This window comes from Variovorax sp. LARHSF232, from assembly GCF_052871435.1.
In genome coordinates this window covers 109,704-221,398 of record NZ_JBIXJS010000008.1, presented here as the reverse complement: position 1 = coordinate 221,398, position 111,695 = coordinate 109,704, and the positions used below count along the sequence as shown (strand labels likewise).

Here is a 111,695-nt window from a genome sequence, read left to right as displayed (position 1 = left end):
AAGCCGCATCAGTAATCGACAGTGTGCATCAATCGATCCTAAACATGCAATTCACAGAAGACATCCAAAGGCGGAACATTCGTCAAGGCCAGGCCAAGCAAGAGCCTCCTCTCCCATCCAGCTTTTGACAATCCACCGGAGTAGACAAATTGAACATCCAGAAGATTCGCCTCGTTGGCGCCGTTGCACTGGCGGCATCCGTGGCTTGCGGCACTGCAGCCGCCGCCTTTCCTGAGAAGTCCATCACCATCGTGGTCCCGACGGCGGCGGGCGGTGCCAACGACGCCATGGCGCGCGTCATCGGCCAGGCCATGTCGGCCATCCTCAAGCAGCCCGTCATCGTCGACAACAAGGCGGGCGCCAACGGCGCCATCGCCAGCGAGTTCGTGATGCGCGCCGCGCCCGACGGCTACACGCTCATGCTGGGCTACATCGCAACGCATGCGATGAACCCTGCGCTGCAGAAGCTTCGCTACGACCCGATCAAGGACTTCGAGCCGATCGGCATGGTCGGCTCATCGGCGACCTTGATGGTGCTCAATCCGTCCGTCAAGGCCAGCAACGCGAAGGAAGTCGTGGCGATGCTCAAGGCCGCGCCGGACAAGACCAGCTACGCCTCCGCCGGCAACGGCACGGCGCCGCACTTTGCCGCCGAGATGTTCAAGCTGTCGACCGGCACCAGCATGCTGCACGTGCCCTACAAGGGCTCTGCGCCGGCCATCACGGACACCATCGGCGGCCAGACGCAGGTGATGTTCCCCAGCCTCTTCACCGCCATGCCGTACGTCAAGTCCGGCAAGCTGAAGGCGGTGGGTGTTGCAGGGCCCAAGCGCTCTGCGCTCATGCCGGACGTGCCCACGCTGCAGGAGCAGGGCATCGCCGACGTCGACGTCTCGCAGTGGTACGGCATCTTCGCCCCGGCAAAGACGCCCAAGCCGGTGGTCGAGCAACTCAACAAGGCGCTCAACGACGTGTTGGCCGACAAGACCGTTATCAAGCGCCTCGAAGACCACGGTGCCGAGGTCTCCACCATGACCACCGACCAGATGCGCACCTTCATCGCGCAGGAGCAGGTCAAGTGGAAGAAGGTGGTCCAAGCGGCCAAGATCACCGCGGACTGAGATGAGCCCGTCCATTCCTTGCGTGCTGATGCGCGCCGGCACGTCGCGCGGCCCCTTCTTTCTGCGCGAGTGGTTGCCGGCGGGCGACGAGGCCCGCGACCAGGCGCTGATCGGCGCCATCGGCGCCTCCGACCCGCTTCAACTTGACGGTGTGGGCGGCGGCAGCACGCTCAACAGCAAGGTCGCGATCGTGTCGCGCTCGTCGCGGCCGGGCTGTGACATCGACTACTTTTTCGCGCAGGTGGGCGTCGGCCACCGCTCGGTCGACACCCGGCCGAACTGCGGGAACATGCTCTCGGGCGTTGCGCCTTTCGCAATCGAGCAGGGCCTGGTGGCGGCCAAGGACGGCACGACCAGCGTCCGCGTCTACAACGTCAACACCAACTCGCAGATCGAAGTGACTGTGCGCACGCCTGGCGGCCGCGTGACCTACGAGGGCGACGCGCGCATCGATGGCGTGGCCGGCACGGCGGCGCCCATCCTGCTCAACTTCCTCGATGCGTGGGGTGCCGTCACCGGGAAGGTGTTCCCGACCGGCCATCGCACCGACACGATCGACGGGATCGAGGTCACCTGCATCGATGCGGCCATGCCGCTGATGATCGTGCGGGCCAGCGACCTCGGCGTCACGGGGCGCGAGAAGCCGGCGGCGCTGGATGCCAACACGGCGCTGCTCGAGCGGCTGGAAGGCCTCCGCCTGGAAGCCGGACGCCGGATGGGCCTGGGCGACGTGTCCGACAGCGTCATTCCCAAGCCGGTGCTGGTCGGCACGGGCGTGTCGGACGACAGCATCAGCTCGCGCTACTTTACGCCGCGCAAATGCCATGCATCGCACGCGGTGACCGGCGCCATCGGCGTCGCCAGCGCCTTTGCCTTGCCGGGAACGGTCGCGAGCGGGGCGGCGCGGGAACCCGGAAGCCACAAGCTGGTCGTGTTGCATCCCGCGGGCCAGATCGATGTCGAAGTCGAGTTGAGCGGCTTCGGCGAAGGCGCAGCGGTCGAACGCGCCTCGCTGGTTCGCACGGCGCGAAAGATCATGCAGGGCGAGTTGCATCTGCCCGACTATGTGTTTTCGCGCGCCGATGCGCAGGAGGTCGAGCCCTCAACGTTCCCGCACAAGGCCCTAACGATCATCGTGCCGACGCGCGCCGGAGGCGGCAACGACACAATGGCGCGCATCATTGCTGCCAAGCTAGGCCCGCTGCTTGGCCAGGACGTGCTGGTCGACAACAGGGCCGGAGCCAATGGCGCCATCGCGAGCGAGTACGTCGCGGGCTCCGCGCCGGACGGACACACCCTGATGTTCGGCTACGTCGGCACGCACGCCATGAACCCCGCCTTGCAAAGGCTGGGCTATGACCCGGTCGCCGATTTCGCGCCGATCGGGCTCGTCGGTTCTTCGCCTACCTTGATGGTCACGCACCCCGAGCCGGGCGCTCCCGACCTACACGCGCTGATCGCTCGTCTGAAGGGTGCGCCTCGCTCTTTGAGCTACGCCTCCGCCGGCGATGGGACGCCGCCGCACTTCGCCGCCGAACTGTTCCAGCTCAGCAGTGGAACCTCGATGGCCAGCGCGACCTACGAGGGGGCCGCGCCTGCGATCGCAGATACGGTTATCGGTCGCTCGCAGATCATGTTCCCCAGCTTGTTCACGGCCTACCCGTTCATCCATGCGGGTCAGCTGCGCGCCTTGGCGGTGGCCGGGCCCAACCGGCTGGAGGCCCTTCCCGGCGTTCCGACGCTCGCGGAACTGGGCGTCGAGGGGGTGGATGTCGGGCAATGGTATGGGCTGTTCGCGCCGGCCGGCACGCCCGCGGCGGCCATCGACCGCCTCAATCGGGCGCTCAACGATGCGCTCGCCGACCCGGAGGTCGTCGCACGCTTCGAGAGCCACGGCGCGCGCGCCGAGCCCGGAGGCGCCGACGCGCTGGCGCACAGGATGCAAGAGGATCTGGACCGTTGGCGCCAGGTCGTAGCCCAGGCACGGATTGCACCGAAAGAGTCGCGCCAGCTCGCGCTGGATTGACGCGACATCCCTTGGCGCTGGCGGGGGGCGCAGGTCCATGTCGAAGCCTCCGATGGCGGTCAATGTCTGCTCGCAGCGTCAGACCGGTTATAGCGGACTTGCTTGCGACTTTCGGGGCTGCGGGAGCCTCCTGTGGCGCCGCGGCTGGTCGGCCTTCCGCGCTCGAGAGGATCCGTGCCGAGGCGGCGCATGCTTCAAAGCGACGGAGGTAACGAGGAGGCCGGCAATCATCCCCAGGCTAGCAATCGCTCGCTTTGCGAACCGCGAGCAGGAAGCGCCCCCGGTCCGCACTCGATGGGCGCAGCCGAAGCCCTTGTACGGCGAAATAAACCGCTGGTATCCGTCAATGGCAGCTATCGCAAAGGTCTTCATGTGTCCTTTTCAATCACTGAACCTCGTCGCACCAGACCTTGAATCCGTCCAGCTCGTTGGGGCCGAAGGTGCTGGACAACGCCACGTCGCTGGCGTCGCGCCCGTGCGCAATCAGTACGCGGCCGATGCGGGGCACGTTGTTGCGCGCATCGAAGGTGTACCAGCGGTCACCCAGGAAAGCCTCGAACCAACCCGCAAAGTCCATCGTGCCGTACGGCGGCAGGGTCCCGACATCGCCGAGGTAGCCGGTGCAATAACGGGCCGGAATGTTCAGGCAGCGGCATAGGGTGATCGCCAAGTGCGCATAGTCGCGGCACACGCCTTGCCCTTCCTTGAAGGCTTCAAAGGCCGAACGGGTGCGCCGGGCGTGCTGGTAGCCGAACTCGATGTGCTGGTGCACGAAATCGCAGACCGCCTGCACACGGCCCCAGCCGGTCGGTCCGGTCCCAAAGCGCTGCCAGGCAAAATCGGACAGCAGGTCGGTTTCGCAGTAGCGGCTACCCAGCAAGTAGAGCAACGTGGACTCGGGCAGGTACTCCACCGGCGTCTGCGGCGCAGAGGGCACGACGATGTCAGGCGCGCCGCTGTCGTGGACCACGGTATCCGTACTCAGTACAAAGCGGCCCGCGGGTGCGACCAGGCGTGTGCACCAGTTACCAAACAGATCGCGGTACGCGGTCGTGGGTACGGCCGGCTTCGTGAGCAGATGGTCCGGGCGCAGGAGATCCGAGGCGCGCGAGTAATGAATGCTGAGGGCCAGGATCATTGGCGTCGGCTGGGGAAACTGGTAAGCGATCTCAAAACCGAGCTGGATATTCATCAACCCATGATGCGCCTTGATTCGCATTTCCGCAGGGAATGCTCTGCTTGGTTCACAAACTCTCCTCGCCCCCGGGTCGTGCAGATCAGATCTGGAGCGGATGTTCGAGCTGACCCGCTTCTAGCCTCGATGGCGATGCGCGGAGCCGAAGACGTCACCGTTCCGAAGATCGTCGCGAACGCGACGTCCGCGGCATCGCGTCCGGTGCCGATTTGCACGAAGCCCATCGGAATCGCAGTGCCAGACTACGCAGGTAGTGCGGGTCGTGGGATCGGTTTCCACCCGCGGCTCCAGGTCCTGGCTGAGCGTCAGTGCTTCCTCGATCACATGCTGCCGCTCGGTGTGCGCCGCGTGGATGTTGAAGATGAAATCGCAGCCGGGCTCGGCGATGTACGTAGGCGAGCGCGAGCCGCGGCCCGACCATGTCAATTCAATCGGGCGCGCAACTGCTGGCACATGTTCGTCCCGGTCACGGTCAGGCGCAGGGCGCCGCCGTTCCATTCGAGCCAATGGAGCGCCACGTAGTCCTCGATGAAGCCTTCGGAAACGAGGTCGGCTCGCCGCCGCTGCAGCGAATCGACCGTGGTGAGGAGTTCGAGGCGCAACTGCTCGCGCCTGGAGACGGGCGGCAGGCCCGCGATGGCCCCCGGAACGGCGGCGATGGGCGGTGGGCGTGGGGTATTCATGGACAACTCCGGTAGTGCCCGACCTTACACCCCGCCAGGACGTACCTGTACGGCACCCATGGCATCGGGACCATTCGAAGACCGGCTGCCAGGCGGGGGAGCGCAGTGCGGGCTTGTTCGTGGCGCCCTCCGGCCTGCATCAAGCGCCTGCTCATAGGTCGCGAAAGGTTCCACTGACGCCGCGACACATTCAGCGGGGCCGCCACTATGCCTCGCCAGCGACCAAGAGAATTCGCTCGGCCCGAGTTGCTGGACGGCAACGATGAGCCCGATGCGCGATGTCACACGAGAGGCCTCTAGTGGCGCGCCTGGAACCCATACCCGAAATACCGTATGGCCGCGCGACCTAGTGTCGTGACTTCGGTGACAGTGGCGGAGGTCCGATGATCTTGCGCGGGAGGCCCAAAGCGGACCTTGAGGTAGCCTGCGGCCCGCAAGTCTTGAAGGCCGTCAATGTCCGCGCGCGTGAAGAAGTGCATCGGTAGGCGCCCCTCACCAACTCGCTTGAGGATTTCCTGGGTCATGGAGACCACCTTCCGTGCAAAGAGCTATTGGGCGCTACTTTCGGTGCAGCCGCTGCATGCAGTGAGGGAGACCTTCGCCGCCCGGGGGCATCAAGCTCACTGCGGCGACTGCTTTGAGCGCACAAATTCGAAGTGCTTGCGCGGCTGGGAAACTACGCAGGCTGGACCAGGTCAATCCGGACTGCGCACATGACCTTCGATCTCGTCACGCGCTTCTCCAAGCGTCTGGTATGCGCGAATCAGTGCCACTCGAAGGACGTCCTGGTGAGTTTGCGCATCAAAGGCCCGATCGCTGCTCAGCGAATTGGCGGATACGGCTGCGACAACGAGTTGCACCGCTTGCGCAAAGCGTGCTTCGTCGATTGCAGATCTTTCACTCATCGGCACCCTCCGATAAAGGGTTGGTGCGCGACTGTACGCCTCCTGCGCGACGACGAGTAAACCGTCAACGCGGCGTGACCTTTCGACAAGTGCGCCGCGGCCTGAACCATGGGCCGACCGACCGCGAAATGGTGCGGAACTTTCTGTGCAGGGGCCGATCAGACCTTGCGTGATGCAACGGTGGACTCAGTGGCTCATCCGGCCACGGGAGCTTTGCTCCAAGGGGTTCGCCCCTTCCTCCCGCATCGCCCAGAAACCCGCCTCGATGGCGGGTTTCTTCGTAAGTCGCCAACATGTGCATCGAGGGCACGTAGAGGCGACGGGCCACCGGCCCGGCATGCTCGCCCCGCGACCTCCGCTCGTTGCGTCACGCGAGGTCTGCACCACTCCCCAACTCCTGCGGATGCACACCGTAGGGTGCCAGCGTGGTAAGTCGGCTGTCCTCCACCGGGCCGCCGATCGTGAAGTGATAGAGCGACTGGAACTCCAGGTCGCTGAAGCCGAACACCCGGTGCACCGGGTCGTCGAAGAAGCAGCCGATGCCCGTGGCTCCGATGCCCGCCGCTTCGGCTTCCAGATACAGCACCTGCCCGATCACCCCGGTTTCCCAAAAGAGCCGGCGATAGACCCAGGGCCCGTGCGCCAACAAGGCATCCCGATACTCGGCGATCATGCCGAGCGAAAAGACCCCGTCGCCCGCGATGTCCTGAAAGCAGCTCACTTGCGTCGCGAGCTGCCTCGCATCGCCGCTTTCCAGCCTGCGAAGGGGAAGGTCCAGTGGGCATCCGGGGGGCGTTGACCAGTCGAAGCGCTGATGCATGGCGCGCTTCAACTTGTCCAACTTGGCCAGGTCGCGAACGAGGACGTACAGCCCCGAGTCGAGTCCGTCCACCCGATGCACGAACAAGGCGAGGTGGATGCGCGGCTCCCAGGCAATGGCATCCCAGGGCAACGGCCGCCGGTTCGCTTCCAGTTCTACGCGCGGCATCACGCGTGCGAGCATGCAGTAGAAGCGCTCGGCCGGGAGCGATGTCTTGCCGTCACAGGCCAGAAGGCTGCGCCGCTGGCGGATGATCCGGCCAGCCAGCGGTCCGTCCGGGAACGCTGCGGCTCGATGCGCTGGGGCAGGTGCGCCGAACAGGTCCAAGCCATACCGCTGGTCGATCGGATTGCGTGAGGCGAGCGCCACCTCGTCGATGACCGTCCAGGCGACCGGGTCGTCGCGGCTGAGCCGGTTCGCTGCTCCGCACCAGCCCTGCTTGGCGAGCTCGCGCGCCAGCAGCGGATCAAGGCCGAGCGGCAGCGCGCGCTGCGCGCCTGCGCACCACGGCCCGGCCGAGTCGTTCGGCCAGACAAGCATGACGAGTTCGGGCTCTTCGCGCTCGGCGCCTGCGAAGTCCTCGGCGCGGTCTAGCCCCAGCAAGGCTTCGATGGTTTCGGCCGCCAGGCCATGCAACACGACAGTGCGCCACCCCAGGGTCGCGGCGGCGATGCCAAGCGTGCCGATGGCATGGCCAGCGTCGTGCTGGCAATAACGAAACGCGCGTTCGCCGTACTTCCACGCTTCGCGCCAGTGGATGGACGAGAGACCGATCAGAAAGGCCTGTGGGGGAAACTCTCGCATCAACTGTGCGAACCATTCGACGGAGCCGTTCGCGCGCCGTTCCAGGCCGTGCTCTCTCGGCGCGTAGTGGTACAGGCCGGGCGCGTGCGCCAGGCCGGCAAGCGCGCCGATCAGCAGGTAGCCCTCGGTGGGATGCAGATTGCCGCTCGAAGGGTTGCTGCGCAGTGCCCAACGCGTGCCGCCCGCCTCCTTCCAGGCCGACAGCGCAAGCGCGTACTCGAACAGCCGCGACAGCGAGCGGACCGTGAGCGGCGCGCTCGGAACCGAGGCCCGCCGATAGATGTCCTTGTAACCAGGCGACAGCGGCTCTTCGTCCGCGCCAAGGATGGGCAAGCGTGTGAGCGGCGCCCCCTCGTAGCGGCGGAACGGGTTGGGTTGGTTGACCCAATCCAGGGTGCCGGCGGAGCGCGCATAGCGGTGGAACTGGTGCTTGGTGCGCTCGTGATAGCGCAGCACCGCTTCGAGCTTCTCGGCGTCGTGCATTTCAGCGTCGCCGCATCCCCGTGGAGATGCAGGGATCGCCGGTGTCGCGGGTATGGCCATTCATACAAGAATGCTTCCTGCCAGCGAATCGTGCAAGCTGATGCGCGCCGGTGATCTCGTCGAAGTCGAGATCGAGGGCATCGGCACGTTGGCGAACCCCTTGCAGGCAGAGCGCTGATCGCACCGCATCCGCTCACCCCCCGTTTTTTTTCCCCTCCTGGAGCATTCCCATGTCACACGCCACGACGGTTTTCGCCCCCGGCGGCTACCGCTACATCCCCTCCGTCTTCCAGTATTCGGGCGGGGTGGCAGCCGAACCGGGCTTCGCGCTGGAACGCGTGCGCTTTCTCCAACCGCTGCCGATGGCCGATGCCTTTGCCGCGGTCGAAGCCCACCTGGCCAGCGTCGGCCGCCCCACCACCGCCTTTGCCCAGTGCGAGTTGCGCTCGCCTGATCCGTTCAGCGACCAGGGCTTCGTCGAATTCAACACCAACTACGTGAAGACACTGGAGCGCTGGGGCCTGTACAAGGAAGGCGTGAATCCCGTCGCCCGCACCAACGTGTGCCCCATGTACGCCAAGCCGACCGAATCGCGCATGTTCGCCTTCACCTACACCGTGCCTTCCACCTTGAATCGGGCCACCTTCCAGTTGTCTGGCAGCGCCGACGCGCACACCGGCAACTCCCCTGCCCGGGAGCGGGTGATCGCATTGGGTGACACCTCGCCAGAAGGCCTGCGCACCAAGGTCGCCTTCGTCGCGGACGATGTGCTCGGCGAACCGTTTCAAACCAACTCGGCACTCGCGGATTCCCGACTCAGCAACCGATGACCACGCATTGGCCATTGCCTCGGCGGCTTGTCCGGGAAGCTTGCGAGTCGCTTCCCTGTCCTGCAGAAATCAAGCATCTGGCCGCGTGACCCGTCAGGCATACACGCGTGCAGCAGCGAACACCTTGATCATCTCCCGAGTGAACGCCGGGAGGTCTCTAGGCTTGCGGCCGGTGATCAGGTTGCCATGGACCGCAACCTCACGGTCGACCCACTTGGCCCCGGCATTCTTGAGGTCGGTCCGCAGTGAGGGCCAGGACGTCACCGTTCGGCCCCCGACGGCATCTGCCTCGATCAGCATCCACGGTCCGTGGCAGATCGCAGCCACCGGCTTGGCGGCCTTGACGAAATCTCGAACAAATGCGACTGCCTGTTCGTTCATTCGCAGCGAATCGGGATTGATCACGCCTCCCGGCAGCAGCAGCGCGTCAAACTCGCTTGCAACGGCTTGCGCAAGCGGTATGTCAACTTCGAACGCGTCGGCCGGGTCATGGTGCTTCCAAGCGCGGACGAGGCCGTTTGCTGGTGACACGAGCTTGGTCTCGGCACCGGCGGCATCGAGTGCCTTGCGGGGCTCCGTCATCTCGGCTTGCTCGAAGCCGTCAGCGACAAGGATCGCGACCTTCATTCCATCGAGTGGGTGCTTGCTCATGGTGAACTCCTCAGGGGTTCATCCTTGACGGTTGCTGCGACAGAGAAATTGTCCGACCCCGGCAGAAATGAGCCATCGGACTGCGCCGCTGCACACTGGCGGAGACGGCTGACACATGGTCGAGCGGTCGGCAGGGTTGAGGAGTCCCCCAATGAAAAAGGGCGCCCGATGAAAACCGGACGCCCCTGGACGTTTCATTGGTTGCTGCGCGCGCTCACCATTTCATTTCGCCCTTGTTCACCTTCGCTCCGATGTCCAGTGCGACACCAAGGCCCGCCTCCGGATAGGCCTGCTTCATGGCGCCCATGAGCGCACCGCTGTCGGCTGCCTTCGGCAACTCCTGCTCATAACGCGCAAGGTAGGCCTGGCTCCAGGCGATCTGCGATGCGTCCTGCTTCGCACCAGCCGCGCTGTGGCCCGGAATGACCCTGGTCGGCTGCAAGGCTGCCATGGCGCCTAGCTTCTTCGCCCAGTCCGCGCGCTCTTGCGGGCTTTGCGCGTCGGCCATCCAGAGGTGCAGGCCGGCGTACACGTTCACACCGCCGGCGATCGTCTTGAGGGACGGAATCCACACATAGCTGCGATGCGGCAGGCTGTCGTCGAGCCCACGAACCTCGAGCGCCTGGCCTTCCAGCGAAATCGTGTTTCCCACCAACACCTCCGGGAGCGGCACGCTCTTGGGCGCGTTGGCGCCCATGCGTGGGCCCCACACCTGCAGCTTGGTGGCCAGTGTGGCCTGGATCTGGGCAGGAGGCGCTGCCGCGATTGCGCCAGATGCTCGAGCTGGCCTCGGACGTGCAGGCCGTCACCGGTGCGCGCCGAACGGAGCCCGCGGGCAGGCTGCGGCTCGCGACGAGCTTGTCGTTCGCCGTCTCGAGCCTGACGCGCGCGATCGTCGAGTTTCAGAGCCGCTACCCTCGCATCGAGGTCGAACTGCTCACTGTGGACCGCACGATCGATCTGGTCGATGAACGCATCGATCTGGCCGTCCGCATCACCAATCGCCTGGACGAAGGTGTGGTGGCGCGTCAAATCGCCACCTGCCACTCGGTGCCGTGCGCATCGCCAGCCTACCTGCAACGGCGTGGCGCTCCCAAGCGGCCGGAGGACCTGCGCACGCACGAGTGCATCACGCATGCCTTCGGCAGCCGTGCCGAGTATCGGCTTCGCAAGGCGGGCCGCTTGACCGCGGTGGCCGCAAGGGGCTCACTGTCGAGCAACGAGACATCCGTGCTGCGCGAGGCGGCGTTGGCTGGCGCCGGCATCGCGATGCTGATCCTGGCCGAGCGTTTTGGCGGCGATGTTGCGCCCTGGGACCGTGTGGCGCGCAGAGCACAAAAACTCAAGCGCCCTCCCCCACAACGTAGGCCCCTGCAGAGCCTCGTTCTGCCCCACGCTCGTCGGAAAGCAGACTTTCAAAAGCTTGGGTGCATGAAGTCAACGTCGGCTGCGTAGCCGCGAGCTCCCGATCATTCGGCAGTGCGACCGACCGGTCATCTAGCCGTTCAGTACGAGAGACCCCTGTGGATATTGCTCGCACATGTGCTGTCCGAATGGCTGCGCGCGCTCCACACGGGAAGGGTCTTCGGGACTTTCTACAGCGTCCTCGTCGCGCTGCTCGGTGTCGTGGTCACGGTGCTGTCGATCACGGGTGCATGGATCTGGTGGAAGAAGCGAAGAGCTCGAATGGTCCTACAGCGGCGCAGGACACATATCGCAAGCTGATAACTTGCGACCTACGATGAGCCGCTTCAGGCATGGCGCCGCCTTGCTACGGACCTGGATCCGGGTCTGCTGGAGCAATGACGACAACGCGGCCGGCAGTCAACCCTGCGACTTGTATGCGGCCAGAAACGCGTCGGAAGCCACCTGATCGGCCAGGGCCCTCAGGCTCGCAGCCGAGGCCGGGCCCAGAACGGCCTCCACTCGGTCATTTGCTGCGGCCCAGCGCACCACAGCTTCTGAAAGCCGAGTCTTACCAAGCGGGGTGAGCACACCGTGTTTGGTCCGCCGGTCTTTGGCGTCCGGACGCAACTCGACGAACCCATCGCGCACCAGCGGCCTGAGCGCATGGGTAAGGGCCGAAAGTTGGATGGCGAGCCGGTCCGCCAAGTCCTGAAGCGTCGGTCCTTGCTGATCGGCACCCATGCGCTTGTGTATTTCTGCGATGAGCGCGAGCTGCGTGGCCTTGAGCTCCAACGGCGCCAGCGCTTCGTCATACAGCTGGCCAAGCCTGCGCGCCGCGAGGCGCAGCGCCGTGTTCGTGCAGACACGCCCGCCCAGGATGCCCCGCTCATCCACGGCCGGCTTCTCTGCGGTCGGCCTGTCCAGGGTGTTTTTCGCGTCAACGCGTTTGGTGGTGATTCCCATGATTTGAAAATGGTTGAGTGCTGCACCATCGGCAGCCCTCCGGCCATCAAACATACATTTGAGCCCTCAAGTTTTATGTTTGAGCACTCAATTTTATTGGAAAGCTATCGATGACAACTCCCAGTTCCAGGAAAGTCGCCCTTGTCACCGGGGCTTCCTCCGGCATCGGCGCCGTCTACGCGGATCGCCTCGCTGCGCGTGGCTACGACCTCATTCTTGTCGCCCGGCGCGCCGACCGTCTGGAAGCCCTCTGCGCACAGGTCTCGAAGGCGCACGGAATCAAGGCCGAGCCAATCACGGCCGACCTGACCAAGGACGAGGACCTGGCTCGGATCGAGACGATTCTGTCCACCCATGCCGACGTCCGCGTTTTGGTGAACAACGCCGGCATTGCGCGACTGGGGCCGGTGGCCCAGAGGTCCGCAGGCGACGCGCTGTCCCAGATCGCCCTCAACGTCACGGCGTTGACGCGCCTGACCCAAGCGGCCGTGCCGGCCTTCATCGCAAGAAACGAGGGGGTGATCATCAACATCGCTTCCGTGCTGGGCATCCATTCGCTGCCCATCAGCGCCGTCTACAGCGGCACCAAGGCCTTCGTACTGCAATACAGCCGAGGTCTGCAGGAAGAGCTGGCCGGCACCGGGGTGAAGGTTCAGCTGGTCCTGCCAGCTTCGACAGCCACCGAGATCTGGGACCTGTCGGGCGTTCCGCTGGCGGCCCTCAACAAGGAGGCCTTGATGACGACCGAGCACATGGTCCATGCGGCGCTTGCGGGATTGGACCAAGGCGAAGCGATCACGTGGCCGTCGGTTGCCGATGCAGCGCTGTGGGACAAGTACGAGGCCGCGCGCTCCGAACTCTTCGCCGCCACCCAGGTTGGAACGCCGGCTCCGCGCTACCGGATCGGTTGAGCCGCTGCAGGGCCCGAAGCCCTCCCTTCTTCTCTTTTCTCATTCCATTTCCTCAGGACAGTCCATGCTTTTCGACGCCTTCTCCCTGCGCGCCACCCCGCTCAAGAACCGTGCCGTGATGTCGCCGCTCACCCGCAGTCGCGCGGTCGACAACAACACGCCCAACAGCCTGATGGCTACGTATTACGCCCAGCGCGCGGGCGCCGGCCTCATCATCACGGAAGGAACCTCGCCGTCGCCCAACGGCTTGGGCTATGCCCGGATCCCGGGCCTGTTCAACGACGCCCAGGTACAAGGCTGGAAGCTGGTGACCGACGCAGTCCATGCCAAGGGCGGCAGGATCGTCGTGCAGCTCATGCACACCGGCCGCGTGACCCACAAGGACAACCTGCCGGCCGGCGCCGAAGTGCTCAGCTCTTCAGCGCAGACATGCCCGGGCCAGATGTGGACGGATACGCAAGGCAACCAGCCGCACACGCCGCCGCGCGCCATGGCCGAGGCCGACATCCAGATCGCGATCGGCGAGTACACAAGGGCCGCGCGCCTTGCCATCGAAGCCGGCTTCGACGGCATCGAACTGCACGCGGCCAATGGTTACTTTCTCGAGCAGTTCCTGAACGCCAACGTCAACCGCCGCACCGACGGCTACGGCGGCACGGCCGAAGGGCGCAACCGGCTGGTGCTCGAGGTCGCTCGCGCGGCAGTGAAGGAGATCGGCGCCGGCCGCGTGGGCATTCGCTTGTCGCCACACGGCGTGCTCAATGGCACCGGCGCATTCGAAGGCGTGGACGAACAGTACCTGGCGCTGGTGAAGCAGCTCTCCGCACTCGGCCTCATGTACGTTCACGTGCTGGACCATTCGGCCATGGGCACCCCGCCTGTCCCGGCAAAGCTGAAGACCGATCTGAGGGCTGCGTTCGACGGTCCCTTCATCCTTGCCGGCGGACTCGACAAAGCCAGCGCACAACAGGCGCTGAGCGAAGGCCGTGCGGATCTGACAGCCATGGGCAGGGCCTTCATCGCCAACCCGGACCTGGTCGAGCGCATGCGCCAAGACGCGCCGTTGAACGCTCCCGCCCCCGACACGTTCTACACGCCCGGTGCCAAGGGCTATACGGACTATCCGGCGCTCGCCCGGTAGGCATCGCATCGTTGCGATCGGCGCGTCGTCGGATCGCTTTTGTGCGGGTGGACGAGTGACCGGCGGGTGGGACGTGACGAGCAACCTGATGTTCATCGCCCCCAGTTACGTGCTTGGCACCCCCATCGCCGGGGGGCAGCTCGCCTTGGGCCTCGCAGGGCTGTTCGGGCGCGCGAAGTCGGGGTCGACACCACGTTGACAGGGCCCCGGCGGCGATCCGGTGTCGAGCAGCCAGAGCTCGGCGCCTGCGTCAGTTGACCCGTCAACCCGCCCATCACGCAGTCAATTTCCCTTCACCAGTCATCTCCTCTTATGAAGCAGCGACTTTGAGCGGTGAACGCGGAGAAATTTGGGAAGCACTGCTGATCGACACTCCGCGTCACTCCAGCGCGGATCGTCGCTGCGCAAGAGACGGAGAAAGTCACACCTCATCGCGGGACGCGTACCTTCGTCCGCACTTGGAGTCGTTCGGCTGGCACCCATGCCCTCGGGCATGGCATTTGCCTAGAAAAGTCAATGCAGCCCTCACGCCTCCCCACCCCCCTCCCCCTCCTCATCCTGATGACCGCCAGCCTTGCAGCATGTGGCGGCGGCAGCAGCGAGCAGAACGCATCGAACACGACAACTACCTCGGACTCGTCATCGGCCGCTTCGCCGGCACCGGCCTCTGCGCCTGCAGCCGCTTCGGCTACAACGGCGGCTGCCGGACCCGACCCTGCACCGGCTCCCACAACCAGCAGTGGAGGTTTTGCCGGAGCCGTGACAGGGGGCGGCAGCGCAACGCCGGTGCAGGCGACGACGGCGGCACAGATGCAAGCGGCGATCGACGCGTACACCGGCAGCGGTGCGCTCGTCATCCGCTACAGCGGCACCTTCGACTTCTCGACCATCCCCGATGCCTGCGCGCAGTGGCAGAAGCCTGCGGGCGCCATCGTCGAGATCAAGAACAAAAGCAACATCACCATCGAGGGGACGGACGGCTCGTCCGCGAACTTCGGGTTGGCCATCAAGCAGGACTCGACGAACATCATCATCCGCAACATGACGATTGGACTGCTGCCCGGATCGATCGACGCGATCGGCATCGAAGGCCAGAGCGACAAGTTCCCGGGCCACGTCTGGATCGACCACAACACGCTGTTCAGCAGCCTGGCCGAGTGCTCCGGCGCCGGCGACCTGGAGTTCGATGGCCTGATCGACAGCAAGGCCGGCGCGCACGACATCACCTACTCATACAACCACATCCACGACCACCACAAGGCCGGCCTGATCGGCTCAAGCGACAGCGACATCAGCGACCGCTTCGTCACCTTCCACCACAACGTCTACGAGAACGTCGGCTCGCGGCTGCCGCTGCAGCGCGGCGGCTACACCCACCTGTACAACAACCTCTACAGCGGCGTGATGGCGTCGGGCGCGAACATCCGCATGGGCGGCTACTCCCTGATCGAGGGCAACTGGTTCGAGAACGCCAAAAACCCAGTCACCTCGCGCGACAGCGCGGCCATAGGCTACTGGGAGCTGCGCGACAACAACATCAAGAGCCCGAGCGACTTCGCTACCTACGGCATTACCTGGTCGGCCAGTTCGTCGTCGCCGTCAAGAGATGCGACCGACTGGGTCAGCACCGCCACGTTCCCGCGCTCGATCCCTTATGCCTACACGGTGCAGGACGTGGCCTGCGTGAAGCAGAAGCTGCCCGCCGTCGCCGGCGCGGGCAAGACGCTCGCGACCTTGGATTGCAACTGACACTCAAGCGGCTCATTGAGCGACCTCCGAGCTACGTACTGCGGTGAGAGCCCCCTTCGGAACGGCCGGGCGGGCGCTCATGCCATCTTCACCCCCCGGCGGCCACCCAAACTCCTCCATTGATGGCCACGCACTGACGCACTGCTTTCTGAGGTGGCTCGGCGGCACTGGGGCAAGTACCGGTTGCGACTTTCGAAGCTGCCGAGCTGGGGCCAAGGCACGTCCGAAGCCTCGTGGACCCACCTGCCTAACTGTCGGTGATGAGGAGCGCAGCTCGGTAGGCGATTCGACAGGCTTCCTTGGTTTGATCGACCAGATCGGCCAACCCGGCGGCGCGCTTTGGAGTCGGTACTCCTGATCGCGTATCGATGAGTACCTCGCCCGCCTTCAGCAATGCGCTGGCTGACGCGAGGTAGAGCTCCAACGCGTCGGACTCGACGAGTCCCGGAGAACAAGAGGTGTCGTGCGGACCAGTCGGAGGGTCTCCAACAACATGCTGCCGATGCTGCTGGCTCGAAGCGTGATCCGCATCCAACGCCTGCAGCCGTGCCAGCAAATGATCGAAGAAGGCTCGCGCCTCCCTCATCAAGGCGACCTTCAAGACCTCATTCGACATGATCGCTCATGGCTCTGCTCCTTCGCTTCAGGTTTGCACCTGGCACGAGGCCTGCACGCTGGGCCACCCGTAGTCGCGACCCATCAGTGCGCGCGCAAGAAGGTAGTTGTTCAGCGCGCGCGAGCTCAAGCTGTCCATGTGCACAGAGCCGCTGGCATCACAAGGAAATGACAGGGCGCGCCCCGTGCCGCTGAGAGAGGGAAAGCGCAGCTCGAAGGCGGACGGTGCAGCGGACGAGTTGACGGCGGCGCGCATGGCGGAGTCCTCGTGGTTCATTTCGGTGAAGCAGTTCCAGGAAGGCAGGTCGTGCGCCTCACGCAGGATCGCGTCCGCGCAAGGCGGTCTCGATGCAGGCGAGGAGCTCTTCTGCATTGAAGGGCTTTGCGAGAAAACAGATCACTCCCGCTTCCAAGGCGCGCGCGCGCTCCCGTTCGTCGGGGTAGGCGGTGATGAGGACCGTAGGAATCGGGGTGCTCGCGGCGGCCAGGCGGCCGTGCAGCTCGAGCCCGGTCATCCCCGGCATGCGCATGTCGGCGATAAGGCATTGGATGGCGCATATGCCCTCCGATTGCAGGAAGCTCTCGGCCGAGTGGAAGGTGGCAGCGGACAAGCCGGCAGAGTCGAGCAGGTCCTTCGTGGTGTCCAGAACCGAGTCATCGTCATCCACGATCGCTACGGTCGGCTTGTCGCGCACTTGGATTTCCTTGCAGGTCTTTTGAGCGTTGACGCAAGACTAGGCCGAGTGCGCGCGCAAGACCATTGCACATGCGACGCGCGCCCTACGACTTTGGTTTAGGCGCCTAAGGCTTTGGATGGGAGAGGCCGAGCGTGTCTGCGATACGCACGAGCTGCGCCAGGGACTTCGCCTCCATCTTGCGCATGATCTGCCCCCGATGAACCTTGACAGTGGCCTCGCTGATGCCCAGCTCGGCCGCGATCTGCTTGTTCGCGCGCCCGGCGCTCACCAGCGCCATGACTTCGCGCTCGCGCTGGGTGAGCGCGGCGAAGCGTTGCCGCAACTGAGCGACGAGCGCTGTCTCCCGGCGCCGGGCGCGGTGCCGCTCAACCGCGATAGCGATCGCATCGAGAAGCTCCTGGTCGCGGAAGGGCTTGCTCAGGAACTCGACGGCGCCGGCCTTCATGGCACGCACCGTCATTGGAATGTCGCCGTGTCCGGTGATGAAGATCACCGGCAGATCGACGCCCGCTCGCAGGAGTTCTTCCTGGAAGCTCAATCCGCTTGCCCCGGGCAGACGGACGTCGAGCACCAGGCAGCCGGTCGCGTCCGGGCGCTGCGTCTGCATGAACTCCTGCGTCGAGGCAAAAACGCGCACGTCCATGCCGACGGAGGCGAGGAGATCCTGAAGCGCCTCGCGCATGGCCAGGTCGTCGTCGACCACGAAGACGACGGGCCGCTCGGTTGCCACTACGGCTCCCGCTCTCCGATCGGCAGCGAAAACCGGAACACGGTCCCGTGGGGCAGGTTCGGCCCGCTCCAGAGCTGGCCGCCGTGGGCCTCGACGATTGACCGACTGATCGAAAGGCCCATGCCAATGCCCTGCGCCTTGGAGGTATGGAAGGGCTCGAAGAGCGTGTCCGCGATCTCGGGCGCGATGCCGGGGCCCGAGTCGCGCACCTCGATGCATACGCCGCCCTCCACCTCGCTTGCGCCCACGACCAGCTGTCGTGGGCGATTGCCGGGCGCGCACATGGCCTCGATGGCGTTGGCGATCAGATTGAGGAGCACCTGCTGGAGCTGTACCTTGTCACCCCACACGAGCGGCAGGCCGTCGGCAAGCGTCTTCTCGAGCGCAATGTCATGGCGGCGTATCTGGTCGCGCGTGAACGCAATCACGTCGAGGATGGTCTGGTTGACGTCGACGCGATCGCGCCGCGGCGGCTGGCGCATGACCAGCGCGCGGATGCGGTCGATGACGTCGCCCGCGCGCTTGCCGTCCCTGGCAATGCGTTCGAGCGAGCGCTGTGCCTTTTCGAACTCGGGCGGCTGGGCCGCGAGCCAGCGAGCACAGGATCCGGCGCTCGCGACCATGGCCCCAAGCGGCTGGTTGACCTCGTGCGCGATCGAGGCCGCGAGCACGCCGAGCGTGGTCACGCGGTTGACGCGCGCTAGCGCCGCCTGCGCCTCGCGCAAGGCTTCCGACGCGAGGACGTGGTCCGTGAGATCGCGCGTGATCGCGAGCGCTGCCTGCGGGCGCCCAGAATCGAGCCGCAGCGGCGAGTAGGACACCGACAGGTAGCGGCGCCCCAGTTCGGTCGTGAACCATTCTGCGAACGTGAGCTGCTCTCCGGCAAGACAGCGGTCGAGACTCGGCTTCACGGAGCGCTCGAAGAAGTCAGTCCCGAGGAGATCAACGACGTGCATGCCGACGACCTTCCCCGCCGGCGCCCTCCAAGTACGCTCGTAGACCGCATTGACCCTTTGATAGCGGTAGTCCCGCCCGATCACGGCCACGCCGTCGGAGGCACTCTCGAACATCTGTTGCGTCAAGTACTCGGCCCGCTTGCGCTCGGTGATGTCCCGCCCAACGCCCCGGTAGCCTGTGAAGCGCCCTGCCTCGTCGAAGATCGGCAGGCCGGATACCGACACATGGCGTATGCCACCGTCGGGCGTCGCCCGGGCGAGCTCGAAGTCGCGAAACGGGACATGGGCATCGAGTGCTGCGCGGTGCTGGCGCCAAGCCTCCTCGTCCGGCGCCAGATACGGCACTTCCCATCGCGTCTTGCCGATCTCCGAGCCCGGCGCCGGCGCGCGGTCGAACTGTGCGGAAAACTCCTGCCGGGTGAAGCGATGCTGGGCGTCGCTCTCCCAGTACACGTCGAAAGAGAACTTCACAAGCGTGCGAAAGCGATCCTCGCTCTCGCGCAACGCTTCCTCGGCGTGCTTGCGCTCGGTGATGTCCTCGCACGCCACGAGCAGCACCGGCCCGCTCCTCAGCACGACCGCGTTTGCCGACTCGCGGACCCACCGCACCGTGCCGTCCTTGCGGACCTTGCGCGCCTGCCAGCGCATCACGCGCCCCGGCTGCCGGAAAGCCTGCTCGGCGTTTTCCTGGACGAACGCCCGATCGGATTCGTAGAACAGGCTCAGCACCGGCTGGCCGATCAGTTCGCTCACGCGCCAACCCAACTGTTCTGCGCCGACGGGATTCACCGACGCAATCGTGCCGGCCGCATCGATGATGAAGTACATCGTGGGATTCGCCTCGAAGGCGGTTCTCCATTGCTCCTCGAGCTCCTGCCGGGCCTCTTCGGCGCGCTTGCGCTGCGTGATGTCGGTATTGGTCGCAAGGACCGCCACCGGCTCGCCCCGCTCGTTTCGCTGCAATGCCAGGCGGCTCGCCACAACCACCGGCGTGCCGTCGCGTCTGTGATGCACCAGTTCGCCCTCCCAGCGTCCGGTACTCAGCACCTGCGATTCGATCTGCTCGAGCGGCACCGTGGACAAGGTCTTGAGCAGCTCGGGCGCGAACTTGCCGAGCGCCTCTTGCGCCGTCCATCCATACATCTCTTCGGCGCCGCGGTTCCAGTACTTGATCGCTGCTTCCATGTCGCGCACGAACATGGCGTCATGCGTGAGATCGAGCAGGTCGGCGTGCACGCGCAGCGAGGCCTGCGCCTGCCGCTCGAAAGACTGGCACGCCGGGCGCGACAGCATTTCGTCGGTTTTACGTTTCATCACGAGCGACTCCCGGGAGGCGTCGCGGCATGCCAGCCGCAGCATGTCGCGCGGCGCCGGTGGTAGGGCCAACTCCTCGTTCGATAGTGGCGAGCGCTATTTTGAACGCCCTCGTGACCGCTGTCACTGCGCAGCCAGACGTTGGGACGTTGGAAAAGCATAGGAGCCAGTTGCACTGCCGTACGCACGATGGGCCCGCCCTGGTAGCCACGAATGACGCGGATCAGCGTACCCAGTTCGGCTGGATCCGTGATGGCCCGCGAAGTGCCGCTTCTTGTGCGGTGTGAGTGCGCCCTTGAGGTCGGCCGTGATATCGCGCGGCACTCGTGCAATTGCCACGGCGTAGCGCCCAACCGCGCGCGCCGTCATCAGCACGCGGCTGGCCACGTCGAGAGCACCGCGCTCCTCGACACGACGCAGGGCCGCCAGCAGTTCGATGGGTTCGATTTCGCTGATCCGACGCGGCGCGAAATACGGAAACAGATCTTCTTCCAGATTCCGTTTTTCGCGTGTCGCGTAGTGACTACTCCAGCGGGCATGTGCTTATCGAACCACTCGAGCGCCGTCTCTCGAAACGTATCCCCGATGTTCACTGCCGCCTTGAGCCCGATCACTTGGCGCGCCTGTATGGGATTGATCCCGGAGGCCTTCTGGGCCTTGGCGGCGTCACGCGCCTTGCTGCCGCAAGGCTCACGTCGGGATAGGAGCCCAAGGCGAATTTCTTCTCGACTCCCTCGATCCTGAACGTCCAGAACCATCGGCGAGAACCTGAGGCCGAGACTTCCAGATAGAAGCCGCTCGCGTCAGCGTAGCGTGCCTGCTTGCGGCCAGGCGGACAGGAGGCGTTTGCCCAATGAAAAAGGGCGTCCGGTGGATGAAACCGGACGCCCTTGGACGTTTTGTTGGTGTGAAACCGACCTAATGATCTCTTGCAACCCGCATACATACTCGTTTCCTTTAATTCGGAAAACTTTTTGTTCCCCGGCTTGTTCCCCGGTCATCATTTGACTGGCCGCGTGCTCCCAACGCACCTTTATCGGACTCGAACATAGTCCAAAAAGGCCTCACAACCATGGCGTCTTAGCCACTGGCTTTGCCGCCTTTCTATTTACGCCACTTCCTCTTCTCAAGAAGGATCAGGTCCAATGGCCGTTGTGCGCGTCATGCGCTATCTGGCCGGCGCTGAAGGTATTCATGCTTCCAATTGGAATGTCCGCCAGGACTCTACTGCGATCTGGCGAGACATAGATCGTCGTGTGAAGCAATGGTCTCTGGCCGACATCATAGAGAAGGCGACTGATACGCAGCAGTGGCGAACCGACCTCTGTGCGCAACTGTTGCGCCAGTTCTGGAATGGCCGGCACGGCGGTGATCTCTTGGACCACTCGGCCGAATTTTGCCCCCTGATCGAGCAAGATCTCATGCATTGCTCTTTCGCGCAAATCTAAATTTGTCAGTCTGCCGCCGACATCTTCGGGCAGCCACGCGTCGATCACCATGACGGGTGTGCCCTTTGCCGAACGCAAACGGATTGCATGGATTGCCGCGAGGCCTGGGTCCAAATGGAGATTCAGCGATATCAGAGCCGGTGGTTGCTCGAGCGCGATTCGAAGCACCTTCACCGAAGTGTCCTGCGCTTGCTTACGAAGAAGTTCGATGAACCCCAGTGTTGCAGGCGGCCTCGCTGCCGGAACCTCCTGGCGAACGAAGGTGCCATGACCATGGCGTTTCACGACAAGGCCTTGCGCATGCAAGTCGCTGACCGCGCGGCGCACCGTGATTCGTGACACATTGAATAGCGCTCCCAACTGATCTTCGGTCGGTATCTGCGCTCCAGGCTCGTACAGGCCACGAAGAATCTGGTCTTTCAGCACGAGGAACAACTGGTGGTGCAACGGCACGCCCGGCTTTTTCGAGATCTCGTCGGTGGAGGCTTGAGCGCGCTTCATCAATGGTGGCTATGGAAAAGCTCAAGTGTAGTTCGGCCACTCGGCGGCATAACGTCATGTCCTGATGATGTCAATCCCCGAAAACATTCGCCCTGCGGCGCTGTGCACCTTGATCGATGGCGCCATGGGTTTCGGGGCCGGTGGAGAACAGCCCGCCGGCCGGAAGGCCCGCCTCGGCTGCTTCTTCGGGCCGTGCACTGCTGCCCAAGGTGGCGCTGGACGCACTCCGAGGGGAAACCCGGGTATTTGGTGGCCTATTCATTCGTTAGGATGACGTCATATACACAGTACGTCATGATGAATACTTTAAGGAATGCCATGGGGTCCGAGTCCAGTCTGAGGGATCTGTTGGCCGGGCCTCGCATGGTCGTGGCCCCAGGTGGGTACGACGCGATCTCGGCCCGCGCCATTGAGGCTGGCGGCTTTCCTGCCGCATACATGTCGGGATCCGCAGTGTCCGCATCCTGCGGCTTTCCCGACTTCGGCCTGCTGACACTGACCGAGATGGCGCGCGCCGCCGGCGTGATGGCCCAGAGCATCCGAATTCCCTTGATCGCCGATGCCGACACGGGCTTCGGCAATGAGATCAACGTGACGCGAACCGTCCGTGAATATGAGCGCGCAGGCGTGGCTGCGCTGCACATCGAGGACCAGGTCTCGCCTAAGCGTTGCGGCCATTTCGACGGAAAAGAAGTGGTCGAGCGCGACGAGTTCGTGGCGAAGATCCGGGCCGCGCTGGCGGCGCGCCAGAGCACGGAGTTCCTCATCATCGCGCGCACGGATGCCCGCGCAATGATCGGATTGGACGAAGCGATTGCCCGCGCCAACCTGGCACTCGAGGCCGGCGCCGATATCGCCTTCGTCGAGGCGGCCCAGAGCCTGGAGGAACTCGCCGAGATTCCGCGACGCGTACGTGGCCCCTGCCTGTTGAACATCGTTCGGGGCGGAAAGACCCCCGACCTGCACCTCGATGATGCCGAGCGGATGGGCTACCGGCTGGTGATCCTTCCGAGCCACCTGCTGACCACCGCGCTCACGCAATTCGATGAGGCACTGCGCAGTCTTCGCGAAACACGCATGCCCCCGAGTTCGTCGTCCGGTCCCTCGGTCGTCGAGCGTTCGAAGAGATTCGGCGCGGATGAATGGAATTCGATCCGCACCGCCTATCGCGACCTGCCCGGCCAGTCGGCCGCGGATGCTGCCTGAAGAGCAGATGGCCTTCCCAGTCAACTCCCATTGGATGGCGCACCCATGATGGTGCCAAGCGCGAGCAACAGCCTCGTAGACATCGCTGCTGAGTCACAGGACACCTTACTCAGTGTGCGTGACCTCACGGTCCGCTTCGGCGGCGTCACAGCGCTTGACGGCGTGTCCTTCGACATCGCGCGTGGGGGGATCACCGGCCTGATCGGCCCCAATGGCGCAGGCAAGACCACATTGTTCAACTGCCTGAGCCGCCTTTATGTCCCGGCTTCGGGGGACATCCGTTTCGGGGGTTCGTCGATCCTTGGCGTTCCCGCTCACCGCGTCGCGGCACTCGGCATAGGAAGGACGTTCCAGAACCTCGCCTCCTTTCTGGACCTGTCGGTCATGGAAAACATTCGCATCGGGGCGCATTCCACCGTCTCGAGCGACGCGGCCTCCGACATGCTCGGCCTCCCTTTCGTGAAGCGCCGCGAGCGACTGGTCGATTCGACTTGTCGGTCTCTGGTCGAGGCACTCGATCTTTCCGACGTCGCGTTCGAGAAGGTGCAGCGCCTGCCCTTCGCCACCCGCAAGCGGGTGGAACTTGCACGAGCACTGGCAATGAGGCCACGGCTGCTGCTGCTCGACGAGCCGGCGGGAGGGTTGAACCATGAGGAAGTCGTCGAGTTCGGGCGGCTTATCTGCCGATTGCGGGACGAATGGGGCATCACTGTGCTCATCGTGGAGCATCACATGGGGCTGGTGATGTCCATCTGCCAACAACTGGTAGTCCTGAATTTCGGGCGCCTGATCGCGGCGGGCCGGCCGTCAGAGGTCCGCACGCATCCCGAGGTATTGGCGGCCTATCTCGGAAAGGGAGCGGCATGACAGCGCTGCTCACGGTTCGCGGCCTGTGCGCCGGCTATGGATCCATCCACGTTCTGAATGGCGTCGATCTGTCAGTCGCCGAAGCTGGCGTGAGCACCTTGCTGGGGGCGAACGGCGCCGGCAAGACAACCACGTTGCGCGCGATCTCCGGCATGTTGCGAGCGACCGGTGAGATCCTGCTATCGGGCACCAGCATTCTCTCGCGGCCGAGCGATCAGGTCGCTCGCCTGGGTGTGGCGCACGTGCCCGAAGGGCGCGGCACCTTCGCCAGCCTGAGCACCGAAGAGAACCTGCGCTGCGGGGCGATCACCCGAGCAGACCGCTCCGCGGTGCAGGCAGACATGGAGCGGATGTACGAACTGTTCCCGCGTCTGCGGGAGCGTCGCCACCAGCAGGCCGGCACGCTTTCGGGAGGAGAGCAGCAGATGCTGTCCATCGCCCGGGCGCTCATGCTCCGGCCCAAGCTGATGATCCTCGACGAACCCTCGTTCGGCCTGGCTCCGATCATCGTCCAGGAGCTGTTTGAAATCCTGCGTCGAATCAATCGCGAGCAGCGCGTCGGACTCCTCATCGTCGAGCAGAACGCGCAACTGGCGCTGGACCTGGCCGACTACGCGTATGTGCTCGAAACGGGCAGGGTCGTGACCTCCGGCCCCGCGAGCTGCCTGCGCGGCGACGAATCCATCAAGAACGCTTACCTCGGGCACTAAAGGAACTCGATCGATGGAACTACTTCTCCAGCAGATCTTTGCGGGCGTGGCATCAGGGGGCATCTACGCGTGTGTTGCTCTGGCCATCGTCATGATCTATCAGGCTACGGGACATCTGAACTTCGCTCAAGGCGAAATGGCAATGTTCTCCACGTTCATTGCCTGGCAACTGATCGAGTGGGGCATGGCGATCTGGCCCGCCATTGCGCTCACTGTCGTCCTTTCGTTCGGCGCCGGCATGCTGATCGAGCGCACGATCTTTCGTCCGCTGGTTCATGCGTCCTCCCTGACGCATGTCGTGGTCTTCATCGGGCTGTTCGGAATTCTCAACAGCATGGCGGGGTTCATCTGGGATTTCGGTATCAAGACCTTCCCCAGCCCTTTCGGAAACGGAACGCTCTTCGGATTGATCGGCCGGCATCAGGCGGGAATGATCGCTACCACGGCCTGTGTGGCGGCTTTGCTCTTCGTCTTCTTCCGGTTCACCCGCCTGGGACTGGCAACCCGCGCCGCTGCGGACCACTCCGTCTTCGCAAAACTGGTCGGTATCGCCTCGGAGCACGTGGTTTCGATCGCATGGGGCATTGCCGCCGCCATCGGCTCCATCGCCGGGATGATGATCGCGCCGGTGGTCTTTCTCGAGCCGAACATGATGGTCTCGACACTCCTCTACGGGTTCGCGGGTGCCGTGCTTGGCGGCCTCACCAGCCCGGTCGGCGCGGTCCTGGGTGGGATCATCGTCGGTGTCCTTGAGAACCTGTCGGCCACCTTCATTCCTGTGGTTGGCGCTGAGCTCAAGCTGCCGATCGCGCTGTTCCTCATCATCGTCGTCCTGGTCGTACGGCCGTCCGGCCTGATGGGCCGCGTTGTCACGCAGAGGGTTTGAGCATGCCAAGTCATCAGGCCCCTTCCGTGGATTCCTTCTCCTCGCTCCCTGCAACGGGCCGCCGCACTCCGCAGAAGGGATCCTGCCGTCCTCGTCGTATCGTTCTCACGGCAACGCTGGTCCTGCTGGCGCTGCTGCTTCCTCTAGCGCTGCCCAACTTCCTGGTGTTCCAGCTCACGATGGCAATCGTCTACGCGATCGCCGTGCTCGGCTTGAACCTCCTCACCGGCGTCAGCGGCCAGTTCTCGCTGGGACACGGCGGCTTCTATGCCATCGGCGCCTACTCCGCGGCCGTTCTCATGGAGCACGCGGGGCTGTCATATGGCTGGACGCTGCCGGCCGCCGGCGGCATCTGTTTTCTGGCCGGATTCCTCTTCGGCTTTCCCGCAGTGCGGCTGGGCGGCATCTACCTGGCCCTCGCCACGTTCGCCTTTGCCGTCGCGATGCCCCAGATCCTGAAGTTGTCCCTGATCGAGCGCTGGACCGGCGGTGTCACCGGCATTTCACTCGTCAAGCCTGAGGCCCCTCCGGGTCTGCCGCTGAATCCGGACCAATGGCTATACATGCTGACATTCCTCGTCGCCCTTCTCGGGTACGTCGGCGCCCACAACCTGCTGCGCCACCGCACCGGCCGCGCGATGCTGGGGCTGCGAGACAACGCGACCGCCGCCCGCGCCATGGGCGTCAACACCACTTTGTACAAGGCGCTCGCATTCGGGCTGAGCGCTATGTACACCGGCATTTCCGGTGCGCTGGGAGGGCTGGTCGTGCAATACGTGGCACCGGACTCGTTCACTTTCGCGCTCTCCATCGCGCTGCTGGTCGGCGTGGTGGTTGGCGGTGTCGGCTGGCTGCCCGGTGCCATCGTGGGCGGCTTGTTCGTGATGTTCCTCCCCAACATCGCAGAGAAGCTGAGCCAGGGTCTCGCCGGCGCCGTGTACGGCGTGATCCTGATCCTTCTGATGTACCTGTTGCCTGCGGGATTCGGCGGCCTGGTCGACTCGCTAAGGCGATTCCTCATGCATAGGAAACGGACGACGTAATGGAGACATATTGATGAAAAAACACCCCCTTCGCTCAGCTGGCGCCTACTGCGCTGCACTCTGGCTTGGTCTGACCACGCTCGGGGCGGCCGCCGCCCCCCAATACGATCCGGGCGCCTCGGCGACCGAGATCCGCCTCGGCAACATTGCGCCTTACAGCGGCCCTGCATCGTCGTTTTCCGTCGCGAGCAAGACCGAGGCGGCGTACTTCAGGATGATCAATGAGCAGGGCGGCATCAACGGCCGGAAGATCACCTTCATTTCCTACGACGACGGCGCTCTGCCGCCCAAGGCGGTGGAGCAGACGCGCAAGCTGGTCGAGAGCGACAACGTGCTTCTGGTCTTCCAATCCCTGGGCACCGCTTCCAATTCGGCCATACAGCCGTACCTGAACGGCAAGAAGGTTCCGCAACTCTTCGTCGGGACAGGTGCGACGCGATTCGGGGACCCCAAGAAGTTCCCCTGGTCCATGAACTGGCCGCCCAGCTACGAGATCGAGGGCTACATCTACGCCAAGTACATCCTGGAGACCCATGGCTCGGCCAAGGTCGCGGTCCTCTATCAGAACGACGACTTCGGCAAGGACATCCTCAGGGGATTGAAAGAAGGCCTGGGGACGCAATCGGCGGCCAAGATCGTGGCGCAGGAGCCCTACGAGGTGAGCGACCCCACGGTCGATTCCCGTGTCTTGGCTCTGAAAGCCAGCGGCGCGGACGTGGTTGTGAATGCCGCCACGCCCAAGTTCGCCGCGCAGGCGATTCGCAAGATGTCGGATATCGGGTGGAGTCCGGTGCATCTGGTAACCAGCGTGGCCAACTCCGTCGGCTCCGTGATGACGCCAGCCGGTCTGGCCAACTCCAAGGGCATTCTGTCCGCGTCGTACATGAAGGATCCGACCGACGTGACCTGGGCAAGCGACGCTGCACAGAAGGAATGGGAAGGTTTCTTGCAGAAGTACTACCCGGATGCAGACCGTACCAACAACATGACGGTTTATGGTTACCTCGCGGCGCAGCTGATGGTGCAAGTGCTCAAACAAAGCGGCGACAACCTCACCCGCAGGAACATCATGGACCAAGCGGCGAGCATCAAGGACCTGAAGCTGGGCATGCTGCTGCCCGGCATCAGCTTGAACACGTCGCCCACGAACTTCTCGCCGGTCAATCAAATGCAGATGATGCGCTTCGACAGCACCCGCTGGCAGATGTTTGGCCCCGTCATCTCCGCCACCGAGACGGCCAAGAAGTGAGTCGAGATGCGTCAGGCAAGGGCCCGGCTCCACGATCCGAGTTCCACCCGCTCGCGCTATGCGCTCTGGTCGAAACCACTGCACACGGAGTTCTCTAATGCAGCAACTCTCATTCGGTTCGATCACTGTTGATCGCGTCAGCGAGATCGACGAAATGTGGGTCGACGGCTCATGGCTCTATCCAAACATGGAGCCCGGGACGATTCGTCGCCATGCGTGTGAACTCGGACCCAGGCTCGTCGAGCCGGAACATGAGAAGCTGTGCATGAGCTTCCACAGCTTCCTCGTGCGCACCGGTGGCAAGAATATCCTGGTCGACACCTGCAACGGCAACCACAAGTACCGCCTGCCCACGATGCCGTGGCAACACATGCTGCAGTCGCATCTCTATCTGGAGAACCTTGCCCGGCTCGGCCTGTGCCCCAAGCAGATCGATGTCGTGATGTGCACCCATTTGCACACAGACCATGTGGGATGGAACACGCGCCTGCTGGACGGGCGCTGGGTACCCACCTTTCCCAACGCGCGCTATGTGATCGCGAAGCAGGAATTCGACCACTACGCGCGGATGCATCGCGAGAGGCCGGACGCTCGCGTCGGACACGGTTCCTTCCAGGACAGCGTTCTTCCCGTCGTGGAAGCGGGCCTTGCCGACTTCGTGGACATGCACCACCTGGTGGACGGCACGCTAGACGAAGGTGTTTGGATGGAGCCCGCATGCGGCCATACGCCCGGCCACGTGACCATTCACGTCAAGGGCGGGGGACAGGAGGCCATCATGAGCGGCGACATCGTGCACCACCCGATCGTGCTCATCGAGCAGGGCCTGACCAACATGGGGGACTTTGATCAGGACATGGCGAGGCAGACCCGCAAGCGATTGCTTGAGCGATGCTCAGGCAGTTCGGCCCTCCTGCTGGCGATGCACGTTCCGTCGCCCACGGCGGGCCGCATAGAGGCCCATGGCGCGCGGTTCAAGTTCAGTTTTTTAGAGTAGCCGGCGCTAGCCGGTCGATGTACCAACGGTTGTCGATCGCCAGCCATCCCTGGCGATTCGGCCCAAACTCAAAGAGGCAATGCAATGTTGAAGAAGCTCGTTCTGTTCGGAATGGCAGCCGCTGCCATCTGTGCGCATGCTCAATCCGATGGCAGCTATCCCAGCCGCCCCATCAAGTTCGTGGTCTCCTCGGTTGCGGGAGGTGGCTCCGATGCCATCGCCCGCTTGCTGGCCGCGAAGATCTCTCCCATCCTGAAGGGTACGGTGATCGTCGAGAACCGCCCTGGTGCTGGCGGCACCATCGCCATGGGCGCGACAGCACGCTCGGCGCCCGACGGCTATACGCTCGTGCTGGGTGGCGTCTCGACCAATGTGCTGATTCCGCTGAGCAATCCCAAGCTGACTTACGACCCGATCAAGGACCTGACGCCCGTCGCGCAGATCGGCCTGGCTTCGATCGTCCTGGTGGCAAAGAACGATTTTCCCGCCAACAATCTCAAAGAACTCGTGGCACTCGCCCGCGCGAAACCTTCCACCCTGCAGTACGCTTCCTTCGGCATCGGCTCGTCGGGACACTACTGCGGAGAGATGCTCAACATCGTCTCCAAGATCGATCTGGGGCACGTGGCCTACCAGTCGGCGCCGCAGATCCTGACCGACATGATGGGTGGCCACATCCAGTTCGGCTTCGTCGATTCGGCCTCCGGCGCTCCAGCGATCAACTCGGGCAAGGTGAAAGCGCTCGCCGCCTGCCCCACCCGTTCGCCCAGCTTCCCGGATCTGCGCAGCTTCGAGGATGACGGCATGACCGTCTCCAGCACCGCCTCGAACGCTTTCCGGTGGGCATTCTACGGCCCGGCCAAGATGCCGCCCGCCATCGTCAACAAGCTGACAGCGGCGATGCGCACTGTCGTGGAAATGCCAGATGTCCAAGCCAAGCTGAGAGAGTTCAGCGTGAACCCGGTGTTCGCGACCGGCGAGGAGTTGGGCAAGCTGGCTCCTGCGGAACTTGCAGCCTGGAAGACCATTGCAGACACAGCCAAGATCAAGATCGAATGACCATGACAGATATCCAAAAAGCCCATTGCCTGATTGGTGGTGAATGGGTAGAGGGCCACGGCGAATTTGATCGGCTCGACCCGTTCACTGGGCGGGCCGTGGCGCGTGTGTCACAGGCCCGGCGCGATCAGGTGGCCAGCGCCGTGGCGTTGGGCCTGGAGGCGGTCGCGCAGGAGCTTGCGGCGCGTGATCTGGCACGCATCTTTGTGCAAGCGCGTGAACTGCTTTCGAATCGGCGATTGGCCTTCCTCGGGGTCATGATTGCCGAGGGCGGCTTCTCCCGCCGGGACATCGAAGGAGAGATCGACAGGGCGCTGGAGACGTTGCGATTCTGCGCCGAAGAGGCTACCCGCCTCGTCGGGCACATCATTCCGCTGCAGGGCAGCCTCGGCCAGGAGGATCGGCTCGCATTCACGATCCGCAAGCCGGTCGGCGTGGTCTGCGCCATCACCCCTTTCAATTCGCCTCTGAACGCGGTGATTCACAAGATCGTGCCTGCTCTCGCAGCCGGCAACGCAGTGGTGCTCAAGCCTTCTCCGCGAACGCCGATGACCGCGGTCCTGCTGTGCCAACTGCTGCTCGATGCCGGGCTGCCTCCGGGCCTGCTGGCACTGCTGCATGGCGACGCCGAACTGGGCACTTGGCTGCTCGAGGAGCAGCGCATCGCCTACTACAGCTTCACCGGCAGCACGCGGGTGGGACGCATCATCCACGCGGGGGCGGGCCTGCGCCGAACGCACCTTGAACTGGGCAGCATCGCCTGCACGGTCGTATGCAAGGACGCGGACCTGGATGTGGCGATACCCAAGATCATAGGAGCATCGTTTCGGCGAGCGGGCCAGTTCTGTACGTCGATCCAAAGGCTATACGTTGCGAAGCCGGTGCTGCAGGATGTGATTGAGCGCGTCGCCGCCGGGGCCGCCGCACTGCGTGTGGGCGATCCGCGCAGCGCCGACACCGACGTCGGTCCTATGATCACAGAGACCGAAGCGCAGCGCGCGGAGAGCTGGGTCGCCGAGGCTCGTACAGGCGGTGCGCAGGTGTTGGCGGGAGGATCCAGACAAGGTGCGGTTCTCACACCCACCGTGCTCGCCGACGTCGCACCTGGAATGAAGGTGATCGATCAGGAGATCTTCGCACCGGTGGTCTCGGCGATCGGATTTGATGATCTGACCGAGACCTTTGCAGCCATCAACTCTCTGCCCTACGGATTGGCGACAGGAATCTTCTCGGCGAGCCTGGACGTGGCCATCCAGGCTGCACATTCGCTGCGTGTCGGGTCGGTGCACATCAACGACCTTGCGAGCTCCCGTACTGACTCCATGCCCTACGGCGGCGTGAAGGAAAGCGGCCATGGCTTCGAGGGCCCGCGTTACGCCATGCTCGAGATGACCGAGGAGCGCGTTGTGACCTTCAGACCCACCCGCTCTTCCCGCTGATCTGGAATACCGTCACATCCTATGCAAGAGTTCGACTATGTAATCGTGGGCGCTGGGACCTCGGCGAGCGTTCTGGCGCGGCGCCTGACCCAGGCCGACCCACAGGTCTCCATTTGCCTGCTGGAGGCCGGCGGTCTTGATCGCCACCCCTATCTCGCGATTCCGGCTGGCTTTGTGAAGACGCTCTACGGAGATCGTTTCACCTGGCCCTTCTCCACCTCCCCAGTTCCAGGCCTTTCGAATCGCCAGCTTTCCATCCCCCAAGGCAGGGTCGTTGGAGGATCGAGTTCGGTCAATGGCCTCGTCTATGTGCGCGGCAAGAGAGCCGACTACGACGATTGGCGCGACAGAGGCAATACGGGCTGGGGATACGACGACCTGCTGCCGTACTTCAAGCGCTCGGAGACCAAGATCGGCGAGGGCGACGAGCGCTACCGGGGCAAGCATGGCGAACTCAAGGTGACGGATGGACCATGGCGCAATCCCCTCTGTGATGCATTCATTGCCGCAGCCCGGGCCAGCGGCATCCCCTTGGCCGGTGACTACAACGGCGAAGCCTATGCAGGCACGGGTTATTTTCAGCGCATCATCTACAAGGGCAGACGCGTCAGCGCATCGAAGGCCTTCCTGGCTCCCGCGCTCGCGACCGGGCGGGTCGAGCTGCGCACACACTGCCTAGCCCAGCGCATAACCTTTGAAGGTCTTCGTGCCACCGGCGTCCTGTATCGCGATCGCGCCGGAGCGGAGCGAACCGTGCGGGCCCGCCGCGAGGTCGTTCTTGCGGCGGGGACTGTCAACAGTCCCAAGCTTCTGCAGCTGTCTGGCATCGGTCCCGGCGAGCTGCTGCGTGATCTGGGCATTCCAGTGCGTCGTGATCTCCCAGGTGTCGGCGAGAATCTTCGCGATCACTTCGGCGCCCGCCTCGTCGCGCGGGCACGCGATGTCGTAACCATCAACCAGCTCGCGAGATGGCCAAGGCTGGGTCTGGAAGGACTGCGATGGCTGGCTGGTCAGCCGAGCATCCTCAGCGTGAGTCCCAGCATTTGCTATGCCGTCGGACCGGTGAACGCCCACAACGACGACCCTAAGGAGATTCGGTTCATCTTCACGCCCGGTAGCTACGTCGAGGGCAAGCTCTATGTGCTTGACAGCTATCCCGGCATGACTTTAGGCGCGGGCCAGCTGCGACCCGCGAGCAAAGGACATGTGCGGATCGTATCTCCCAGCGCCGCGGACGCGCCTGAGATCCAGCCGAACTATCTCGCCGAGGAAGTCGATCAGCAGGCCATCGTCTCAGGTCTGCGCCAGGCGCGCGCGCTAATGCACAGCCCGCAGCTGTCGAGGTACTTCGAGAGCGAGACATTGCCAGGCCCCAGCACGGAGACCGATGCCGAATGGCTCGACTTCGCGCGCCGCAGAGGCAATACCGGCTACCACCTCGTGGGCACCTGTCGCATGGCGCCCGAATCGGACCCTACCGCGGTGGTCGATGCCGATCTGCGAGTGCGAGGCATTGAGGGATTGCGCGTCGTCGATGCTTCCATCATGCCCATGATTCCATCGGCGAACACTTTTGCGGCAACGCTCGCGATCGCCGAAAAGGCCGCAGACATGATCGCAGGGAAGCGCTCCCCGCCCCGTGCCTGAACGCCATGATTCGTGGGAAATCGGCTCGGCTACCTTGAAGAAGGCTTTGACGAGGCGGTCTTTTCGCCTCATCTCCCGTTGCATCGCATTCCAACTGCCTCAAGGAGATCCGCAGCCGTTCCGTGGACTTGCGCGAAAGCCCCAGCCGAAGCCGAAGCCGCTGCATGTTGACAGAAGACGATCGAGCGCGTTGCAGGGTCACTTCGGACAACTCAGCCGGATACGGGTCCCGCGCGCATCCGATTCAATGGACAACGTGCCCTGGAGCCGCCGGGCGCGGGCGTGCATGCTGGGGGATGCCCAGGCCTGCGGTGGCGCCGGGGGCGCCGGCCGCGGACAGGCCGGCGCCATCGTCCGTGACGGCGAGCACGAGACGCGGCTCGCGCATCGATGAGCACGTACACCCGGCCGGCGTGACTCTGCGCCAGCACGGTATCCGCTGATGCCTTGCTCCCTCCCCGCCCGAGGAGGGTTGGGGTGGGGCCGCGAGGCTCCTTCCGAGCTTCTGCCCAGTGGGAGAGGCGCGAATCCAGGAGCCGGCGCCAGCTATCGCAGCGCCTCGGCGCTGAACACCGCAGGCATGACGATCCGCGTGCGTTCGACGTTCCCTCGCTGCAGCAGGCCGGCGCGGCGATCACCGGTGATGAGGTAGTCCGCATCAGCCGCCAGCGCCATGGCCAGCAGGAAAGAGTCGTCTGGGACATCGGCTTCGATGCCGATGGTCAGGCGCTCCAGCACGAGCGCCCGCTGCAGGTTGTTGATCATCGCGCCCACCCTGGCGGGCTGCAGAATGCCTAGAGCGTCGGATAGCGGCGGGCCCGGCGGATTTCTTCGAGCTGCATGTGCGAGGTCGTGACCTCGAAGCATGCGGCGCGCCAGGCGCGGTAGATCGCATAGGGCCACCATTCGGCGAAATCAGCGCGCTGAACAGGATGTTGGTGTCCACCGCCCGCATCAGCGTTTGCGCGCCCGGTGGAGTGCTTCGTCGACCACATCAGCCGCGCCACCTGCGCCTTCAACCGCGCAATCTCCGCCTGCTCGGGCGTGACCGTCAGCGTTGTGGCCTTGCCTTCGGTCGTCACCTCCAACTGGCCCTTCGCATCGGCCCGCACCATGTTCGTCAGGCTCGCCTTGGGCATGCCCAGCGTCGTGGCCACGGCCGACGCAGCACACCCGGCCTTGACCTGCCGCACTGCCTCCTGCTTGAACTCCAGCGTGTACTTCGCTCTCGTTTGCTTCTCGTTCAATTCATGCTTCCCTCCCGGCATTCTCCGGGACGGGCTATGCACTCCAGGGATCGAGGGCAACCTCATTGTCTTAATGTTCAGTTACAAGGGCTAAGGGCCAAGCTGACTAAAACCTCAAAACTGTGACGGAGATTGAGGTTGCTGCCCAGTTTGCTAGTGGCGTAGGTGCGCATGTCACCGCTGCGCCGAAGCTTGCTCGGCGGCGTCATCCAAGACCATGTCGGCCCCCTTCTCGGCAATCATGATGGTCGGAGCGTTTGTGTTGCATGAGGTGATCAACGGCATGATGGCCGCATCCACAACCCGAAGGCGCCGGACGCCGTGAACACGCAGTCGAGAATCGACGACGGCCATTGGGTCGGAGCCCATCTTGCAAGTGCCGGCAGCATGGAACGCACTTGAACCGGTGCTGCGCATGTAGTCAATCAAGTGCTCGTCGGTCGTTACGTGCGGCCCCGGCAACAATTCTTCGATCACACGTGAGGCAATCGGTTCGGTCGCAATGATCTTGCGCAACTGCCGGAACCCAGAAATCGTAGCCTTAACATCCTCCGCAGCGCTAAGGTAGTTCGGCATGATTAGTGGTGCGACCATCGGGTCTGATGAGCGTAGCGCGATCTCCCCACGCGAATCCGGTCTCACGCGGTACAGCGACGCTCCGAACGCGTCGTGGCTGTCGACCTGGAGCTCGCCCGATCCGTTGGGCGCAATGGTTACAGGTCGGAAGCTGACTTGCAGATCGGCGTACTCCATGTCCGGGCTACTACGGATATAGGCACCAGTGGAGGTTGATGGCATGGCGAGGTAACCGCCCTTGGTTAGTACGTAGCGCGCGCCGTGGAGGTACTTGCGCCAAGTGCTGAGCGCACGATTGTAGGAGCTCGCGGGAGCGCAGCTTGCCTTGAAATTGATGGCGAAATGGTCCTGTAGATTCCGGCCCACCCCCGGCAGATGGACGAAAGTCTTTATACCTGAGCGTTGCAATGCATCACCATCACCAATACCGGACAGCATCAGCAGTTGCGGAGACATCACGGCGCCTGCGCACAGGATCACCTCACGTGTCGCAGCGTATCGAATGATCTCATTGTTCTCGATGACTTCAACGCCGCTTGCATCCTGATCGTTGAACACGACGCGGCGGGCATGGACGCCATTGCGCACGGTCAGATTGGATCGGCTTCTAACAGGCGCAATAAAGGCGTCATAGGTGGATTGCCTCACCCCGTTGCGAATGGTGGCTTGCATGAAGCCAACGCCTTCCGGCTCGCCAGTGTTGAAGTCTGCTACCCGTGTGAGACCATTGCGGTGCGCCGCTTCGATAAAGTCAATAGCCGTCGGATGCTTCACCGCAGGGCCACTGACTCCCATCAGTCCGTCGGTGCCGTGAAATGGACCTGCGCCTTGATCATTATTCTCCGACCGCTTGAAATACGGCAGTACTTCCTCCCAACTCCAGCCGGAGTTGCCTAGGGCGGCCCATTGGTCGTAATCGCGTCGATTGCCTCGCACGTAGACCATTCCGTTGATGGCGCTGCTCCCGCCAAGACCTTTGCCGCGAGGCCAGTAGATCTTGCGTTGGTTCAACCCCAGAACTGGCTCCGAAAAGTAACGGTAGTTATAGCGCTCAGATGAGAACAGCGGGCCCATGCCCGCAGGGGTCTTCACCCAGAATTCATTGGTTTGAGGCCCCGATTCAAGGAGGAGCACCCGGTATTCAGGATGGTCGGACAGCCGACGAGCCAATACGCAGCCTGCGGAGCCCGCTCCAACAATCACATAGTCATAGGTTTCGGCGAAGGCGTTCGTCATGCGTCGTAGCCCGTGATGGTTTTGCTCTCCAGATACTCTTCTATACCCCAGCGACCGTATTCACGGCCGTTACCGGATTGCTTCCACCCACCAAATGGAACATTGTTTTGGAAGGGCGGAAAATTGATATGTACGGTGCCGGCATGTAAAAGACGAGAAATCTCTCGTGCTTTTTCCAGGCTGGCGGACTGCACATAAGCGGCCAAACCGTATTCCGTTGAGTTCGCAATCGCCACGGCATCAGCCACGGAGTCGTAGGGAATAATGACTAAGACGGGACCGAAGATTTCTTCTTTTGCTACCTTCATATTTTCCGAAACATCGGATACGACTGTCGGGCGAACAAAGAATCCGACGTTCAATCCCTCTGGGCGCCCTTGCCCCCCTGTCAAAACATTAGCGCCCTCCTCAATTGCGGATCCAATATAGCTTTGAATTGAGTCGTATTGGCGCTTGGAGATCACTGGGCCGTGCGTAGCTCCTGGCACATCAGGACCGCCGACTTTGAAGGTTTCTACAAAACTCTTTGCTCGCGCTTCTACTTCTGATAGCAAGCTTCTGGGGACCAATAGGCGTGTAGGTGCACTACATGATTGGCCGCTGTTTCGAAAAGCCGCAGAAATGCTCTTTTCAATTGCCGTATCCAGGTCCGCATCTTCAAGGATAATGCTTGCAGATTTGCCACCCAACTCTTGATGCACTCTCTTTACAGTGGCTGCAGCGGCCTTCGCAACGCGGACTCCAGCTGCAGTCGATCCTGTAATAGAAACCATACGTACATCAGGGTGACTCGTTAGATGCTCACCAACCTCTTCTCCCAAGCCAAATATAAGATTAAAAACACCCGCGGGGACACCCGCCGTGACGGCGATTTCAGCGACTGCTGTGGCAGTGAACGGCGTTAACTCACTTGGTTTCAACACACTGCAGCAACCTGCGGCAAGTGCAGCGGCAACCTTAGAAATTACCAAGCCCAATGGAAAGTTCCATGGGGTAATGAGCGCACTGACGCCTATCGGCTCCCTGACAACGCACGCAGAGCCAACAGCGGTCTGAAACTCCAAAATACGTAAAGCCGAAATTGTGCTATGAAGGTGCGCCTTGCCAATATTGACCTGAAATTCTCTCGCAAATTTCGCTGTGCATCCGAGTTCGTCCACGACGATATCTACAAGTCTGCCCTCATTCTTCTCATATTCTGCAAAGAACGCCGCGAGAATACTGAGTCGATCTTCCCTGGTCGTAAGCGAGAACGCATGCTGAGCCTTCACGGCAGCTGCCACTGCGTGGTCAACGTCAATGCCACTCCCCAGTGCGACATTACCGTAAACCTCTTCAGTCACAGGACTAATGACAGCTAGTAGATTGGGTTCAACAGGGTCCACCCATTGGCCATTGATTAAAAACTTCAGCGCCTGACGCATAATTTTCCTTGACTTCTAGGCTGTGTGGTGCTGCATCGATATGAAGATGCAGCTTGCTTTTAGGGAATCGATTCCGAATTGGGCGAACTTGATCATTTGTTTGCTTGCCGGCGCTCAGAGCACTGTCGCCGCCGGAATGGTCGAACTGCGTGGCATGACCAGGACCATGAGCAAGGCCGACAGCAAGATGCAGCCCGAAAGGACATAGAGGCTGGGCACGAAGCTGCCCGTCGCGGTGCGTACCAGACCCACCATGGCGGGCGCCACCATGCCAGCAGAGGCGCCCATCGTGGTAATGATGGCGATGCCGGTCGCGGCCCTGCGGCCTTGCAGGAACACACCCGGGATCGACCACAGCAGCGCATAGGCCGAAGAGATGCCGATTGCACTCACAGACAGACAGACCAATGCGCCGGCCGGGTTATTCATGAAGAAGGTGGTCCCGCACAAGCCCCCTGCACCCAGCACAGCAGTGATCGCAAAGTGCCAACGGCGTTCCTGCAGACGGTCCGAACGGCGGCTGACCATCAGGCTGGCGACCACGCCCAGCGCGGCAGGGATCGTGGAGAAGAAGCCGATCTGCATCACCGTCAGCCCCATGCTCTTGAGCATGGTGGGCTGCCAGAAGGCCATGGCGAACACACCCAAGGTAATCAGAAAGGACATCAGGCCCACCAGCCAGACCCGCGGGTCTCGGAAAGCGCTCACGGATTCGGTATTGCCGCGCTCGCCGTCAGTTCGCGTGCTCTGGGAGGCCGCGATCAATTGCGCGAGGCGCGTCTTCTCCCGCTCAGAGAGCCACCGCGCATCGGCAGGCTTGTTGTCAAGGTAGAAGAAGACCCAGATGCCGACCAGCACCGTCGGCACCCCTTCGATGATGAATAACCACTGCCAGCCATGCAGGCCGAACCAGCCATCCATGTAGGTCATGCTCAGAGCAGCGAGAGGACCCGCCACGATGGGCGCCGCCGCAAAGGCCATGAAGAACAGCGCCGCCACCTGCGCGCGGCGCTGCGCCGGGAACCAGAGCGTGAGGAAGAACAGAACACCGGGCCCAAAGCCCGCTTCGAATACGCCCACCAGGAAGCGCAGCACATAGAAGCTCGTGGGGGATGTCACGAACACCATGGCCGTGGAGGCCAAACCCCACAGCACCATGATGCGCATCAGCGTAGCCCGCATACCGATGCGCGCCAGCATCATGTTGCTGGGCACCTCAAAGAGCGCAAAACCCACGAAGAAGATGCTGGCGCCGATGCCGAAGACGGCATCGGTGAAGCCGAGCAGCTCCTTCATCTGCAGGTTGGCATAGCCGATGTTCGTGCGATCTAGGTAGTTCAGCACGTAGCAGATGAACAGCACGGGAATGATCCGCCACGCCACCTTACGGAACAGCGCGCTGTCTCCTGCGTCGGTCGCCGGTTCGGTGCGAAAGCCTGTACTGGCACCCACGTAAGTTGAGTTCACGAAGTTGTCTCCTTGGAATTCTTGAGGCGGGGTACATCCGCTGCAGCTGCCGCGTACTGCGCGGGCCGTTCCGGCTCTTCGTCGCGGAAGATGGCCGGCATCCATCCCCTGCCAGTGACCAGCCGCTCTGCTTCGCTGGCGATGTCGGCCTTCTTGAGCTTCGCCAGCCGGTTGACGTGATCCGGCGCGAACTGCCCCACGGCATCCAAGATTCGGCGACCGCCCAGGCGGCGAGCAAGCCTGCCTCGAATGGGGGGAGTGCGCGAGAAGGAGCCTCTGCGGTGGCGAGAACGTCAGTGGTGGACATGGCAATCGGTCAATTGCAAGGTGCTCAGCGCTACATCGGCGTGCCGGCGTTGAAGCGAGTGCGCAGCGCGTCCCATTCGTCGGCGCCGAAACGGCGGAAGATGGTCGCGACGTTGGCGTTCACGGCGGGCGCGATGTGCGTTCGGTTGAGTTCGGCGAGTGCGGCATCACCGGCTTCGATGGCGGCCTTGAGCATCAAGCCCGGCAGGATCGCGAGCCGATAGCCCATGGCGTCGGCCTCGCGCAAGTCGAAGATCGGCGTACGGCCGCCCGGCACGACGTTCAGCAGGCAGGGCCCGCCGATGAGCCGCGGCACGGCGGCGACTTCTTCTAGCGTCTGCGTTGCCTCGATAAAGACCAGGTCGGCACCGGCCTCCAGCGCGTCGCGGCCGCGCGCGATGGCTTCGTCGAAGCCGAGCATCGCGCGTGCGTCGGTGCGGGCGATGACGAGAAACTCGCGACTGCGCCTTGCCTCGACGGCCGCCCGGATCTTCGAGGCGAACTCGGTGCGCGACACGACCTCCTTGCCCTCAAGGTGACCGCAACGCTTTGGCGCGACCTGGTCCTCGATGTGGATCGCGGACACGCCCCTCGCTTCGTATTCGCGCACCGTGCGCGTCACGTTGAGTTCGTTGCCGTAGCCGGTGTCGGCGTCGGCGATCAACGGGATGCCGATGCTGCGCGCCATCACGGCCGCGTTTTCCACCATTTCGCTCATAGTGAGGAGACCGAAGTCGGGGTAGCCGCGGGCGGCCGAAGCGCCGGCGCCGGTCATGTACACGGCTTCGAATCCGGCTTGCTCGATCAGGCGCGCGCCAATGCCGTCGTAGGCGCCGGGAGCGATGACGAGACCGGGGCGTGCCAGACGTTCGTGCAGGGAGATAAGGGGAGCGGTCATGGAGCGGTGCGTGGTGAAGTGAATCAGGGGGTTCGCTCGGCCTGAATACCGAGCTTGCGTGTCAGTTCGCCGTATTCGACGAGTTCGCGTTGGAAGCGCTGGGCAAATGCTTCCGGCGCTTCGCCGCCCGGCTCGGCGCCGAGTTCGGCGAGCCGGGCCTGGATTGCAGGCTTGGCAAGCACTGTCGCCACGTCGGCGTGGATGGCAGCGGCGGTCGCTGCCGGGAGGCGTCCGGGTCCGAACAGCCCGTACCAGCTTCTGGAATCGAGACCGGTTACGCCCTGCTCACTGAAGGTGGGAACGTTCGGCAACAACTCGCTGCGTCGGGCCGCGGCGATGCCCAGGACCTTCATGCGGCCATCCTTCATCATGGGCAGCACCGAAGTGATGCTCCCGAACCCTGTATCGACGAGGTTGCCCATGATGTCGCCGAGCCACTGCTGTGCGCCCTTGTAGGGTATGTTGACCAGCTTGATCTGCGCCTCGTCGGCAAGGCGCTCGCCATAGAGGCGCGTGCTCGGTTCCGAACTGGCGAAGGTGTACACGCCGGGTTCCTTCTTCGCCAGCGCCACAAACGAGCGGATGTCGGTTGCCTTCAGGCCCGGCGATCCAACCATGACCACCACCGGCTTGGCCAGCACCGTGATCGGGGTGAAGTCGGTCTTGGTGTTGTAAGGCAGCTTGCCGAGCACATAGGGATTGATGGCGATGGAGGCCACCGACAGCAACAGCGTGTGCCCGTCCGGGGCGGCCTTGGCGACGAAGCCCGCACCGATGGTGCCGCTCGCCCCAGTACGGTTTTCGACCAGCACGGGCTGACCCCACATCTCGCCGAGTTCCTTGGCAAAGAGCCGGCCCACCACGTCGGTGCCGCCACCCGCGGTGTAAGGAACGATCAGCGTTACCGGCTTGGTGGGATGAAAGTTCGCGCCCGCCGCCGGCGACGTGGTTGCCGCCAAAGCCAGCGACATCGCGGCAAGAATATGTTTCATGTCTCGTTCTGTATTTGGTATGTCGGCATTACAACATGCACTGATCCAGGGATGCAAGTCCTTGGTACGCTCACGGCCTTCCAACCGATCCAACGACATGGCTTCACCTCTGCAAAAGGCGAGCGGCACTCTGCTGCACCGGCAACTCTTCGTGGTGCTGAAACAGCAAATCGTGCGCGGCGAGATCCGCGACCAGGAGCGCCTGCCGACGCAGGAGGAGCTCTGCGCGCAGTACGACGTGTCGCGCATCACGGTGCGCCGCGCGCTGGCCGACCTGCAGGCCGAAGGCCTCATCCGCAACGAGCAGGGAGTCGGGGCTTTCGTCACGGCGCCGCGCATGGCACCGAACAAGGCGCCCTCTCTGAGCTTCGTGGCGGGTCTGCGCAGAGTCGTGGAAGAAACCGATGTGCGCGTGCTCGGCGTCGAGTTGTCGCGCTGCCCGCACTACATCGCGAATGCGCTGAGCATCGGCGACGAGGACGAAGCGCTGCACGTGGTGCGCATCCGCCTTCGCAACGATGTACCAGTGATGCTGCTGGACGCCTGGCTGCCGAAGCGTTTCGAAAGCGTCGTCACGGTCCGCGCGCTGAGCAAGCAGCCGCTGTTCAACCTGATCGCCGGCAGCGGCAAGGACGTGGGCCGTGTGATCCAGGAAGTGAACGCGGAAATTGCAGGCCCGACGACGGCGTCAGCATTGAAGATCGAGCTCAACTCGCCCGTGCTTCGGATCGACCGGCTGATGCACGACCGAAAGCAGTTGCCAGTGGAGTACCTCACCGTTCGGTCCTCGCCGCTGCACAGCCGGCTCGTGATGGAAATATCAGGAAACGATGTCAACACTCTGAGCGCTGGTTATCTTGTCCACGACCTGTGAGCCAAAACAGTCAGCACGATGGAGCGATTTCCACGGAGAGAGCCAGACATCGGAGTCGGCTGAACAAGAACCGCTTTTAGAACCTGACATTCACTGTCGCGGACGAGCGTGGAGGCCGCGCGTCTGAAACTCTTGGTCGATCAACGCAAAGACCCTCGCGAAGAATGTGCAGCACAGACGGCGGCGTTGCAGGCCAGACGCGATGCATCAGAACGCGCTCAGTTGGCCTTTGGTCAAGCTTGGGATGATTGTGTCGAAGTGGGCTGCTGCCGGTTTCGTGGACACCGACCTAAGCTTCTTGAGCTTTCTCGAACTGTATCGGGCTGACGTAGCCGAGCGTCGAATGTCGACGTGTTGGGTTGTAGAACCGCTCGATGTAGTCGAACACGTCCGCGCGAGCTTGCGCCCTGGTCCTGTACACCTTGCGGGCCGTGCGCTCGGTCTTCAATGAACTGAAGAAGCTCTCCATGGCCGAGTTGTCCCAGACCTCGCCGGCGCGGCTCATGCTGCAGGTGATGCCTTGTTCCTTGAGTAGCTCCTGGAAGTGCTCGCTCGTGTATTGACTTCCTTGGTCCGAGTGATGCAGCAGCGCTACCGGCTTGCCGCGGCGCCACACGCCCATCATCAAGGCATCAGCAACGAGCTGCGAGGTCATGCTGTCCTGCATCGACCAGCCCCACGACGCGACGCGAGTACAAGTCCAGCACCGCTGCCGCGTACAGCCAACCCTCGGCCGTCCAGATATAGGTGAAGTCGGCCACCCACTTTTGGTTGGGCGCATCGGCCTGGAACTGGCGGTCGAGCACGTTGTCAGCGACGGCACTGCGCGCGCCTCGGTCTTTGGGCAAACCTCTGCGCCTGGGCCTGGCACGCAGCGCCTGCTCGCGCATGAGCCGCTCGACGCGATGCAGGCCGCATTCATGCCCCACCGCCAGTACGTCATGCCACACACGCCGCGCGCCGTACGTGCGGTCACTGCCCAGGAAGCTTTGGCGCACCTGTACACCGAGCACTTCGTCTTCAAGGCTGCGGTGACTGCGTGGCCTCGTCAGCCACGCATAGAAGCCGCTTCGCGAGACACCGAACGTCTCGCACATCATCGATACCGGCCAGCTCCCTCGGTGCTTCACCATGAAGCCGAACTTCACATCGACTCCTTGGCGAAGTAGGCCGCCGCTTTTTTCAGCAGGTCGCGCTCCATCCGCAGCTTCGCGTTCTCCTTCTTCAGCCGCTCAATCTCGGCCTGCTCGGGCTTCATCACGCCTTGGCCGGGGAACGCCTGCTGCGGGTCGGCGGTCGCCTCGCGTATCCACTTGCGCAGCACGTTCTCGTGCACATCGAGGTCGCGTGCAGCCTGCGCCACCGCAACACCTCGCTCCTTCACCAGCTTGACTGCTTCAAGCTTGAACTCTCGGCTGAATTGCCTTCTCGTTCCCATGAACCACCTCCGGTTTCATCTTCCACCTTAACAAGGTGTCCTTGAAACCGGCAGCAGCCCAACACATGGTTGTGCGAACGGATGCATTCAGGGCGACGCACCTTTGTTTAGGGCGTCAGATGATTCAATCGATGCCCGCTTAGGTCACCGAAGCAGTCGTACTAGCTTGGCCCCTGAGTGGCAGTTCCTGGCCGACTGCCGAGATCCAGGCACGACCATCGAATGACAGCTCCGCGGCGCGCGGTTCCAAGGGTGCAAATTCGGAGACGGAGCGCGTCTACATGCTGCACAAAGCAACGAGGCATCAAACGCCCTGCCCTCGCGCCCTACGAATAGGGCTCGATAAGCGCGCGTTATCGACCCCAGTGGGGGTCGACGGAGCAGTCTGGCCCACTGGCGCACGGGGAGCGAGCCCTGTACGAGTCCAGAGCTGCGCGTGGTCCCGAACAGCGCCGGACGTTGTGGCGACATGTTCAGTGCATCGCCGGAGATCGCCCTGAAGGTAAGCGCACAGTAGCGCAGTGCTACTGCGCAGTTGAGGCGAAAGGCATCTCTCTTCGGCAGCACCGAAAAGGGAAGCTCCGGCCATGGCGCGAGCGCTCACTAGGAGTGACAAAAACTGCTGGGAATTCGCGAACTGACGACAGGCGAAGCCGAAGCACTTGCTCGCTGCGCGCGATATGACCGCGAATCGACGACAAGAATTGCAGGAATCCGCGTCACGCTATCTCAGCCCTACATCCGCTCCATGTACCGTTCGAAGGCCCGCTGCGCCGCCTCGACGGCCTCCACCGGCCCCCGCAACGTCACTTCGGCCTCGCCCGCCGGCAGCGCCAGGTCCAGCACCGCCTTGCGGATCGCATAGATGCGCTGAAGGATGAGGCCGTACTCGGCTGCCAGCAGCTTGGGCCGATCGCCTTCGATGAACAGCCGCCGCGCGATCTCCAGCGTGCGCGGATCGAATCGCCGTTGCCTGGCGATCCGCTGCAGCTCGGCCTCGTCAACGCTCGCAGTCATGGGAAGGCAGCGACATGAAGAGACTCATGAACCCCAGGTAGCACCAGTAGAGCACCAGCGCACCGACCGAAAACGCCAGCATGCCCCAGCGCGGGAAACGCGGATCGCCGATCAGGAACCCGAAGATCATCGTCAACAGGAAGCCCAGGAACGCCAACGGCACCAGCACCGCTCGGATCACGGGCTCGCCCAGCACCAGGATCGCGCAGATCGCGCATCGGAGCACCTGCCAGGCCGCAAGGACGGCCCACCCCAGGGCTCTGCCCGCCAAGCCGGCAGGGCTGCCCACGAACCCAGAGCCTTGCGGCCTCGCCGCTCGTCCAGTCTGCAGATCCGTCATGTCGTTTCCTCCGTGGCCCAGCATACGAGCCTCAGCGCGGCCAGCGGCACGGCGCGGCGCGAGCCATCCCCGAACCGGACCTCGCCGACATCGCCATCGCGCGCTTTGATCCGAAGCGATCCCCGGCGCCCTTCATGTTCCACGACCAGCACGGTGCGCCCGCCACTGACGGTCTGCGCGCTGTGCACCGAACTCCCTTGCCTCGCCTCGGCGCCCTGTGCCCGCGCGAGCAGGGCATCCACATTCGCCCGGCTCACCACATCCGGACCCTGCACGACGACCCGAACGACTTCCGGCGCCTCTCGGCCCGCCGAGACCAGCCGATAGAGCGTGCGCACGTCCTCGCCGACCCGGCCCTCTCGCACGGCCTGGCGCAAATCCTCCGAGGCACCCATCAAGGCCGCCGCCTCGGTGATGAACGAACGCGGCTTGGCCAGCCGGCGCGCGATCTCCGCGCGCGTGATCCCTTCGCGCTCGCGCGCCGCGATGAACTGCGCCAGGTCGAGAGCCGACATGTCTTCGCGATGCAGGTTCTCGGCCGCCTGCGCGAACGGATCGATCCGCTCGTCGATGAAGACCGGCACTGTCTTCAAGCCTGCGCGCCGCGCCGCGCGGATCCGCCGCTCCCCGCGGTTGACGATGTAGCGGCCCGGCGCGCCAGCGTTCGACCGCACCGACACCGGCTCCAGCACGCCGTGCAACCGGATCGACGCGCTCAGCTCTTCAATGCTCTCCTCGCGAAAGCTGCGCCGTGGCTGCGCCGGATCGAAGTCGATCAGGTCCAGTTCGACGTGCACCGCCGCTGCCGGCGCCGACACGCCCTCACCCGCCGCGAGCAGATCCGAGGGCCGGAACTGCGCCAGCGCACTCAAGTCCAAGGCATCCCGATCGCTCATACGGCAACCTCCCGCGAAACGACCTGCTGCGACAACTCGATGCGCGACTGCAATAGCATGAAGGTCTGCTTGAGCTCCGCGCTGGCCTCGCGCGCCGAACTCCGAGCCAATTCCCACACCGCCTTGCCTTCGGCCAGCGCCTCGGGAATCGCGGATCGGGTCGAGATGCGCGCCGGCACCACGAAATCCGGATAGCGCGAAGCCAGCTGCTGTATCGCCGCCTTCTGGCGCACGGAGTGCGCGTTGAAGCGGTTCAGGATGATGCCGGCCAGCTCCAGCGTCGGGTTGTAGCGCTGGCGAATGCCGAAGATCGTCTTGAGCATGTCGGTGACGCCGTCGATGCTGTACTCCTCCAGCTCGATGGGGCACACCACGCGCGTGGCCGCAATCAACGCCGCGCTCATGCGCAGGCCCAGCGCCGGCGGAGTGTCGATCACCACCGTGTCGAAATGCTGCGCCAGTTGTGCGACGCTCCTGCGGAATGCCGGCACGACCGTCTCGGGCTTCGACAGCTCGACGTCCGCGAGCTTCTTCGAGGCGGCGATCAGCGCGATGGGGCGCTGCGCGGCCGTCGCGCGCATCGGCGCCATGGTCGTCGCCGCGCCCGCGAACAGATCCACCGCCAGCGCGCCGGCATCGAAGCCGCGCAGCGTCTTGGACGCATTGCCCTGCGTGTCCAGGTCGATCACGCACACCGACTGGCGATGCACGTCGGAAAGCCAGAACGCATAGAGCACCGACAGCGTGGACTTGCCGACGCCGCCCTTTTGATTACCAAAGACGACCACATGCCCCATCACCGCACCTCGCTGCGTCGCACGCCGACCATGCGCCTTGCCGGGCCACCCATGAAACTCCGGCACCCATGGCGCTACGAGACGTAAAGCTCATTACCGAATTCTCAATGTGGGTTGCGAGCCTCACGGCACTGACGTTCCGCTGCCTCGCGCCAACTCCCCAGAGAAATCACGCAGTTAGCGTAGTCCGTTCAATTTTCATTGTCTATAGGCTCTATAGTTAACTATAGGAATTTGATTGCGACGATTTGTTGACAGGCGCGGGCGGCCTGGCAGACAGTGCGCCCATGCGAGTCGGGAGTGGTCATCTGCGAGCATCTGGGGAGCCGGCATGGCTCCGTGCATCGTTGCGATACGTCACGCTGCTGGGATGGCTCGCGTGCACGTGTGCAGCGCTGGCGGAGCCCGCAGCCGCTGCGCACACCATCGCTGCCGCCGAACAGGCGGCGCGCGACAGCGATCGCGTGGAGATCCTGCGCCAGGAACTCAGGAAGTCCGAGGCGTTGCTCGAGACCCTGGCTCGCCGCAAGGTCGAGCGCCTGACGGCCTCGGATTCCTCCGGGGTCACCGAGGCCGAGGAGCAGCACGCCCGCACCCTCGTCGACATCGCCAGCCTCAAGCGCGAGTTGGCAAGCGCCATGCGCACGGCCACGCCAACAACTGCGCAGCCCCCGCCCTGGGCTGCAGGCAAGCCGGCTACTGAGCGATCGCGCGCGCCAAGAGCATCGGCCGCGCCGCCCTGGTGGGACGTCTACGGCAAGGGCCGCCGCGCCGAATCCGCCACACCGATTTCGCTGGCTCCGCCCTCCGGGGCGATCCCGCCAACTGTTTCAGCCCGCTGACTGGAGTAGCGCCATGCACAACGCCGTGACTGCTCATACTTTCGTTCACAATATTGCATCACCCCACCTCTGCACGCTTGCCCATGACCTCTGCGGTACGGCCCAAGCCCAAGACGACGGCGAAGACGCCGACCAAGGCCGCCCCTACATCCCGGACCGCGGCTGCACCATCGCCGCCCGGCCGCGCCTTGCCCGCGGGTACCGTGACCCAGCTCGAACTGGTCGAACTGCTGCACAAGGGTTCTCTCATCGAGATCATCATTGCGGAAGTGGAGCCCGCCCGCTATCAGATCCACCTGGTGGTCATTTGGCACTTCGGGCGCAGCGTCCTGGCCGGCTCCTCCGGCCAGCCGCGCACCTTCCGCAGCCTGGACACGCTGCGGCTGCATCTCAAGACCCTGGGCATCGGCAGCACGCTGGTGCGCCTCGAGCTGCTAGCGTAGATCCCCGCGGCGCGGCCGGCCTCCAGGGCCGGGCGGGCCGCCTGTGGCTCGTCTGCCTGGTCGCGCTGGGCATGCTGGCGCCGGAACTGGCCCTGGCCGGAAGCCCCTTTGCCACGGGCGCCAACGCCACCCAGCAGCAGCTCACCTCGATCCTGACGCCAATCGCCGCCGTGGCCGTCATGGTCTCCGGTGCCATGGCCTGGTTCGGGCGCCTGAGTTGGTGGTGGATGGTGGCGGTGGTGATCGGCACCGTGCTGGTCTTCGGCGGTCCGCAGATCGTCTCCTGGATCCGGGGCCTCTTCGGGGTCTGAAGGAGCGCGCCGTGCACCGCAACCCGGGCATCGTGGCGGACACGCTCTTCGTCGGGATGACGCGCCCGTCCATGGTCTGGGGCGTCACCTACTCGGCCATGATGTTCAACATCGTGGTCACGACCGAGTCCTTCATCGTGACGAAGAACCTCGCTTGGCTGCTGGCCTTCGTGCCGATCCATGGCGTGCTTTACCTGGTGTGCCTGTACGAGCCGAGGTTCTTCGACCTGGTGCAGTTGTGGGGCCGCACGCGCCTGCCGGCCCTGCTCGGCGGCAACCTGCGCTTCTGGCGGGCCAACTCGTACAGCCCGCTGGCCATCGACATGCCGGATGTCTCGGGCCGGCGGCGCGCGCGCGCCGTGCCCACCGTGCTGTGAGGCAAGGAGATGCAGTTGCTCTCGCGCGCCGAGGCCACCCTGCGCCGGGAAGTGAGCGCCGCGGACATGATCCCGCTGGTCGCCCACATGGACGAGCACGTGGCCCGCACCCGTGCGGGCGACTATGTCCAGACGCTGCGCCTGGCCGGCGCGAGCTTCGAGAGCGCGGATGACGAGGACCTCAACAGCTGGCACGAGCGCCTGAACGTCCTGCTGCGCAACATCGCCTCGCCCAACTTGGCCATCTGGGCCCATGTCGTGCGCCGGCGCGAGACCGGCTACCCGGTCGGGCGCACCGTCCCGGGCTTCGCCCGCGAAGTCGAGCAGCGTTATCGCCAGAAAATGGCCGGCGAGCGGCTGATGGTCAACGAGCTGTACCTGTCCGCGGTCTACCGGCCACAGCCCACCCGCATCGGCCATGCAGCTTTGCGCCTGCTCAAGCGCACCGACTCCGAAGGCGCCCGCACCGAGCTGCGCGACTCGCTGGACGCCTGCACCAAGCTGCGCCAGGAGTTGCTGGCCTCGCTGGAGCGCTACGACCCCGAGGCGTTGGGCGTCTACCGGATCGAGGGCGTCGATGTGCTCTTCTCCGCGCTGGTGGAGTTCCATGGCCTCCTGATCAACGGCGAGTGGCAGCGCATGCCCTTGCCGCGCTCGCCCTTGAACGAGGTCCTGGCCACGACCCGGCCCTTCTTCGGCAACGAGGCCATGGAGTACCGCACCGGCACGCAGACGCGCATCGGCGCCTTCCTCGGCATCAAGGAGTACCCCACGCCCACGGCGCCGGGGATGTTCGGCGCCCTGCTGACGGCGCCCTTCCCCTTCGTCCTGACCCAGAGCTTCACCTTCCTGGCCAAGGGCACCGCCACCGACATGATGAGCCGCCAGCACAACCGGATGGCCGCCGCCGGCGACCTGGCGGTGTCGCAGGCCGAGGAGCTCAAGGACGCGCTGGACGACCTGATGAGCAACCGTTTCGTGGTGGGCGATCATCATTTCACGCTGCACGTACTGGCCGACACCTATGACGGGGTGAGCGAAGCCGAGGGCCTGCCGCGCCTCAAACAGCTCAACGACAACGTCGCTCGGGCCCGCTACCTGCTGGGCGACACCGGGATGGTGGTGGCGCGCGAGGACCTGGCGCTGGAGGCGGCCTTCTGGGCGCAGTTGCCTGGCAACTTCGGCTACCGCACCCGCAAGGCGCCGATCACCAGCCGCAACTTCGCGGCCATGTCGACCTTCCACAACTTCCCGACCGGGCGCGCCAAAGGCAACTACTGGGGCGACGCGCTCACCATGCTCATGACGCGGTCCGGCTCGCCCTACTTTTTCTCGCTGCACGCGAGCGACCCGCGCAGCCCGGACGGCGGCAGCCGCCGGGACGTGGGCCACATCTCGGGCGTCGGGCCGGTGGGCACCGGCAAGACGACCTTCCTGGGCTTTTGCATGATCGCGATCTGCAACCGGCTGGATGCCACCCAGGTCATCTTCGACAAGGATGAGGGGCTGCACATCCTCGTGCGGGCGCTGGGCGGCCAGTACCTGCCCCTGAAGAACGGCGCGCCGACCGGCTGCAATCCCCTGCAGTTGGATGCCGGCATCACCGACAACGTCGAATTCATGCGGCACTGGCTGCGCCGGCTGGTGATGCGCTCGCCCACCGACGTGCTGACGGTGCAGCAGGAGGAAGACCTCGACCAGGCCCTGCGCGGCACGCTCAAGCTCGAGCCGTCCTTCCGGCGCCTGTCCCGGCTCATCGCCTTCCTGGATGTGACGGACCCGGAAGGCATGCATGCACGCCTGCGCAAATGGTGCGCCAGCGAACAGGGCGACTACGCCTGGGTCTTCGACAACGACGCCGATGCGGTGGCGCCGCTGCTGGCCCAGCACAGCCTGGTCGGCTTCGATGTGACCGACTTCCTCGACAACGACGTCGTCCGGGCGCCTCTGACCATGTACCTCTTCCACCTGGTCAACCGCATGGTCGACGGTCGGCCGCTGGTGTGCTGGATGGACGAGTTCGCCAGGCTGCTGAGCGATCCGGCCTTTGCGCGCTTCGCCAAGAATGGCCTGGAGACCTGGCGCAAGAAGAATGCAAACCTGGCCACCTTCACCCAGAGCACGAGCCACGTGCTGGATTCCAGCATCGCGCGGGCCATCATCGAGCAGACGCCGACCAAGATTCTTTTTCCGAACCCGGAAGCGGACTACTGCGAGTACACCGAGGGCTTCAACCTCACGGACCGCGAGTTCGCGCTCATCAAGCAGGAGCTGGAACCTGGCTCGCGCCAGTTCCTGATCAAGCAGAACCACGTGAGCGTGGTTGCGCAACTCGACCTCAAGGGCTTCGACGACTTGCTGCACGTGATATCGGGGCGAACCAGCAACGTGCGGCTCATGCGCGAATGCATGGCCCGGCACGGGCCGCACCCGGATCAGTGGCTCGGGCCCTTCCGCGCCGCCCTGTCGGGCCAGTCCGCTCGCCCCCCTTCAAACCAGGAGATCTCCCATGCGTAGGCACCTTCTTGCGTTCTTCCTCGCCGCGTCGGCGCTGCTGACGCCCCTGCACGCCCGCGCCGGAATTCCGGTAATCGACTTCGCCGCGGTCGCCAACCTGATCCAGCAGATCATGTACTGGCAGCAGCAGATCTCCGCGATGCAAAAGCAGTTCGACCAATTGCAGGCCTCGAAGGAGCAGTTGCAGCAAACCTACGGCGCGATGACTGGCAACCGGGGTATGGATCAGCTGTTGTCGACCTCGGATGCGCAGCGCAACTACCTTCCGCAGAACTACAACGACCTGACGAGCTTGGTCAATGGCTCCTCGACAGGGTATTCGGGCCTCTCAAGCCAGGTGCAGTCCATCATGAACGCGAACAAGATCCTCACCAGTTCGCAGATGGATGCGCTCAGCCCCGAGATGCGCCAGACCGTGGAACAGGGGCGGCAGGCCGCGGCCCTGCTCAACGGCATGACTCGAAGCGCTTACCAGAACACCAGCCAGCGCTTCTCCGCGCTGCAGCAGCTGATCGACGCCATCGGCCGCACGAACGATCCCAAGGCCATTCTGGAACTCCAGGCCCGGATTCAGGCCGAGCAGAACATGCTCACGAACGAACAGACCAAGCTGCAGAGCCTCTATCAGGTAGCCCAGTCCGAAGAACTCATGCGCAGGCAGCGCATCCGAGAACAATCAGCGTCGGATATTGGCACGGTGAAGTCACTTCCGGCGATCAACTACTAGACGTGAAACGTAGTGGAACGCCCATGTCGAAAACCTCGTGGATTGTTCTCGTTATCGCCATCGCAGCCGCAACCGGCGGCGGGGCCTACTACGTTGTCCAGCAGCGGACGTTGGAAGAGCCAGCGCAAGTGGCACCGGCAACGCCTACCGCGCCCGTTGAGCCACAGAAGGCTCCACCTGAGGATCTGACGAAGAAGAAGCTCGATGGCATTGGAAGCACTCGCAACCTGAAGCCCGTGCAGATTCCTCAAGGTCCTGCCAAATAGGGGCAATCATGGGCTTCTTCGCTCAGTTCTTTTCATGGCTCGATGGGCAACTGGCCAACTACGTCAGCTCCCACACCACTCAGGTCGCCTCTGCGATCGAGCCGGCCGCAGTCACGCTCGCAACCGTCTACGTCATGATCTGGGGCTACCTCAGCATGACAGGCCGAATCCAGGAGCCAATCTGGGAAGGCGTAAAGCGCATCCTCACGGTCGCAGTCATTCTCGGGGTAGGTCTGCGGCTGTGGACATACAACGAGATCATCACCGATACCTTCTACAAGGCACCTGAGCAGCTCGCCAGGTCCATCGTGGGAGCCTCTACGGTCGTCGGCGTGATCGACCAGGTCTGGCAGGACGGCGCCTCCGTCGCCGAACAGTTGCTCAAGAAGGGCAGTATCCTGGACAGCGATTTCGCGTTCTATGCCGCCGGATTCCTTGTCTACATCCTCGTGGGCTTGTCGGTGGTGGTGACCGCCTTCCTGCTCGGCCTTTCCAAGGTCGCCCTCGCCATCCTGCTGGCGCTCGGTCCGATCTTCATCGTCCTGCTCTTCTTCGAGGCAACCAGGCGCTTTTTCGAGGCATGGACGGCGCAGCTTGCGAACTACGCTTTGATCAGCGTGCTCACTATGCTGACTGCATCGCTCCTCCTCAATATCGTCAAGGCCTATGCGGCCAATGCTGCGGCTGCGGGCGCCAGCATCACCATCGCCGAGAGCGTACGCGTCTGCATAGCCTCAGCGCTCGTCTTCTTGGTGATGCGACAGGTGATGCCGATCGCCGCTGGATTGGCCAGTGGCGTCGCGCTCAGCACCTATAGCGTGGTCAGCGGCATGCTGCGCTGGGGTCTCGGCGGCGCCAAGCGCTCCAGCTACGAGTTCGGCCGTGGCGTCATCGACGGCATGCGCCGCGAGCCGGGCAGCCGCTGGGACTCCTTCCGCCGCTTAACTGGCAACCGTGTCGGCGCAGGGGTGGCCTCAATCGCCGGCATCGGAGCTTCGCCGCGTCGCGGTGGCACCGTGATCCCCAGGGAGCAGGTCATGCCGAACCTCGTGCATCGCCGATAAGCCAGGAGTCCTTTCGTGAAGTCCTGCCTGTCTCTCGCACTGGCCCTGCTTCTGGCGGCATGCGGCACCCGCCCGCCACTGCCGCCGGAGTGCCAGGGCCCGCTCACCCCCATCAACCCGTCCTCGGCGACTTCTGGGGCACCTCATGAACCGGGACCCCGCGCTTGAGAAGTACCTCAAGGAGGCCCGGAGCTGGGAGCTCGACCGCGCTCGCCACGCGGAGCGCTCGGCCAGGATCGCCTGGACAGTCGCGGGCATCTCAGGCGCAACCGCGCTTCTAGCTGTTGCTGCCGTCACCGGGCTCACGCCTCTGAAGCAGCCCGTTCCCGTGGTCATCCGCGTGGACAGCAGCAGCGGCATCGTGGACGTCGTCCCGACCTATCAGGGCACTGCCGACATCGAGCAGGTGGTCACCCGCAACCTGCTACAGAACTACGTCATCGCCAGGGAACGCTACTTCTACGGCACCGCGGAGGCCGACTACGAACTGGTCGCCTCACAGAACTCCCCACACCTGAACCAGGAGTGGGCAACCCTCTGGGCCACCAACAATCCGCTGTCGCCCCTGAACGTCTACAAGGATGGAACCGCCATCCGAACGCAGGTACGCTCCGTCACCTTCCTCAAGCTCGACAGCGGCAAGGACAAGCTGGCCCAGGTGCGTTTCACCCGCTACACCCGCGCGGGCGGCACCGGCGACGAGCAGGCGAGCCACTGGGTCTCGACCATCGAGTTCGCCTACGTCCAGCCCTCCAGGGACGACAAGTGGCGCTCGCTCAACCCGCTGGGCTTTCGCGTCGTCGAGTACCGGCGCGAACCCGAGGTCGCGGCCGCAGGCGTGGCGGCGACGCCCCCCATCAAGCCGGAGCCGCGATGAGGGCATGTGCCGCGCTTTCCCGTTGGATGCCCGCTGCGGTGCTGGCGTGCAGCCTCGGCCTGACCGCCCCGTCCGGTGTCGCCGCCACGCTCCCGCCGGCCGGCAAGGTGGACGCCCGCGTACGCACGGTCGCCTACAACCCCGACGACGTCCTCGTGCTGCACGGCTACGTGGGCTACCAGATCCACCTGCAGTTCGCCGAGGGCGAGGAATTCGTCAACCTGGGTTCCGGCGACAACGCCGCCTTCGACGTGGGCGCCGAGCGCAACCACTTCTTCATCAAGCCCAAGGAAGCCCGTGCGTCGACCAACCTCACGGTCCTGACCAACCGCCGGGCCTACCACTTCGACTACGTGGTGTCGGCCAGCGCCCCCTCCGGCGCCGCCGCGCGGCGCATGGTCTATTCGATCCGCTTCACCTATCCCGAGGACGAAGCCCGAGCCCTGGCGGCCGAGGCCGAGCGCCGCCGCACGGACGCACGCATGAACCAGGCCTCCGACAGGCCGCGCAACATGAACTACTGGTTCTGCGGCAGTGAGTCGCTCAAGCCCATGAGCGCCTACGACGACGGCGTGCAGACGCGCCTGCGCTTCCAGGCCCGCTCCGAGTTTCCGGCGATGTTCGTGCAGAACGACGACGGATCGGAGTCGCTGCTGAACTTCAATGTCGAGGACGACGAAGTCGTGATCCATCGGGTCGCGCGCCGCTTCGTGATGCGCCGCGGCCAGTTGGTCGGTTGCGTCGTCAATCGGTCCTTCGCCGGCGGCGGCGCGCGCTCGGCCACGAACACCAACGTGCCTGGCGTGCAGCGATCCACCGCGGGAGGCGAACCATGAGTTGGCTGGGTCGTGAGCATGGGCCACGCGATGCGGATGACACCGCCGAGCAGGACCCGCACGGTGGAAACGAAGCTATCGAGGGCCCTGCCGATCGCCGTGTGGACGCCGACACCGGGGAAATCCTTCCGGTGCGCAGCACCACGCGGCCGGATCCCGGCGGCCTTGGCAGAAGTAGCGAGCGCGGCGATGCTGGCGCCGCCACGGTGCAGGGTGAGCGGACCATTCCCTCGGTCAACCGCGAGCGCTCCATCCAGTCGCGCATCAGCGGCGGCCTGGCGCTGGCCACCATCATCCTGCTGGGCGGGGGCTTTCTGTTCTGGTACTACAACACCCAGTACAGCAAGACGCGCGATGCCGAGGAGTCGGCGCGCAGGGCCGCAGCAGCACGCGCCGGCGGCGAGATGAAGGTCCCGCCCCTGGGCCGCATCGACCCGCCCAGGGCGCCCATCGACGCGGCGCCCGTCTCCAGCGGCAGTCCCGCCCCTGCCCCACCGCTGCCCTTGGCCAATCCCGGCGGCCCACCCCAGAAGACGCCCGAGCAACTGGCACTGGAACGACAGCTCGGCGCACCGGTGCTTCGCAAGGCCCAGTCACTCACCGGCGGCGGCTCGTATGCAGCCGCCGGCGCAGTGCCCGGGCCATCCGGCCCCGCAGGCCAGCCTGTCATGCCCAACGTCGCCCAACTGGTCAGTGCCATGCAGAGCCCCAACGGCGCCGCGGGTCCGATGGGCAGCAGCCTGGCCGCGAACCTCAGGCCCACCCCGACACCCGCCGTCATGGCCCAGGCGCTCCCCACCCGGCGCCTCCTGCTGCCCAAGGGCGCCTTCATCGACTGCACGCTGGAGACGGCGATCGACTCGACCTACGAGGGCATGACCACCTGCATCGGCGCGAGCGACATCTACGGCGCCGACGGCAAGGTCGTCCTCCTGGAGCGCGGCACCAAGTACGTGGGCGAGCAGCGCGGATCGCCTCGGCAGGGTCAGGGCCGCGTTTTCGTGGTCTGGAACGAGGCGCGCACCCCCACGGGCGTCGTCGTGCAGCTGGCCTCTCCCGGCACGGATGAACTCGGGCGCAATGGCCTGCCCGGCTTCATCGACACCCACTTCTGGGCGCGCTTCGGTGCGGCGCTCCTGATCTCGGTAGTGGACGGCACCATGGCGGCCATTGCCGCCAATCAGCAAAGCGGCACCAACGTCGGCGGCGGCGGCGCCGTCGTGTTCGGCCCGCAGGGCAGTCGCGACGTGATTGCCGAGGTGCTGCGCAACACGGTCAACATTTCTCCGACCGTCATCAAGAACCAGGGCGAGCGCATCCAGATCCTGGTGGCACGCGACGTGGACTTCAGGAGCGTCTATGCGCTTCGAACCGAACCGGCAACCCCTTGACCGCGAAGACGGCGCGACGGGTGCGGCTGGACCGGCGCCCGCGCCAGCGTCTCGGCCCGCGGACGAGGCCCCGTCCTCCCTTGCGCTCTTCCTTGGGCCAATGGCCCGGCTGCTGCAGGATCCCGAGGTCACCGAGATCTGCATCAACGAGCCCGGCACGGCCTTCGTCGAGCGCCAGTCGGGCTGGACGCGCGAGGAACTGCCCTTCGCGTCGTACGACTGGTGCGTCTCCATTGCCAAGCTGGTGGCGAACTTCACCCGCCAGCGCATCTCGGCCAGCGAGCCGCTGCTGTCGGCCACGCTGCCCGGCGGCGAGCGCATCCAGATCGTCCTGCCACCGGCGACGCTCGATCGCACCGTCTCCATCACGATCCGGCGGCCGTCCAATGCCCTGTGGACCCTGGAAGAACTGGACGGCATGGGCATCTTCGGGCCCACGCGCAGCATTCCCGACATCGCTTCGCGACAAGCGCAGACGGAACACCTCTCGCCAGAGGGCCGAGAGCTGACGACCCTGCTGGCACGACGGCAATTCGTCCAGTTCCTGCGCCGAGCCGTGCACCTGCGCAAGAACATCCTCTTCTCCGGGGCCACGGGTTCCGGCAAGACCACGGTCAGCAAGGCGCTGATCCTGGAGGTGCCGCCGGAGGATCGGCTGATCACCATCGAGGACGTGAAGGAGCTGTCGCTGCGCAACCAGCCCAACCACGTGCGCCTCTTCTATTCCCAGGGCGCGCAGGGCCAAGCCGAGGTCACGCCTGGTCAGCTGCTCGCGAGCGCCAAGCGGCAGCGCCCGGATCGCGTCTTCGTCTCCGAGTTGCGCACCGGCGAGGAGGTCTACGACTACCTGGTGTCCGTCAACACCGGCCACCCCGGATCCATCACCAGCGTGCATGCCAACAGCGCCGAGATGGCCTTCGTGGCGCTGGCCCAGCTGATGAAGCGCAGCCAGGCTGGCCAGGGCATGAGCACCCGCGAGGGGGTGGAACTGGCCCAGATGAGCGTGGACGTCGTCGTTCAATGCGCGCGCGACCGCAGCACCACCGGCAGCCCGCGCGTCGTGCGGGAGATCTGGTATGACCCTGGCACCAAGCGCAGAGGGCTTTCCTAGCCCGTTCAAGATCGCCGTGGCGCTGCTGGTGGCAGCGCTGGTCGGCCTGTACGTGGCCGGCTACGCCTTTCTGATGGCGATGAAGCTGCCGCCACAGAACGCGTCGCTGCTGACCATCCACCACTATTGGCGGGCCTACGGCGAGCGCCCGGACGTGCGCCGTACCTTGCTGACGACCCTCGTCGGCGCGCAGGGCCTGTGCCTCGGCCTGGTGGGCTTTGCAATGCTGCCGCGCCGGCGACTGCTGCACGGCGAGGCGCGCTTCGCCAGCCGCCGAGAGATCGAGCAGGCCGGCCTGCTCGAGGAGCACGGGATCATCCTCGGGCGCCTCGGCCGGCGCTACCTGGTGCTGCCCGGCCAGCAAGGCGTGGAACTCGAAGCGCCACCGCGCAGCGGCAAGGGCGTCGGGGTCGTCGTGCCGAACCTGCTGAATTGGCCCGGCTCGACGATCGTGAGCGACATCAAGGGTGAGAACTTCATCCGAACCTCCGGGTACCGGGCGGCGCATGGCCAGGAGGTTCATCTCTTCGATCCGCTGTCGGAGAAGGAATGCTCCGCCCGCTGGAACCCGCTCGGCTACGTGGCGGAAGAGCCCTACCGCTGCATCGACGACCTGCAGCGCATCGCCACGATGCTCTTTCCCGACCCGCTGGCGGGCGATCCCTTCTGGACGTCGTCGGCGCGATCCTTGTTCCTGGGCATCGCCCTGTACCTCTTCGAAGCACCCGGTGCCACACGCACGCTCGGGGAGGTGCTGCGCCAGGGCATGGCCAGCGATGCCGAGGGATTCCAGAAGCACTGGAAGCGCGTCATCGACGCCTGCGAGCGCTCGGGCTATCCCCTGTCTCAGGAGGCGGTGCAAAGCCTCTACGACGTCATCGACCTGGCGCCCACGACCGCCTCGAGCATCCGCAAGACCTTCACGAGCCGCCTTGACCTGTGGCTCAACCCCATGATCGACGCGGCGACCTCGGCCAACGATTTCGACCTGCGCGACCTGCGAAAGCGCCCGATCTCCATCTACGTGCAGATCAACCCGGACAACATTGCGCGGCTGCAGCCCCTGCTGAACCTGTTCTTCCAGCAGGCGATCGGCCTGCAGACGCGCGAGCTGCCGGAGAACAACCCGGCGCTCAAGCACCAGTTGCTGCTCATGCTGGACGAGTTCCCCGCGCTCGGGCGCATCCCCGTGATCGCCGAATCCACCGCCTTCCTGCCCGGCTACAACGTGCGCACGGTCATCATCGTCCAGTCCAATTCGCAGCTGGTAGAGAAGTACGGCGTCGAGGGGGCGAAGTCCGTCCGCAAGATGCTCGCGGCGCGCATCGTCTTTCCGCCCAAGGAGTACGAGGACGCCGAGGCCATCTCGCGCGAGCTGGGCACCTACACGGTGCGCCAGAAGAACATCAGTCGGCCCCTGTGGGGCGGCACCGGAAAGAGCGGAACCGTGAGCATCAGCGAGCAGCCCCGTCGCCTGCTGTTGCCGCAGGAGGTCAAGGAGCTGGGCCCCGAGCGAATGATCCTCTTCTGCGAAGGCCTACGCCCCGTGCTCGCGCACCGCATCCGCTACTTCAAGGACAAGTCCTTCGCGCGGCGCGAGATGGCGCCGCCGGCCGTGCCGAGGCTGGATGTACAGGGTGCCAGCCGTGCCGCCGCCACGGCGCCGGCCACCGGCGCGGACGACGCGCCCACCGATGCGTCGAGTGCCATCACCCATCTCCCCCCGGCGGGCGGCGGACAGGTGCTGTCGAAGGAGGATGCACCCGTGGCCAACGACGTGTTGAGCGACGCGCTGAAGCTGGACGATTTCTCGTTCGACTTCGACGACGTCGAGATTCCCACCGAGCAACTGAGCGACGAGGACATCAAGCGCCACGCCGACGAGTTCGTATCGCGGCTGCTCGATTGACTCCCTTGCGAAACCGAGAAAGGAGCCGACATGGCGAATCCATCCATGCACGAGCAGACGGGCAGCGGCAGTCCTGGCGCAGGGCCTGGCGAGTTCGCCGGTTCGGTCCAGGGCGACGCGCCGCAAATCGGCCGCGCGCATCCCCGTGTCCCGGATGCCATCAAATGCCGCTACCTCCAGGTCGATGACCGCTACTTCTTCCCGGATCGCACGCTCGCCTTCATCGACGACGGCAGCCGCATCCGCGTGCGCACGGACAACCGCGAGGTCATGCACAGTGTCATCGCCATCGCCGAGGCCAGGGGCTGGCGGGTGATCGAGCTGCGCGGCACCGAAGCCTTCCGCCAGGGTATGTGGAGCGAGGCGGCGCTGCGGGGGATCGAGGCGCGGGGCTATTCGCCGACCGAAGCCGAGGTCCGCCAGGCCGAGCGCACGCGGACCCGGAATCAGCCCGTCGAAGCTTCGGAGGACCGCGACGGCGCAAGGGAACCGCGCTCCCTGCGCGATGGCCCGCGCCCACCGATCCACGGCGTGCTGGTCGCCGCCGCCGCGGCGCCGTACCAGTTCCACCCCGAGCAGCGCATGTCCTTCTACGTGATGGTGCGCACCGAGGTCGGCGACCGCACGATCTGGGGCGCCGACCTGGAACGGGCGCTGGCCGAGTCGGCGTCGCAGCCGCGCATCGGGGACCCGATCGTGCTCACGCAGCACGGCACCCGCCCTGTCAGTCTGCGCGTGCCGGCACGCAACGAGGCGGGCGAGCTGATCGGCGAGCGCAAGATCGTCGCCCAGCGCGCCCGCTGGAGCATCGAGACGCCCGAGCACATGCGCGACCTGCGGCGCCAGGCGCGCCTGCTGCGCACCGGCCAGATCCTGGCCGAGGCTTCCCTCGACACCTCTGCGACCCTGTCTACCGCGGCCGCAGGCCTGAAGCTGGCCGAGCAGTACGCCCAGCGTGTGACGGTGGACGGGCCTTCGCAGGAACGGCTCGTGGAGGCCATCCGCGACCGCATGGCCGCTACCGTCGAACAGGGCCACACCCTCCACCTTCCCGAGCGCAAGATGCGGCCGAGCCAACGACAGGTCCCCCAGCGCGCAGGCCGTAGCCGCGACGAGCCGATCCATGAACGCACCTAGACCACAGGAACGCTGGGTGCTTCGTTTCCACCGCGCCGCCCGGTCTCATGGCCTTGCCTTCTTCGCGTGCATCCTGCTGACCGGGCCGTCATTGCGCGGCCTCGCGGCCCATGCCGAGATGGCAGGCGTCACCAAGCAGCCGTTGCGCGCGGTGGCGCAGGGGCCCATCGCATCCGTCGGCGCGACGGATGCCGCCGCGCCGGTGCCCTCCGCTCCCATTTACTCGGCAGCCTTCACGCCCGGCCACGCCCTGCGCCTCGTGCTGGACACGATCCGGGGCGCGAAGGCCACGCTGCTGGTGGCCGCCTACTCCTTCACGAGCAAGCCGGTGGCCGCGGCGTGCAGGTCTTCGTGGTGGTGGACGCCGGCGAGGCGGCCAAGAGGTATTCGGCCGCGCGATTTCTCGCCAATGAACGGGTGCCGGTCAGAGTCAACGCCCGCTACGCACTGCAGCACAACAAGTTCATCGTCGTGGATGGCGCTGTGGTGCAGACCGGCAGTTTCAACTACACCGCCTCGGCTGCCGGGCACAACGCCGAGAACGTCCTCGTGGTGGGCAATGCGCCGGACCTGGCCGCCCGGTACGGCCGCGAGTGGCGGCGGCTCTGGGACGAGGGCACGGAATTGCCTCCCGGCTATTGAAGCCACGGCGGGTACACCCGCGCAGGCATCCTTCATCCCATGCCGCAAACTTCATCGACGAGGGCGCTTCCTGGCACGCCCGGTCGCCTCGCATGGACCGTTTCGGACGGCTCGCTGGAGGCGCTCAAATGGGTGGCCCTGGCTCTGATGGCCGGCGACCACGTCAACAAGTACCTGCTGCACGAATCCAGCACGACGCTCTATGCCCTCGGGCGCATGGTGATGCCGGTCTTCGGCTTCGTCCTGATGTTCAACCTGGCCCGCCCCGGCGCCCTGCAGGGCGGTCTGCACCGGCGGGTAATGAAACGGCTGGCCATCTTCGGCGCCCTGGCGATGCCCGCCTTTGCCTGGCTGGTGGGATGGTTGCCGCTGAACATCCTCTTCACGCTCTTCGTCGCCACCCTGGTCGTCTACCTGCTCGAGCGCGGCGGCAAGGGATATCGGCTCCTGGCTGTCATGGCGTTCGTCATCGGCGGGGCGCTGGTGGAGTTCTGGTGGCCGGCGCTGCTGTGCTGCCTGGGCGCATGGGCCTTCGTGCGCCAGCCCACGGCCGGCCGCTTCACGCTGTGGGCGCTCGGCACGGCCTCCCTGGCCATCATCAATGGCAACTTCGCCGCGCTGGTCGCCCTGGCGCTGATCTGGGGGGCCACGCAGGTGGACATCCCGCTGCGCCGCAGCCGCTGGGTCTTCTACGCCTTCTACCCGGCCCACCTCACAGCGTTGGCTCTCTTCCTGGCGACGCGCTAGCCTGCGTCTGCCGCGGCGCCGCACGCAGGCCGGCCTTGCAGGTCGACTCCAGGCGGCCTCGCTGTGTCAAACCTCTCCCGATGCCGGCCGCCCCAACATGACGCCCTGCTATAACTCACGCTCACATGGACAGCACCCAACTGCGCATCCGCATCGACCGCGCCATTGCCGAGAAGGCGCACAAGATGGCCAGGTCGCTCGGCATGGAGTTGCCCGACGTGGTCCGCATGATGCTCACCGAGGCGGTGCGCATCGGCGACTTCTCGATCGAGCGCGGCGAGCAGCGGCCCACGGACCAGGCCGCCCGGCCCTTCTACGAATACGACGAGCGGCAGTGGAACTCGATGAAGACCGTGCTGGACGCCGAACTGGCGCTCGCGCTGGTCAACCAGTACATCGCCTCCCACACGCTCCAGATCGAGGCGGCGGCTGAACGGGTCGAGCCTAATGCACGTCGGATCCAGCAGCTGACCCAGGAGCGCGACGAGGCTCGCAAGGTCCTCGCCACGCTGGACCCGGCCGATGCCGGCGCCGTCCGAGCGATCCTGCAGCGGTTCGGACCCCAGCCGGATCGGGAGGGACAGAACACCGGGGATCGCAAGGAAGGGGACGCACCGTGACGCGCACCCCGGAACCCGGGCCTGCCTCCGCCCCCGACGCGCCCACGCCCTCCGAGCGCGAGTTGCGGCGCCTGTACGAGCGATGCGTCGCACCGGACCTTCTGGTCGGTGCGCAGACTGTGGAGCACCCTGTGGCCATGATCATCGCCGGACAACCCGGCGCGGGACTCACTTACGCGTCGGTCATGCTGCGTCAGCAACTGATGCAGACCGTGGCCACCGCCGCCCACGTGTCCCTGAACCGCCTGCGTGCGTACCACCCGCTGTGGGCGGCCGGCGGCGACGTGGCCCCGACGGCCGCTGCCCGGGTGACCGCCCATTGCCAAGCCTGGTTCGACCGCTTCGTCTCGGACGTCCAGACAAGGCGCCTCAACTTGGTCGCCGAGGTCGAGACCACGGACATCGAGGCCGTGCCGAGGCTCGCGGCGGACCTGCGACGCGGCGGCTACATCGTCCAGGCGGTGGTCGTGGGCACCGCCCGCGAAGAAAGCCGCCTGGCCATGCTGGCACGCTACGAGATGCGCCGCCGCGCGGGGCTCGGCGCCGAAGCGCCTTCGATCCAGGCCCATGAACTGGCCTTCAGCAATGTGGGCAGCTTCCTGCACCGCCTGGAGCACGAGCGCATGGTCGATGGCCTGCGGGTGATCACATGCAGCGGCACCCAACTGTACGAGAGCCGGGTGATCGACGGCGTGCTCAACCGTGTCCCCCGGGCCGCCGAGACATTGCGGATCCATCTGGACCGCGCACCGGATGCCAGGGAACTGGTCCAGCACGCGATGCGCTGGGAAACGCTGGTGCAGCGCCTGACCAGCGACCCGACGGTTCCGCGCGACATCGCCGGGCGCACGGTCATCTGGCGCAACGAAGCCGCCGCTCGCTGCGAGCGGGATCCCGACGCGAGACAGATGCTGCAGTGGGCGCGCGAGGCCGGGGCCTTCCGGGTGATGAACCGCTTCGAGTTCGAGAAGGAGTTCCCGCACCTGGCGCGTGCCGTCGCCGCGCTGGGCGAGGCGGTTCTCGAATCCGAACGCTTCCCGCCCAGGGAGGCCGCCCGGCTGCTGGCCCATGCGCGCGAGAACATCGCGCAGCGCATCGAGCGCGGGGACATGGCGCGCATCATCGCGCGCCAGAAGGCGATGGAAATGAAGGCGCAAGGAAAGGCAAGAGCCCAACCGGACAGAGAGCCAGCGGCGAAGGAACCGCCGTCCGAGGAGCCTCCCACTCGGTAGTCCGCCTAGAGGGTCCACAGTGTGACGCTGGCCGCAGCGCTGCCGGCCATCCAGGGCAACAGCGTCCGCTTCAAGGCATGTATGGTGTCCGCTGAGCGGCGGCAGTGCGCCCAATTACTACCGCCGATCGATGCTGTCCGACGAATTCCGGCTTGCAGCGTTAGCGGTCCTTCAACCCGGTGGATGCGAATGACCGGAACCTCTCGCTCTGCGGTCACTTCCGTCGGCCGGCCTGTTGACCGTGCTGGACACGAACAGCCCCGATCTACTGTCCTGTACAAGCTTCTAGCCGGTGGCTGCCTGACGGTGAACGCCTTATTGGAAAGCGAACTCGTCTTCGGGTCGAGGTGAAACGACCAGCCCGGGTTGTAGTCGGCAGCGCGGGCAACGACGGTTCCCTGCACGTGCTCCGTAGTGGTTCGGCTCCGGTGCGAGACTCGAGGATCTGATTGCCAACGATCGTCGCACTTGCTCGCTTTCGCCAGACTTGCTTTCGGATTTCGCTGGTGGCAAATACCACTTCTCCTTCGGGACGACCTTGGGCTTGCCCGATTCGCCTCGCGCAAAGTGTCGGCCAGCATCAGTGCATACGCCAGGCGCCATGCTCGTCCACCTACGTGGCATCCGTGGCTTCTCATATTGCTTGCCGGCCTGGGCGCGCGATAGGCTTTGGTCTAGGCGGTCGCCTGCGGGCGCAGACACTTTGCCCCAGTGCTCGGCGCGACTGTCAGCCTCAAATCCGAGAGGGGTGCAAATGAACGTCTATTGGCTCGCCACATCACTAGTGGTTGCGCTTGTCACGCTGGCGCCTGCCGGGATCGCCAATGCCCAAAGTGCAACGACGCCCACTGCGATCGAGATCGATCGCGACGTCGACGCTGCGATCAAGAGGCTGCACGCGATGCCGGCGGCAAAGACTTTGGCGGCCAAGGCGCACGCCGTGCTCGTGTTCCCGCAGATTGTGAAGGGTGGGCTGGTGGTGGGCGCTCAGTACGGCAAGGGGGCACTGCGAAAGGATGGCAAGACCCTGGCCTACTACGAAACGGTCTCCGCAACCTATGGGCTGCAGGCGGGCGTGCAGAAGTTCGGCTACGCGCTTGTCTTCATGAATCGAGGGGCGCTCGCGTATCTCGATCGCAGTGACGGCTGGGAGGTCGGCGTCGGCCCCAGCGTGGTCGTCGTCGATGCTGCCCTGGCCAGGTCGATCACCACCACCACGCTCAAGGACGACGTTTATGCGTTCGTCTTCGATCAGAGCGGGCTGATGGCTGGCCTCGGTCTCCAGGGATCCAAGATCACGAAGATTGATCCCTGAGACCCTGGCTGCTAGGGTGGCGGTGGCGCGCTCGCCAAGGACATCTAGTCAACCGTAATGCCCGAAGCCTTGATGATCGGCGCCCAGCGTGTGGTGTCCGCCGCCATGATCGAAGCAAATTCCTCGGGCGACGTACCGGTTGGTTCGAGCCCGAGCTTGGCGAGCTTGTCCCTGACCGCGGGGGTTCGCAGCTTGTTGGCAACTGCCATCGCCAACTGGTCGACCACCGGCTTCGCTGTTCCCGCCGGCGCATACAAACCAGTCCAGCCAACGCTTTCGACCTTCGGAAAGCCCTGCTCCTTGAACGTCAGGACCGCCGGCAGCACAGGCGAGCGCTCGGGGCCTGTCGTTGCAATGATGCGGACTTTCCCGGCACGGTGCAGTTCGATCAGGTCGGACAGCGCGCTGATGGCGCAGGGCACCTGGCCGCCCATCAGTTCGGTAGTGAGCGAGGCGGCGCCCCGGTAGGGGACGTGAGGCATCTCGACGCCGGTCTCCCGGCCGACCAGCGTTCCCAAATAATGCGGCACGCTACCCGCCCCGGGCGTTCCGTAGTTTGCCTGTCCCGGATTCGCCTGCGCCCAGGCAATGAACTCCGGGACCGTCCGCGCCGGATGAGTCGGGCTGACCGCGAATGCGTACTGGAACTTCGCGATCTGCGAAACCGGAGCGAAGTCCTTCGTCGGATCGTAGCTGAGCCGCTTGAGCACCATGGGCGCCAACACGGTCACTGCGATCGGCGCCACCAGGAATGTGGTGCCGTCCGGCGCAGCGTTCTTCAGCGCTTCGGCGGCAATGCGCCCTGTCGCGCCGGCCTTGTTCTCGACGATGGTCGGCTGAGCCAAGGCCTCCGCGACGCTGTCGGCAATCAGGCGTGCCGCAATGTCGGATGTGCCGCCGGGGGGGACGGCGACGAGGATCCTGATCGGACCCTTGGCCGGCCTTTCCGATTGCGCGTGCAAGGGCCCGACCGCGGCAAGGGTGCCCAGCAGCAAGCAGTGGATTGTTCGGATGCAGCGCACACTAGAATGAATCGCTCCGCGATGGGGCAAAGGATATCAGCTGTCCGGCTTAAGCACCCGAATGAGTGAACCCGAAGCCCCCGCCGCTGCCGCGTCCGACGCGCCGCCCATTCAGGAGTTGCCTGGGTTCGAGCGCTTGCTCGCCGACTTGTCGGCAGGATTCATCAACCTTCCCACGAGTCGCATCGATGCCGCGATCTCGGATGCGCTGCGGCGCATCGTCGGGCTGCTCGACGTCGATCGTGCGAACCTCATCGGCTTTGAGTCGGAGACGGGCGCGGCGCAGGTCACCCATTCATGGAGTGTGCCAGGCGTGCGCGCAGTGGTGCCGCGCTCCGTCCTGGAGGACTTTCCCTGGGTGATGCGGCGCCTGCAGTCCGGACGTCCAGTGGTGTTCTCACAGCTTGACGAATTGCCGCCCGAGGCGGCCGCCGACGCCGCGTCCTTCCGGCGCGTCGGAGCGAAGTCAAGCCTGACCATGCCCATGGCCGTGGGAGGCCGGATTGTCGGCGCAATCGCGCTCGGTTGCCTCAGGCACGAGCGCGCGTGGCCGCAGGACGTCTTCGCGCGGGCCCAAACCTTGGCGGACGTCTTCGCCAACGCTCTTGCACACAAAAGCGCGCGGGAACGGCTCGAAGAAGGAACTGCACGGCTCGACGCGATCGTGTGCTCCGCGATGGACGCCATCATTGCCGTCGATGGGGACCACAGAGTGGTTCTTTTCAACGCGGCAGCGGAAAGGATGTTCGGGTACCCGGCGTCGCGTGCCATCGGCGCCCCGCTGGACCACTTCATTCCAGATCGCTTCCGCTCAAGGCATGGTACGTACGTCGCGCACTTCGTTCAGACTGGGGAAACGTCGCGGCGGATGGGCATGCAAACCGCGCTTTCTGCCCTTCGGGCAGACGGCACGGAGTTCCCCATCGAGGCGTCGATCTCGCGCGCTACGATCGCCGGTCAGCCGCTGCTGACAGTGATTCTGCGCGACATCACGGAGCGGGAGAGCGCAGCTCGCGAGATCGACCAGGCCTTGCGCTTCGAACAGCTGCTGACCAACCTCTCGGCTGGCCTGCTGCGCGCCCCGGTCGTCGACCTTGAACGTGTGGTACCCGAAGCGCTGCGTGCCATCGGGGAGTTTCTGGGCGTTGATAGGGTTGTTCTGTGGCGCTTCGCCGAGGGCGAAGACAGCCTCATGCTGATGCACTGGTGGGCAGGCGCCGAGGCGCCGGAGCCACCGGCACTTGTGTCCCAGGCGGACTTTCCGTGGCTGAGCGAGCGCCTGTTGCGCGGCGAGATCGTCCAACTCGCCAGCCTCGACGAATGGCCGACAGAAGCTGCCGCCGAGCGGAGCGTCTCGGAACGCCTCGGCCTGCAATCGCTGCTGTCGGTGCCCCTTCGGGTCGACGGTAGCGTGGCCGCAGTTCTTTCGCTCGCCGTCCTCGGCAGCGGGCGGTCGTGGTCCGAGGCACTGATTCCTCGCATTAGGTTGATTGGTGAGACTTTGGCGAACCTGCTGGAGCGGGACCGCAAGAGCAGAGATCTCGTGGCGGCGCAAACCGAGGCGGCCCAGTTTCGCGAGCGATTGGCACACCTGGTACGCGTCCACACGATGGGCGAAATGTCAGCAGCCCTTGCTCACGAGTTGAACCAACCGCTGGTGGCCATCGAGAACTACGCGCTCGCCGCCCGGCAGCGGATAGCGGATGCCGCGACGGATCCGCGAAAGATCGACGAACTGCTGATCAAGGTCGTGGCGCAGGCGACCCGGGCGGGTGATGTGGTGAAGCGTCTGCGCGCCATGGTCAAAAAGCATGGCATCGAGGCCAAGGAAGTTGACCTCGAAGGCGCGATCCGAGAATGCGTCGAGATGGTGAAGGTGGACTGCGAGCTGCGCAGCGTTCGCCTTGACCTCGACCTCTCCGGCCAGCTGCCCACCGTCGTCGCCGACGAAATCCAGATCCAGCAGGTGCTTCTCAATCTCTTGCGCAACGCGCTCGATGCCATGGAGGCCCCTTGCCCGCATGGTGATCGGGTACTTCGCATCGGAACAGCGGTCACCGCACCGGAGGAAATCACGGTGTGCGTGGCGGATCGCGGCGTTGGCATTGCCGACAGTGATCTGGACAGTGTGTTCGAACCCTTCTTCTCGACCAAGTCGACTGGCCTCGGGATCGGTCTGTCGATCAGTCGCAAGATCATCGAGGCCCACGGAGGGACACTGCGTGCGCAAGCCAACCCAGGTGGCGGGGCGGTGTTCCGGTTCACACTTCCGGTTGCCACAAAAAGGGACTGAAGCAGATGGGCGAACAGACGGTATTCATCATCGACGACGACGAGGCGGTGTGCGATTCGATCCAGGAGCTCGTCAGCTCCGTCAAGCTTCCTGCCGAGACGTTTCACTCGGCTCAGGCGTTTCTTGATGGGTTCGACGCCACAAGGGCGGGATGTCTCGTCCTGGACGTCCGGATGGCGCACATGAGCGGGCTCGCCCTGCAGGCGAAGCTCGCCGAGCTCGGCGCCGAGATTCCGATCGTCTTCATCAGCGGCCATGGCGACATCACGACCGCCGTCACAGCCGTCAAAGCCGGTGCGGTGGACTTCGTGCAAAAGCCCTACCAAGCACAGCAGCTCCTCGACGCCATCAACGAGGCATTGCGGCGCGACGCAGCGAAGAGCGCAGCGAAGAGTGATCGAGGTGACTTTGCAGCGCGCCTCGCAGCGCTCACCGAGCGCGAGCGCGACGTGATGGCGCTTTCGATGAAGGGGATGTCCAGCAAGCTGATCGCCCAACAGCTGGGGATCAGCCACCGCACGGTGGAACTCCATCGCAGCCGCGTCCTCGAGAAGTTCGGTGCGGCCTCGATGGCCGAGCTGATCAGTCTGAGCCAGGACCGACAGGCCTGAGCGCAGGCCGCCCGCCGCACGGGCCCCACGTACGTGACATATGTGGTTGCTCGCATTGTGCGAGCCCCCTTGTTGCGCGCATCGTCTCCTCAAGGGCGTTCTGGATGCGTGCAACCGTTGTGTGTGTACCGGCGCGCATCGTTTGGTGCCCCATCTGGGCGAAATGCGATGGGAACAACTGTGTATGTCATCGATCCGGATTCCGAGGAATGCAAGTGGATTGAGTCGGTGCTCGCGCGCAGCGTGGACGCGGTCGTTTTTCTGGACAACGTCGACCCACTGCTTGCCGAACCACCGACCGGCGGGGCGGCCTGCCTCATCGCATCGGTGGAGCCCGCTGAGCAGGGCGCGTTGGGGATCTTGCTCAGATTGAGACACAAGGGTGTGGGGCTGCCAATGATTGCCATCGGATCGCATACGGCATTCAGGACGGCTGTCGACATCGCGCGCATGGAGGCGACCGACTTTCTGGAGCGCCCGATCAGTGACCGGGAGCTGCGGGCGGCGGTACGCCGTGCGTGCAAAGGCGGTAACAACGGCTCGTTGACTAGAGGAGTTTGATGATGCGTATGACTGATTTTCGCCGGTGCGCAGCGCGGCTGACCACGGCCCTCGCGCTTGTGCTGGCTTCGGCCACCCTGCCGCAGCTGGCCTTCGGGCAACCCGCGGGCATTGACCCTCAGGCCGAGAAGGCGCTGGAGGCTTCCATGGCCTTCCTCGGCCGCCAGAAGCAATTCAGCGCGGACACGCGCAGCACGATCGAGGTGGTCCTCACCTCGGGACAGAAGGTCCAGTTCGACAGCGCGGTGACCTTCGCCGTGCAGCGCCCGAACAAGCTCTATGCCAAGCGCGTGGGCGACTTGATCGACCAGGCTTTCTACTACGACGGCAAGTCCCTGATGCTGCACAACCCCAGCCAGCGCTACTACGCCGCCGTCGCCGCGCCGGGCACGCTCGAGGAGATGCTCGACTTCGCACGCGAGAAGCTGGACATCGTCGCCCCCGGCGGCGACTTTCTCTACAGGAACGCGTTCGAGATCCTGATGAAGGACGTGACCGACGGCTTCGTGGTAGGCAGGGGAATTGTCGAGGGCGCGCTTTGCAACCATCTCGCCTTCCGGTCTCCTCATGTCGACTGGCAGATCTGGATCCAGGAGGGCAGGCAGCCCCTGCCGCGCAAGATCGTGATTACCACGCGCGACATTGTCAATGCGCCGCAATTTTCGGTCGTCATCACCCGCTGGAACCTCGCACCGACGTTCAACGAAGGCCTGTTCACCTTCAAGCCGCCGAAGGATGCAAAGAAGGTTGATTTCCTGCCGCTCTAGCCAGCGGAACAGCCAACCAATGGAAGCATGGAGGACTGCGATGAATAGACACATGAAGGCGTGCGCGCTTGCCGCTGTTGCGACGCTGCTGCTGTTCGGGGCGGAATACTCGCCAGACGCGCCGCTTGGGCTGACGCTCGGACAGGATGCCATGGCAATCGTCGGCGCACCGCTGACCCCCGTCTCGGTCGCCGGCGTGGCGCGGCGGACGACGCGCCGCGTTGTGGCGGTGGAGGCCACCACCGCCGCCACGGCCGGTGCGCAACAGCAGCAGGCGGCCGCACAGAAGCAGCAGCAGACTGCGCAGCAGCAGCAGGCCGTGGCGCAGCAGCAGGCCGCGACTGCCGACCAACAGGCCGCCGTGGCCAAGCAGCAACAGGCGGTCGCCCATCAGCAGGCCGCGGCGGCGGCGCCCGGCCACACCATGACCGCGTTGCCCCCCGGCTGCGCACCGACGTCGAAAGGAGGCGTTGAGTACCAGAAGTGCGGCAACACGTACTACCGCGCCGGGTTTCAGGCCAACAACCTCGTCTATGTGGCGGTGCAACCATGAACGCGCCCTCGTGGGTCGGCCGGCGAGTCGCAGCTGAGCCGACGAAAACCAATGCGAACAGGTGAGCAATCGTGCTGGCGGTCGTTTCGCTGGCCATGACTTTGCCCGACGCGCTGCACGCGCGCGACCCGGGAATCAACCAGCCGGGGGCTCTGGGCAATCCCAGGATGGATCCCGGGCTGAACCAGCCCGGAGCGGCCGGTAATGTGGGCGTCGGCAAGCCGGGGGTCGGTGTCGGGGCACCGGGGGTCGGCGCCGCACCCGGGGTCGGTGTCGGGGCACCGGGGGTCGGTGCCAAACCCGGGATCGGCGTCGGTGCACCGGGTGTCGGTGCGGTGGATCCTGGCATCAACCAGCCTGGCGCGGTTGGAAACACAGGCACCGCCCGGCGTTCAGTGCGCAGGTGATCGCCTCATTCGCTGTTGACCATTAACGGCCCATGGCCAGCCATCGTGAGGAAGTCTCGAGAATGAAGAAACGAAGCGTGCTTGCCGGGGCATTGACCGGATTGGTGTTGATCGTTCCATCGCTGGCCCGCGCACAGCAGGCGCCGGTCGAGGGCTGGGCCTTCTCGCTGACGCCTTATCTTTGGCTGCCCGCGGTCAAGGGAACGCTCAACTACGGCGTCCCGCCCGGAGCCGCCGGTCGCCCGAGCGTCGGCGTTGACGCCGACGACTATTTGTCGAACCTCGATTTCGCGCTGATGCTCGCCGGCGAGGCGCGCAAGGACCGCTGGACCATCTTCACCGATGTGGTCGCGCTCGATTTCTCCGGAGAGGACAGCTCGGTCAAGTCGGTCAACTTCGGCGGGTCGGTCGTCGGCACCACGCTGAACTCGGGCAGCAGCACGTCGATCAAGGGACTGCTCTGGACGCTGGCTGGCGGCTACGCGGCGGTGCAATCGCCGGAAGGCAACCTGGATGTCTTCGGCGGCTTTCGCTACTTCGGCCTGAAGGCCTCGACCGATTGGCAGCTGAGTGCCACGGTGGCCGGGCCGCAAGGCGGGGCGCAGACATTTCCGCGCACCGGCAGCATCTCGCAGAAGGAAGATCTGTTGGACGCGATCGTGGGCGTGCGCGGACGGGTCAGGCTCGGCACGACACCCTGGTCGCTCCCCTACTACCTCGACGTAGGCACCGGCTCGTCCAACTTGACCTGGCAAGGGCTGCTCGGCGTGGCCTACACGTTCAAGTGGGGCGACGCGGTGCTCGCATATCGCTACCTTTCCGTCGACCAGGGCAGCGGCAAGCTCGTGCAGGACCTCAGCTTCGGCGGTCTTGCCCTCGGCGCGACGTTCCGATTCTGACCTGCGCCAAGCACCTGCGGAGCAAGATCATGCGAAGAAAAATCGTCCTGCCCGTGGCCCTCGGCGTAGTCGCCGCGGTGGTGGTCGCGGCATTCATCGTGCCGATCACCATCGGCGGCGACAGCGGGCCGGCGGCGCCCGGCTCGGCCCATCACCGCGAATCGCTGCAATCGAAGGCCGTCCCGCCGATCCCTCCGCAGTTTGCCGGCGAGATCAAGCCGGTGGTCAAGGACTCGAAGGTATGGTGGCCGCCAACGATCGTTCCGCCAAAGCGCGCGCCGAACGTGCTGCTCATCATGACCGACGATGTCGGCTTTGGCGCCCCGAGCACCTTCGGTGGCGTGATCCCGACACCGACGCTCGACCGGATCGCACAGACTGGGCTGCGCTACACGCGATTTCACACCACGGCGCTGTGCTCGCCGACGCGCGCTGCCCTCCTCACCGGCCGCAACCACCACTCGGCAGGCTTCGGCACGATCTCGGAGATGTCCACGGGCTTCCCGGGCTACGACAGCATCATCGGCCGGGACACGGCGACGATAGGCCGAATGCTCGTGGAGAACGGCTATGCCACTTCGTGGTTCGGCAAGAACCACAACACGCCCGCGTTCCAGGCGAGCCAGGCCGGCCCCTTCAACCAGTGGCCGATCGGCATGGGCTTCGACTATTTCTATGGCTTCGTCGGCGGCGACACGAGCCAGTGGCAGCCCAACCTCTTTCGCGGCACGGACCCGATCCATCCCCATGTGGGCAAGCCGGGGTGGAATTTGACCACCGCGATGGCCGACGACGCGATCGCGCACATCAAGCGCTTGAACGAGACCGTTCCCGACAAGGCCTTCTTCGTCCACTACGCACCGGGAGGCACGCACGCACCTCACCATGCCACGCCCGAATGGATCGAGAAGTTCAAGGGCAAGTTCTCGATGGGCTGGAACAGCTTGCGCGAGCAGATCTTCGCCAACCAGAAGAAGCTCGGCGTGATCCCGCAGGACGCGGTGCTCACAGCGTGGCCTGACGAGTTGAAGAAGTGGGACGCACTCAGCGCTGACGAGAAGAAGCTCTTCGAGCGCCAGGTCGAGGTCTATGCGGCCTACCTGGCCTACACCGACCACGAGATCGGCCGCGTGATTGAAGCCATCGAGCGCATGGGTCAGCTCGACAACACGCTCGTCATCTATGTCAGCGGCGACAACGGCTCGAGCCCCGAGGGTTCGCCGGTCGGCACCCCGAACGAGGTGGCGCAGTTCAACAGCGTCGAGGTGCCAGTCGCCGAACAACTCAAGCGCTACTACGACAGCTGGGGATCGGAGCGCACCTACAACCATATGGCGGTCGGCTGGACCTGGGCCTTCTCGACGCCATACAGATGGACCAAGCAGGTCGCCTCGCATTTCGGCGGAACGCGTAATGGCGTGGCGATCTCGTGGCCGGCCCGAATCAAGGACGCAGGCGGCATCCGCAACCAGTTCCATCACGTCATCGACATCGTGCCCACGATCCTCGAGGCGGCCGGTATCACTGCCCCGGACGCCGTGGACGGCATACGGCAAAAGCCGATCGAGGGCGTGAGCATGGCCTACAGCTGGGACAAGGCCAACGCCAACGCGCCCTCGGCGCGCAAGACGCAGTACTTCGAGATGTTCGGCAACCGTGGCATCTACCACGAGGGCTGGTACGCGAACACGCGCCCCATCAGCCCGCCCTGGGCACTCGGCGCCACGCCGCCCTCAGACGTGATGAACGCCTACCAGTGGGAACTGTACGACCTCGGCAAGGACTGGACGCAGTCGAACGACCTCGCCGCGTCCAATCCGGCCAAGCTGAAGGAGCTGAAGGAGCTCTTCCTGATGGAAGCCGCCAGGTACCAGGTCTTCCCGCTCGACAACACCCTTGCCTCGCGCATGGTGGTGCCTCGGCCGAGCGCAACGGCGGGAAGAAGCGACTTCACCTACCGGCGTCCGCTGACCGGCATCCCGATGGGCAGCGCACCCCAGCTACTCGGAACTTCGTACCGCATGCGCGCGGAGGTGGAGGTGCCGCAAGGTGGAGGTGAAGGCGTGATTGCCACGCAAGGCGGACGCTTCGGCGGCTGGGGCCTCTACCTCCTGAAAGGAAAGCCGGTCTACACATGGAACCTGCTCGATCTCGAACGCGTGCGCTGGGAAGGCGCCGAAGCGCTCTCCGCCGGCAAGCACGTGCTCGAGTTCGAGTTCCAGTACGACGGCCGGGGCTTCGCCACGCTTGCGCAGAACGACACGAGCGGCATCGGCAGGAGCGGCACCGGCGTACTCAAGGTCGATGGCAAGCTCGTGGCGAGCCGCAAGATGGAGCGAACGATCCCGATCACGCTCCAGTGGGACGAGACCTTCGACATCGGCTCCGATACCGGCACGCCCGTGGACGACCGCGACTATCAGGTGCCATTCAGCTTCAACGGCCGGCTGGCGAAGGTCACGCTCACGCTCGACCGGCCCCAGCTCGCGCCCGCGGATGAGCAGGGTATGAAAATCGCCAAGCAGGGCCGGGAGTGACATCCATGAAGAAAAGCCAAATCATTCTGACCGCGATCCTCACCGGCGTCGCCGCTGCGGTCGTTCACGTCTCGGTCAACGCGCAGGCGGGTAGCGTGAAGGCCGGCTCGCCAGCGTACTCCGCGCCAGTGACATCGAGTGCGTTGCCGGCGCCGGCGCAGAAGTTCGGCGGGGTGATCAACAAGACCGCCGCCAACTCGACGCCGTGGTGGCCGCCGCGTACGGTGCCGCCTAAGGGCGCACCCAATGTGCTGCTCATCCTGCTCGACGATGCCGGCTACGCGGCCGAAAGCACATTCGGCGGAACGATCCCGACGCCGACGATGGACAAGCTCGCCGCGCGTGGCCTGCGCTACACGCATTTCCACTCGGCTGCGTTGTGCTCGCCGACCCGCGCCGCGCTCATCACCGGCAGGAACCCCCATTCGGTGCACTTCGGCATCGTCGCCGAGGGGGCGACTGGCTTTCCCGGCTACGACTCGATCATCAAGAAGGACACCGCGACGATCGGCACCATCCTGCGGGACAACGGCTACGGGACATCCTGGTTTGGTAAGAACCACAACGTCGCAGGCTGGATGCACACCCAGGCCGGCCCTTTCGACCAGTGGCCGGTGGGCATGGGGTTCGAGTACTTCTACGGCTTCCTGGGCGGCGACTCCAATCAGTGGCAGCCCAACCTCACCCGCAACACGACGACGATCGCTCCCTACGAAGGCAAGCCGGGCTGGAACCTCATCACCGCGATGGCGGATGAGGCGATCGACTACATGCATCGCCTGGACACCGTCGCGCCGGACAAGCCCTTCCTTGTCTACTACGCGCCCGGCGCCACGCATGCGCCGCACCATCCCACCAAGGAATGGGTCGAGAAGTTCAAGGGCAAGTTCGACCACGGCTACGAAGTCGAGCGCGAACGCATCTTTGCCAACCAGAAGCGCCTGGGCGTCATTGCGCAGAATGCAAAGCTGACGGCCTGGCCGGACAGCGTGCCGAGGTGGAACTCCTTCAGCAAGGACGAGCAGAAGATGCTGGCGCGCCAGGCCGAGGTCTACGCCGGCTACATGGCCTACTCCGATCACGAGATCGGCCGCGTGATCCAGGCCGTCGAGGACATGGGCAAGCTCGACAACACGCTGGTCATCTACATCGGCGGCGACAACGGCGCCAGCCCCGAAGGCACGACGCAGGGCACGCCCAACGAGTTCGCCACCTTCAATGGTGTCGTGGTCTCGCTGAAGGACCAGATGAAGCACTACGACGACTGGGGCTCGGACAAGACCTTTCCGCACTACGCGGTCGGCTGGGCGTGGGCATTCGGCACGCCCTTCAAGTGGACGAAGCAGGTCGCCTCGCACTTCGGCGGCACCCGGCAGGGCATGGTGATCTCGTGGCCGGAACGGATTAAGGACATGGGCGGCATCCGCAATCAGTTTCATCACGTCATCGACATCGTGCCGACGATCCTCGAGGCGGCCGGAATCAAGGCGCCGGCCACTGTCGATGGCGTGCCGCAGCGGCCGATCGAAGGCGTGAGCATGGCCTACACCTTCGACAAGGCCAACGCGAGCGCGCCGTCGGCGCGCAAGACGCAGTACTTCGAGATGCTGGCGATGCGCGGTATCTACCACGAGGGCTGGATGGCTTCGACCACGCCACCGGTGCTGCCGTGGGCGGCGTTCGAGAGCCTGCCGCAGGACCCACCCAAGGACATCCTGAACGGCTACAAATGGGAGCTGTACAAGCTGGACGATGATCCCACGCAGGCCGAGGACGTCGCTGCCAAGTACCCGGACAAGCTCGCGCAAATGCAGAAGACCTTCATGTCGGAGGCGATGAAATACAACGTGCTGCCGCTGGACAACCGCACGCTTCCGCGCTTCATCCTGCCCAAGCCCAGCGCGACGGGTGGCCGCAATGTCTTCACCTACAGCGGTGAGCTCGCGAACACGCCCAAGGGCGGTGCGCCGAGCTTTCTCGACCGCTCCTTCACGATCACCGCAGAGGTCGAGATTCCGCAAGGCGGCGCAGAGGGAATCCTGGTTACCGACGGCGGGCGCTTCGGCGGGGTGGGCTTCTATCTGCTCAAGGGCAAGCCGGTGTTCGTCTACAACTACGTCGACACGGAGCGCTTCCGCTGGGAAGCCAAGGACGCGCTCGCGCCGGGCAAGCACACGCTCGTGTTCGACTTCGAGTACGACGGCATCGGCTTCGGGCTTGGCGGCCGCGGAACGCTGAAGGTGGACGGCCAGGTGATCGATTCGAAGAAGATCCCGAAAACGCTGCCGTTCATGTTCCCGGAGGATGAGACTTTCGATGTCGGCATCGACACGCGCACGCCGATCGACGACCGAGACTACCAGGTGCCATTCCGCTTCACGGGCAAGCTCGTCAAGCTCACGGTCGAGCAGAAGCCGATCAAGGGCACGATCGCCCAGATCCTCGACTTCAAGTGGAAGACACGAGACTAATTGAACTAGGGACCCCATGAACTCAGTGTTCAGATCCTGGCGCTGCATCAAGGCAGTGTTCGCAGGCGCGGTCAGTCTGGCCGCGGCACTCTCTCTCAGTAGCTGTGGAAAGGCCGAGGAAGGAATCTCCTATGTCCGTGCGATGGAGTCATACGTTTATGGCTTCCCGCTGGTGATGATGGGAGTGACGAAGGATGTGATGACGGCGGCGTCGAAATCCGGCGAATACAAGGCGCCAATCAACCAGTTCGCTCACCTGCGCACTTACGTAAGCCCGGATTTCAAGGACGTGGTGCGGATCAGTGTGAACTCACTGTGGTCGCACGGCTTCCTGGATCTCGACAAGGAGCCTATGGTTGTTTCCGTGCCCGACACCAAGGAGCGATACATCGTCGTGCAAGCGCTGAACATGTGGACCGACGATTTCCTCTCCGCTGGTACGCGCACCCCCGAAGCCAAGTTCGGTAACTTCATGATCGTTGGTCCCAATTGGAACGGTGCCGCCCCCGCGGGCGTCAAGCAGACCTTCCGCAGTTCCACTCGCCATGCGTGGGTCCTGGTGCAGATGTCAGCCGCAAGTCCCAAGGACTTCCCGCAAATCCATGCCCTGCAGGACCAGTTGAAGATCACCCCGCTCAGCGCTTGGGGAAAGCCGTACACGCCGCCCGCCACGGTCCCAGTCGATCCCGCCGCGGACGCCACGGCGACGCCCTACGACCAGGTGCGCTTGATGACCGGCGAGATGTTCTTCGGGCGACTGGCGACATTGCTGAAGGAAAACCCTCCCTATCCCGCTGACACGGACGCGATCGAGAAGCTCAAGAAGCTCGGCATCGAGCCCGGCAAGGATTTCGACCCCACCAAGCTTGATCCGAATGTACTGAAAGGGATCAACAAGGCGCCTCTCGAAGTCTGGAAGAAGCTGGCGGAAGGCCCCTATGACGCGAAGGGCGAGAATGGTTGGATCACGATGCTCAATCTTGGCAGGTACGGCACGGACTACACAACGCGCGCGCTCATTGCCTGGCTGGGACTTGGCGCGCTGACGTCCGACGACGCTACCTACCCATGCGCCTTCATGGACGGCGACGGAAACGTGCTGGACGGCGCCGGCAAGTACGTCATGCATTTCGACAAGGGCGGGCTTCCTCCCTCAGGAAGCGGGGTCTGGTCCATTTCGCCGTATCGGGAGAACTTCTACGTGCGCAACGCCACCGAGCGTTACGGGATCCTTTCGTCGATGCCTCTCATGTACAACCCCGACGGATCGCTAGATGTCTACATCCAAGCCAAGTCCCCGGGGGCGGACAAAGAGGCCAACTGGCTGCCCAGTCCGCCGAGCGGCCCCTTTAACTTGACCGTCCGCATCTACCAACCGAAGAAAGAGGCCCTGGACGGCACCTACAAGATTCCGGCGGTCAAAAAGGTGCAATGACGCCGGTTGTTCCGGTCAATGTACACCTGCACGCAGCGTTCGAGAGAACCGAACCATGAACACCTCATTGCTCAGCGGGCGAAACGTGCTGCTGTTCTCCCTCGTTGCGGAGGGCGCTACGGCGCTCGCGCTAGTGCTTGCGCCCGGGTTGGTCGCGCAGTTGATCTTTGGCTCGGCCGTTGAGGAGGCGGGCGTTGCGTACGGCCGCCTGCTCGGGGTGAGCTTGCTCGCGCTGGTGATCGCCTGCTGGCCGGGCGCAGATGCGGTCTCGCGCCCGGCCCTGCACGCGGTGGTCGTCTACAACCTCTTGGCGGCCGTCTATTTGGGCTTGTTGGGGGGCGCCCAGCACTACGCCGGACTCCTGCTTTGGCCTGCCGTTGTCGAGCATGCGCTGGTGGCGCTGCTGCTGGCCACGCGCGTGTACGGCGCGCGACCAGAGACGGTCGGGCGTTAGCCTTGAAGCGCGCCAGATCGAGACTTCAATGTGGGCAAAAGTGCAAGGCGAAATCCCCAGTGCCTTGGGCGGTGGCGCCCAGAGACCATCCATGAGCACGGTGCGCCTAGTTGCCTGCCTCCTCATCGCCTTGGTGCTCGCCGGCTGCGCCTCCCGGCCAATCAACGAGCGCATCACCCAGGTGGACCCGACAGCGGGGTACAGGCCCCACCTGCTGATCCCCAAGCGGCTGAACAATGACCCGCGTTCGTTGGTCGTGCTCTCCTTTTCTGGCGGCGGCACGCGTGCCGCTGCATTCTCGTATGGCGTGCTGGAGGAGTTGCGCCGTACCGAGATCACGGTGGATGGCCAGCGCCGCCGATTGATCGACGAGGTCGACCTGATCACCGGCGTGTCGGGGGGGAGTTTTACCGCGCTCGCGTACGCGCTCTATGGGGAGCGCCTGTTCGCCGAATACGAGCAACGCTTTCTGAAGCGCGACGTCGAGGGAACGCTTCTACGGCGCGGCTTGAACCCGTTGAACTGGTGGCAGTTTCTCGGCGGCAGCGCTGGCCGTTCGGAGCTTGCCGCCGCGTACTACGACCAGATCCTGTTCGAGGGCGCGACGTTTGGCGACCTGCTGGACAAGGACGGGCCGGTCGCGATCGCGACCGGCACCGACATCTCGACGGGCTCGCGACTCGCGTTCTTTCAGAACGACTTCGACCTGCTCTGCACTAACCTGAACCAGGTTCGCCTGTCGCGCGCAGCCGCCACCTCCTCGGCGGTGCCGGTGGTTCTCTCGGCGGTGACATTCAACAACTATGGCGGCACCTGCGGCTTCCAGTATCCGGCCTGGGTACGCGACGTAGCCGATCCCAAATCGCGTGTCCGCCCGGCAGCGCGGGCGCTGCAGCGTTATCGCGAGATGGATGCCTTCCAGAACAGCCAGGAGCGCCCGTACATCCATCTGGTTGACGGCGGCGTCGCCGACAACATCGGGGTGCGCGGCGTGCTTGAGGCGCTCGAGGAGCTCGAAGCAAGCGCGAGGTTCCGCAGCGAGGTCAACTTCGGCGTCGTCCAAAGGATCGTGTTGATGGTCGTGAACGCCCGTTCGGCTCCCCGCACCGACTGGGACCGCCAGGAGACCCCACCCAGCCTCGTTGCTCAGCTGCTGCAAGCCTCAGGCGTTCCCATCGACCGGTACTCGTTCGAGACGGTTGAGCTCATGAAGGACCGCGCGGAGGCCGCCAGGTGGCGCCGCGAACTGCTGGTCGATCGTGCGCGCCTGGCAGGCGCCAGCGTAGCCCAGGCGGAAGCGAGCGTGCCGAAAGTCAGCTTGCACGTGCTCGACGTGAGTTTCGACGAGATTTCCGACGCGAAGGAGCGCGCCTCGTTCATGAACTTGCCCACGAGCTTTGTCCTACCCGCGGCAGACGTGGACCGATTGCGCGAGGTGGCGGGCCGGTTGCTGCGGGAGTCGGAAGATTTCAAGGAGATCTTGCTCGAGTTCGGTGGTACGCGCGAGGTAGCCCGATCCAATAGCGAGAATGCGCGCTGACGTATGACGTGGGACCGCAGATGCAAGAGACTGGCGCCACACGACGAACACATGACCGAGTACCTCAATGCCCAGCACCCAGATCCCGAATATCGACAGGCTACGAGCCTTGCCGAAGGCAGAAGTCCACGCACATCTTGAAGGCTGCTTCGAACCGAGCGTTCTCGAGCAATGGGCAGCGCAGGCCGGCGTGCCAATGCCAAGACCTCGTGATCGCCTGTTTCAGTTCGAAGGCTTGGCGGACTTCCTGCACTTTCTCGATTGGGCATGTGGCTTGGCGTCGACCCGTGACCGCCTGGCCGAACTGAGCTACGGCTTCAGCAAGTTGCTCTCCGAGAGCGGCGCAGGCTACGCAGACGTCATCGTCAACCCGACCCACTGGAAGGCATGGCACGGTCGTCTGCCCGACATGATCGCCTCGATCGATGCCGGTTTCACCGCAGCGGAACAGGATGGGCTTCCGCCAGTAGGCCTGTGCGTCAGCTTGCTGCGCTCGCAATCGTCGGGTGCGGCGGCCGAACTAGTCGATGCGCTGGTGGCGCTGCGGCATCCGCGCGTCGTTGCGCTCTCGATCGATGGCAACGAGGCTGCAGCCGGGCGCACCAGCTCACGTTTCGCCGAGGCGTTCCGGCGCGCAGGTGCAGCCGGACTGCGCCGCACCGTGCACGCTGGCGAATCCAGCGGCCCCGAGGGTGTGAGGGACGCCATCGAACTGCTCGGTGCCGATCGCATCGATCACGGTGTGCGGGCGATCGAAGATCCCGGGCTGATCGAATTGTTGGTCGATCGGCAAATACCGCTGGGCATCTGTCCAACTTCCAATCTGACATTGGGTGTCTACCCCTCTATCGAGAACCACCCGATCGATCGTCTGCGCCGTGCCGGCGTCGCCGTGTCGATCAATACTGATGACCCGCTCTTGCTGGGGGCCAGCCTGATGGGCGAGTACGCGTTGTGCAGCAAGGCGTTCAGTTGGTCGGAGGATGACCTTCGAGCGCTGGCGCGCAATTCAATTGATGCAAGCTTCGCCAATACCGACGCCAAGGCGAGCCTGATCCAGGCGCTGTCGAACTGGTGAAGTCACCCCATTGCAGGCTGACTAGTTCTCGACAGACCTTGGTTTCGGTCAATAGACCTTTTTTGAAATGATCGTTGGATTCGAATCCAACGTCGCCGCGCCGAGACCCTACATCCCATTGCAAAATCCCCATCGAGATGAATTCAATCCAACCGATCCGCCCCGGGGCGTTGGTCGTCGAGGACGACGAGAACATCGCCTATCTGCTGCAGTTCATGCTCGAGCGCGAGCATTACCGGGTCGCCCTGCAACGTGAAGGCCGCAGCGCCGATGCCTTCATTCGAACCCAGCCGCCGGTCGACATCGTGCTCCTCGATGTGATGCTGCCCTTTGTCGATGGCTTCCAACTGGTGGAGCTGATCCGCGCGACACCGGCGTGGCGCGCCGTTCCGGTACTCATGCTGACCGCCAAGACGCGCGAGCAGGACGCGGTGCGGGCGCTCGATGCCGGCGCGAGCGACTACATCCACAAACCTTTTGCACCGAACGAGCTCATGGCTCGCGTGCGACGCCATACGAAAGTGGTGTCGTGAGGTGTGTCCTTGCTGGCGTTGCGCTGGCACTGAGCACCCCCTTGCCGGCCGGCGCCCAGACCGCCAAGTTGCCGACCTCGCTCGAACTGGGCTATTCACGCGAGTCGCTCAGCAATGATTCGCCCGACTGGCAGGACACGGGCATCGACATCTCGCACCGCTTCGACGCCCGGGAGTACCTGGGCGTGTCGCTGCACGACGTGAAGCGCTTCGGTGTCGAAGACGTCAGCGCTGCCGCCTTCTACCTTCGGCCGCTGACCGGGCGCGTGGCCGCCTCTATCGAAGGCAGCCTGTGTCCCGGTGCCAGCTTTCTGGCGCGCAGTTCGCTGGCGGCGGCGCTTCAGTACGAATTCGCGCCCTCCTGGTTGCTGCATGGAGGGCAGGCGTCGGCCCAGTGACTGCCTTGTCGTTCAAGGCGGGCGTGGACGATCCGAGCCGTTTCAAGTCCTCCCGCACCGTGGCTGCGCACTTCGGACTCACGCCCAGGCGTTTCCAGTCCGGCGAGAGCTACAAGCCCGGCCATATCTCGCGCGCCGGTGACGCAGACGTTCGCTCGGCACTTTATGTGGCGGCGCACTCGCCACTCACGCGCAACGAGCAATGGTCGTCACTGAAAGCCTTGGGTATGCGGCTGGCCAAGACGCGAGGTCACCGGCGCGCGGTGATCGCGGTGGCACGCAAGCTCGCCATCATCCTCCACCGCATGTGGACCGATGGCACGGTGTTCCGCTGGACGCGCGCGCCTTTGCCATCGCGCAGCGGCATCTCTTCACGTCAATCAACTTTCGTCGCAGAACTATTTGGTGGCTCGAAGATCCACTTCTAGCCTCCTTGCTGCAGGATCAATAGCATGAAGCAGATCACCTTTCATCACCCCCAGCCCGAACGGTCCGATGTCCGTTGGACCCTAAGGGAGCTACGTGAGGGCGTGGAGCGGGTCCACGGTGATGAAAAGGCCAAAGATGCATGGGACTGTGGTCAGTCCATCGTGAAGCGAATGGCGTACATGAAATATCACTACCAGGAAGTCCAACGACTGGTGGGCCCAGCCTTGGAGGCGCCAACCCTCGAAGTGATGCAGAAGTACGTCTTCCCGAATTCAGACCCGGAATCACAAGACTTCCACGAGCGGAAATTCGAAGCCGAAGCTCACCTTGTCGCTTTCATGCAGTGCGGGCACGCGGTCCTGGACACTTTGGGCTTTGTCATCTATTCCGCGTTGAACATCGGGGAGCTACTGCCCTCTGATGTGCACTTTTGTAAGCGCGGCCTCAAGACCCTCTTGACACGTACTGGTGAAGAGGTCGAACTCAGACGTCGAGCACACGGCGCAGGACATGGAACGGTACCCGCCAAGTCCCGCCATCACCGGTGCCGAGGGTGGCCGTGCGCTGGTTTATGCGCACGATCACGCCGGTGATGTTGCGACCGTCCCGATCGTCGAACGTCACGGTGTCTCCGCGTTGGAACTCGCGCGTATGGGTTGTCGCCCTGACGGGTTCCGGCGGCGGCTCATAGGGAGCTTGCTCGTCGCGACGTTCTGCACCGTGATAGCCCTGCATCGCCAGACATGGGATCTTCCAGGTTCGCTTGGTGCCTTCTTCCAGCACCGTTGCCTGTGTGTCCCTCATGGCGATGATCTTGCCGCGGCGCATCTGACCGTCGCGGAAATCGACGAATTGCACAGACTGGCCAAGATGAAGGTTCGCGCGAGCGGCAATGCCGCGGCGTGGGTCGGCCAGCATGCCCTCGATCAATGCCTTGAGCTGGTAGAGCTGCAAGCTGCTCGCGCCCTCGAGGGCTTCGATCATCCGCGGGTCGGTGCCTTGCAGGATCACTCTCGTCTTCCTTCGTTGCGCAGCCGCGTCGCGTGTTCAGGCTGCCAGTCGTTGCTCAACGTTGTACCCGCCGATGTTCCACGGCAGTAACTCGTCGATGCGGTTGATGGGATGGTCGGCAATGCGTGCGAGTACATCGCGCAGGTACGCCTGCGGATCGAGCCCGTTCAGCTTGGCCGTTTCCACCAGACTGTAGATCGCCGCGGCCCGCTCACCTCCGGCGTCCGAGCCCATGAAGAGGTAGTTGTTTCTTCCAAGAGCCGCACCGCGCAGGGCGCGCTCCGCCGCGTTGTTGTCGATCTCAATGCGACCATCGTCGCGGTAGCGCGTGAGCGATTTCCACCGCGTCAGCGAGTAGCCAATCGCCTTGGCGAGTTCCGACTTCGTCGACACCTTGCCCATCATGCTGGTGAGCCAAGCACGCAGGTCTTCCAGCAGCGGTCCGGCGCGGGCTTGCCGCACCTGGCGTCTCACGTCGGGCGGCTGACCACGGATCTGGGCTTCGATCGCGTACAGCGCCGCAATGCGCTGCAGTGCCTGCTCGGCAATCGAACCGGGCGCGAAGCCCTGGCTCTCGTGCAGATCCCAGAACGGGCGACGCGCGTGAGCCCAACAAGATGCCTCGACGACACGCCCGCCTGCGTAGATCTTGCCGTACCCGCCGTAGGCATCGGCTTGAAGGATGCCGCTGTAGTTCGCAAGGTGCGCCTGCGGATGCTCGCCCTTGCGGTTGGGCGAATAGCGATACCAGGCCGCAGGCGGCTGCGTGCTTCCGGCCGGCCGGTCATCGCGCACGTACACCCACAGCCGGCCGGTCTTGGTGCGGCCGCGACCGGGATCGAGCACGGCCACCGGCGTGTCATCGGCATGCACCTTCTCGCTGGCCAGCACATAGCGCCCGAGCGCGGCCACCAGCGGCTCGAACAGCTTCTCGCTCTGGCCCACCCACCCGGCCATGGTCGAGCGGTCGATGACGACGCCGTCGCGCGCGTAGATGCGGCTCAGGCGGTGAAGTGGAATGTGATCGCAAAACTTGGAGACCAGGACGTTGGCCAACAGCCCGGGGCCGGCCACGCCGCGCGCTATCGGCCGGCTCGGCGCCGATGCCTGGAAGATCGATTCGCACGCCACGCACGCGAGCTTGGGCCGCACATGGCGGATCACCTTGAAGCGCGAGGGCACGTACTCCAGTTGCTCCGAGACGTCGTGTCCGATCAGACGAAGACGACCGCCGCAGGCGGTGCAGCCACAGGCCTGATCGTTTGCGTCATGGTGATCGGAGGTTGTCTCGGGCCGGTACACCTGAGTCTCCCGCGGCAGGTGGCCCGGGAGCTTGCGATCAATCTGCGGCGCGTTGGCCGCGTCGGATTTGGCGCTCGCCATGGGCACCGCGTGTTCATACAGTGGTTCACCGTGAATCAGGGTGATTTGAGGGTCATCGAGCTGCTCGCTGGACGATCCGAAGCGCGCCCGAAGGCCGCGCAGCAACTGCAGCTTGAGCTTGTCGACCATCAACTTGAGAAACACCACTTCGGCATTTCTCTCCTCTACCACTCGCAGCAAACCTTCAACGGTGTGGGGTGTGGTGGAGTCGTTGATCGGCGTCGTCACGTCATCCACTGTGCCGTGCGCATGGCACGTCGAACATCGGTGCTACACCGGAGAAATTCTCATCCAGTAGTGCGCTGTCAGCGCGCTCGGAATCAAGCAGCGAGCAACGGCCCGTGCGTGCGCACCGGCATACGCCAATCGATGCCCTCGAGCAGCATTGAGAGTTGCGCCGATGTGAGCGAGACACTACCGGACATGGCCTGGGGCCAGACAAAACGGCCGCGCTCGAGCCTCTTGGCTAGGAGCATCAGGCCCTGGCCGTCGAACCACAGCACCTTCAGGATGTCGCCTCGCTTGCCGCGGAAGACGAAGACGTGGCCGCAGAATGGATTGGCCGCAAGCGCCGTTTGCACCATCGCAGCCAAGCCATCGAAGCCCTTCCTCATGTCGGTGTGGCCGGCCACGATCCACACACGCGTGTTCGACGGGAGACCGATCACGCGATGGCACCCAGCAGGCGCAGCACGCAGCGCACGCTGGCTTCGTCAACTGCACCGCGCAGCCGCACACGCGTGGCACCAACGTCGATCTCGATTACGCCGCTTGAAGGGCGCGGCGCGATGGCCTTGTTGCTCTTGGCCGGGGGCTCCATTTGCACCGTCACCGGCAATAGCGTCGCAGGCGCTGCTCCACCGACTGCTGGGGCCTCCGTGCGCAGGCGAAGTCGGCGCCAGTTGAAAAGCAGGTTCGCGTTGATGCCATGCTCCTGCGCGATAGCGGCAACCGACGCGCCGGGCACCAGGCTGCGCTCGACCAATTCCTGCTTGAGCTCCTCGCTGTGCTTGCGCCGAGTGTCCTTGCCCGAAGTGACTCGCTTGTTCATGTGTGCACGTACCGGTTAAATGCACACATCCAAGTGTGAGCAGATCAGGCGATCCTGCTCACCCCCACGCGAACTCGCCAGAGGGCCTTGAGGCCACGCTTACGCACTTTTCGCGGATTCAAAACTTGCTCCCGCCTGGAGACCTCAAGGACAGGGGAAAAGAGTTCCTTGATGACCCGGAGATCAAGCATCTCTCCGCGCTGGTGAATCATTCCAAGCACCGAAGCGTGATCGGGGCGAACACGTCGGTCAGCTTTGTCGATGACGGTAGCCAGCCTCATGGACTCAAGTTCATGGGATTCCAGTACAAGGGAAATCAGTATGCCGCTCGATGGGCCGACGAATACACGAAGACTGTCTTCGATCGCCTCCAGCACCACGTCATGGGCATTGGTCCCGCGCTCAATGCTCAGGTGGCTGCCATCAAGAGAAGTCCCGCTGACGGGGCGTTGGTAGGTCCGAAGTAGCTGGGTCTCCCGTGGTCACGTCAGCCCGACCGGCGATTGGACCGACTGATGCGAAACTCCCGATCGGACCTAAATCCTTATCGGGATTCGGGAATCCCTCCGGTCCATCACTAGACCGACAAGACTGGCACTTCACTGGGTGACGTCCGTTGCCAGTCGCACGCTACGTCGAAGGGACTAGTGATAGTCGGCAATCCGCCCCTTTGCGGAATGCACCGCTCTCCCGCTGGAACGGCAGCAACCAGTCTGGAGCTGTAGTACGCCGTCGCGAACCAACGGTACAGCAACGAGTCGGCCGCGTGAGTTGGCGGTACGCAGAAGCCGCCGCTGGTCGTTCACCTGTTTGACCACCGACGTCGGGCAGCTTCCAAGGTGAGGAGCAGGTCGTCGACGTGCACGCACGAGATTTCGCGCCTGATCGAGAAAGCGGCCCGTAACTGCTTTCCTGCGACCACGAAAGCAAGCTCCCTATCGACTTCGCTCATCGGGTACACGAGGACGCGAGCGCTCCGGCGTGGGCGTGCGCTGCCAGACCCGCCATTGCTCGGCCAGCCGCTCCCCATCCGTCTGCACCGGCGGCATCTGTGCCATGAATCGGTCGACCTGCGCCGCCAGGTCGCCCCATCCCTGGCGCCGCAGCGTCTGTGCGGTTGCCTGCCAGTCGTCGGTGACCGCGTCGCGCGTGCCTTGCAAGGTGTCCTTTCCTTGCGCGAGCACGCCCGCCCCGCTCTTGAGTGCGCTGACCATCGCCAGCACCTTGTCGCGCATGAAGGTCGACGGCTTTGGCGTGGCGCGCTGGCTGCACACCATGGCATCCAGTTGCCCGAACGCACGCATCGCCCGCAACCGATGGTAGATGGGGTCGCGCTGCGGTCGGTGCACCTGGCCGCGGATCTGCCGCGGCGTCGCATTTGCAGCAACGCCCTGCTCGCGCATCAGTTCAGCGAACTGCTCACGCCAGCGGCGTAGCGTGTCCTTGCGGATGTACAGGCGCCTGCCCGGCTCGTACTCATGTTCGCACTTGACCACCAAGTGCACGTGGGGGTGCGCCTGGTCCGTGTGCAGCGCCATCGCGTACCGGTGCTGCAGCCCGAAGTTCTCGCGCGCGAAGATGCGCGCTGCCGCCAGCACCTTCTCCGGCGGTGTACCCGCGGGCATCGACAGCACGATGTTGTGCGCGAGTTTTGGCCGCGTGTCCTTCTCACCATCCGCGGGCTTCGACCGGTACTGGCTGCGACACTGATCGAGATGCCAGTCCTGCGCGATCTCCAGCGCCGCATTTTTGCCTTGAACCATGAGGCCCTCGTCCGTCTCCAACGGCAGCTTCCCGTGCCGACCGATGTACTTGAGGTGGGCGCGGACACCGCCGAAGTCGCGGCCGCCACCAGAGACCTTCACCATCACTTCGGGCGTGCGACTGACAGTGCGCTTGATCTGTTGGATCTGCTCCGGACCAAAACGCAGCACACCGCCAGGACCGCACCGGCCATGGCTCACGATGTCCAGCGCCAGGTCACGATCGCCGCCACCCAATGGGCACGATCTCACCATCCGCTTAGGCATGACGCACCTCCCAGCTCATCAGGTTGCGGCGCACCAACGCCGCCGATGCTTCGCGCGCCGATTCAACGTCGTGGCGCACATGCGCGAGCAAATCACGCAGCTCCGATGTTGCGGGTTCGGCCAAGGTGTTCGGCATGTCGAACATTCGCAGTTGCCGGCCCAGGGCCGCCAGCTGCGCACCCACCGCCTTGATCAAGTCCAGCTCCTGCGGCGGCAGCACCTCCGAGGCCCACACGTGGTTGTGGATGAGAAGCGCCAGGTACGTGCCGGTCCTCATCCCCCGCGCGCCAGCGCGCTCTGCGGCACGCGTGCGATCGCCATGGCGAAGGCGCAGCGTGATGCGGTCCTCGGAGGCAGCGTCCATCGCGGCGTCACGCACATCGGCAGCCAGCGCTGAAACCACTGGGCCTGGTGCGTTCCAACGCAGCACTTCGTCGATGAGTTTGGAGAGCAGGCCCGACTCGGTGAGCTGATGACGCGCGGCCAGCGCGGCGAATCTTGCCTTCACATCGGGAGGCAACCGCATCGAGATCACGGCGGATCGAGGAGCGTTGAGCACTACAAACACCGAGGGTGTAAACAATGTCTGACGCCAGTCTATCCTGCCCTCAACACCGCACAAGGACTCCGCGTTCGGCATGCCGACACTTCGTTCGATCGCCCGCGCGACTGCTCACATCGCAGCCGCTGATGCGCCAACCCAGGCCTCGACATCGATCTTGTTCGACATGCCGAACACTCCCCGACATCTCGCGCCGGCACACACGCAAAAGTGTTCGGCATGCCGAAACCCGCAACCTCCCATGCAGATGTTCGACATGCCGAACACTTCGCTATCGGATCAGCGTGGCAGCGATCGCGTGGCAGGCCTTGGTCAGCGTCAAGTTTCACGTCGGCCGGCGGCCGTCATGCTCACCGCGATCAACCGATCGGTGTTCGGCATGCCGAAGGTCTCGCGGTCGCGCGCGCAGCGCCAGTCAGCGACAGCCCAAATATCTTCTGCACTTGCTACGTCTCGACACGCTCGCCTTGCGCCAACAGGTTGGCGCCACCGGACATCCCAGGCACCCTATGGATGTACCGCAGCGGCATTGGACGCAGTTGCGGAAACCGAAAAGGTGGTGTCACATGCGAGCTCATACCGACGACGCATCAAGCCAACGCCTCGCCGCCGACAATGCGGCCCAACGTGACCTGCAGGCAGCCGCTCATCTGCTGGAAGAAGCGCTCACGCTTCTCCGCGCCGATTCAACGCTGCTGGTGGCGCGCACTGCGAAGCGCGCGCCCGACAGGCTCCTGCGACTTCCTGAAGTCGAGCGCCTCACCGGGCTGCGCCGGTCGGCGATCTACGAGCAAATGCAAAGGGGCGTCTTCCCCCGCTCCGTGAAAGCCGGGCGACGCACCGCGACCTGGCCGGAGAGCGCCGTTCAATCATGGATCGCCGATCGCCTGGACGGGCGCCCGGCCTGAGTCGCGCGCCTCGGCTCGGCGCTCAGGTGTCGTTCGGCCAGCGCAGGCCCCAACTCTCGATCACAGCGCGCACGCGCGCATCACCGTCGAGGATGAGCCTGTGCAGGTCGGCCCGGCCCCAGCGCAGCGCGTCCAGGCAACTGAGCATGTCGTCGCTGATGGCGATGTCGACGGCACGCAGCTCGAACAGGTCGAACTGGAAGGCCTGACCGTTGTACGTCGCGGCCAGGAAGCGCGCGATGCGCGGGATCTGGCCAGAGTCGCGCTCCTCGGCCAGCTTCAGCAGCCGCGCGAAAGCCCGGGCGCCGTTCTGCGTGGCCTGACGGGATCTCGCGTCGTAAGAGGCGATCTCGGCATCGATGGCGTTGTGATTCATTTGAAGCTCCTCGGGTTCTTGAGAGACGGCCAGCCCGATGGTCGGGCCGGCCGGTCGCACCGGAGGCGATGACTTCCACCGGAAAGTCATCGCCAACCTGTCAGGCCTTGAGCTTGCGCATCTCCTCGGCCAGCATCCACAGCGCCCGGTTCAGGCTCACCCCGCGGTCGATACTGCCCATAGGGCGCGTGTGCAAGCGGCGACCCTGCACACTACGACCAGGTTGGCCGCCACGGATCACGTTCTCCTGTACGCGCTGGAAAGTGGTCCACAGGCTGTGGCCGAGGTCCTCGGGCCGGCGCGCCTCGATCAGTTGCTCGGCCGTGACCGGCGCGGGCCGGTGCCCACCGGTTTCCTCTACACCACGCTCGCCGAAGCGCAGCGCCAGCGCGGCGGTCGCGAAGGCGATCTCCTCGCGTGGCTCCAGCGGCAGCGCCTTCATCGCCTCAGTATGCTGGCTCACGGCCTCGAATTCGTCCAGAACGCGGAAGGCGCCTTCAATCACCTCGCGCTGGATGTTGCCCTTGTGCGGGATGCGGATGTCCTCCACCACCTCGCCCACCACCAGGCCGTTGCAACAGATAAACCTGAACATGCCGGCGAGCATCTGGTATGAGCTGGCACCGTCGTGGCTGTTGATGAGGATGATCTCGTTCGCCTCCGGTCGGGTCTGCACTTGTCCGGCGTGGCGCATGCGGATCATGTGCTTGGTGAACTCCGCCTTGCCCTGCACGCGGCTGGCGCCCTGGGCGACCATGAAGGGCTCGAAGCCCTCCTTGCGCAGGCCGCGCAGGACATCGACGGTGGGGATGTAGGTGTAGCGCTCGGAGCGGCTCGCGTGCTTGCCCTCGGCGAAGATGGACGGCGCCGCGGCACGCATCTGGTCTTCGCTCAGGGGCAGGTCGCCTCGCATCATGCGGGTGTTGGGGGCAAAGCGGGTGGCCAGTGTCGGAGTCGAGTACATGATGATTTCCTTCGATCGTTGAATGAGGCTCGAAGGGCAGGCGCGGTTCAGTGGCCGATTGACCAACATGGCGCCCACCCGGTGCGGGTTCATGCGTCGGCATGCACCGGCTGGCGCGCGTTGCTCGGCTTGCGGGTGGTGCCGGCCGGCGCGGCTTGCTCGCCACTGCTCGCGCCGCCTTCGGCGCCGTGGCCACCGTTGCGGCGCGCCTCGGATTCGGCACGGCTGTCGAGGTAGTCGATTTCCTCGGCCGTGAACGCCATGCCGTAGACGGTTTCGCCGTCCTTCTCGAAGTTGTTGTTGCGTAGCCGCCCCACGATGTTGACGTGCGAGCCCTTGCCCAGGTATTCGGCCGCGTTCTCGGCCTGCTTGCCCCACAGCGTCCACTGAATCGCGGTGGACGCCTCCTCGCGCGTCTCGCCCGAACCGCGCCGCGTGTTGCTGATCGCGGTCAGCACCGCCCTGGCGATCTTGCCCTCTCGGCCGTTGACGAATTCGAGCTTGACGGCGCCTACCAGGTGCGCGTGTCGCTGGATGACTTGGACGTTTGCCATGCTGTACTCCAATCGAGAGCAATCAGCCGGGCCCCGATCCGGGTTCCCTGAAAACTGATCCTCTCGCTCGGACTCCCTCGCTCCCGCCCACGGGCGGGCGGGGGGTGGGCATGGCCCCTTCCCTCACGGGAAGGGGTTGGGGATGGGTGGGGTTTTTCGCAGCCGAAGCAGTGCGCCGGTTTCCCGGCCCACCGCTTGAAGATCCCCCCACAAGTCCCCCTCACCCAGTGACGGGGGCTTGTGGGGGGATCGCGGTGGGACGACTGGCGCACGGGCTGCCCCCGTGGTCGACGCAGCGTAGCGGCCGATGTGCCAGCTTGCCTGGCGCAGCGGTTGCAGCGAAGGCGACCGAACGCCCACGAGCAGCGGCGGCTCCGCGGCCGACGTGCCACCAAGGGAGCCGAAGGCGAGCGACTGGCGCGGCGGTCGAGCCGCTGCGAGCACTTCTCTGAATCCGGCATTCAGCGGCCCGGCACCGGGCATGGCGGGTGACCGGGGTGGCGATCTGGCCAGCACCGCAGCGAGCGCAGCGACCTGCAAGCCGGCCAGTTCGCCAAGCAGGCCTCGTTCACGCGCAGCGTGAAGGAATCAGGGCCCGCGATCCCCGGGCACGGGAAACGGCCGCCGCGTGCTTCAGCCGGCTGCGCCGGCCTGGCCGTGTCGCGTGAGGGATGGCAGCCCGTCAGGGGCGAGACGCCGGCATCGCCGGTGGCTCGACGCGCAGCGCAACAGCCCGGCCCCGCGCAGCGGGGACACGCCCTGGCCTACCGAGACCGGGCATCAGGAGCGACACCGCATCCGCCACCACACGTCACTCACTCAGCGCCAACCTTGATCGCTGCTACGCCATCTTCGACAACCGCGATTCGCGCTTCTAGACTTGGAGCGATGAGGACGGCCCGCAATCCCGTTGAGCCCTCCCGAGGCACAGCCCTCACGGTGTTGACGCTCAACATCGACATCGCCCACTACAGTCGGTCGGCAATCGACATTGACTGGCGAAAAGCATTCATTGAAATGGGGTGGGCTGCCTGAAACGCTGCACGAGAAGCGTCGTCGTCTACAGCGAGCACGCGCCGACCAATTTGCCAGCGCAGCCGCGTCACGACGACAAGCACGGGCGACGTTGAGCACAGGCCGAGCGCCGTGCGCGCCGCAAGTGAAGCGGAGACGGTCAGGACCAGCTATTTCGCTACGACTCCGTGGAGAGCCGTTTGGATAGACCGCTCGGTACTGAAATGCACATCAACGCGCCGAGCGCCGTCACGCCCAGCAGGGAGGAAATCCACAGGGATTGCGCGCCCCAGCGGTCCAGGCCCAAACCGAAGAGAAAGGGCGCCCCCGCCTGCACCAAGCGCGCGGGCACCATAAGCAGCCCTTGCCTCCGGCCGTAGCCCTGCGACCCGAACAACAGCAGCGGCAAGGTGCCGATCGCGATCGTGAGGATGCCGTTGCCCGCGCCATGCAGCACCGTGAACGCGGCCGCAGCCGGCGCACCCGCGAGCCCGATCGCCACCGCGCCGAGCGGATGCGCCATGGCAGCCAGGCGCGCCGACAGCAGCGGATGAAAGCGCTGCAGCACCGTGAACTCCAGCACTCGCCCCGCCACCTGCGCCGGCCCGACCAGCGCCGCGAAGGACACGGCCAGCGCGAAGCCGACGCCGGCCGCCTGCAGCACGCGCGGCAGGTGCGCGGCCATGGCCGTGCTGATGAACCAGGTGACGGCGAATACGTAGGCCATCAGCAAAGCGGAGCGCCGAGCCTCGACGCCCGCGAGCAGCGGCGCGGTCTCTGGCTGCGCCGATGCGGCCGCATCCGCCGTGGCTGCGCGTGCAAGCCTGGGCAGGCAGGCGTTGAGCGGCAGGCCGATCAGCAGGTGCAGCGCGGCCCAGGCCATGCAGGCGCCGCGCCAGCCGAAGTGCGATTCGAGCGCCGCCGACACCGGCCAGCCGACCGTGCTCGCGAAGCCCGCGAACAAGGTAATGCCGGTGATGGCGCTGCGCGCCTGCTGGCCGTGCAGGCGCACCACGGTGGCGAAGGCGGCCTCGTAGAGCCCGCTGCCCATCGCGATGCCCATGAGCGCCCAGGCCAGGAACAGCGCGGCCGTGCTATCGGCCCATCCCAGCGCAGCCAGGCCGGCAGCGAAGACGACATTGCTCGCGATCAACACCGGGCGGCCGCCGAAGCGGTCGATCGCGCGTCCCGCATAGGGTCCGAGCGCAGCCGAGACGATCAGCGCCACCGAGAACGCGGCGAAGACCGTCGAGGGTGAGATGCCCAGATCGCGTGCCATCGGCACCGCGAGCATCGCCGGCAGATAGTAGGAGGAAGCCCACGCCAGCGTCTGCGCCGTGCCCAGGATTGGCACTATTGAAAGTTGGCGCAAAGCCACCATCGGTACTCCGCTCGTGTCGAAGCTGATGCCGGTCCGCCGAAACCGTGGCGCCGGCTCAGTCAGTGAATCTGTTACTGCTGCCGGCCCGAGGATTCGATCATGTTGGGGTGGCCGGCAGGGTGCAAGCGCGGCTCGAGCGCCGTGTGAATGCCAAGGCCGATGAGCGCCCCCAACAGCTCCGCGAGCACGAAGCCCGGCGCGCTGGCTGGCGCGATGCCGGCAAAGCTGTCGCTGAACATGCGGCCGAACACCGCCGCCGGATTGGCGAACGAGGTCGACGCGGTGAACCAGTAGGCCGCGCCTATGTAGGCCGCAACCATGGCCGGCGCACGGCCTGCCGGCGCGCGCAGGATGACCAGCAGCAGGCCAGCAGTGGCCACGGCTTCGGCGATCCATTGCCCCGTCCCGCTTCGCAACTTGGCCGAGAACTGCAGGATGCTCATGTCGAACATCGCGTGGGCCAGCCAGGCGCCGAGCATCGCGCCGACGAGCTGCGCTGCCACGTAGGGCACCAGGCTCGAGGCGGGCAGTTCGTGGCGCATGGCCATCACCGCACTGACGGCCGGATTGAAGTGCGCGCCGCTGATCGGGCCGAAGACTTCGATCAGGATGTACAGGCCGCCGACGGTGGCCAGGGTATTGGCCAGCAAGGCCACGGCAACGTTCCCGCCGGACAGCCGCTCGGCCATGATGCCGGAGCCGATCACGACGGCGAGCAGGAGCGCCGTCCCCAGCATCTCGGCCAGAAGCTTGCGCGGAAGATCAACCATGCCTTCAGCTCTGCGAAATCGCTGTGAGAGCTCGCTGAAGGTCCGCGTCGCTCATCGAGTCCAACGGCAGCGCCAGCAGCTGGGTCATGCGGTAGGCGATGGCCTGTCGTGTCAGCTCGAAGGCCACCCGCTTGCCCTCGTCGCCGCCGGGCGCGTTGGAAGGATCGGGATACCCCCAATGCACCTTCACCGGACTGCCAGGCCAATAGGGACAGGTCTCCTGCGCCGCGCTGTCGCACACGGTGATGACGATGCGCATGACCGGTTTGTCGTCGCCGACGAACTCGTCCCAGCTCTTGCTGCGGTAGGACGACACATCCACATTGACGTTGGTCAACGCTTCCAGCGCGAAGGGATTGAGCCGGCCACTGGGAGCACTGCCAGCGCTGAAGGCGCGCACGTCCTTGCCGGCTTTTGCGGCCAGGTGGTTCAGCATGCCTTCGGCGAGCACGCTGCGCGCCGAGTTGTGGGTGCAGAGGATCAGCACGTTGGTGGTCATTGGGCGACGGTCTTTCCGGCCTTGCCGATTTCGTGCAATTCGTTCTGGAGCGACATCGCATCGAGGCGCGCCAACGGCAGCGCGAGCATCAGGTCGATGCGCCGCTTGAGCGTGAGCGCCGCATCATGAAAATGCCGCAGCTTCTCCTCGTCCGAACCTTCGGCCGCAGCCGGATCGGGCACACCCCAGTGAGCGCTCATCGGTTGGCCCGGCCATACCGGGCACACCTCGCCGGCAGCGTTGTCGCAGACGGTGAGCACGAAGTCGAGCCGCGGCGAGTCGGGCCGGGCGAACTCGTCCCAGCTCTTGCTGCGATAGCCCTCGGTGGGCAGGTGCAGCCATGTGAGCGCCTGCAGCGCCAGCGGGTTCACCTTGCCGGTGGGTCGGCTGCCGGCAGAGTAAGCCTTGAAGCGGCCATGGCCCGCATGGCTCATCAGGGCTTCGGCCATGATGGAACGCGACGAATTGCCGGTGCAGATGAAGAGCACGTTGTAGATTTTTTCAGTCATGGAGGATCTCAGCAGCAGGAGGAAGCGACTTTTGCAGGTACGGCGATCGGTGTGCCTTTCGCCGGAGCGGCGGCGCAGCAAGCGCCCCCAGAAGCCTCGTCACCGACGGGTCGCGACTTGCCATAGACCTGCGCGCTCTCAAGGGTGCGGTAATGCTCCCACGCGACGCCCTGCGGGTCGCTGACCCAGTGCTTCTCGCTGCGTGAATAGCAGCACAAGGTTTCACCTTCGTCGACGAGCGTCTGGTCCGCCGCTTGGGCGCGCGTTTTCAACTCCGCCAACTCGGCTTCGTCCGCAGCCTGGATACCGAGGTGATCTACACCTTTGCCGTCACCTCGCGTGGAGATCGCGAAATTGACGCGCGGATCGTCGAGCATCCATTTCGCATAGTCCTGCTCGACGCGAGCGGGCTCGGCGGCAAATAGCTTGGAGTAGAAGCCGATGCTCTTTGCGAGGTCATCGACGTGCAGGTGAACATGGAAACGCTTCATGGGAACTCTCCTTCAGCATGAACAAGCGGTAGCAGATTCGACAATGCAGGCCTGGCCCTGGCAGCAGTTCTCGGTCAGGTAGCCGATCAGGGCGTCCATCCGATCGAAGGTCGCCCTATAGATAAGGTGGCGCCCGTCGCGCTCCTGGGACACCAGACCAGAGTGCACAAGCTCCTTGAGGTGAAAGGACAGGCTCGTCGCTGGGACGTTTAGGCTTTCGACGAGCGAGCCCGGGGTTAAACCGCCATGCCCAGCGACGACGAGTGCGCGAAAAACCTGCAAGCGCACCGGCTGCGCCAAGGCGGCCAGCGACCGAACAACATCCATTTCTTCCATAGTTCAATAATACTTGCATAATGGTATACATGCAATCTGAGACCTGCGAAATCACCATCCTTCACAACGCCGATGGCGTCGCCCCGCCGGTGGACGCCAAGCTGTGCCGGCCATCTGAGCTCAAGGAAGGCGGAGAAGCCATCATCGATGCGGAGGGCCGACATGTCCGTCACGACGCTTAACCTGCCCAACATCGATTCCGAGCTGTTCGATCGGCCCTCGCTGGATCGTCTGGTCAGTCGGACGCCGTCACAACACGCCCCTCGCTTTTTGATGCTGTACGGATCGCTGCGCGAGCGCTCGTACAGCCGACTGCTGACAGAAGAGGCTGGTCGCCTGCTCGAAACGATGGGCGGCGAGGTCCGCATATTCAACCCGATGGGTCTTCCGCTGCCGGACAGTGCGCCCGACGATCACCCCAAGGTGCGCGAACTGCGCGAGCTCGCGCAATGGGCGGAAGGCATGGTCTGGTGCTCACCCGAGCGACACGGATCGATGGCAGGGATCATGAAGGCCCAGATCGACTGGATTCCGCTGGCCCTCGGCGCGGTACGGCCGACGCAGGGGAAGACCTTGGCGCTGATGCAAGTGTCGGGCGGCTCCCAGTCCTTCAACGCGGTCAACCAACTGCGCGTGCTGGGCCGCTGGATGCGGATGCTCACCATCCCGAACCAGTCTTCGGTGGCCAAGGCCTTCCTTGAGTTCGACGAGGCAGGACGAATGAAACCTTCGTCGTACTACGAGCGCGTAGTCGACGTGATGGAAGAACTCTTCAAGTTCACGCTGCTGACGCGCGACGTCGCCCCATACCTGGTCGACCGCTATAGCGAACGCAAGGAAAGCGCCGAGCAACTGTCGAAACGCGTGAATCAACGCTCGATCTGAACCGAGCGCCGTGCAACAGCAGTCGAGGCTCCCCTCGACCCGATTTCCCGCGTATGCCTCGCAATGACAAACGGGTGCCTCGCCCATGGGCGCATGCCAACGACGCGCTCGCTGCAAAGCACAGCTGCGTTGCATGCCACGCCAAAGAGCAAAAGATGGTCGGCCCCGCGTTCAAGACCATTGCAGCCAAGTACGCTGGCGATGCCAAAGCTGTCGACAAGCTTGCGGTAAAGGTGAAGGCAGGCGAAGCAGGCGTATGGGGTTCAGTCCCAATGCCGTCGAATGCTCAAGTTCCTGACGGTGACGTGAAGGCACTCGTTGGCTGGATTCTGAAGATGAAATAGCGTATCGCGCGCGGGTTCGTGCGCCTGGTATTCGTCACACACCTGTCATCTAGCGTGCCCACACTCTGCCTCTATATTTCCGGCGATATAGAAATGAAGGAGTGCCGCCATGCTGCAACGGTCCGGAAAACACCTGGCTGACTGCCGCACCGCTCTGCTGGTGCGTGGACGAGTTCTCACCATCGCTCGAGGCGGGCTACTGCGAGCCGTGGCTGCGGCATTCGCACTGTCCGCGTTGACCGCGCACGCTACCGACATCACGGGCTCCGGCTCCACCTTCGTTTACCCGATCCTGTCCAAGTGGGCTGCGGCCTACCACAGCAAGACGGGCGCCAAGGTGAACTACCAGGCGATCGGTTCTGGCGGGGGAATCACACAGATCAAGTCGGGCATGGTGACGTTCGGGGCGACTGACAAGCCGCTGTCCCCGGACGAGTTGAAGCAAAGCGGGCTGGCGCAGTTTCCGCTGGTGGTCGGCGGCGTCGTTCCGGTTGTGAACATCGATGCCGCGCGGGTGGGCGAGATGAAGTTCACAGGCGCTCTGCTCGCTGATATCTACCTTGGCAAGATTACCAAGTGGAATGACGCGGCGATCGCCGAACTCAATCCTGGAATCTCCCTGCCTGACCAGAGCATCACCGTCGTTCATCGGGCGGATGGCTCCGGCACCACCTTCAACTGGGTCAACTACCTGTCGAAGTCCAGCGAGGAATGGAAGGCGAAGGTTGGCGAAGGCACCATGGTCAAGTGGCCCTTGGGAGTCGGAGGGCAAGGCAATGAAGGGGTTGCGGCCAGGGTGAACTACGTGAAGGGCGCGATCGGCTACGTCGAGATGTCCTACGCAATGAAAAACAAGATGAAGTACGCCCAGGTAAGGAACAAAGCGGGTGCCTTTGTGGAGCCCAACGCCTCATCCTTTCAGGCCGCAGCGGCTAGCGCCGAATGGAAGGCCGATGATTTCTACGAGGTCATCACCGACGCCCCCGGAAAGAACTCGTGGCCCATTGCCGCGTCGACCTTCGTCCTCGTGCCCAAGGAGCCGAAGAACGCAGCGGCGAGCAAGGAAGCCCTGAGCTTTTTCAAGTGGGCACTCGAGAACGGACAGGCGGATGCGCAGAAGCTCGACTACGTCCCGCTGCCAGCGCCGCTGGTGCAGCAGATCGAAGCGTACTGGGCGAAGAACATCAAACAGGCGAACATGCCGTAATACGCACGAGTGAGCGACGACTTGCGACCCAAAGCCGCCCGGTTCGGCTGGCGATACTGAACGGTCTTTCGGCGCTTTCGAGCAAGGTCGATGCGCTGGCGTCCAATGGAAGGTACGAGCCCTCGGCTCTTCGACGGTGACGGAGAATGAATCGGAGCTGATCGGCCACGGGCGAAATGCGGCGAAGCCCATGGCGTCACGATCTGCTGGCGGTGGAGCCGCGACAGCCAGTTTGGTCCAACGAAGAAAGTTGGGCATGCAGATCGCGGTAACTTCAAGCAGACATTCGCTTGGTATGAAACCGACCATTCAGAATGTCAGCACGCGATCCTGTGGAAGCTCAACTTGGACCGTCTGGCCAGTCAATGTCTCTGCGCGCTCGAAGAACCGCTTGGTCACAACGGCTCGCAGGCGCAGCGAACTGTCGAGGCTTCGCAGCGTGAGATGCACACTATCGCCCAGTGCGGTCGCTTTTTCCAGGATCGTGGACACCGTCTGTGACGCTTCGCCAGGTGCTCGACCTGCCTTCAAAATCACAACGTCCCCTGCGGCGATGCCCCAGCGCAGTGCTTCGCCTGCGCAGACCTGTCGCGAAATGTCGAGAGCCACGCGTGCGCCGTCGCCCCAAGCGACCCATGCAATCCCTCGGGCTGCATCGGTGCCGAGAACCTTGGTTTCGAATAGGTTGCCGAAACCCACGAGGCGCGCGACATCCTCGCTGTTCGGGCGGCTCAGCACGTCGTTGGGCGGACCATCTTGCAAGGTCTTGCCGCGCCGAAGTACCACCATGCGGTCGGCCAGCAGCTGGGCTTCGATCATCGAATGAGTCACGAGAACGACCGGAATATTGAGGCCGCTGCGCAGTTCAGCGAGCTCCTCGTAAAGCCGCTCCCGCGTCGCTTGGTCCACAGAGGCGAAGGGCTCATCGAGCAGCAGCACCTTCGGCTCTCGCACCAAGGCTCGAGCAAGCGACACGCGCTGCTGCTGGCCGCCCGACAGTTGCGCCGGCCGCCGGCGCTCGAGCCCGGCCAGATGCACCCGTGCCAAGGTCTGCGTGGCCCGGTTGCGCCGCTCAGTTCGGGGTAGCTCATGAACGGCCTCAGCAACGTTGTCCAGCACCGATAGATGCGGAAAAAGCGCATAGCTCTGGAACACAATGCCCAAGCGGCGCTGCCGCGCATCAAGCCAGATGCCGCGATCGCTGTCCTGCCAGCATTCGCCGGCGACCAGGACCTTGCCGTGACGCACACGCGTCAGCCCGGCCATCGCGCGCAGAATCGTGGACTTCCCAGCACCAGAGGGCCCGACAAGGGCCACCAATTCGCCAGCGGCGCATTGAATCCGCGCATCCAGAGGAATGGGGCCGTCCTGGCGTAGCTGCGCGTCCAGCATCAAAGCACCCCGCGACCGCCAGATTGGCGGCCTCCGAGCCAGGTACTGGCGAGCAAGGTAATGAGCGACAAGCCCAGCAGCATCGCGGACATGAGGCCGGCGCTTCGCATGTCGAAGGCTTGCACGCGATCGTAGATCGCGATCGCGATGGTTTTCGTCTCGCCGGGGATGCTGCCGCCGACCATCAGCACCACGCCGAACTCTCCCAAGGTGTGAGCGGCCGTCATGATCAGGCCAGTGAGAATGCCCGGCCACGCCAACGGCAGCTCGATGCGCCACAGCGTGCGCCAGCGCGGGAGGCCGCAGGTCTTCGCAGCATCCAGCACGTCGGTCGGAATGGCCGCGAAAGCCCGCTGCATCGGCATCGTCGCGAAGGGGACGTTGAACACCAAGCTGGCCACCAGCAACCCGGTGAAGGAGAAGGCCAGCGGATGCCCGACCAGACGCTGGTAGAAGGCGCCGACCGGCGAGGCCGAACCCATCGCTGTCAGCAGGTAGAAGCCCAGCACCGTGGGCGGCAAGATCAAGGGCAGCGCCAGTGAGGCCTCCACGACCGGCCGCCAGGGCCGCCGGCTGTAGGCCAACCATCGGGCAAGGAGAATTCCCAGGGGCAGCAGCAACACCGCGGTGGCCAGCGCGAGCACGGCCGAGATTTGGAGCGACTCCCAGTCCATCCGGTTCCTACTCCCCCGGCAGCACGAAGCCGTACTTCTTCAGAACCGTGCGAGCGGCCGGCTGCTGCAGGTAGGCATAGAGCGCCTGCGCCGGCGCGCCGGCCTTCTTGGTGAGCACCATCCGCTGGCGCAGCGGCTGGTGCAGGGACTCCGGGATCAGCACAAACTTGCCGGCCCCTGCGAAGTTCGGCGACAAGGCCAGCGAGTACGCGAAGATCCCGCCTTGCGTCGAGCCCGACACAGCGAACTGCGCCGCCTGCGAGACGTTCTCGCCCAGCACCAGCTTCGGCTCGATCGCGCTCCACAGGCCCTTGGACGTCAAGGCCTCCTTGGCGGCCCGGCCATAGGGCGCATGCTCCGGGTTGGCGATCGCAAACTTCAGCAGCCGTCCGTCCTTGAGCGAGCGCCCCAGATCGGCCAAGTCGGAGTCCGGCACCAAGAGCGAGCCGTTGGGAGCGAATAAGACGATGCGGCCGGTGGCATAGAGTGCACCGCGGTCCTGCGTCAGGCCCTTGTCGGCGAGCTGGTACACGAAGCCTTCGTCAGCCGACAGGAAAATTTCGAATGGCGCGCCCTGGCCGATCTGAGTGAAGAAATTGCCGGAGGATCCGTAGGTCACGCGCACCCGCTTGCCGCTCTGCGCCTGGTACTGCGCGAGCACTTCGTCGAGGGCAAACTTGAGGTCCGACGCTGCGGCTACCGTCGGCCCTTCCTGTCCATGCGCCCATCCCGTGACAGTAAGACACAGTGCCGCGAGCAATTGCTTCCACACGAGCTTCCTCCGGGAGGGTTCGGATTGCGATATGTTAATTTAACCATATCGAAACGCTGCAGGCCGACGCCCCACCCGTCACGTGCGAATCAGGGACTCGAGGTGGGCGATGTCCTTGGCGATTGCCTTGAGGGCGCGCTGCTCCATCGTGCGGTAGCGACGCAATACGTCTTCGCCTAGGGGCGTGAGCTGGGCACCACCGCCGCTTGCGCCGCCCTTCGTGCTCACGACCAGCGGTCCGATGAAGTGTTCGTTCATGGTGTTCACCAGTTGCCAAGCCGTGCGGTAGCTCATCGCCATGGCCTTGCCGGCTCGGGTGATGGACCCGAGTTCGGCGATGTGCTCAAGCAGTTCCGCCTTCCCCGGCCCCATGGCCACGCCATGCTTGAGCTGGAGACGAAAGTTGGGTTGGGGCTCGACGCGTCTCTTGGGCATATGAGGTGATGATCGGAACGTCCATGGCTGTGGATTGTGCGGCGCCGTCCTGCGCCGCATTTTGAGCAGCTCGCAGCGAGCATCGTGGCGATCGGCCCAAAATGGAAACGCCCGTCAGGCGACGGGCGTTTTTTTGTCTACGGAGGTGAATCCGCAGAGCGTCGTCAGCTGCCGACGCGACCGCCGTCGTTCTTGGTGATCACGATGGTTGCCGAGCGAGGACGGGACCCCGCTCCATAGCCGGCATTGCTTGGCCAGCGGCTGGTGTACAGGGTCGGATCCGCAAGGTTGGCCTGCTTGGTGCTCTCGCCCGGATGCTGAATGTTGACGAAGATTGCCTTGCCATCCGGCGTTTCGCACATCCCGGTGATCTCGCAACCCACAGGTCCCACGAGGAAGCGCTTCAGCGTATCAGCCGTGGGCGCTTTGCCGACCGGCGTCGTGACGTCCAGCTTGCTGCTGTCAGCCCTGGTGTAACTGAGCGTCTTGGCAGCACCGTCGCCCACCTGCCCCGGCAACGCGGCGAGCATCATGCAGTTGGTGACGTCCGTGTACGCACCGTCGTCCGTTTGAATCCAGCAGATACCTGTGGATGGACTGAACACCAGGCCATCCGGGCTCGAGAAGTCTTGGTCTGCCGTGAGGCTCGAGATGTTGATCATGGCCTTGTCCGCGCCGGCCTCGGCTCCGAATAGGTAGACGTCCCATGTGAAGCTGGTCGCAGCGCCGCCTGCCGAACCCTCCCGCATGCGCAGCAGATGACCGTTCGGATTTCCCTGCTGCGCCGTCGCACCTTTCATATCCGTGTAAACACGCGGATTTGCGCTGTCGGGAGCAAGTTGTGAAGAACCCGTCGGGTCAACACGGCGATTGCTGTTGTTGGTGAGTGTCTGGTAGATCTCGCCATTCGCCGGATTCACGCCACCCCATTCAGGGCGGTCCATCTTGGTCGCGCCAACCGCGTCGGCTGCAAGGCGGGCATTCACGCAAACGTCGGCCTGGTCGGCGAACGCATAGCCTGCGTAGCCGGCAATCACGGGATTCGTGAAGGACAGTTCGAGCCACTCGCCGGTGCCGTTGGCGTTGAACTTGGCGACGTATAGCTTGCCATCGTTCAGGTACTTGTCGCCGGTCGCGAGGCGGTCTGCGGGATTGGCGTCAGCGGCGCTCCACAACGCGGTCGACACAAACTTGTAGGTGTATTCGTTGCGCGCGTCGTCGCCCATGTAGACCACCAGCGGCTGGCCCACGACTGGCTTGCCGAATGCTGCGCTCTCGTGCGCGAAGCGACCGAGAGCGGTGCGCTTCTTGGCTGACTTCGCTTTGTCCAACGGATCGATCTCAACGATGTAGCCCATGCCGTTGAGCTCATTGCGGTAGTCATCGCTGCCGTCTGCAGAAGCGCCGGTCTTGCTGATGATCCAGCGCGCGTACCGGTCATCCGGACCTGCGGATTCCCAGCCGTGGCGCGAGGCACCGCCTTGCGCGCTGCCATAGCGCTTCAGGGCCGTCACGGTCTTGTCATTGCCGCGCGCCGTATCGTCGGTCGCGCTGCGGGTGAAGTAGCCGAACCAGTTCTCTTCGCCGGTGAGGAATGTGCCCCATGGCGTTTTGCCGGTACCGCAGTTGTTCAGCGTACCGCGGGTCTTCAACCCGGAGGGCGAGTACTTCGTGACCAACAGTGCGTTGCCGCGAGCCGGACCCGCGATCTCGATGTCGCTCAGCGCCGTCAACCGGAAGTTGAAAGCGGAATCCTGAACGGTGGCCCACTTATCGGCCGTCTTCTTGACCTCGACAACCGAGATGCCGTGGATCGCGATCTCCTTGTCGACTTCGGATGCCGGACGCGGCAGCGTTGTCGTACCTCCAGCGGCATGCAGGAAGAATGAGCTGAGCTTTTCGTCTGTCGTGGCTTCGTGGTTGACCGCGAGAAGGCCACGGTCGACCGAGGTGAGCGATGCCTTGCCACTCGCATCCAGACCGAACCACTCCATGCCGTCGTGGTGATCGCCAGCTCTGTTCTCGAACGCCGTGTCGGTGCCGTCGTTCTTGTATGCAGGCGTGCCGGCGGTCAGCGGATCGCCCAGCGCGTAAAGCACGCTGAAGGAATAGCCTGCCGGGACAACGACTGCGTCCGCCAGGCTCTTTGCAACGGCCTCGAAGCCGAGCAGTTTTTCCGGCGCTGGAACTGGTGCGGGTGCCGGCGCCGGTGCCGGCGCTGGAGGCGACACCGGGATGCCATTGTCATTGCCGCCGCCTCCGCAACCGACTACAGCGAGGCCGCCCAGAAGCGCGGTGCCGGCAGATCCAACACCACCTCGCAAGAGACCACGCCGGCTGAGGCGGGCTGCGAGCACCGCATCGAAGGTCGGGTTCTTGGACGTGTTGGAGTCTTCGTCGTTGAAATCGATCTTGGTCAGATCGGGAAGGTTCTTCATGGATCGAGCCTTTTAGATTCGTGGAACCGTCGAATCTATTGGTCCGACATGACGCTTCTGTGACCCAAGCAAACTCTAGCTCATTCCAGACGGGCGAGGGTCAGCCGGTATCCGCCAAACCTAACCGTCTCGATCATCGAGCGGAGCCCTACGACCGCCAGGGCGTCGCGCAGGCGCCGGACCTGGACGTCGACAGTTCGCTCCAGGACACACGCCTCACGGGGCCAGATCCTGTCGCGGAGCTGAGTCCGGGAGTGGACCACCTCCGGATGCGTCATGAGAAAGTGCAACAGGCGAAACTCGGTCGGCGCGACGGCGCACTTTTGAATCGCATTTCTCACGACGACTTGTACCGCTCCCAGAGACGGCCGAATCGTGACCGGTCCGAACGTGACTTCCTGATCGGACAATTCCGGTGCACAGCGTCGCACGACAGCGTTGATCCGGGCGAGGAACTCATTCTCCGAGAACGGCCGCACGACGTAGTCGTCGGCACCGGCCTCCAGTGCCGCAATCGCATCCTCGGGGAATGCGCGCGGGCTTGTCATCACAATGGGTAGGCGAGCGGTTTTGGATTCGCATCGCAGCTCGCGAGTCAAAGCCACCCCGTCGTGCCCCGCGACGGCCCAGTCAAGCAAAAGAAGTTGCGGGAGTTCTTCAGCCAGAAGCTTCTTCATCTCGTCGGCGCGACACGTGATCGTGACCGAGAACCTCGCGGACGCGCATGCCGATTCGAGTCGCGGCCGAATGTCATCGTCGTCTGAGACGACGAGTGCAGTCCTGGGAAGGCGATAGGGCATCATTGAACGAGGCGCTCAGTCTGCTGCGCGCGGCCGTTCTACTAACCGAACCTGCCGGTTATGTAGTCCTCGGTTTCCGCGCGCTGAGGTTTGTGGAACAGGTCTGCGGTCTCTCCATACTCGATGAGTTCGCCAAGGTACATGTACGCCGTGTAGTCCGATACGCGAGCCGCCTGCTGCATGTTGTGGGTCACGATGAGGATCGTGACGCGCTGCCGCAACTGATTAATGAGTTCCTCGATGCTTGCCGTCGCGATCGGATCGAGCGCGGAGGTCGGCTCGTCGAACAGCAGGATCTCCGGGTCAGTGGCCAGGCAGCGCGCGATGCACAGCCGCTGCTGTTGCCCGCCCGACAAGGTGAATGCCTGCTCGCCGAGACGATCCTTGACCTCGCTCCAAAGTGCAGCGCTCTTGAGGGCCGCTTCGACACGCTCCTCAAGAACAGCTCTGCGCGACTCGCCGCGCAACCGCGGACCATAGGCAACGTTCTCGAAAATGGACTTCGGAAAGGGATTTGGCTTCTGAAAGACCATGCCGATCCGCATGCGAACCTCGATCGGATCCACGCGCGGATCGAGGATGTTCGTGTTGTCCGGGAACAATCGGATCGAGCCCTCGTACCGATTTCCCGGATAGAGGTCGTGCATCCGGTTGAAGGACCGCAACAGGGTCGACTTCCCGCACCCGGAAGGGCCGATCAGCGCGGTCACACGCTTCTCCTGAATCGGCAAGGTTACGCTCTTGATGGCCTTGAAATCGCCGTAGTAGAAGCTGAGGGCTTCAGCCTCCGCCTTCTTAGAGGAAGGCTCGAGCACCTTCTTCGCAAACGCGCTGTGAGAGATCGTGGTGGTGGGGGTCATGAACATGGGCGGCTTCAAGGTGACGGTCACCAGTTGATGTTCTTGCGGAGGCGAAATCGAATCCAGATGGCCAGGCCGTTCATGGACAGCGTCATCAGCACCAGGATGAAGCCGGCGGCAGCCGCATTGATCTGAAACGCCTCCTCAGGCCGCGATGTCCAGTTGAACATCTGGATCGGCATGACGGTGAAGCCTGATTTCAGCCACTCGAAACTCAACCATGGGAACTCCGGCCCGACAGGCGACGGCGGCAGGAATGCGATGAAGGTCAGCGCACCGATGGTGATGATGGGGGCGGTTTCGCCGATCGCACGCGACATGCCGATGATGATTCCCGTGAGAATTCCCGGTGTGGAGTACGGAACGATGTGGTCGCGCGTCACCTGCCACCGTGTCGCGCCCAAGCCGTACGCGGCTTCGCGAACGTGCTGCGGAATGCTACGGATCGCCTCGCGTGTCGCGACAATGATGATGGGCAGGATCAGGAGCGCCAGCGTCAGGCCCGCCGAAGCGATGCTCTGACCCAATCCGAAGCCGTAGACGAACACACTCAGCGCCAGCAGGCCATAGACGATGGAGGGCACGCCGGCCAGATTGGTGACGTTGATCTCGATGATGTCCGTGACCCAGTTCCTTGTGGCGTACTCTTCCAGATAGATGCCGGCAGCAACCCCGAGAGGTACTGCCGCCGTCGCGGTAACGAGCATGACGAGCGTGGATCCCACCCATGCGGAGAGAATGCCCGCAGATCCGGCGCGGCGCGACGGAAAGTTCGTGAAGAACTCGGGGTTCAAGCGCTCCCAGCCCGCGATCGCCATCTGGGCAAACAGGGCGGCGAAGGTCAGCATGCCGATCATGAGCGCGAAAAGACCGATGAGGGAGAACACGAGGTCCGCTCGCTTGTTCTTCTGGATGAGATGCCGCAGCTCGTTCGTCGTCGGGGATTGCGTGCTCATCAGTAGGCCTCCCGGTAGCGACGCCGCAGCACGTGCCCAAGAATGTTGAACAGCAGCGTCATCAGCATCAGTGACAGACCGGCGGCAAAGATCGATTGGTACCCGATCGATCCATGGGGCAGATCACCCAAGGCGACCTGGACGATGTAGGCGGAAATGGTCTGCGCCGGCTCCATCGGGTTGAAGGTGACGTTGGGCTGCATGCCTGCAGCCACTGCGACGATCATGGTCTCACCCACCGCGCGGGAGATGCCGAGGATGTAGGCAGACAGGATGCCCGACAGCGCCCCCGGAACCACGACCCGCACCGCCGTCTGAAAGCGCGTACCGCCCATCGCGAAGGAGCCTTCGCGCATGCTCATGGGCACCGCACGCATCGCATCCTCCGCCAGAGAACTCACGTACGGAATGATGGCGATGCCCATCACGATGCCCGCCGACAACATGTTGAAGCCCGGCAGGCTCGGCAGGATCAGCTGCAGGAGCGGTGTCATCACCACCAGGGCGAAGTAGCCGTAGACGATCGTGGGTATGCCGCCGAGCAGCTCCAGGAACGGCTTGACCACTTCGCGAACCGCTGGCTTCGCGAACTCCGACAGATAGATGGCAATCACGGTGCCGAGAGGAACGGCGACCGCGAGCGCAACCAGGGACGTCGTCAACGTCCCTGACAGAAGGGGCAGGATGCCGTAATGGGCCTGCTCAAAGAGCGGCGTCCACATCGGATCCGTGAGAAAGTCCCGCAGCGACACGTGGGCAAAGAACTGCACCGATTCACTGATCAGGACCCACACGATGCCGACGGTGGTGACGACCGAGACGAGCGCCGCGCAGAAGAGCAGCGCTTCGATGGCGAGCTCGCCAAGGTTGCGCAGCTTTTTCTTGGCCAGCCTGTCGCTGATGGTGTTGTCGTAGCCGGCGGCGGCGTGCGGCGAGGGGATGGCGCTCATGACGGCACTGAGCGGGAGAAGCGATGCCCCTCCCGCCGTGAAACCCTTACAGCTTGGCTTCCCGCTTCATCAGGTCTTCGATCGTCGATCCGACTTCGGAGACCCCGCCAAAGACCGTGCCCATCTTCTTGTTCTTGAGATGCTCTGCAGCGGTCGTGTAGGCCTTGGCTGGCAGGGGCACGTACTTGACTTCGGAGGCGAGCTTGGCTGCGTGCTTCAGATAGTAGTCGACAAACTTCTGGACTTCCGGCTTCGCCAGCGCCTTCTCGCTCACGTAGATGAAGATGGGCCGCGAGAGCGGGTTGTAGGTGCCTTCGATGACCGCCTTTTCGCTTGGCTCAACCGCCTTGCCGTCCTTGTTGACGACGGGAACGGCTGTCAGCTTGCCCTTGTTTTCTGCGTAGTACGCGTAGCCGAAATAGCCGATCGCATTCACGTCGCGGCTCACGCCCTGCACCAGCACGTTGTCATCCTCGGATGCGGTGTAGTCGCCACGCGATGATTTGGCCTTGCCCACGATGGCTTCGGTGAAGTAATCGAAGGTTCCCGAGTCGGAGCCCGCGCCGAACAGCTTGAGCGGCGCATCCGGGAACGAGGGATCGACCTGCTTCCAGCTGGTGACCTTGCCTTGCGACTCGGGCGACCAGATGGTCTTGAGCTGGGCGACCGTCAGCTGCTTGATGAAGGTGTTCTTCGGATTGATCACGACCGTCAGCGCATCGAACGCAATCGGCAGCTCGTAGTACTTCACGCCGGTCTTCGTGCACTCCTCCATCTCCTGCTTCAGGATCGGGCGGGACGCGTTGGAGATGTCGGTCTCGCCGCGGCAGAACTTCTTGAAGCCGCCGCCGGTGCCGGAGATGCCCACCGTGACCTTCACGGCGCCTTTTTGCTCCTTCTGGAACTCTTCGGCGACCGCTTCGGTCACAGGGTAGACCGTGCTCGAACCATCGATCTTGACAACGGACTGTGCGTGAGCGCCGCTTGCCACGACGGACGCCAGCACGGCAAGGGCGGAAAGTTGAATTCGCATGGGCAGCTCCATAGATGGTTGATCCTTAGCGTCTAGATTTCCAGAAATCTAGAACTTGCGAATCATTTGCCGGCCATGTGACAGGTCGATGACACCCATGACACCTGAATGAAATATGCTGGCGAGATACTCACGAAAACCCTACCCCCTATGGGAAAGCCCGCTCGCCCTGTACCCCCGTCAATGAATTCAGAGACCGCTGTTGTCGCTCTGGCCGCCCTGGCACAGGCCTCTCGCCTCGCCATCTTTCGGCTGCTTGTCGTTGCGGGCAGCAAGGGCATGTCGGTGGGGAAGATTGCAGAGAAGCTTGAACTCCCGGCGGCGACCTTGTCCTTCCACATGAAGGAGCTGACGCATGCCGGGTTGATTCAGGGCACGCAGGAAGGCAAGTTCGTCTATTACCGAGCCAGGTTCTCGCAGATGAACGAGTTGCTCGCCTTCCTGGCCGAGCACTGCTGCGAAGACTCAGGAATTGACTGCGGATTGGACCTGCCCGCCTGCGTTGAAGAGAAGATGCAGCGGCGCGTTCCTGCAAGGAAGCGGTCGGCTGCCCGGGTATAGCGAAGAATGGCGCCCCCCTGAGGCGCACACAAGGGCCGCCGCTCGACTTGACGATGAATGAGCCTGGCAGGAACGGCTTCACCTCTGGCAACGCCAAGAGCCCCCGCAAGTGCTGCACTGCGGTGCCCCCTCGGGTTGCGATGTCCTAAAGGGGTCGCCACCCAGCATGTAGCGCCGCCATATTGGAATGCTCGAAAGCCGACCTTCATGAACTTCGGCTCCTGGCCGCGACTGTGAATTGCCCACTGCTCCAGGCAGCTGACTTTCGGGGGGCGCATCTCAGGCCCACCAGCGTGCCAAGGGAAGTGCAGCGCTCTTCCCAAGGCGGATCCTTGATGACCCTCAACTTGATGGGAGTCCATCATGGGATCCAATGTCAACGCTCATGTGCCGTGGAACAAGGGCAAGATCGTCGGCCCGTTCAAGGTCAAGGACATCTGGGCACTTCGGGTGCGTCTTCAAATGGAAAGCAGGGTGCGCGAACTTGCCCTCTTCAATCTTGGGATCGACAGCAAATTGCGTGGCTGCGACCTCGTCAGTCTCAAGGTTCGCGACATCTGTCACGGAGACCAGGTGGCAGCGGCCCACGATCCGTCGGTTCACGGATCGCTTCGAGAGTCGTGAGCAGCGTCACGCTCGGCCTTGGGTCAGTAGCCTGCGTCAAGAGGCGCTGTAGCTCTGTTGTTTCACACTGGCCACCGCTTCACTCGCCTGGATCGCGTCTTTTCATGGAGGTCACGATTGGACTTCCGTAGGCGGCTGACCAGAAGCAGGAACCTCCACATCAACACTATTTCACGCGAATGGTGCCGTGAATGACAACGCCAGGCTCGACCGCCGGCGCGGGTACGTAGACAGGAGCAGGCACATACGCGGGAGCCGGCCCGTAGTGTGCATGGCCGCCCTTGCACTTGCGCTCCTCTTTGTATTCACCGCCCTTTTCCCATTTGCGCTCAACCTTGCAGTTGCCGTCCCAATACTCCTCCTTGTATTCGCGATGGCCGTGCTTGCGCTTCCCGTGGCCACTTTCGTCTTTGTACGGGTCGGCCGCGGCGACCAAGGGGGTAAAGAGGAAGGCTGCTGCCAAGAGGGGGATCAATGGTTTCTTCATAAGTGCTCCGTGCGTCGTTTGTAACGCATAAGGGCGAGCGCCCGGTCGCGACCTGTGTAAACGCTCATCTGGAAACTATCAAGCCGGCAGGCCCATTGCATTGAGCAAACGTCTCGTTCATCCGTCGGAGTGCTGCCCGATGTTGTGGACGCAAGAGTCTGCTTTTACGATGGCGGAGCCTCATCAGGCCGGCGTCGCGGCGCTCCATCTTGACCAGCATGTCCGCACGCGGTGCCAGTGCCGCGTTGTAAGCTCTTGTTGAAGGAGATACAGGTGATCAAGCGCACTGCAGTGATGGTCCTTGCGGGCCTGATGGTGTTCGGTACCGGCGCCTTCGCCGACGAAGGCAAAGACGAGTCCGGCAAGGGGAAGCAGCGAGGCGAAGAGCGCAAGCGCCACGAGGGGAACTCCTCGTACTTTCACCAGCACGGCTATACCCGAATCCCCAAGGGGCACATGCCGCCTCCGGGAGAGTGCCGCATCTGGTACCCGGACCGGCCGGCCGGTCATCAACCGCCGCCGTT

114 protein-coding genes and 6 pseudogenes (1 of these 120 only partly in view) are annotated in these 111,695 nt (G+C 64.2%); 62 read left to right on the top strand and 58 right to left on the bottom strand.

All coding sequences use genetic code 11. The annotated features are described in order from the left end of the window. Positions 1-155: 155 nt before the first annotated feature. Both ACIPRI_RS20320 and ACIPRI_RS20315 read left to right on the top strand, forming a co-directional pair. A complete protein-coding gene (locus ACIPRI_RS20320) occupies positions 156-1,121 on the top strand; it encodes a Bug family tripartite tricarboxylate transporter substrate binding protein (RefSeq protein ID WP_446623338.1) in 966 nt (321 codons plus the stop codon). Position 1,122: 1 nt separating this feature from the next. Continuing rightward, the gene (locus tag ACIPRI_RS20315) at positions 1,123-3,147 is read left to right on the top strand and encodes a 4-oxalomesaconate tautomerase (RefSeq protein WP_446623277.1); all 2,025 of its coding nucleotides are present in this window, start codon (positions 1,123-1,125) and stop codon (positions 3,145-3,147) included. Positions 3,148-3,234: 87 nt separating this feature from the next. Here ACIPRI_RS20315 and yidD read toward each other — a convergent pair whose 3' ends face one another. From yidD to ACIPRI_RS20285, 6 genes and pseudogenes are all read right to left on the bottom strand, one after another. Beyond that, positions 3,235-3,519 carry a membrane protein insertion efficiency factor YidD gene (gene yidD, locus ACIPRI_RS20310; RefSeq protein ID WP_446623276.1) on the bottom strand — a complete coding sequence of 95 codons (285 nt, stop codon included), beginning with the start codon at positions 3,517-3,519 and terminating at the stop codon, positions 3,235-3,237. Between the two features lie 13 nt (positions 3,520-3,532). After that, complete coding sequence (locus ACIPRI_RS20305; protein WP_446623275.1) at positions 3,533-4,339, bottom strand: transglutaminase-like domain-containing protein; 807 nt, start codon at positions 4,337-4,339, stop codon at positions 3,533-3,535. Next, positions 4,339-4,584: pseudogene (locus tag ACIPRI_RS20300) on the bottom strand (hypothetical protein); the annotation flags it as partial. The gene ACIPRI_RS20305 and the pseudogene ACIPRI_RS20300, both read right to left, overlap by 1 nt. A 180-nt stretch (positions 4,585-4,764) precedes the next feature. Continuing rightward, the gene (locus tag ACIPRI_RS20295) at positions 4,765-5,025 is read right to left on the bottom strand and encodes a hypothetical protein (protein ID WP_446623274.1); all 261 of its coding nucleotides are present in this window, start codon (positions 5,023-5,025) and stop codon (positions 4,765-4,767) included. 695 nt (positions 5,026-5,720) lie between these two features. Beyond that, entirely contained in the window at positions 5,721-5,930 is a 210-nt protein-coding gene (locus ACIPRI_RS20290; RefSeq protein WP_446623273.1) for a hypothetical protein, read from the bottom strand. A gap of 367 nt (positions 5,931-6,297) precedes the next feature. Beyond that, positions 6,298-8,037, bottom strand: a complete 1,740-nt coding sequence (locus tag ACIPRI_RS20285) for a SagB/ThcOx family dehydrogenase (protein WP_446623272.1) — start codon at positions 8,035-8,037, stop codon at positions 6,298-6,300. Positions 8,038-8,267: 230 nt separating this feature from the next. On the opposite strand from ACIPRI_RS20285, the gene cnbZ reads away from it, so the two are divergent. After that, positions 8,268-8,867 carry a 2-amino-5-chloromuconate deaminase CnbZ gene (gene cnbZ / locus ACIPRI_RS20280; RefSeq protein ID WP_446623271.1) on the top strand — a complete coding sequence of 200 codons (600 nt, stop codon included), beginning with the start codon at positions 8,268-8,270 and terminating at the stop codon, positions 8,865-8,867. A gap of 93 nt (positions 8,868-8,960) precedes the next feature. Here cnbZ and ACIPRI_RS20275 read toward each other — a convergent pair whose 3' ends face one another. Continuing rightward, positions 8,961-9,518 carry a type 1 glutamine amidotransferase domain-containing protein gene (locus ACIPRI_RS20275; RefSeq protein WP_446623270.1) on the bottom strand — a complete coding sequence of 186 codons (558 nt, stop codon included), beginning with the start codon at positions 9,516-9,518 and terminating at the stop codon, positions 8,961-8,963. Positions 9,519-9,732: 214 nt separating this feature from the next. Beyond that, positions 9,733-10,215: a hypothetical protein gene (locus ACIPRI_RS20270; protein ID WP_446623269.1), complete on the bottom strand. Its 483-nt coding sequence runs from the start codon at positions 10,213-10,215 to the stop codon at positions 9,733-9,735. 77 nt (positions 10,216-10,292) lie between these two features. On the opposite strand from ACIPRI_RS20270, the gene ACIPRI_RS20265 reads away from it, so the two are divergent. Next, the gene (locus tag ACIPRI_RS20265; RefSeq protein ID WP_446623337.1) at positions 10,293-10,973 is read left to right on the top strand and encodes a substrate binding domain-containing protein; all 681 of its coding nucleotides are present in this window, start codon (positions 10,293-10,295) and stop codon (positions 10,971-10,973) included. 24 nt (positions 10,974-10,997) lie between these two features. Then, on the top strand, positions 10,998-11,243 hold the full coding sequence (locus tag ACIPRI_RS20260; protein WP_446623268.1) for a PepSY domain-containing protein: 246 nt from the start codon (positions 10,998-11,000) through the stop codon (positions 11,241-11,243). A gap of 99 nt (positions 11,244-11,342) precedes the next feature. On the opposite strand, the gene ACIPRI_RS20255 is transcribed toward ACIPRI_RS20260, so the two are convergent. After that, positions 11,343-11,888, bottom strand: coding sequence for a MarR family winged helix-turn-helix transcriptional regulator (locus tag ACIPRI_RS20255; RefSeq protein WP_446623267.1), 546 nt, complete (start codon positions 11,886-11,888; stop codon positions 11,343-11,345). Between the two features lie 110 nt (positions 11,889-11,998). On the opposite strand from ACIPRI_RS20255, the gene ACIPRI_RS20250 reads away from it, so the two are divergent. From ACIPRI_RS20250 to ACIPRI_RS20240, 3 genes are all read left to right on the top strand, one after another. Next, entirely contained in the window at positions 11,999-12,799 is an 801-nt protein-coding gene (locus ACIPRI_RS20250) for an SDR family NAD(P)-dependent oxidoreductase (RefSeq protein WP_446623266.1), read from the top strand. A gap of 64 nt (positions 12,800-12,863) precedes the next feature. Then, complete coding sequence (locus ACIPRI_RS20245; RefSeq protein ID WP_446623265.1) at positions 12,864-13,940, top strand: alkene reductase; 1,077 nt, start codon at positions 12,864-12,866, stop codon at positions 13,938-13,940. An 810-nt stretch (positions 13,941-14,750) separates the two neighbouring features. Next, positions 14,751-15,689 (top strand): pectate lyase family protein, encoded by a 939-nt coding sequence (locus tag ACIPRI_RS20240; RefSeq protein WP_446623264.1) that lies wholly within the window; start codon positions 14,751-14,753, stop codon positions 15,687-15,689. Positions 15,690-15,936: 247 nt separating this feature from the next. Here ACIPRI_RS20240 and ACIPRI_RS20235 read toward each other — a convergent pair whose 3' ends face one another. The 8 genes from ACIPRI_RS20235 to ACIPRI_RS20200 all read right to left on the bottom strand — a co-directional run bounded on the left by ACIPRI_RS20235 (position 15,937) and on the right by ACIPRI_RS20200 (position 21,951). Beyond that, positions 15,937-16,305, bottom strand: coding sequence for a hypothetical protein (locus tag ACIPRI_RS20235; RefSeq protein WP_446623263.1), 369 nt, complete (start codon positions 16,303-16,305; stop codon positions 15,937-15,939). Between the two features lie 27 nt (positions 16,306-16,332). Continuing rightward, the gene (locus tag ACIPRI_RS20230; RefSeq protein ID WP_446623262.1) at positions 16,333-16,560 is read right to left on the bottom strand and encodes a hypothetical protein; all 228 of its coding nucleotides are present in this window, start codon (positions 16,558-16,560) and stop codon (positions 16,333-16,335) included. Positions 16,561-16,618: 58 nt separating this feature from the next. Further along, positions 16,619-16,999: a response regulator transcription factor gene (locus ACIPRI_RS20225; RefSeq protein ID WP_446623261.1), complete on the bottom strand. Its 381-nt coding sequence runs from the start codon at positions 16,997-16,999 to the stop codon at positions 16,619-16,621. 106 nt (positions 17,000-17,105) lie between these two features. Next, on the bottom strand, positions 17,106-17,732 hold the full coding sequence (locus tag ACIPRI_RS20220) for a response regulator transcription factor (RefSeq protein WP_446623260.1): 627 nt from the start codon (positions 17,730-17,732) through the stop codon (positions 17,106-17,108). Beyond that, a complete protein-coding gene (locus ACIPRI_RS20215) occupies positions 17,732-20,047 on the bottom strand; it encodes a PAS domain S-box protein (RefSeq protein ID WP_446623259.1) in 2,316 nt (771 codons plus the stop codon). The genes ACIPRI_RS20220 and ACIPRI_RS20215 overlap by 1 nt, the downstream gene beginning before the upstream one ends. Positions 20,048-20,125: 78 nt before the next feature. Further along, positions 20,126-20,485, bottom strand: coding sequence for a phage integrase central domain-containing protein (locus ACIPRI_RS20210; protein WP_446623336.1), 360 nt, complete (start codon positions 20,483-20,485; stop codon positions 20,126-20,128). A 127-nt stretch (positions 20,486-20,612) separates the two neighbouring features. Beyond that, positions 20,613-20,948, bottom strand: a complete 336-nt coding sequence (locus tag ACIPRI_RS20205) for an Arm DNA-binding domain-containing protein (RefSeq protein WP_446623258.1) — start codon at positions 20,946-20,948, stop codon at positions 20,613-20,615. Between the two features lie 190 nt (positions 20,949-21,138). Further along, on the bottom strand, positions 21,139-21,951 hold the full coding sequence (locus ACIPRI_RS20200) for a GntR family transcriptional regulator (RefSeq protein WP_446623257.1): 813 nt from the start codon (positions 21,949-21,951) through the stop codon (positions 21,139-21,141). A gap of 270 nt (positions 21,952-22,221) precedes the next feature. Between ACIPRI_RS20200 and ACIPRI_RS20195 the strand changes: the two genes are divergently transcribed. The 10 genes from ACIPRI_RS20195 to ACIPRI_RS20150 all read left to right on the top strand — a co-directional run bounded on the left by ACIPRI_RS20195 (position 22,222) and on the right by ACIPRI_RS20150 (position 33,054). Beyond that, a complete protein-coding gene (locus ACIPRI_RS20195) occupies positions 22,222-23,157 on the top strand; it encodes an isocitrate lyase/PEP mutase family protein (protein WP_446623256.1) in 936 nt (311 codons plus the stop codon). A gap of 45 nt (positions 23,158-23,202) precedes the next feature. Beyond that, positions 23,203-24,024, top strand: a complete 822-nt coding sequence (locus tag ACIPRI_RS20190) for an ABC transporter ATP-binding protein (protein WP_446623255.1) — start codon at positions 23,203-23,205, stop codon at positions 24,022-24,024. After that, positions 24,021-24,734, top strand: coding sequence for an ABC transporter ATP-binding protein (locus tag ACIPRI_RS20185; protein WP_446623254.1), 714 nt, complete (start codon positions 24,021-24,023; stop codon positions 24,732-24,734). The genes ACIPRI_RS20190 and ACIPRI_RS20185 overlap by 4 nt, the downstream gene beginning before the upstream one ends. A 13-nt stretch (positions 24,735-24,747) precedes the next feature. Then, on the top strand, positions 24,748-25,620 hold the full coding sequence (locus ACIPRI_RS20180) for a branched-chain amino acid ABC transporter permease (protein ID WP_446623253.1): 873 nt from the start codon (positions 24,748-24,750) through the stop codon (positions 25,618-25,620). 26 nt (positions 25,621-25,646) lie between these two features. Continuing rightward, a complete protein-coding gene (locus ACIPRI_RS20175; RefSeq protein WP_446623252.1) occupies positions 25,647-26,663 on the top strand; it encodes a branched-chain amino acid ABC transporter permease in 1,017 nt (338 codons plus the stop codon). A 13-nt stretch (positions 26,664-26,676) separates the two neighbouring features. Further along, a complete protein-coding gene (locus ACIPRI_RS20170) occupies positions 26,677-27,912 on the top strand; it encodes an ABC transporter substrate-binding protein (protein ID WP_446623251.1) in 1,236 nt (411 codons plus the stop codon). A 97-nt stretch (positions 27,913-28,009) separates the two neighbouring features. Then, on the top strand, positions 28,010-28,909 hold the full coding sequence (locus tag ACIPRI_RS20165) for an MBL fold metallo-hydrolase (protein ID WP_446623250.1): 900 nt from the start codon (positions 28,010-28,012) through the stop codon (positions 28,907-28,909). 84 nt (positions 28,910-28,993) lie between these two features. Next, positions 28,994-29,968, top strand: coding sequence for a Bug family tripartite tricarboxylate transporter substrate binding protein (locus ACIPRI_RS20160; RefSeq protein ID WP_446623249.1), 975 nt, complete (start codon positions 28,994-28,996; stop codon positions 29,966-29,968). A gap of 2 nt (positions 29,969-29,970) precedes the next feature. Continuing rightward, entirely contained in the window at positions 29,971-31,407 is a 1,437-nt protein-coding gene (locus ACIPRI_RS20155) for an aldehyde dehydrogenase family protein (RefSeq protein ID WP_446623248.1), read from the top strand. Positions 31,408-31,428: 21 nt separating this feature from the next. Continuing rightward, a complete protein-coding gene (locus ACIPRI_RS20150; RefSeq protein ID WP_446623247.1) occupies positions 31,429-33,054 on the top strand; it encodes a GMC family oxidoreductase in 1,626 nt (541 codons plus the stop codon). Between the two features lie 546 nt (positions 33,055-33,600). Here the strand turns inward: ACIPRI_RS20150 and ACIPRI_RS20145 are convergent. From ACIPRI_RS20145 to ACIPRI_RS20110, 8 genes and pseudogenes are all read right to left on the bottom strand, one after another. Beyond that, complete coding sequence (locus ACIPRI_RS20145) at positions 33,601-33,819, bottom strand: hypothetical protein (protein ID WP_446623246.1); 219 nt, start codon at positions 33,817-33,819, stop codon at positions 33,601-33,603. Positions 33,820-34,049: 230 nt separating this feature from the next. Further along, a pseudogene (locus ACIPRI_RS20140) lies at positions 34,050-34,301 on the bottom strand (transposase); the annotation flags it as partial. Between the two features lie 174 nt (positions 34,302-34,475). Further along, entirely contained in the window at positions 34,476-36,113 is a 1,638-nt protein-coding gene (locus ACIPRI_RS20135) for a GMC family oxidoreductase (protein WP_446623245.1), read from the bottom strand. Further along, positions 36,110-37,537, bottom strand: a complete 1,428-nt coding sequence (locus tag ACIPRI_RS20130) for an aldehyde dehydrogenase family protein (protein ID WP_446623244.1) — start codon at positions 37,535-37,537, stop codon at positions 36,110-36,112. The genes ACIPRI_RS20135 and ACIPRI_RS20130 overlap by 4 nt, the downstream gene beginning before the upstream one ends. Before the next feature lie 114 nt (positions 37,538-37,651). Next, entirely contained in the window at positions 37,652-39,004 is a 1,353-nt protein-coding gene (locus tag ACIPRI_RS20125; RefSeq protein WP_446623243.1) for an MFS transporter, read from the bottom strand. Next, a pseudogene (locus ACIPRI_RS20120) lies at positions 39,001-39,216 on the bottom strand (hypothetical protein); the annotation flags it as partial. The gene ACIPRI_RS20125 and the pseudogene ACIPRI_RS20120, both read right to left, overlap by 4 nt. A 125-nt stretch (positions 39,217-39,341) precedes the next feature. Further along, the gene (locus tag ACIPRI_RS20115; RefSeq protein ID WP_446623242.1) at positions 39,342-40,208 is read right to left on the bottom strand and encodes an isocitrate lyase/PEP mutase family protein; all 867 of its coding nucleotides are present in this window, start codon (positions 40,206-40,208) and stop codon (positions 39,342-39,344) included. 23 nt (positions 40,209-40,231) lie between these two features. Further along, positions 40,232-41,200 carry a Bug family tripartite tricarboxylate transporter substrate binding protein gene (locus tag ACIPRI_RS20110; RefSeq protein WP_446623241.1) on the bottom strand — a complete coding sequence of 323 codons (969 nt, stop codon included), beginning with the start codon at positions 41,198-41,200 and terminating at the stop codon, positions 40,232-40,234. On the opposite strand from ACIPRI_RS20110, the gene ACIPRI_RS20105 reads away from it, so the two are divergent. Further along, positions 41,199-42,074 carry a GntR family transcriptional regulator gene (locus tag ACIPRI_RS20105; RefSeq protein WP_446623240.1) on the top strand — a complete coding sequence of 292 codons (876 nt, stop codon included), beginning with the start codon at positions 41,199-41,201 and terminating at the stop codon, positions 42,072-42,074. The two genes, ACIPRI_RS20110 and ACIPRI_RS20105, sit on opposite strands and share 2 nt — an antisense overlap. Positions 42,075-42,363: 289 nt before the next feature. Here the strand turns inward: ACIPRI_RS20105 and ACIPRI_RS20100 are convergent. From ACIPRI_RS20100 to ACIPRI_RS20080, 5 genes and pseudogenes are all read right to left on the bottom strand, one after another. Beyond that, positions 42,364-43,512, bottom strand: a pseudogene (locus tag ACIPRI_RS20100) (IS3 family transposase). 735 nt (positions 43,513-44,247) lie between these two features. Continuing rightward, entirely contained in the window at positions 44,248-44,529 is a 282-nt protein-coding gene (locus ACIPRI_RS20095) for a hypothetical protein (protein ID WP_446623239.1), read from the bottom strand. After that, complete coding sequence (locus ACIPRI_RS20090; protein ID WP_446623238.1) at positions 44,513-44,869, bottom strand: hypothetical protein; 357 nt, start codon at positions 44,867-44,869, stop codon at positions 44,513-44,515. The genes ACIPRI_RS20095 and ACIPRI_RS20090 overlap by 17 nt, the downstream gene beginning before the upstream one ends. Next, positions 44,866-45,765, bottom strand: coding sequence for a ParB/RepB/Spo0J family partition protein (locus tag ACIPRI_RS20085; RefSeq protein WP_446623237.1), 900 nt, complete (start codon positions 45,763-45,765; stop codon positions 44,866-44,868). Before ACIPRI_RS20085 ends, ACIPRI_RS20090 begins: the two co-directional genes overlap by 4 nt. Further along, the gene (locus ACIPRI_RS20080; RefSeq protein ID WP_446623236.1) at positions 45,762-46,562 is read right to left on the bottom strand and encodes a ParA family protein; all 801 of its coding nucleotides are present in this window, start codon (positions 46,560-46,562) and stop codon (positions 45,762-45,764) included. Before ACIPRI_RS20080 ends, ACIPRI_RS20085 begins: the two co-directional genes overlap by 4 nt. 347 nt (positions 46,563-46,909) lie before the next feature. On the opposite strand from ACIPRI_RS20080, the gene ACIPRI_RS20075 reads away from it, so the two are divergent. From ACIPRI_RS20075 to ACIPRI_RS19990, 18 genes are all read left to right on the top strand, one after another. Continuing rightward, positions 46,910-47,404: a hypothetical protein gene (locus tag ACIPRI_RS20075; RefSeq protein WP_446623235.1), complete on the top strand. Its 495-nt coding sequence runs from the start codon at positions 46,910-46,912 to the stop codon at positions 47,402-47,404. An 83-nt stretch (positions 47,405-47,487) separates the two neighbouring features. Next, on the top strand, positions 47,488-47,847 hold the full coding sequence (locus ACIPRI_RS20070) for a hypothetical protein (RefSeq protein WP_446623234.1): 360 nt from the start codon (positions 47,488-47,490) through the stop codon (positions 47,845-47,847). Positions 47,848-47,888: 41 nt separating this feature from the next. Further along, positions 47,889-48,158: a TrbC/VirB2 family protein gene (locus ACIPRI_RS20065; protein ID WP_446623335.1), complete on the top strand. Its 270-nt coding sequence runs from the start codon at positions 47,889-47,891 to the stop codon at positions 48,156-48,158. 11 nt (positions 48,159-48,169) lie between these two features. Continuing rightward, positions 48,170-48,535, top strand: a complete 366-nt coding sequence (locus ACIPRI_RS20060; RefSeq protein ID WP_446623233.1) for a type IV secretion system protein VirB3 — start codon at positions 48,170-48,172, stop codon at positions 48,533-48,535. A gap of 9 nt (positions 48,536-48,544) precedes the next feature. Then, positions 48,545-51,052 (top strand): VirB4 family type IV secretion/conjugal transfer ATPase, encoded by a 2,508-nt coding sequence (locus ACIPRI_RS20055; RefSeq protein WP_446623232.1) that lies wholly within the window; start codon positions 48,545-48,547, stop codon positions 51,050-51,052. Then, positions 51,045-51,779, top strand: a complete 735-nt coding sequence (gene virB5 / locus ACIPRI_RS20050) for a P-type DNA transfer protein VirB5 (RefSeq protein WP_446623231.1) — start codon at positions 51,045-51,047, stop codon at positions 51,777-51,779. Before ACIPRI_RS20055 ends, virB5 begins: the two co-directional genes overlap by 8 nt. A 23-nt stretch (positions 51,780-51,802) precedes the next feature. Beyond that, positions 51,803-52,045, top strand: coding sequence for a hypothetical protein (locus tag ACIPRI_RS20045; RefSeq protein ID WP_446623230.1), 243 nt, complete (start codon positions 51,803-51,805; stop codon positions 52,043-52,045). A gap of 8 nt (positions 52,046-52,053) precedes the next feature. Continuing rightward, complete coding sequence (locus ACIPRI_RS20040; protein ID WP_446623229.1) at positions 52,054-53,109, top strand: type IV secretion system protein; 1,056 nt, start codon at positions 52,054-52,056, stop codon at positions 53,107-53,109. A gap of 145 nt (positions 53,110-53,254) precedes the next feature. Beyond that, on the top strand, positions 53,255-53,986 hold the full coding sequence (locus ACIPRI_RS20035; protein WP_446623228.1) for a virB8 family protein: 732 nt from the start codon (positions 53,255-53,257) through the stop codon (positions 53,984-53,986). Then, on the top strand, positions 53,983-54,822 hold the full coding sequence (gene virB9 / locus ACIPRI_RS20030; protein ID WP_446623227.1) for a P-type conjugative transfer protein VirB9: 840 nt from the start codon (positions 53,983-53,985) through the stop codon (positions 54,820-54,822). Before ACIPRI_RS20035 ends, virB9 begins: the two co-directional genes overlap by 4 nt. Beyond that, positions 54,819-56,213, top strand: a complete 1,395-nt coding sequence (gene virB10 / locus ACIPRI_RS20025) for a type IV secretion system protein VirB10 (RefSeq protein ID WP_446623226.1) — start codon at positions 54,819-54,821, stop codon at positions 56,211-56,213. The genes virB9 and virB10 overlap by 4 nt, the downstream gene beginning before the upstream one ends. A 100-nt stretch (positions 56,214-56,313) precedes the next feature. Then, the gene (virB11, locus tag ACIPRI_RS20020; protein ID WP_446623225.1) at positions 56,314-57,324 is read left to right on the top strand and encodes a P-type DNA transfer ATPase VirB11; all 1,011 of its coding nucleotides are present in this window, start codon (positions 56,314-56,316) and stop codon (positions 57,322-57,324) included. After that, a complete protein-coding gene (locus ACIPRI_RS20015) occupies positions 57,290-59,233 on the top strand; it encodes a type IV secretory system conjugative DNA transfer family protein (protein WP_446623224.1) in 1,944 nt (647 codons plus the stop codon). Before virB11 ends, ACIPRI_RS20015 begins: the two co-directional genes overlap by 35 nt. Before the next feature lie 30 nt (positions 59,234-59,263). Further along, complete coding sequence (locus ACIPRI_RS20010; RefSeq protein WP_446623223.1) at positions 59,264-60,370, top strand: LPD7 domain-containing protein; 1,107 nt, start codon at positions 59,264-59,266, stop codon at positions 60,368-60,370. A 339-nt stretch (positions 60,371-60,709) separates the two neighbouring features. Beyond that, on the top strand, positions 60,710-61,012 hold the full coding sequence (locus tag ACIPRI_RS20005) for a phospholipase D-like domain-containing protein (RefSeq protein ID WP_446623222.1): 303 nt from the start codon (positions 60,710-60,712) through the stop codon (positions 61,010-61,012). Between the two features lie 39 nt (positions 61,013-61,051). After that, positions 61,052-61,759, top strand: a complete 708-nt coding sequence (locus tag ACIPRI_RS20000; protein ID WP_446623221.1) for a TraX family protein — start codon at positions 61,052-61,054, stop codon at positions 61,757-61,759. A 125-nt stretch (positions 61,760-61,884) separates the two neighbouring features. Next, entirely contained in the window at positions 61,885-62,379 is a 495-nt protein-coding gene (locus tag ACIPRI_RS19995) for a hypothetical protein (protein ID WP_446623220.1), read from the top strand. Then, complete coding sequence (locus ACIPRI_RS19990) at positions 62,376-63,611, top strand: zeta toxin family protein (RefSeq protein ID WP_446623219.1); 1,236 nt, start codon at positions 62,376-62,378, stop codon at positions 63,609-63,611. Before ACIPRI_RS19995 ends, ACIPRI_RS19990 begins: the two co-directional genes overlap by 4 nt. 5 nt (positions 63,612-63,616) lie before the next feature. Here ACIPRI_RS19990 and ACIPRI_RS19985 read toward each other — a convergent pair whose 3' ends face one another. Continuing rightward, positions 63,617-64,192, bottom strand: coding sequence for a BP74-related protein (locus tag ACIPRI_RS19985; RefSeq protein WP_446623218.1), 576 nt, complete (start codon positions 64,190-64,192; stop codon positions 63,617-63,619). A gap of 173 nt (positions 64,193-64,365) precedes the next feature. On the opposite strand from ACIPRI_RS19985, the gene ACIPRI_RS19980 reads away from it, so the two are divergent. Next, positions 64,366-64,926, top strand: coding sequence for a lipid-binding SYLF domain-containing protein (locus ACIPRI_RS19980; RefSeq protein ID WP_446623217.1), 561 nt, complete (start codon positions 64,366-64,368; stop codon positions 64,924-64,926). Between the two features lie 44 nt (positions 64,927-64,970). Here the strand turns inward: ACIPRI_RS19980 and ACIPRI_RS19975 are convergent, their stop codons facing one another. After that, complete coding sequence (locus ACIPRI_RS19975) at positions 64,971-65,921, bottom strand: Bug family tripartite tricarboxylate transporter substrate binding protein (protein WP_446623216.1); 951 nt, start codon at positions 65,919-65,921, stop codon at positions 64,971-64,973. A gap of 88 nt (positions 65,922-66,009) precedes the next feature. Between ACIPRI_RS19975 and ACIPRI_RS19970 the strand changes: the two genes are divergently transcribed. From ACIPRI_RS19970 to ACIPRI_RS19900, 15 genes and pseudogenes are all read left to right on the top strand, one after another. Beyond that, on the top strand, positions 66,010-68,241 hold the full coding sequence (locus ACIPRI_RS19970; RefSeq protein ID WP_446623215.1) for an ATP-binding protein: 2,232 nt from the start codon (positions 66,010-66,012) through the stop codon (positions 68,239-68,241). Positions 68,242-68,246: 5 nt separating this feature from the next. Beyond that, a complete protein-coding gene (locus tag ACIPRI_RS19965; RefSeq protein WP_446623214.1) occupies positions 68,247-68,852 on the top strand; it encodes a response regulator transcription factor in 606 nt (201 codons plus the stop codon). Between the two features lie 180 nt (positions 68,853-69,032). Next, positions 69,033-69,413 carry a hypothetical protein gene (locus ACIPRI_RS19960; RefSeq protein ID WP_446623213.1) on the top strand — a complete coding sequence of 127 codons (381 nt, stop codon included), beginning with the start codon at positions 69,033-69,035 and terminating at the stop codon, positions 69,411-69,413. After that, positions 69,413-70,180, top strand: a complete 768-nt coding sequence (locus tag ACIPRI_RS19955; RefSeq protein ID WP_446623212.1) for a DUF2092 domain-containing protein — start codon at positions 69,413-69,415, stop codon at positions 70,178-70,180. Before ACIPRI_RS19960 ends, ACIPRI_RS19955 begins: the two co-directional genes overlap by 1 nt. Positions 70,181-70,220: 40 nt before the next feature. After that, positions 70,221-70,733 (top strand): hypothetical protein, encoded by a 513-nt coding sequence (locus ACIPRI_RS19950; RefSeq protein WP_446623211.1) that lies wholly within the window; start codon positions 70,221-70,223, stop codon positions 70,731-70,733. Positions 70,734-71,202: 469 nt separating this feature from the next. Next, the gene (locus tag ACIPRI_RS19945; protein WP_446623210.1) at positions 71,203-72,039 is read left to right on the top strand and encodes a hypothetical protein; all 837 of its coding nucleotides are present in this window, start codon (positions 71,203-71,205) and stop codon (positions 72,037-72,039) included. A gap of 29 nt (positions 72,040-72,068) precedes the next feature. Continuing rightward, positions 72,069-74,576 (top strand): arylsulfatase, encoded by a 2,508-nt coding sequence (locus ACIPRI_RS19940; protein WP_446623209.1) that lies wholly within the window; start codon positions 72,069-72,071, stop codon positions 74,574-74,576. Positions 74,577-74,581: 5 nt separating this feature from the next. Next, entirely contained in the window at positions 74,582-77,047 is a 2,466-nt protein-coding gene (locus ACIPRI_RS19935; protein ID WP_446623208.1) for an arylsulfatase, read from the top strand. Between the two features lie 16 nt (positions 77,048-77,063). Continuing rightward, positions 77,064-78,482 carry a DUF1254 domain-containing protein gene (locus ACIPRI_RS19930; protein ID WP_446623207.1) on the top strand — a complete coding sequence of 473 codons (1,419 nt, stop codon included), beginning with the start codon at positions 77,064-77,066 and terminating at the stop codon, positions 78,480-78,482. Positions 78,483-78,537: 55 nt separating this feature from the next. After that, positions 78,538-78,936: a hypothetical protein gene (locus ACIPRI_RS19925; RefSeq protein WP_446623206.1), complete on the top strand. Its 399-nt coding sequence runs from the start codon at positions 78,538-78,540 to the stop codon at positions 78,934-78,936. 91 nt (positions 78,937-79,027) lie between these two features. Beyond that, positions 79,028-80,476, top strand: coding sequence for a patatin-like phospholipase family protein (locus ACIPRI_RS19920; RefSeq protein ID WP_446623205.1), 1,449 nt, complete (start codon positions 79,028-79,030; stop codon positions 80,474-80,476). 67 nt (positions 80,477-80,543) lie between these two features. Beyond that, positions 80,544-81,554: an adenosine deaminase gene (gene add, locus ACIPRI_RS19915; protein WP_446623204.1), complete on the top strand. Its 1,011-nt coding sequence runs from the start codon at positions 80,544-80,546 to the stop codon at positions 81,552-81,554. Between the two features lie 137 nt (positions 81,555-81,691). Further along, the gene (locus tag ACIPRI_RS19910; RefSeq protein WP_446623203.1) at positions 81,692-82,087 is read left to right on the top strand and encodes a response regulator transcription factor; all 396 of its coding nucleotides are present in this window, start codon (positions 81,692-81,694) and stop codon (positions 82,085-82,087) included. Continuing rightward, positions 82,084-82,485 carry a YaiO family outer membrane beta-barrel protein gene (locus ACIPRI_RS19905; protein ID WP_446623202.1) on the top strand — a complete coding sequence of 134 codons (402 nt, stop codon included), beginning with the start codon at positions 82,084-82,086 and terminating at the stop codon, positions 82,483-82,485. Before ACIPRI_RS19910 ends, ACIPRI_RS19905 begins: the two co-directional genes overlap by 4 nt. Next, positions 82,470-82,913, top strand: a pseudogene (locus ACIPRI_RS19900) (transposase); the annotation flags it as partial. The gene ACIPRI_RS19905 and the pseudogene ACIPRI_RS19900, both read left to right, overlap by 16 nt. A 484-nt stretch (positions 82,914-83,397) precedes the next feature. Here the strand turns inward: ACIPRI_RS19900 and ACIPRI_RS19895 are convergent. From ACIPRI_RS19895 to tnpA, 4 genes are all read right to left on the bottom strand, one after another. Then, the gene (locus tag ACIPRI_RS19895; protein ID WP_446623201.1) at positions 83,398-83,925 is read right to left on the bottom strand and encodes a hypothetical protein; all 528 of its coding nucleotides are present in this window, start codon (positions 83,923-83,925) and stop codon (positions 83,398-83,400) included. A 36-nt stretch (positions 83,926-83,961) separates the two neighbouring features. After that, positions 83,962-85,524: an IS66 family transposase gene (gene tnpC, locus ACIPRI_RS19890; protein WP_446623334.1), complete on the bottom strand. Its 1,563-nt coding sequence runs from the start codon at positions 85,522-85,524 to the stop codon at positions 83,962-83,964. Between the two features lie 104 nt (positions 85,525-85,628). Further along, positions 85,629-85,940 carry an IS66 family insertion sequence element accessory protein TnpB gene (gene tnpB / locus ACIPRI_RS19885; RefSeq protein WP_446623200.1) on the bottom strand — a complete coding sequence of 104 codons (312 nt, stop codon included), beginning with the start codon at positions 85,938-85,940 and terminating at the stop codon, positions 85,629-85,631. Positions 85,941-85,972: 32 nt separating this feature from the next. Beyond that, entirely contained in the window at positions 85,973-86,359 is a 387-nt protein-coding gene (tnpA, locus tag ACIPRI_RS19880; protein ID WP_446623199.1) for an IS66-like element accessory protein TnpA, read from the bottom strand. 125 nt (positions 86,360-86,484) lie between these two features. Between tnpA and ACIPRI_RS19875 the strand changes: the two genes are divergently transcribed. Next, on the top strand, positions 86,485-86,826 hold the full coding sequence (locus ACIPRI_RS19875; protein WP_446623198.1) for a hypothetical protein: 342 nt from the start codon (positions 86,485-86,487) through the stop codon (positions 86,824-86,826). Between the two features lie 468 nt (positions 86,827-87,294). Here ACIPRI_RS19875 and ACIPRI_RS19870 read toward each other — a convergent pair whose 3' ends face one another. Then, on the bottom strand, positions 87,295-88,389 hold the full coding sequence (locus ACIPRI_RS19870) for a relaxase/mobilization nuclease domain-containing protein (protein WP_446623197.1): 1,095 nt from the start codon (positions 88,387-88,389) through the stop codon (positions 87,295-87,297). Beyond that, positions 88,382-89,029, bottom strand: a complete 648-nt coding sequence (locus tag ACIPRI_RS19865; protein ID WP_446623196.1) for a hypothetical protein — start codon at positions 89,027-89,029, stop codon at positions 88,382-88,384. The genes ACIPRI_RS19870 and ACIPRI_RS19865 overlap by 8 nt, the downstream gene beginning before the upstream one ends. 488 nt (positions 89,030-89,517) lie before the next feature. Here ACIPRI_RS19865 and ACIPRI_RS19860 point away from each other — a divergent pair, with 488 nt between their 5' ends. Further along, positions 89,518-89,859: a helix-turn-helix transcriptional regulator gene (locus ACIPRI_RS19860; RefSeq protein WP_446623195.1), complete on the top strand. Its 342-nt coding sequence runs from the start codon at positions 89,518-89,520 to the stop codon at positions 89,857-89,859. 22 nt (positions 89,860-89,881) lie between these two features. Here the strand turns inward: ACIPRI_RS19860 and ACIPRI_RS19855 are convergent, their stop codons facing one another. From ACIPRI_RS19855 to ACIPRI_RS19815, 9 genes are all read right to left on the bottom strand, one after another. Further along, a complete protein-coding gene (locus ACIPRI_RS19855; protein ID WP_446623194.1) occupies positions 89,882-90,235 on the bottom strand; it encodes a DUF7673 family protein in 354 nt (117 codons plus the stop codon). A 100-nt stretch (positions 90,236-90,335) separates the two neighbouring features. Then, positions 90,336-91,199, bottom strand: coding sequence for a DUF932 domain-containing protein (locus ACIPRI_RS19850; protein WP_446623193.1), 864 nt, complete (start codon positions 91,197-91,199; stop codon positions 90,336-90,338). Between the two features lie 89 nt (positions 91,200-91,288). After that, on the bottom strand, positions 91,289-91,753 hold the full coding sequence (locus ACIPRI_RS19845) for a single-stranded DNA-binding protein (RefSeq protein WP_446623192.1): 465 nt from the start codon (positions 91,751-91,753) through the stop codon (positions 91,289-91,291). A 1,192-nt stretch (positions 91,754-92,945) separates the two neighbouring features. Next, positions 92,946-94,148: an MFS transporter gene (locus ACIPRI_RS19840; RefSeq protein ID WP_446623191.1), complete on the bottom strand. Its 1,203-nt coding sequence runs from the start codon at positions 94,146-94,148 to the stop codon at positions 92,946-92,948. Positions 94,149-94,219: 71 nt separating this feature from the next. After that, entirely contained in the window at positions 94,220-94,918 is a 699-nt protein-coding gene (locus ACIPRI_RS19835) for an aquaporin (protein WP_446623190.1), read from the bottom strand. Between the two features lie 4 nt (positions 94,919-94,922). Next, complete coding sequence (locus ACIPRI_RS19830; protein ID WP_446623189.1) at positions 94,923-95,417, bottom strand: arsenate reductase ArsC; 495 nt, start codon at positions 95,415-95,417, stop codon at positions 94,923-94,925. Beyond that, positions 95,414-95,926, bottom strand: coding sequence for an arsenate reductase ArsC (locus ACIPRI_RS19825; protein ID WP_446623188.1), 513 nt, complete (start codon positions 95,924-95,926; stop codon positions 95,414-95,416). The genes ACIPRI_RS19830 and ACIPRI_RS19825 overlap by 4 nt, the downstream gene beginning before the upstream one ends. An 8-nt stretch (positions 95,927-95,934) precedes the next feature. Next, positions 95,935-96,417 (bottom strand): ArsI/CadI family heavy metal resistance metalloenzyme, encoded by a 483-nt coding sequence (locus ACIPRI_RS19820; RefSeq protein WP_446623187.1) that lies wholly within the window; start codon positions 96,415-96,417, stop codon positions 95,935-95,937. 12 nt (positions 96,418-96,429) lie between these two features. Then, a complete protein-coding gene (locus ACIPRI_RS19815; RefSeq protein WP_446623186.1) occupies positions 96,430-96,753 on the bottom strand; it encodes an ArsR/SmtB family transcription factor in 324 nt (107 codons plus the stop codon). Between the two features lie 29 nt (positions 96,754-96,782). Here ACIPRI_RS19815 and ACIPRI_RS19810 point away from each other — a divergent pair, with 29 nt between their 5' ends. The 4 genes from ACIPRI_RS19810 (at position 96,783) to pstS (ending at position 99,189) form a co-directional block, all read left to right on the top strand. Continuing rightward, positions 96,783-96,935, top strand: a complete 153-nt coding sequence (locus tag ACIPRI_RS19810; RefSeq protein WP_446623185.1) for a hypothetical protein — start codon at positions 96,783-96,785, stop codon at positions 96,933-96,935. Further along, a complete protein-coding gene (arsH, locus tag ACIPRI_RS19805) occupies positions 96,901-97,638 on the top strand; it encodes an arsenical resistance protein ArsH (RefSeq protein ID WP_446623184.1) in 738 nt (245 codons plus the stop codon). Before ACIPRI_RS19810 ends, arsH begins: the two co-directional genes overlap by 35 nt. A gap of 53 nt (positions 97,639-97,691) precedes the next feature. After that, positions 97,692-97,982, top strand: a complete 291-nt coding sequence (locus ACIPRI_RS19800) for a c-type cytochrome (RefSeq protein WP_446623183.1) — start codon at positions 97,692-97,694, stop codon at positions 97,980-97,982. A 109-nt stretch (positions 97,983-98,091) separates the two neighbouring features. Then, a complete protein-coding gene (gene pstS, locus ACIPRI_RS19795; RefSeq protein WP_446623182.1) occupies positions 98,092-99,189 on the top strand; it encodes a phosphate ABC transporter substrate-binding protein PstS in 1,098 nt (365 codons plus the stop codon). A 309-nt stretch (positions 99,190-99,498) separates the two neighbouring features. On the opposite strand, the gene ACIPRI_RS19790 is transcribed toward pstS, so the two are convergent. From ACIPRI_RS19790 to ACIPRI_RS19745, 10 genes are all read right to left on the bottom strand, one after another. Next, positions 99,499-100,581 carry an ABC transporter ATP-binding protein gene (locus tag ACIPRI_RS19790; RefSeq protein ID WP_446623181.1) on the bottom strand — a complete coding sequence of 361 codons (1,083 nt, stop codon included), beginning with the start codon at positions 100,579-100,581 and terminating at the stop codon, positions 99,499-99,501. Beyond that, entirely contained in the window at positions 100,581-101,255 is a 675-nt protein-coding gene (modB, locus tag ACIPRI_RS19785; RefSeq protein ID WP_446623180.1) for a molybdate ABC transporter permease subunit, read from the bottom strand. Before modB ends, ACIPRI_RS19790 begins: the two co-directional genes overlap by 1 nt. Before the next feature lie 7 nt (positions 101,256-101,262). Then, positions 101,263-102,027 (bottom strand): molybdate ABC transporter substrate-binding protein, encoded by a 765-nt coding sequence (gene modA / locus ACIPRI_RS19780; RefSeq protein WP_446623179.1) that lies wholly within the window; start codon positions 102,025-102,027, stop codon positions 101,263-101,265. Between the two features lie 78 nt (positions 102,028-102,105). Then, positions 102,106-102,462, bottom strand: coding sequence for a winged helix-turn-helix domain-containing protein (locus ACIPRI_RS19775; RefSeq protein ID WP_446623178.1), 357 nt, complete (start codon positions 102,460-102,462; stop codon positions 102,106-102,108). Positions 102,463-102,626: 164 nt separating this feature from the next. Continuing rightward, complete coding sequence (locus ACIPRI_RS19770) at positions 102,627-104,900, bottom strand: PhoX family protein (RefSeq protein WP_446623177.1); 2,274 nt, start codon at positions 104,898-104,900, stop codon at positions 102,627-102,629. Positions 104,901-104,980: 80 nt separating this feature from the next. Beyond that, positions 104,981-105,700, bottom strand: coding sequence for a winged helix-turn-helix domain-containing protein (locus tag ACIPRI_RS19765; protein WP_446623333.1), 720 nt, complete (start codon positions 105,698-105,700; stop codon positions 104,981-104,983). A 41-nt stretch (positions 105,701-105,741) separates the two neighbouring features. After that, positions 105,742-106,560, bottom strand: a complete 819-nt coding sequence (gene pstB / locus ACIPRI_RS19760; RefSeq protein ID WP_446623176.1) for a phosphate ABC transporter ATP-binding protein PstB — start codon at positions 106,558-106,560, stop codon at positions 105,742-105,744. Between the two features lie 26 nt (positions 106,561-106,586). Beyond that, entirely contained in the window at positions 106,587-107,516 is a 930-nt protein-coding gene (pstA, locus tag ACIPRI_RS19755) for a phosphate ABC transporter permease PstA (RefSeq protein ID WP_446623175.1), read from the bottom strand. Further along, positions 107,516-108,466 (bottom strand): phosphate ABC transporter permease subunit PstC, encoded by a 951-nt coding sequence (gene pstC / locus ACIPRI_RS19750; RefSeq protein WP_446623174.1) that lies wholly within the window; start codon positions 108,464-108,466, stop codon positions 107,516-107,518. Before pstC ends, pstA begins: the two co-directional genes overlap by 1 nt. A 46-nt stretch (positions 108,467-108,512) precedes the next feature. Next, on the bottom strand, positions 108,513-109,499 hold the full coding sequence (locus ACIPRI_RS19745) for a PstS family phosphate ABC transporter substrate-binding protein (protein ID WP_446623173.1): 987 nt from the start codon (positions 109,497-109,499) through the stop codon (positions 108,513-108,515). Positions 109,500-109,682: 183 nt separating this feature from the next. Here ACIPRI_RS19745 and ACIPRI_RS19740 point away from each other — a divergent pair, with 183 nt between their 5' ends. After that, positions 109,683-110,060, top strand: a complete 378-nt coding sequence (locus ACIPRI_RS19740; protein ID WP_446623172.1) for an ArsR/SmtB family transcription factor — start codon at positions 109,683-109,685, stop codon at positions 110,058-110,060. Between the two features lie 363 nt (positions 110,061-110,423). Next, positions 110,424-110,639, top strand: a pseudogene (locus ACIPRI_RS19735) (integrase); the annotation flags it as partial. Positions 110,640-110,850: 211 nt separating this feature from the next. On the opposite strand, the gene ACIPRI_RS19730 reads toward ACIPRI_RS19735, so the two are convergent. Next, entirely contained in the window at positions 110,851-111,171 is a 321-nt protein-coding gene (locus ACIPRI_RS19730) for a hypothetical protein (RefSeq protein ID WP_446623171.1), read from the bottom strand. A gap of 273 nt (positions 111,172-111,444) precedes the next feature. On the opposite strand from ACIPRI_RS19730, the gene ACIPRI_RS19725 reads away from it, so the two are divergent. Next, positions 111,445-111,695 carry the 5' portion of a hypothetical protein gene (locus ACIPRI_RS19725; protein ID WP_446623170.1) on the top strand. The gene runs 178 nt beyond the window's last position, so the window shows 251 of its 429 coding nt (coding positions 1-251); its start codon is at positions 111,445-111,447; its stop codon lies off the right edge, out of view.

Excerpts from the sequence above, each read along its gene's own strand:
- ACIPRI_RS20315 (WP_446623277.1), top strand. The coding sequence starts at position 1,123 with ATGAGCCCGTCCATTCCTTGCGTGCTGATGCGCGCCGGCACGTCGCGC.
- yidD (WP_446623276.1), bottom strand. The coding sequence starts at position 3,519 with ATGAAGACCTTTGCGATAGCTGCCATTGACGGATACCAGCGGTTTATT.
- ACIPRI_RS20305 (WP_446623275.1), bottom strand. The coding sequence starts at position 4,339 with ATGAATATCCAGCTCGGTTTTGAGATCGCTTACCAGTTTCCCCAGCCG.
- ACIPRI_RS20295 (WP_446623274.1), bottom strand. The coding sequence starts at position 5,025 with ATGAATACCCCACGCCCACCGCCCATCGCCGCCGTTCCGGGGGCCATC.
- ACIPRI_RS20290 (WP_446623273.1), bottom strand. The coding sequence starts at position 5,930 with ATGAGTGAAAGATCTGCAATCGACGAAGCACGCTTTGCGCAAGCGGTG.
- ACIPRI_RS20285 (WP_446623272.1), bottom strand. The coding sequence starts at position 8,037 with ATGCACGACGCCGAGAAGCTCGAAGCGGTGCTGCGCTATCACGAGCGC.
- cnbZ (WP_446623271.1), top strand. The coding sequence starts at position 8,268 with ATGTCACACGCCACGACGGTTTTCGCCCCCGGCGGCTACCGCTACATC.
- ACIPRI_RS20275 (WP_446623270.1), bottom strand. The coding sequence starts at position 9,518 with ATGAGCAAGCACCCACTCGATGGAATGAAGGTCGCGATCCTTGTCGCT.
- ACIPRI_RS20270 (WP_446623269.1), bottom strand. The coding sequence starts at position 10,215 with ATGGGCGCCAACGCGCCCAAGAGCGTGCCGCTCCCGGAGGTGTTGGTG.
- ACIPRI_RS20265 (WP_446623337.1), top strand. The coding sequence starts at position 10,293 with ATGCTCGAGCTGGCCTCGGACGTGCAGGCCGTCACCGGTGCGCGCCGA.
- ACIPRI_RS20255 (WP_446623267.1), bottom strand. The coding sequence starts at position 11,888 with ATGGGAATCACCACCAAACGCGTTGACGCGAAAAACACCCTGGACAGG.
- ACIPRI_RS20250 (WP_446623266.1), top strand. The coding sequence starts at position 11,999 with ATGACAACTCCCAGTTCCAGGAAAGTCGCCCTTGTCACCGGGGCTTCC.
- ACIPRI_RS20245 (WP_446623265.1), top strand. The coding sequence starts at position 12,864 with ATGCTTTTCGACGCCTTCTCCCTGCGCGCCACCCCGCTCAAGAACCGT.
- ACIPRI_RS20240 (WP_446623264.1), top strand. The coding sequence starts at position 14,751 with ATGCAAGCGGCGATCGACGCGTACACCGGCAGCGGTGCGCTCGTCATC.
- ACIPRI_RS20235 (WP_446623263.1), bottom strand. The coding sequence starts at position 16,305 with ATGTCGAATGAGGTCTTGAAGGTCGCCTTGATGAGGGAGGCGCGAGCC.
- ACIPRI_RS20230 (WP_446623262.1), bottom strand. The coding sequence starts at position 16,560 with ATGCGCGCCGCCGTCAACTCGTCCGCTGCACCGTCCGCCTTCGAGCTG.
- ACIPRI_RS20215 (WP_446623259.1), bottom strand. The coding sequence starts at position 20,047 with ATGCTGCGGCTGGCATGCCGCGACGCCTCCCGGGAGTCGCTCGTGATG.
- ACIPRI_RS20205 (WP_446623258.1), bottom strand. The coding sequence starts at position 20,948 with ATGTATGCGGGTTGCAAGAGATCATTAGGTCGGTTTCACACCAACAAA.
- ACIPRI_RS20200 (WP_446623257.1), bottom strand. The coding sequence starts at position 21,951 with ATGAAGCGCGCTCAAGCCTCCACCGACGAGATCTCGAAAAAGCCGGGC.
- ACIPRI_RS20195 (WP_446623256.1), top strand. The coding sequence starts at position 22,222 with ATGACGTCATATACACAGTACGTCATGATGAATACTTTAAGGAATGCC.
- ACIPRI_RS20190 (WP_446623255.1), top strand. The coding sequence starts at position 23,203 with ATGATGGTGCCAAGCGCGAGCAACAGCCTCGTAGACATCGCTGCTGAG.
- ACIPRI_RS20185 (WP_446623254.1), top strand. The coding sequence starts at position 24,021 with ATGACAGCGCTGCTCACGGTTCGCGGCCTGTGCGCCGGCTATGGATCC.
- ACIPRI_RS20180 (WP_446623253.1), top strand. The coding sequence starts at position 24,748 with ATGGAACTACTTCTCCAGCAGATCTTTGCGGGCGTGGCATCAGGGGGC.
- ACIPRI_RS20170 (WP_446623251.1), top strand. The coding sequence starts at position 26,677 with ATGAAAAAACACCCCCTTCGCTCAGCTGGCGCCTACTGCGCTGCACTC.
- ACIPRI_RS20165 (WP_446623250.1), top strand. The coding sequence starts at position 28,010 with ATGCAGCAACTCTCATTCGGTTCGATCACTGTTGATCGCGTCAGCGAG.
- ACIPRI_RS20160 (WP_446623249.1), top strand. The coding sequence starts at position 28,994 with ATGTTGAAGAAGCTCGTTCTGTTCGGAATGGCAGCCGCTGCCATCTGT.
- ACIPRI_RS20155 (WP_446623248.1), top strand. The coding sequence starts at position 29,971 with ATGACAGATATCCAAAAAGCCCATTGCCTGATTGGTGGTGAATGGGTA.
- ACIPRI_RS20150 (WP_446623247.1), top strand. The coding sequence starts at position 31,429 with ATGCAAGAGTTCGACTATGTAATCGTGGGCGCTGGGACCTCGGCGAGC.
- ACIPRI_RS20145 (WP_446623246.1), bottom strand. The coding sequence starts at position 33,819 with ATGATCAACAACCTGCAGCGGGCGCTCGTGCTGGAGCGCCTGACCATC.
- ACIPRI_RS20135 (WP_446623245.1), bottom strand. The coding sequence starts at position 36,113 with ATGACGAACGCCTTCGCCGAAACCTATGACTATGTGATTGTTGGAGCG.
- ACIPRI_RS20130 (WP_446623244.1), bottom strand. The coding sequence starts at position 37,537 with ATGCGTCAGGCGCTGAAGTTTTTAATCAATGGCCAATGGGTGGACCCT.
- ACIPRI_RS20115 (WP_446623242.1), bottom strand. The coding sequence starts at position 40,208 with ATGACCGCTCCCCTTATCTCCCTGCACGAACGTCTGGCACGCCCCGGT.
- ACIPRI_RS20105 (WP_446623240.1), top strand. The coding sequence starts at position 41,199 with ATGTCTCGTTCTGTATTTGGTATGTCGGCATTACAACATGCACTGATC.
- ACIPRI_RS20110 (WP_446623241.1), bottom strand. The coding sequence starts at position 41,200 with ATGAAACATATTCTTGCCGCGATGTCGCTGGCTTTGGCGGCAACCACG.
- ACIPRI_RS20095 (WP_446623239.1), bottom strand. The coding sequence starts at position 44,529 with ATGACTGCGAGCGTTGACGAGGCCGAGCTGCAGCGGATCGCCAGGCAA.
- ACIPRI_RS20090 (WP_446623238.1), bottom strand. The coding sequence starts at position 44,869 with ATGACGGATCTGCAGACTGGACGAGCGGCGAGGCCGCAAGGCTCTGGG.
- ACIPRI_RS20085 (WP_446623237.1), bottom strand. The coding sequence starts at position 45,765 with ATGAGCGATCGGGATGCCTTGGACTTGAGTGCGCTGGCGCAGTTCCGG.
- ACIPRI_RS20080 (WP_446623236.1), bottom strand. The coding sequence starts at position 46,562 with ATGGGGCATGTGGTCGTCTTTGGTAATCAAAAGGGCGGCGTCGGCAAG.
- ACIPRI_RS20070 (WP_446623234.1), top strand. The coding sequence starts at position 47,488 with ATGACCTCTGCGGTACGGCCCAAGCCCAAGACGACGGCGAAGACGCCG.
- ACIPRI_RS20055 (WP_446623232.1), top strand. The coding sequence starts at position 48,545 with ATGCAGTTGCTCTCGCGCGCCGAGGCCACCCTGCGCCGGGAAGTGAGC.
- virB5 (WP_446623231.1), top strand. The coding sequence starts at position 51,045 with ATGCGTAGGCACCTTCTTGCGTTCTTCCTCGCCGCGTCGGCGCTGCTG.
- ACIPRI_RS20045 (WP_446623230.1), top strand. The coding sequence starts at position 51,803 with ATGTCGAAAACCTCGTGGATTGTTCTCGTTATCGCCATCGCAGCCGCA.
- ACIPRI_RS20040 (WP_446623229.1), top strand. The coding sequence starts at position 52,054 with ATGGGCTTCTTCGCTCAGTTCTTTTCATGGCTCGATGGGCAACTGGCC.
- ACIPRI_RS20035 (WP_446623228.1), top strand. The coding sequence starts at position 53,255 with ATGAACCGGGACCCCGCGCTTGAGAAGTACCTCAAGGAGGCCCGGAGC.
- virB9 (WP_446623227.1), top strand. The coding sequence starts at position 53,983 with ATGAGGGCATGTGCCGCGCTTTCCCGTTGGATGCCCGCTGCGGTGCTG.
- virB10 (WP_446623226.1), top strand. The coding sequence starts at position 54,819 with ATGAGTTGGCTGGGTCGTGAGCATGGGCCACGCGATGCGGATGACACC.
- virB11 (WP_446623225.1), top strand. The coding sequence starts at position 56,314 with ATGGCCCGGCTGCTGCAGGATCCCGAGGTCACCGAGATCTGCATCAAC.
- ACIPRI_RS20015 (WP_446623224.1), top strand. The coding sequence starts at position 57,290 with ATGACCCTGGCACCAAGCGCAGAGGGCTTTCCTAGCCCGTTCAAGATC.
- ACIPRI_RS20010 (WP_446623223.1), top strand. The coding sequence starts at position 59,264 with ATGGCGAATCCATCCATGCACGAGCAGACGGGCAGCGGCAGTCCTGGC.
- ACIPRI_RS20000 (WP_446623221.1), top strand. The coding sequence starts at position 61,052 with ATGCCGCAAACTTCATCGACGAGGGCGCTTCCTGGCACGCCCGGTCGC.
- ACIPRI_RS19995 (WP_446623220.1), top strand. The coding sequence starts at position 61,885 with ATGGACAGCACCCAACTGCGCATCCGCATCGACCGCGCCATTGCCGAG.
- ACIPRI_RS19985 (WP_446623218.1), bottom strand. The coding sequence starts at position 64,192 with ATGCTGGCCGACACTTTGCGCGAGGCGAATCGGGCAAGCCCAAGGTCG.
- ACIPRI_RS19980 (WP_446623217.1), top strand. The coding sequence starts at position 64,366 with ATGAACGTCTATTGGCTCGCCACATCACTAGTGGTTGCGCTTGTCACG.
- ACIPRI_RS19970 (WP_446623215.1), top strand. The coding sequence starts at position 66,010 with ATGAGTGAACCCGAAGCCCCCGCCGCTGCCGCGTCCGACGCGCCGCCC.
- ACIPRI_RS19965 (WP_446623214.1), top strand. The coding sequence starts at position 68,247 with ATGGGCGAACAGACGGTATTCATCATCGACGACGACGAGGCGGTGTGC.
- ACIPRI_RS19955 (WP_446623212.1), top strand. The coding sequence starts at position 69,413 with ATGATGCGTATGACTGATTTTCGCCGGTGCGCAGCGCGGCTGACCACG.
- ACIPRI_RS19950 (WP_446623211.1), top strand. The coding sequence starts at position 70,221 with ATGAATAGACACATGAAGGCGTGCGCGCTTGCCGCTGTTGCGACGCTG.
- ACIPRI_RS19945 (WP_446623210.1), top strand. The coding sequence starts at position 71,203 with ATGAAGAAACGAAGCGTGCTTGCCGGGGCATTGACCGGATTGGTGTTG.
- ACIPRI_RS19940 (WP_446623209.1), top strand. The coding sequence starts at position 72,069 with ATGCGAAGAAAAATCGTCCTGCCCGTGGCCCTCGGCGTAGTCGCCGCG.
- ACIPRI_RS19935 (WP_446623208.1), top strand. The coding sequence starts at position 74,582 with ATGAAGAAAAGCCAAATCATTCTGACCGCGATCCTCACCGGCGTCGCC.
- ACIPRI_RS19930 (WP_446623207.1), top strand. The coding sequence starts at position 77,064 with ATGAACTCAGTGTTCAGATCCTGGCGCTGCATCAAGGCAGTGTTCGCA.
- ACIPRI_RS19925 (WP_446623206.1), top strand. The coding sequence starts at position 78,538 with ATGAACACCTCATTGCTCAGCGGGCGAAACGTGCTGCTGTTCTCCCTC.
- ACIPRI_RS19920 (WP_446623205.1), top strand. The coding sequence starts at position 79,028 with ATGAGCACGGTGCGCCTAGTTGCCTGCCTCCTCATCGCCTTGGTGCTC.
- add (WP_446623204.1), top strand. The coding sequence starts at position 80,544 with ATGCCCAGCACCCAGATCCCGAATATCGACAGGCTACGAGCCTTGCCG.
- ACIPRI_RS19910 (WP_446623203.1), top strand. The coding sequence starts at position 81,692 with ATGAATTCAATCCAACCGATCCGCCCCGGGGCGTTGGTCGTCGAGGAC.
- tnpA (WP_446623199.1), bottom strand. The coding sequence starts at position 86,359 with ATGAACAAGCGAGTCACTTCGGGCAAGGACACTCGGCGCAAGCACAGC.
- ACIPRI_RS19870 (WP_446623197.1), bottom strand. The coding sequence starts at position 88,389 with ATGCCTAAGCGGATGGTGAGATCGTGCCCATTGGGTGGCGGCGATCGT.
- ACIPRI_RS19865 (WP_446623196.1), bottom strand. The coding sequence starts at position 89,029 with ATGCCGAACGCGGAGTCCTTGTGCGGTGTTGAGGGCAGGATAGACTGG.
- ACIPRI_RS19860 (WP_446623195.1), top strand. The coding sequence starts at position 89,518 with ATGCGAGCTCATACCGACGACGCATCAAGCCAACGCCTCGCCGCCGAC.
- ACIPRI_RS19855 (WP_446623194.1), bottom strand. The coding sequence starts at position 90,235 with ATGAATCACAACGCCATCGATGCCGAGATCGCCTCTTACGACGCGAGA.
- ACIPRI_RS19850 (WP_446623193.1), bottom strand. The coding sequence starts at position 91,199 with ATGTACTCGACTCCGACACTGGCCACCCGCTTTGCCCCCAACACCCGC.
- ACIPRI_RS19845 (WP_446623192.1), bottom strand. The coding sequence starts at position 91,753 with ATGGCAAACGTCCAAGTCATCCAGCGACACGCGCACCTGGTAGGCGCC.
- ACIPRI_RS19840 (WP_446623191.1), bottom strand. The coding sequence starts at position 94,148 with ATGGTGGCTTTGCGCCAACTTTCAATAGTGCCAATCCTGGGCACGGCG.
- ACIPRI_RS19835 (WP_446623190.1), bottom strand. The coding sequence starts at position 94,918 with ATGGTTGATCTTCCGCGCAAGCTTCTGGCCGAGATGCTGGGGACGGCG.
- ACIPRI_RS19830 (WP_446623189.1), bottom strand. The coding sequence starts at position 95,417 with ATGACCACCAACGTGCTGATCCTCTGCACCCACAACTCGGCGCGCAGC.
- ACIPRI_RS19825 (WP_446623188.1), bottom strand. The coding sequence starts at position 95,926 with ATGACTGAAAAAATCTACAACGTGCTCTTCATCTGCACCGGCAATTCG.
- ACIPRI_RS19820 (WP_446623187.1), bottom strand. The coding sequence starts at position 96,417 with ATGAAGCGTTTCCATGTTCACCTGCACGTCGATGACCTCGCAAAGAGC.
- ACIPRI_RS19815 (WP_446623186.1), bottom strand. The coding sequence starts at position 96,753 with ATGGAAGAAATGGATGTTGTTCGGTCGCTGGCCGCCTTGGCGCAGCCG.
- ACIPRI_RS19810 (WP_446623185.1), top strand. The coding sequence starts at position 96,783 with ATGCAATCTGAGACCTGCGAAATCACCATCCTTCACAACGCCGATGGC.
- arsH (WP_446623184.1), top strand. The coding sequence starts at position 96,901 with ATGCGGAGGGCCGACATGTCCGTCACGACGCTTAACCTGCCCAACATC.
- ACIPRI_RS19800 (WP_446623183.1), top strand. The coding sequence starts at position 97,692 with ATGCCTCGCAATGACAAACGGGTGCCTCGCCCATGGGCGCATGCCAAC.
- pstS (WP_446623182.1), top strand. The coding sequence starts at position 98,092 with ATGCTGCAACGGTCCGGAAAACACCTGGCTGACTGCCGCACCGCTCTG.
- ACIPRI_RS19790 (WP_446623181.1), bottom strand. The coding sequence starts at position 100,581 with ATGCTGGACGCGCAGCTACGCCAGGACGGCCCCATTCCTCTGGATGCG.
- modB (WP_446623180.1), bottom strand. The coding sequence starts at position 101,255 with ATGGACTGGGAGTCGCTCCAAATCTCGGCCGTGCTCGCGCTGGCCACC.
- ACIPRI_RS19775 (WP_446623178.1), bottom strand. The coding sequence starts at position 102,462 with ATGCCCAAGAGACGCGTCGAGCCCCAACCCAACTTTCGTCTCCAGCTC.
- ACIPRI_RS19770 (WP_446623177.1), bottom strand. The coding sequence starts at position 104,900 with ATGAAGAACCTTCCCGATCTGACCAAGATCGATTTCAACGACGAAGAC.
- ACIPRI_RS19765 (WP_446623333.1), bottom strand. The coding sequence starts at position 105,700 with ATGCCCTATCGCCTTCCCAGGACTGCACTCGTCGTCTCAGACGACGAT.
- pstB (WP_446623176.1), bottom strand. The coding sequence starts at position 106,560 with ATGACCCCCACCACCACGATCTCTCACAGCGCGTTTGCGAAGAAGGTG.
- pstA (WP_446623175.1), bottom strand. The coding sequence starts at position 107,516 with ATGAGCACGCAATCCCCGACGACGAACGAGCTGCGGCATCTCATCCAG.
- pstC (WP_446623174.1), bottom strand. The coding sequence starts at position 108,466 with ATGAGCGCCATCCCCTCGCCGCACGCCGCCGCCGGCTACGACAACACC.
- ACIPRI_RS19745 (WP_446623173.1), bottom strand. The coding sequence starts at position 109,499 with ATGCGAATTCAACTTTCCGCCCTTGCCGTGCTGGCGTCCGTCGTGGCA.
- ACIPRI_RS19740 (WP_446623172.1), top strand. The coding sequence starts at position 109,683 with ATGAATTCAGAGACCGCTGTTGTCGCTCTGGCCGCCCTGGCACAGGCC.
- ACIPRI_RS19730 (WP_446623171.1), bottom strand. The coding sequence starts at position 111,171 with ATGAAGAAACCATTGATCCCCCTCTTGGCAGCAGCCTTCCTCTTTACC.